At 62.5% G+C, this 112,757-nt stretch carries 112 protein-coding genes, 1 tRNA gene, 1 pseudogene and 2 riboswitches (2 of these 116 only partly in view); of the genes and pseudogenes, 64 read left to right on the top strand and 50 right to left on the bottom strand.

All coding sequences use genetic code 11. The annotated features are described in order from the left end of the window. From BLJAPNOD_RS04145 to BLJAPNOD_RS35860, 9 genes and pseudogenes are all read left to right on the top strand, one after another. On the top strand, positions 1–675 hold the 3' portion of the coding sequence (locus BLJAPNOD_RS04145) for a glutamate-5-semialdehyde dehydrogenase (protein ID WP_115421124.1). It extends 609 nt beyond the left edge of the window; the window shows 675 of its 1,284 coding nt (coding positions 610–1,284); its start codon lies beyond the left edge, outside the window; its stop codon occupies positions 673–675. Between the two features lie 16 nt (positions 676–691). After that, the gene (locus BLJAPNOD_RS04140; protein ID WP_115421123.1) at positions 692–1,300 is read left to right on the top strand and encodes a nicotinate-nucleotide adenylyltransferase; all 609 of its coding nucleotides are present in this window, start codon (positions 692–694) and stop codon (positions 1,298–1,300) included. 44 nt (positions 1,301–1,344) lie between these two features. Further along, positions 1,345–1,836 carry a ribosome silencing factor gene (gene rsfS, locus BLJAPNOD_RS04135; RefSeq protein WP_077500806.1) on the top strand — a complete coding sequence of 164 codons (492 nt, stop codon included), beginning with the start codon at positions 1,345–1,347 and terminating at the stop codon, positions 1,834–1,836. 264 nt (positions 1,837–2,100) lie between these two features. Then, complete coding sequence (rlmH, locus tag BLJAPNOD_RS04130) at positions 2,101–2,583, top strand: 23S rRNA (pseudouridine(1915)-N(3))-methyltransferase RlmH (RefSeq protein WP_077500807.1); 483 nt, start codon at positions 2,101–2,103, stop codon at positions 2,581–2,583. 212 nt (positions 2,584–2,795) lie between these two features. Next, positions 2,796–4,211 carry a murein hydrolase activator EnvC gene (locus BLJAPNOD_RS04125; RefSeq protein ID WP_115421122.1) on the top strand — a complete coding sequence of 472 codons (1,416 nt, stop codon included), beginning with the start codon at positions 2,796–2,798 and terminating at the stop codon, positions 4,209–4,211. After that, on the top strand, positions 4,201–5,523 hold the full coding sequence (locus tag BLJAPNOD_RS04120) for a S41 family peptidase (protein WP_077500808.1): 1,323 nt from the start codon (positions 4,201–4,203) through the stop codon (positions 5,521–5,523). Before BLJAPNOD_RS04125 ends, BLJAPNOD_RS04120 begins: the two co-directional genes overlap by 11 nt. 137 nt (positions 5,524–5,660) lie before the next feature. Then, entirely contained in the window at positions 5,661–6,878 is a 1,218-nt protein-coding gene (locus tag BLJAPNOD_RS04115; RefSeq protein WP_115418989.1) for a divergent polysaccharide deacetylase family protein, read from the top strand. Between the two features lie 239 nt (positions 6,879–7,117). Further along, positions 7,118–7,675, top strand: a complete 558-nt coding sequence (locus BLJAPNOD_RS04110; protein ID WP_343215794.1) for an RNA pyrophosphohydrolase — start codon at positions 7,118–7,120, stop codon at positions 7,673–7,675. Between the two features lie 45 nt (positions 7,676–7,720). After that, positions 7,721–8,010 (top strand): annotated as a pseudogene (locus BLJAPNOD_RS35860) (hypothetical protein); the annotation flags it as partial. A gap of 496 nt (positions 8,011–8,506) precedes the next feature. Here the strand turns inward: BLJAPNOD_RS35860 and bfr are convergent. The 5 genes from bfr to BLJAPNOD_RS35855 form a co-directional block, all read right to left on the bottom strand. Then, positions 8,507–8,998: a bacterioferritin gene (gene bfr / locus BLJAPNOD_RS04100; RefSeq protein WP_112806492.1), complete on the bottom strand. Its 492-nt coding sequence runs from the start codon at positions 8,996–8,998 to the stop codon at positions 8,507–8,509. Next, complete coding sequence (locus BLJAPNOD_RS04095; protein WP_077500937.1) at positions 8,964–9,275, bottom strand: (2Fe-2S)-binding protein; 312 nt, start codon at positions 9,273–9,275, stop codon at positions 8,964–8,966. Before BLJAPNOD_RS04095 ends, bfr begins: the two co-directional genes overlap by 35 nt. A gap of 396 nt (positions 9,276–9,671) precedes the next feature. Beyond that, positions 9,672–13,028, bottom strand: coding sequence for an error-prone DNA polymerase (locus BLJAPNOD_RS04090; protein ID WP_115418987.1), 3,357 nt, complete (start codon positions 13,026–13,028; stop codon positions 9,672–9,674). Continuing rightward, on the bottom strand, positions 13,025–14,542 hold the full coding sequence (locus tag BLJAPNOD_RS04085) for a DNA polymerase Y family protein (protein WP_244610997.1): 1,518 nt from the start codon (positions 14,540–14,542) through the stop codon (positions 13,025–13,027). Before BLJAPNOD_RS04085 ends, BLJAPNOD_RS04090 begins: the two co-directional genes overlap by 4 nt. Further along, positions 14,493–15,452, bottom strand: coding sequence for a hypothetical protein (locus BLJAPNOD_RS35855; protein ID WP_244610871.1), 960 nt, complete (start codon positions 15,450–15,452; stop codon positions 14,493–14,495). Before BLJAPNOD_RS35855 ends, BLJAPNOD_RS04085 begins: the two co-directional genes overlap by 50 nt. Before the next feature lie 170 nt (positions 15,453–15,622). On the opposite strand from BLJAPNOD_RS35855, the gene BLJAPNOD_RS04080 reads away from it, so the two are divergent. Beyond that, positions 15,623–16,057: a metallopeptidase family protein gene (locus tag BLJAPNOD_RS04080; RefSeq protein ID WP_115418985.1), complete on the top strand. Its 435-nt coding sequence runs from the start codon at positions 15,623–15,625 to the stop codon at positions 16,055–16,057. An 87-nt stretch (positions 16,058–16,144) separates the two neighbouring features. Here BLJAPNOD_RS04080 and BLJAPNOD_RS04075 read toward each other — a convergent pair whose 3' ends face one another. Together BLJAPNOD_RS04075 and BLJAPNOD_RS04070 are read right to left on the bottom strand one after the other, a co-directional pair. Continuing rightward, complete coding sequence (locus BLJAPNOD_RS04075; RefSeq protein ID WP_077500815.1) at positions 16,145–16,351, bottom strand: DUF1737 domain-containing protein; 207 nt, start codon at positions 16,349–16,351, stop codon at positions 16,145–16,147. Then, on the bottom strand, positions 16,348–17,253 hold the full coding sequence (locus BLJAPNOD_RS04070) for a CoA ester lyase (RefSeq protein WP_115418984.1): 906 nt from the start codon (positions 17,251–17,253) through the stop codon (positions 16,348–16,350). The genes BLJAPNOD_RS04075 and BLJAPNOD_RS04070 overlap by 4 nt, the downstream gene beginning before the upstream one ends. A gap of 110 nt (positions 17,254–17,363) precedes the next feature. Here BLJAPNOD_RS04070 and BLJAPNOD_RS04065 point away from each other — a divergent pair, with 110 nt between their 5' ends. From BLJAPNOD_RS04065 to BLJAPNOD_RS04005, 12 genes are all read left to right on the top strand, one after another. Next, on the top strand, positions 17,364–17,609 hold the full coding sequence (locus BLJAPNOD_RS04065; protein ID WP_077500938.1) for a hypothetical protein: 246 nt from the start codon (positions 17,364–17,366) through the stop codon (positions 17,607–17,609). A 255-nt stretch (positions 17,610–17,864) separates the two neighbouring features. Beyond that, positions 17,865–18,296 carry a glyoxalase/bleomycin resistance/extradiol dioxygenase family protein gene (locus tag BLJAPNOD_RS04060; protein ID WP_077500817.1) on the top strand — a complete coding sequence of 144 codons (432 nt, stop codon included), beginning with the start codon at positions 17,865–17,867 and terminating at the stop codon, positions 18,294–18,296. A 216-nt stretch (positions 18,297–18,512) separates the two neighbouring features. Next, entirely contained in the window at positions 18,513–19,118 is a 606-nt protein-coding gene (gene leuD, locus BLJAPNOD_RS04055) for a 3-isopropylmalate dehydratase small subunit (RefSeq protein ID WP_077500818.1), read from the top strand. A gap of 9 nt (positions 19,119–19,127) precedes the next feature. Then, positions 19,128–19,508 carry a RidA family protein gene (locus tag BLJAPNOD_RS04050; protein ID WP_115418983.1) on the top strand — a complete coding sequence of 127 codons (381 nt, stop codon included), beginning with the start codon at positions 19,128–19,130 and terminating at the stop codon, positions 19,506–19,508. A 120-nt stretch (positions 19,509–19,628) separates the two neighbouring features. Continuing rightward, the gene (locus BLJAPNOD_RS04045; RefSeq protein WP_115418982.1) at positions 19,629–20,468 is read left to right on the top strand and encodes a MoxR family ATPase; all 840 of its coding nucleotides are present in this window, start codon (positions 19,629–19,631) and stop codon (positions 20,466–20,468) included. Beyond that, positions 20,465–20,917 (top strand): NUDIX domain-containing protein, encoded by a 453-nt coding sequence (locus tag BLJAPNOD_RS04040; protein ID WP_115418981.1) that lies wholly within the window; start codon positions 20,465–20,467, stop codon positions 20,915–20,917. Before BLJAPNOD_RS04045 ends, BLJAPNOD_RS04040 begins: the two co-directional genes overlap by 4 nt. A 221-nt stretch (positions 20,918–21,138) precedes the next feature. After that, a riboswitch (SAM riboswitch) is annotated at positions 21,139–21,216 on the top strand. Positions 21,217–21,279: 63 nt separating this feature from the next. Further along, positions 21,280–22,206, top strand: coding sequence for a homoserine O-succinyltransferase (metA, locus tag BLJAPNOD_RS04030; RefSeq protein WP_115418980.1), 927 nt, complete (start codon positions 21,280–21,282; stop codon positions 22,204–22,206). A gap of 6 nt (positions 22,207–22,212) precedes the next feature. Continuing rightward, on the top strand, positions 22,213–23,397 hold the full coding sequence (locus BLJAPNOD_RS04025; RefSeq protein ID WP_115418979.1) for a VWA domain-containing protein: 1,185 nt from the start codon (positions 22,213–22,215) through the stop codon (positions 23,395–23,397). Between the two features lie 87 nt (positions 23,398–23,484). After that, positions 23,485–24,507 (top strand): aldose epimerase family protein, encoded by a 1,023-nt coding sequence (locus tag BLJAPNOD_RS04020; protein WP_115418978.1) that lies wholly within the window; start codon positions 23,485–23,487, stop codon positions 24,505–24,507. Between the two features lie 133 nt (positions 24,508–24,640). Further along, complete coding sequence (locus tag BLJAPNOD_RS04015) at positions 24,641–25,153, top strand: sigma-70 family RNA polymerase sigma factor (protein WP_115418977.1); 513 nt, start codon at positions 24,641–24,643, stop codon at positions 25,151–25,153. 89 nt (positions 25,154–25,242) lie between these two features. Beyond that, positions 25,243–26,265: a FecR family protein gene (locus BLJAPNOD_RS04010; RefSeq protein WP_115418976.1), complete on the top strand. Its 1,023-nt coding sequence runs from the start codon at positions 25,243–25,245 to the stop codon at positions 26,263–26,265. A gap of 179 nt (positions 26,266–26,444) precedes the next feature. Beyond that, positions 26,445–29,384 (top strand): TonB-dependent receptor, encoded by a 2,940-nt coding sequence (locus BLJAPNOD_RS04005; RefSeq protein WP_199565888.1) that lies wholly within the window; start codon positions 26,445–26,447, stop codon positions 29,382–29,384. A gap of 189 nt (positions 29,385–29,573) precedes the next feature. On the opposite strand, the gene BLJAPNOD_RS04000 is transcribed toward BLJAPNOD_RS04005, so the two are convergent. Next, positions 29,574–29,648 (bottom strand) — tRNA-Gly (locus BLJAPNOD_RS04000). Between the two features lie 252 nt (positions 29,649–29,900). Here BLJAPNOD_RS04000 and BLJAPNOD_RS03995 point away from each other — a divergent pair. From BLJAPNOD_RS03995 to BLJAPNOD_RS03975, 5 genes are all read left to right on the top strand, one after another. Further along, positions 29,901–30,410, top strand: a complete 510-nt coding sequence (locus BLJAPNOD_RS03995; protein ID WP_115418975.1) for a prolyl-tRNA synthetase associated domain-containing protein — start codon at positions 29,901–29,903, stop codon at positions 30,408–30,410. 58 nt (positions 30,411–30,468) lie between these two features. Beyond that, positions 30,469–31,446: a thioredoxin gene (gene trxA / locus BLJAPNOD_RS03990; RefSeq protein WP_115418974.1), complete on the top strand. Its 978-nt coding sequence runs from the start codon at positions 30,469–30,471 to the stop codon at positions 31,444–31,446. A gap of 125 nt (positions 31,447–31,571) precedes the next feature. Then, positions 31,572–32,252 carry an LON peptidase substrate-binding domain-containing protein gene (locus BLJAPNOD_RS03985; RefSeq protein ID WP_077500830.1) on the top strand — a complete coding sequence of 227 codons (681 nt, stop codon included), beginning with the start codon at positions 31,572–31,574 and terminating at the stop codon, positions 32,250–32,252. Between the two features lie 10 nt (positions 32,253–32,262). Further along, positions 32,263–32,451, top strand: coding sequence for a Trm112 family protein (locus tag BLJAPNOD_RS03980; RefSeq protein ID WP_115418973.1), 189 nt, complete (start codon positions 32,263–32,265; stop codon positions 32,449–32,451). A gap of 86 nt (positions 32,452–32,537) precedes the next feature. Continuing rightward, the gene (locus tag BLJAPNOD_RS03975) at positions 32,538–32,930 is read left to right on the top strand and encodes a hypothetical protein (RefSeq protein ID WP_115418972.1); all 393 of its coding nucleotides are present in this window, start codon (positions 32,538–32,540) and stop codon (positions 32,928–32,930) included. Positions 32,931–32,935: 5 nt separating this feature from the next. Here the strand turns inward: BLJAPNOD_RS03975 and BLJAPNOD_RS03970 are convergent, their stop codons facing one another. Continuing rightward, positions 32,936–34,150: a ubiquinone biosynthesis hydroxylase gene (locus BLJAPNOD_RS03970; protein ID WP_115418971.1), complete on the bottom strand. Its 1,215-nt coding sequence runs from the start codon at positions 34,148–34,150 to the stop codon at positions 32,936–32,938. Between the two features lie 85 nt (positions 34,151–34,235). On the opposite strand from BLJAPNOD_RS03970, the gene tesB reads away from it, so the two are divergent. The 6 genes from tesB to BLJAPNOD_RS03940 all read left to right on the top strand — a co-directional run bounded on the left by tesB (position 34,236) and on the right by BLJAPNOD_RS03940 (position 41,886). Continuing rightward, positions 34,236–35,135, top strand: coding sequence for an acyl-CoA thioesterase II (gene tesB / locus BLJAPNOD_RS03965; protein WP_115418970.1), 900 nt, complete (start codon positions 34,236–34,238; stop codon positions 35,133–35,135). A 221-nt stretch (positions 35,136–35,356) separates the two neighbouring features. Next, positions 35,357–35,695 (top strand): P-II family nitrogen regulator, encoded by a 339-nt coding sequence (locus BLJAPNOD_RS03960; RefSeq protein ID WP_077500834.1) that lies wholly within the window; start codon positions 35,357–35,359, stop codon positions 35,693–35,695. A 27-nt stretch (positions 35,696–35,722) separates the two neighbouring features. Then, positions 35,723–37,087: an ammonium transporter gene (locus BLJAPNOD_RS03955; RefSeq protein WP_077500835.1), complete on the top strand. Its 1,365-nt coding sequence runs from the start codon at positions 35,723–35,725 to the stop codon at positions 37,085–37,087. A gap of 243 nt (positions 37,088–37,330) precedes the next feature. Continuing rightward, positions 37,331–40,003, top strand: coding sequence for a DNA translocase FtsK (locus tag BLJAPNOD_RS03950; RefSeq protein ID WP_115418969.1), 2,673 nt, complete (start codon positions 37,331–37,333; stop codon positions 40,001–40,003). Between the two features lie 137 nt (positions 40,004–40,140). Then, positions 40,141–40,800 carry an outer membrane lipoprotein carrier protein LolA gene (locus BLJAPNOD_RS03945; protein ID WP_077500939.1) on the top strand — a complete coding sequence of 220 codons (660 nt, stop codon included), beginning with the start codon at positions 40,141–40,143 and terminating at the stop codon, positions 40,798–40,800. Between the two features lie 279 nt (positions 40,801–41,079). Then, the gene (locus BLJAPNOD_RS03940) at positions 41,080–41,886 is read left to right on the top strand and encodes an exodeoxyribonuclease III (protein ID WP_115418968.1); all 807 of its coding nucleotides are present in this window, start codon (positions 41,080–41,082) and stop codon (positions 41,884–41,886) included. A gap of 47 nt (positions 41,887–41,933) precedes the next feature. On the opposite strand, the gene BLJAPNOD_RS03935 is transcribed toward BLJAPNOD_RS03940, so the two are convergent. Further along, positions 41,934–42,389 carry a cyclic nucleotide-binding domain-containing protein gene (locus BLJAPNOD_RS03935; RefSeq protein WP_077500838.1) on the bottom strand — a complete coding sequence of 152 codons (456 nt, stop codon included), beginning with the start codon at positions 42,387–42,389 and terminating at the stop codon, positions 41,934–41,936. A gap of 113 nt (positions 42,390–42,502) precedes the next feature. Continuing rightward, positions 42,503–43,186 (bottom strand): response regulator transcription factor, encoded by a 684-nt coding sequence (locus BLJAPNOD_RS03930; protein ID WP_077500839.1) that lies wholly within the window; start codon positions 43,184–43,186, stop codon positions 42,503–42,505. A 143-nt stretch (positions 43,187–43,329) separates the two neighbouring features. Here BLJAPNOD_RS03930 and BLJAPNOD_RS03925 point away from each other — a divergent pair, with 143 nt between their 5' ends. The 3 genes from BLJAPNOD_RS03925 to BLJAPNOD_RS03915 all read left to right on the top strand — a co-directional run bounded on the left by BLJAPNOD_RS03925 (position 43,330) and on the right by BLJAPNOD_RS03915 (position 45,881). Next, entirely contained in the window at positions 43,330–43,878 is a 549-nt protein-coding gene (locus BLJAPNOD_RS03925) for a L,D-transpeptidase family protein (RefSeq protein ID WP_115418967.1), read from the top strand. Between the two features lie 161 nt (positions 43,879–44,039). Next, complete coding sequence (locus BLJAPNOD_RS03920; protein WP_115418966.1) at positions 44,040–44,690, top strand: DUF6875 domain-containing protein; 651 nt, start codon at positions 44,040–44,042, stop codon at positions 44,688–44,690. A gap of 3 nt (positions 44,691–44,693) precedes the next feature. Next, the gene (locus BLJAPNOD_RS03915) at positions 44,694–45,881 is read left to right on the top strand and encodes a GNAT family N-acetyltransferase (protein WP_115418965.1); all 1,188 of its coding nucleotides are present in this window, start codon (positions 44,694–44,696) and stop codon (positions 45,879–45,881) included. Between the two features lie 35 nt (positions 45,882–45,916). Here BLJAPNOD_RS03915 and BLJAPNOD_RS03910 read toward each other — a convergent pair whose 3' ends face one another. The 5 genes from BLJAPNOD_RS03910 to rplS form a co-directional block, all read right to left on the bottom strand. After that, positions 45,917–46,453, bottom strand: a complete 537-nt coding sequence (locus BLJAPNOD_RS03910) for a histidine phosphatase family protein (protein ID WP_115418964.1) — start codon at positions 46,451–46,453, stop codon at positions 45,917–45,919. A 169-nt stretch (positions 46,454–46,622) separates the two neighbouring features. Next, a complete protein-coding gene (leuC, locus tag BLJAPNOD_RS03905) occupies positions 46,623–48,032 on the bottom strand; it encodes a 3-isopropylmalate dehydratase large subunit (protein WP_077500844.1) in 1,410 nt (469 codons plus the stop codon). A gap of 243 nt (positions 48,033–48,275) precedes the next feature. Beyond that, positions 48,276–49,097, bottom strand: a complete 822-nt coding sequence (locus BLJAPNOD_RS03895) for an amino acid ABC transporter permease (RefSeq protein ID WP_115418963.1) — start codon at positions 49,095–49,097, stop codon at positions 48,276–48,278. A gap of 9 nt (positions 49,098–49,106) precedes the next feature. Then, a complete protein-coding gene (locus BLJAPNOD_RS03890) occupies positions 49,107–49,916 on the bottom strand; it encodes a transporter substrate-binding domain-containing protein (protein ID WP_077500846.1) in 810 nt (269 codons plus the stop codon). Positions 49,917–50,156: 240 nt separating this feature from the next. Continuing rightward, entirely contained in the window at positions 50,157–50,699 is a 543-nt protein-coding gene (gene rplS / locus BLJAPNOD_RS03880) for a 50S ribosomal protein L19 (protein ID WP_053249162.1), read from the bottom strand. 324 nt (positions 50,700–51,023) lie between these two features. Between rplS and BLJAPNOD_RS03870 the strand changes: the two genes are divergently transcribed. Then, a complete protein-coding gene (locus BLJAPNOD_RS03870; RefSeq protein WP_115418960.1) occupies positions 51,024–51,770 on the top strand; it encodes a sulfite exporter TauE/SafE family protein in 747 nt (248 codons plus the stop codon). Here the strand turns inward: BLJAPNOD_RS03870 and trmD are convergent. From trmD to BLJAPNOD_RS03840, 6 genes are all read right to left on the bottom strand, one after another. Further along, on the bottom strand, positions 51,752–52,444 hold the full coding sequence (gene trmD / locus BLJAPNOD_RS03865; protein ID WP_115418959.1) for a tRNA (guanosine(37)-N1)-methyltransferase TrmD: 693 nt from the start codon (positions 52,442–52,444) through the stop codon (positions 51,752–51,754). The genes BLJAPNOD_RS03870 and trmD overlap by 19 nt on opposite strands. A gap of 11 nt (positions 52,445–52,455) precedes the next feature. Next, on the bottom strand, positions 52,456–53,016 hold the full coding sequence (rimM, locus tag BLJAPNOD_RS03860; protein WP_077500941.1) for a ribosome maturation factor RimM: 561 nt from the start codon (positions 53,014–53,016) through the stop codon (positions 52,456–52,458). Between the two features lie 92 nt (positions 53,017–53,108). After that, on the bottom strand, positions 53,109–53,483 hold the full coding sequence (gene rpsP, locus BLJAPNOD_RS03855; RefSeq protein ID WP_077500848.1) for a 30S ribosomal protein S16: 375 nt from the start codon (positions 53,481–53,483) through the stop codon (positions 53,109–53,111). 37 nt (positions 53,484–53,520) lie between these two features. Continuing rightward, the gene (locus tag BLJAPNOD_RS03850; protein WP_077500849.1) at positions 53,521–53,856 is read right to left on the bottom strand and encodes a chorismate mutase; all 336 of its coding nucleotides are present in this window, start codon (positions 53,854–53,856) and stop codon (positions 53,521–53,523) included. Between the two features lie 14 nt (positions 53,857–53,870). Beyond that, positions 53,871–55,430, bottom strand: a complete 1,560-nt coding sequence (gene ffh / locus BLJAPNOD_RS03845; protein WP_115418958.1) for a signal recognition particle protein — start codon at positions 55,428–55,430, stop codon at positions 53,871–53,873. A gap of 312 nt (positions 55,431–55,742) precedes the next feature. Beyond that, complete coding sequence (locus BLJAPNOD_RS03840) at positions 55,743–56,258, bottom strand: MarR family transcriptional regulator (RefSeq protein ID WP_244610870.1); 516 nt, start codon at positions 56,256–56,258, stop codon at positions 55,743–55,745. Between the two features lie 98 nt (positions 56,259–56,356). On the opposite strand from BLJAPNOD_RS03840, the gene BLJAPNOD_RS03835 reads away from it, so the two are divergent. The 6 genes from BLJAPNOD_RS03835 (at position 56,357) to BLJAPNOD_RS03810 (ending at position 62,773) form a co-directional block, all read left to right on the top strand. After that, positions 56,357–57,370 carry an MBL fold metallo-hydrolase gene (locus BLJAPNOD_RS03835; RefSeq protein WP_115418957.1) on the top strand — a complete coding sequence of 338 codons (1,014 nt, stop codon included), beginning with the start codon at positions 56,357–56,359 and terminating at the stop codon, positions 57,368–57,370. A gap of 92 nt (positions 57,371–57,462) precedes the next feature. Further along, a complete protein-coding gene (gene dapF, locus BLJAPNOD_RS03830) occupies positions 57,463–58,365 on the top strand; it encodes a diaminopimelate epimerase (protein ID WP_199565887.1) in 903 nt (300 codons plus the stop codon). After that, on the top strand, positions 58,362–59,636 hold the full coding sequence (gene mtaB / locus BLJAPNOD_RS03825; protein WP_115418956.1) for a tRNA (N(6)-L-threonylcarbamoyladenosine(37)-C(2))-methylthiotransferase MtaB: 1,275 nt from the start codon (positions 58,362–58,364) through the stop codon (positions 59,634–59,636). Before dapF ends, mtaB begins: the two co-directional genes overlap by 4 nt. Before the next feature lie 18 nt (positions 59,637–59,654). Further along, positions 59,655–61,355: a signal recognition particle-docking protein FtsY gene (gene ftsY / locus BLJAPNOD_RS03820; RefSeq protein ID WP_115418955.1), complete on the top strand. Its 1,701-nt coding sequence runs from the start codon at positions 59,655–59,657 to the stop codon at positions 61,353–61,355. Positions 61,356–61,550: 195 nt separating this feature from the next. Further along, the gene (locus BLJAPNOD_RS03815) at positions 61,551–62,183 is read left to right on the top strand and encodes a septation protein A (protein ID WP_115421119.1); all 633 of its coding nucleotides are present in this window, start codon (positions 61,551–61,553) and stop codon (positions 62,181–62,183) included. Beyond that, on the top strand, positions 62,180–62,773 hold the full coding sequence (locus BLJAPNOD_RS03810; protein ID WP_115418954.1) for a DUF2585 domain-containing protein: 594 nt from the start codon (positions 62,180–62,182) through the stop codon (positions 62,771–62,773). Before BLJAPNOD_RS03815 ends, BLJAPNOD_RS03810 begins: the two co-directional genes overlap by 4 nt. Positions 62,774–63,097: 324 nt before the next feature. Here BLJAPNOD_RS03810 and BLJAPNOD_RS03805 read toward each other — a convergent pair whose 3' ends face one another. From BLJAPNOD_RS03805 to ccmA, 5 genes are all read right to left on the bottom strand, one after another. After that, the gene (locus BLJAPNOD_RS03805; RefSeq protein ID WP_077500857.1) at positions 63,098–63,706 is read right to left on the bottom strand and encodes a DsbE family thiol:disulfide interchange protein; all 609 of its coding nucleotides are present in this window, start codon (positions 63,704–63,706) and stop codon (positions 63,098–63,100) included. Continuing rightward, entirely contained in the window at positions 63,703–63,879 is a 177-nt protein-coding gene (gene ccmD, locus BLJAPNOD_RS03800; RefSeq protein ID WP_199565886.1) for a heme exporter protein CcmD, read from the bottom strand. Before ccmD ends, BLJAPNOD_RS03805 begins: the two co-directional genes overlap by 4 nt. Before the next feature lie 4 nt (positions 63,880–63,883). Beyond that, a complete protein-coding gene (locus BLJAPNOD_RS03795; RefSeq protein ID WP_115418953.1) occupies positions 63,884–64,645 on the bottom strand; it encodes a heme ABC transporter permease in 762 nt (253 codons plus the stop codon). 176 nt (positions 64,646–64,821) lie between these two features. Further along, the gene (ccmB, locus tag BLJAPNOD_RS03790) at positions 64,822–65,481 is read right to left on the bottom strand and encodes a heme exporter protein CcmB (protein ID WP_077500859.1); all 660 of its coding nucleotides are present in this window, start codon (positions 65,479–65,481) and stop codon (positions 64,822–64,824) included. 39 nt (positions 65,482–65,520) lie between these two features. Next, positions 65,521–66,171, bottom strand: coding sequence for a heme ABC exporter ATP-binding protein CcmA (gene ccmA, locus BLJAPNOD_RS03785; protein ID WP_077500860.1), 651 nt, complete (start codon positions 66,169–66,171; stop codon positions 65,521–65,523). A 271-nt stretch (positions 66,172–66,442) separates the two neighbouring features. Between ccmA and acnA the strand changes: the two genes are divergently transcribed. The 3 genes from acnA to BLJAPNOD_RS03770 all read left to right on the top strand — a co-directional run bounded on the left by acnA (position 66,443) and on the right by BLJAPNOD_RS03770 (position 70,908). Next, entirely contained in the window at positions 66,443–69,133 is a 2,691-nt protein-coding gene (gene acnA / locus BLJAPNOD_RS03780; RefSeq protein WP_115418952.1) for an aconitate hydratase AcnA, read from the top strand. 184 nt (positions 69,134–69,317) lie between these two features. Continuing rightward, positions 69,318–70,091 carry a thioredoxin family protein gene (locus tag BLJAPNOD_RS03775; RefSeq protein WP_077500862.1) on the top strand — a complete coding sequence of 258 codons (774 nt, stop codon included), beginning with the start codon at positions 69,318–69,320 and terminating at the stop codon, positions 70,089–70,091. 412 nt (positions 70,092–70,503) lie between these two features. Then, positions 70,504–70,908 carry a DUF2794 domain-containing protein gene (locus BLJAPNOD_RS03770; protein ID WP_199565885.1) on the top strand — a complete coding sequence of 135 codons (405 nt, stop codon included), beginning with the start codon at positions 70,504–70,506 and terminating at the stop codon, positions 70,906–70,908. Positions 70,909–70,989: 81 nt separating this feature from the next. Here BLJAPNOD_RS03770 and BLJAPNOD_RS03765 read toward each other — a convergent pair whose 3' ends face one another. The 4 genes from BLJAPNOD_RS03765 to BLJAPNOD_RS03750 all read right to left on the bottom strand — a co-directional run bounded on the left by BLJAPNOD_RS03765 (position 70,990) and on the right by BLJAPNOD_RS03750 (position 75,906). Then, the gene (locus BLJAPNOD_RS03765; RefSeq protein ID WP_115421117.1) at positions 70,990–71,547 is read right to left on the bottom strand and encodes a GNAT family N-acetyltransferase; all 558 of its coding nucleotides are present in this window, start codon (positions 71,545–71,547) and stop codon (positions 70,990–70,992) included. 120 nt (positions 71,548–71,667) lie between these two features. After that, complete coding sequence (locus tag BLJAPNOD_RS03760; protein ID WP_077500863.1) at positions 71,668–72,405, bottom strand: Bax inhibitor-1/YccA family protein; 738 nt, start codon at positions 72,403–72,405, stop codon at positions 71,668–71,670. 226 nt (positions 72,406–72,631) lie between these two features. Continuing rightward, entirely contained in the window at positions 72,632–75,184 is a 2,553-nt protein-coding gene (locus tag BLJAPNOD_RS03755) for an ABC transporter permease (RefSeq protein ID WP_115418950.1), read from the bottom strand. Continuing rightward, positions 75,181–75,906 (bottom strand): ABC transporter ATP-binding protein, encoded by a 726-nt coding sequence (locus tag BLJAPNOD_RS03750; protein ID WP_077500946.1) that lies wholly within the window; start codon positions 75,904–75,906, stop codon positions 75,181–75,183. Before BLJAPNOD_RS03750 ends, BLJAPNOD_RS03755 begins: the two co-directional genes overlap by 4 nt. A 67-nt stretch (positions 75,907–75,973) precedes the next feature. On the opposite strand from BLJAPNOD_RS03750, the gene BLJAPNOD_RS03745 reads away from it, so the two are divergent. Both BLJAPNOD_RS03745 and thpR read left to right on the top strand, forming a co-directional pair. After that, the gene (locus BLJAPNOD_RS03745; protein WP_115418949.1) at positions 75,974–76,615 is read left to right on the top strand and encodes an arylesterase; all 642 of its coding nucleotides are present in this window, start codon (positions 75,974–75,976) and stop codon (positions 76,613–76,615) included. Between the two features lie 114 nt (positions 76,616–76,729). Continuing rightward, on the top strand, positions 76,730–77,320 hold the full coding sequence (gene thpR, locus BLJAPNOD_RS03740) for an RNA 2',3'-cyclic phosphodiesterase (protein WP_077500866.1): 591 nt from the start codon (positions 76,730–76,732) through the stop codon (positions 77,318–77,320). Here thpR and BLJAPNOD_RS03735 read toward each other — a convergent pair. After that, positions 77,257–77,733: a low molecular weight protein-tyrosine-phosphatase gene (locus BLJAPNOD_RS03735; protein ID WP_115421116.1), complete on the bottom strand. Its 477-nt coding sequence runs from the start codon at positions 77,731–77,733 to the stop codon at positions 77,257–77,259. The genes thpR and BLJAPNOD_RS03735 overlap by 64 nt on opposite strands. A gap of 84 nt (positions 77,734–77,817) precedes the next feature. Between BLJAPNOD_RS03735 and BLJAPNOD_RS03730 the strand changes: the two genes are divergently transcribed. From BLJAPNOD_RS03730 to BLJAPNOD_RS03700, 7 genes are all read left to right on the top strand, one after another. Next, a complete protein-coding gene (locus BLJAPNOD_RS03730) occupies positions 77,818–78,135 on the top strand; it encodes a 4a-hydroxytetrahydrobiopterin dehydratase (protein ID WP_115418948.1) in 318 nt (105 codons plus the stop codon). Between the two features lie 60 nt (positions 78,136–78,195). Continuing rightward, entirely contained in the window at positions 78,196–78,573 is a 378-nt protein-coding gene (locus tag BLJAPNOD_RS03725; protein ID WP_115418947.1) for a YkvA family protein, read from the top strand. 409 nt (positions 78,574–78,982) lie between these two features. Next, the gene (locus BLJAPNOD_RS03720) at positions 78,983–79,486 is read left to right on the top strand and encodes an invasion associated locus B family protein (protein ID WP_025425200.1); all 504 of its coding nucleotides are present in this window, start codon (positions 78,983–78,985) and stop codon (positions 79,484–79,486) included. A 231-nt stretch (positions 79,487–79,717) separates the two neighbouring features. After that, positions 79,718–80,953, top strand: a complete 1,236-nt coding sequence (gene rlmN / locus BLJAPNOD_RS03715; RefSeq protein ID WP_077500948.1) for a 23S rRNA (adenine(2503)-C(2))-methyltransferase RlmN — start codon at positions 79,718–79,720, stop codon at positions 80,951–80,953. A 215-nt stretch (positions 80,954–81,168) separates the two neighbouring features. Beyond that, positions 81,169–82,122 (top strand): ABC transporter substrate-binding protein, encoded by a 954-nt coding sequence (locus BLJAPNOD_RS03710; RefSeq protein ID WP_077500869.1) that lies wholly within the window; start codon positions 81,169–81,171, stop codon positions 82,120–82,122. A gap of 226 nt (positions 82,123–82,348) precedes the next feature. Further along, positions 82,349–83,227, top strand: coding sequence for an ABC transporter permease (locus BLJAPNOD_RS03705; protein ID WP_115418946.1), 879 nt, complete (start codon positions 82,349–82,351; stop codon positions 83,225–83,227). Further along, entirely contained in the window at positions 83,224–84,018 is a 795-nt protein-coding gene (locus tag BLJAPNOD_RS03700; protein WP_115418945.1) for an ABC transporter ATP-binding protein, read from the top strand. The genes BLJAPNOD_RS03705 and BLJAPNOD_RS03700 overlap by 4 nt, the downstream gene beginning before the upstream one ends. Before the next feature lie 45 nt (positions 84,019–84,063). Here BLJAPNOD_RS03700 and BLJAPNOD_RS03695 read toward each other — a convergent pair whose 3' ends face one another. Next, positions 84,064–84,705, bottom strand: coding sequence for a LysE family translocator (locus tag BLJAPNOD_RS03695; protein ID WP_115418944.1), 642 nt, complete (start codon positions 84,703–84,705; stop codon positions 84,064–84,066). Positions 84,706–84,880: 175 nt separating this feature from the next. Here BLJAPNOD_RS03695 and BLJAPNOD_RS03690 point away from each other — a divergent pair, with 175 nt between their 5' ends. Continuing rightward, positions 84,881–86,098: an argininosuccinate synthase gene (locus tag BLJAPNOD_RS03690; RefSeq protein WP_077500872.1), complete on the top strand. Its 1,218-nt coding sequence runs from the start codon at positions 84,881–84,883 to the stop codon at positions 86,096–86,098. Between the two features lie 86 nt (positions 86,099–86,184). On the opposite strand, the gene BLJAPNOD_RS03685 is transcribed toward BLJAPNOD_RS03690, so the two are convergent. From BLJAPNOD_RS03685 to BLJAPNOD_RS03670, 4 genes are all read right to left on the bottom strand, one after another. Then, the gene (locus BLJAPNOD_RS03685; protein WP_077500873.1) at positions 86,185–87,423 is read right to left on the bottom strand and encodes a multidrug effflux MFS transporter; all 1,239 of its coding nucleotides are present in this window, start codon (positions 87,421–87,423) and stop codon (positions 86,185–86,187) included. Next, complete coding sequence (locus BLJAPNOD_RS03680; RefSeq protein ID WP_077500874.1) at positions 87,420–87,899, bottom strand: MarR family transcriptional regulator; 480 nt, start codon at positions 87,897–87,899, stop codon at positions 87,420–87,422. The genes BLJAPNOD_RS03685 and BLJAPNOD_RS03680 overlap by 4 nt, the downstream gene beginning before the upstream one ends. A 79-nt stretch (positions 87,900–87,978) precedes the next feature. After that, on the bottom strand, positions 87,979–89,805 hold the full coding sequence (locus tag BLJAPNOD_RS03675) for an ABC-F family ATP-binding cassette domain-containing protein (protein ID WP_115418943.1): 1,827 nt from the start codon (positions 89,803–89,805) through the stop codon (positions 87,979–87,981). A 3-nt stretch (positions 89,806–89,808) separates the two neighbouring features. Continuing rightward, positions 89,809–90,459: a thiamine diphosphokinase gene (locus tag BLJAPNOD_RS03670; RefSeq protein WP_115421115.1), complete on the bottom strand. Its 651-nt coding sequence runs from the start codon at positions 90,457–90,459 to the stop codon at positions 89,809–89,811. A gap of 177 nt (positions 90,460–90,636) precedes the next feature. Further along, positions 90,637–90,753: riboswitch (TPP riboswitch) on the top strand. A gap of 49 nt (positions 90,754–90,802) precedes the next feature. Between BLJAPNOD_RS03670 and thiB the strand changes: the two genes are divergently transcribed. The 4 genes from thiB to BLJAPNOD_RS03650 all read left to right on the top strand — a co-directional run bounded on the left by thiB (position 90,803) and on the right by BLJAPNOD_RS03650 (position 95,985). Beyond that, on the top strand, positions 90,803–91,831 hold the full coding sequence (thiB, locus tag BLJAPNOD_RS03665) for a thiamine ABC transporter substrate binding subunit (RefSeq protein WP_115418942.1): 1,029 nt from the start codon (positions 90,803–90,805) through the stop codon (positions 91,829–91,831). Positions 91,832–91,862: 31 nt separating this feature from the next. Then, positions 91,863–93,467, top strand: coding sequence for a thiamine/thiamine pyrophosphate ABC transporter permease ThiP (gene thiP / locus BLJAPNOD_RS03660; RefSeq protein WP_115421114.1), 1,605 nt, complete (start codon positions 91,863–91,865; stop codon positions 93,465–93,467). Continuing rightward, positions 93,464–94,180: an ATP-binding cassette domain-containing protein gene (locus tag BLJAPNOD_RS03655; protein ID WP_115418941.1), complete on the top strand. Its 717-nt coding sequence runs from the start codon at positions 93,464–93,466 to the stop codon at positions 94,178–94,180. Before thiP ends, BLJAPNOD_RS03655 begins: the two co-directional genes overlap by 4 nt. A gap of 293 nt (positions 94,181–94,473) precedes the next feature. Next, positions 94,474–95,985, top strand: a complete 1,512-nt coding sequence (locus BLJAPNOD_RS03650) for a M48 family metalloprotease (RefSeq protein ID WP_077500878.1) — start codon at positions 94,474–94,476, stop codon at positions 95,983–95,985. Between the two features lie 179 nt (positions 95,986–96,164). Here BLJAPNOD_RS03650 and BLJAPNOD_RS03645 read toward each other — a convergent pair whose 3' ends face one another. The 8 genes from BLJAPNOD_RS03645 to BLJAPNOD_RS03610 all read right to left on the bottom strand — a co-directional run bounded on the left by BLJAPNOD_RS03645 (position 96,165) and on the right by BLJAPNOD_RS03610 (position 105,340). Beyond that, entirely contained in the window at positions 96,165–97,031 is an 867-nt protein-coding gene (locus BLJAPNOD_RS03645; protein ID WP_077500879.1) for an RNA polymerase factor sigma-32, read from the bottom strand. Between the two features lie 348 nt (positions 97,032–97,379). Then, entirely contained in the window at positions 97,380–97,949 is a 570-nt protein-coding gene (locus BLJAPNOD_RS03640; protein WP_025425216.1) for a CarD family transcriptional regulator, read from the bottom strand. A 411-nt stretch (positions 97,950–98,360) separates the two neighbouring features. Next, on the bottom strand, positions 98,361–98,699 hold the full coding sequence (gene fdxA / locus BLJAPNOD_RS03635) for a ferredoxin FdxA (protein ID WP_025425217.1): 339 nt from the start codon (positions 98,697–98,699) through the stop codon (positions 98,361–98,363). Positions 98,700–98,900: 201 nt separating this feature from the next. Then, positions 98,901–99,314, bottom strand: a complete 414-nt coding sequence (locus tag BLJAPNOD_RS03630) for an RNA-binding S4 domain-containing protein (protein WP_115418940.1) — start codon at positions 99,312–99,314, stop codon at positions 98,901–98,903. A 7-nt stretch (positions 99,315–99,321) separates the two neighbouring features. Then, positions 99,322–102,354 carry a DEAD/DEAH box helicase gene (locus tag BLJAPNOD_RS03625; protein WP_115418939.1) on the bottom strand — a complete coding sequence of 1,011 codons (3,033 nt, stop codon included), beginning with the start codon at positions 102,352–102,354 and terminating at the stop codon, positions 99,322–99,324. Positions 102,355–103,042: 688 nt separating this feature from the next. Then, entirely contained in the window at positions 103,043–103,768 is a 726-nt protein-coding gene (locus BLJAPNOD_RS03620; RefSeq protein WP_115418938.1) for a beta-ketoacyl-ACP reductase, read from the bottom strand. A gap of 17 nt (positions 103,769–103,785) precedes the next feature. Next, positions 103,786–104,145: a hypothetical protein gene (locus BLJAPNOD_RS03615; RefSeq protein ID WP_115418937.1), complete on the bottom strand. Its 360-nt coding sequence runs from the start codon at positions 104,143–104,145 to the stop codon at positions 103,786–103,788. Between the two features lie 13 nt (positions 104,146–104,158). After that, the gene (locus BLJAPNOD_RS03610) at positions 104,159–105,340 is read right to left on the bottom strand and encodes an acetyl-CoA C-acetyltransferase (protein WP_077500884.1); all 1,182 of its coding nucleotides are present in this window, start codon (positions 105,338–105,340) and stop codon (positions 104,159–104,161) included. A gap of 224 nt (positions 105,341–105,564) precedes the next feature. On the opposite strand from BLJAPNOD_RS03610, the gene phaR reads away from it, so the two are divergent. After that, complete coding sequence (phaR, locus tag BLJAPNOD_RS03605) at positions 105,565–106,143, top strand: polyhydroxyalkanoate synthesis repressor PhaR (protein WP_077500885.1); 579 nt, start codon at positions 105,565–105,567, stop codon at positions 106,141–106,143. A gap of 62 nt (positions 106,144–106,205) precedes the next feature. Here the strand turns inward: phaR and BLJAPNOD_RS03600 are convergent, their stop codons facing one another. The 4 genes from BLJAPNOD_RS03600 to mtgA all read right to left on the bottom strand — a co-directional run bounded on the left by BLJAPNOD_RS03600 (position 106,206) and on the right by mtgA (position 108,656). Continuing rightward, a complete protein-coding gene (locus tag BLJAPNOD_RS03600) occupies positions 106,206–106,598 on the bottom strand; it encodes a hypothetical protein (protein ID WP_115418936.1) in 393 nt (130 codons plus the stop codon). Positions 106,599–106,843: 245 nt separating this feature from the next. Further along, complete coding sequence (rpmF, locus tag BLJAPNOD_RS03595) at positions 106,844–107,029, bottom strand: 50S ribosomal protein L32 (RefSeq protein WP_025425225.1); 186 nt, start codon at positions 107,027–107,029, stop codon at positions 106,844–106,846. 158 nt (positions 107,030–107,187) lie between these two features. Next, positions 107,188–107,835 carry a glutathione S-transferase family protein gene (locus BLJAPNOD_RS03590; RefSeq protein WP_115418935.1) on the bottom strand — a complete coding sequence of 216 codons (648 nt, stop codon included), beginning with the start codon at positions 107,833–107,835 and terminating at the stop codon, positions 107,188–107,190. Positions 107,836–107,909: 74 nt separating this feature from the next. Continuing rightward, on the bottom strand, positions 107,910–108,656 hold the full coding sequence (mtgA, locus tag BLJAPNOD_RS03585) for a monofunctional biosynthetic peptidoglycan transglycosylase (RefSeq protein ID WP_077500951.1): 747 nt from the start codon (positions 108,654–108,656) through the stop codon (positions 107,910–107,912). A 172-nt stretch (positions 108,657–108,828) separates the two neighbouring features. On the opposite strand from mtgA, the gene BLJAPNOD_RS03580 reads away from it, so the two are divergent. The 3 genes from BLJAPNOD_RS03580 to BLJAPNOD_RS03570 all read left to right on the top strand — a co-directional run bounded on the left by BLJAPNOD_RS03580 (position 108,829) and on the right by BLJAPNOD_RS03570 (position 111,527). Next, positions 108,829–109,743, top strand: coding sequence for a polyprenyl synthetase family protein (locus BLJAPNOD_RS03580; RefSeq protein WP_115418933.1), 915 nt, complete (start codon positions 108,829–108,831; stop codon positions 109,741–109,743). A gap of 3 nt (positions 109,744–109,746) precedes the next feature. Beyond that, positions 109,747–110,802, top strand: a complete 1,056-nt coding sequence (gene hisC / locus BLJAPNOD_RS03575) for a histidinol-phosphate transaminase (RefSeq protein ID WP_115418932.1) — start codon at positions 109,747–109,749, stop codon at positions 110,800–110,802. Between the two features lie 83 nt (positions 110,803–110,885). Next, positions 110,886–111,527 (top strand): LysE family translocator, encoded by a 642-nt coding sequence (locus BLJAPNOD_RS03570; RefSeq protein WP_115418931.1) that lies wholly within the window; start codon positions 110,886–110,888, stop codon positions 111,525–111,527. A 58-nt stretch (positions 111,528–111,585) separates the two neighbouring features. Here the strand turns inward: BLJAPNOD_RS03570 and ispG are convergent, their stop codons facing one another. Further along, positions 111,586–112,757, bottom strand: partial view of a flavodoxin-dependent (E)-4-hydroxy-3-methylbut-2-enyl-diphosphate synthase gene (gene ispG, locus BLJAPNOD_RS03565; RefSeq protein ID WP_115418930.1) — the 3' portion only. It continues 82 nt past the right edge of the window; 1,172 of the gene's 1,254 nt are visible here — the last part of the coding sequence; the start codon falls outside the window, past its right edge — the gene reads right to left on this strand; the stop codon is at positions 111,586–111,588.

The following is a 112,757-nucleotide window of genomic DNA, read 5'->3' as shown; positions in this document are numbered from 1 at the left end:
CTCGGCGGCAGCATTGACGTTATCGTTCCGCGTGGCGGAAAAAGCCTCGTCGCACGGGTCCAGAACGAGGCACGCGTGCCGGTGTTCGCCCATCTCGAAGGCCTCTGCCACATCTATGTGGATGCATCCGCCGATCTCGGCATGGCCGAAAGGATCGTCGTCAACGCCAAGATGCGCCGCACCGGCATCTGCGGCGCTGCCGAAACGCTGCTGATCGACAGCAGTGCCGCCGACAGACTGGTAAAGCCGCTGCTTCAGGCGCTGCTTGCGGCCGGCTGTGAAGTTCGGGTGTCGAAGGAGCTTGCGGGTGTGGTCGACGGCCTGAAGCCGGCGACCGATGCGGACTGGTCGACGGAATATCTCGACGCGATCATCTCGGTCCGGCTGGTGGACGGTATTTCCGGTGCGATCGAGCATATCAACAGCTGGTCGTCGGCGCATACCGAAGCGGTGATCGCCGAGGATGCCGGTGTCGTCGGGCGTTTCTTCGCCGAGATCGATTCCGCCATCCTGCTGCACAACGCCTCCACCCAGTTTGCCGACGGTGGCGAATTCGGCATGGGCGGCGAGATCGGCATTGCCACCGGCAAGATGCACGCCCGCGGCCCGGTTGGCGTCGAGCAGCTGACGTCATTCAAGTATCGCGTGCGCGGCGACGGACAGGTCAGGCCCTGACGTGACGTCCAGCGAAGTGAACGGCCGCTACCTGCGCATGCCCCATGTCGAAAGCGGCATGGTGGTCGGCCTGTTCGGCGGCTCGTTCAATCCGCCGCATGAGGGGCATGTTCTGGTTGCCGAAACGGCGATCCAGCGCCTCGGCCTTAACCAGCTCTGGTGGATGGTCACGCCAGGAAACCCGCTGAAGAACCACAACAATCTGGCGCCGCTTGCCGACCGCATCTCCCTCAGCGAAAAGATCGCTCGGGATCCCCGCATCAAGGTGACCGCCTTCGAAAAGGCGCTGGGGCAGAGCTACACCGCCCGTACGCTTGCGATGGTCCAGGCGCGCAACCGCGATATTCGCTTCGTCTGGATCATGGGCGCCGACAACCTCAAGAGCTTTCACCGCTGGCAGAACTGGCAGAAGATTGCCCGCACCTTCCCGATCGCCGTCATCGATCGGCCGGGCTCGACGCTTGCCTATCTCTCCTCGCGCATGGCAAAGACCTTCGACTACGCCCGCATCGACGAGGACGACGCCCGCCGCCTTGCTTTTCACCAGGCACCCGCCTGGACCTTTGTCCACGGGCCGCGCTCTTCCATGAGTTCGACGGCCCTTCGGTCCGCCAGGACGGCGTGAAATCGAATGATTCATTTCTCGCGTCTTGAAACCGTTCTGGTTTGATGCCTACATTTACTGACGGTTCGAGCGAAACAGTCGAATCGGAAGTGCCTGTTCTGTTCACTTGGAAAGGAAAGACCCTGACAACAGCACACGCCAAGGGATATGCGGCCTCCGCGTTCCCACGCAGCACGGGATCTAGCGACGAAGCCGCTGTCCGTGCGCTTAACCTGGTCCTCGAAAGCCTAGAGGACTCGAAGGCAGAAGATATCGTCACCATCAACATTGCCGGCAAGTCGGCGCTGGGAGACTTCATGGTCGTTGTCTCCGGGCGATCGAGCAGGCATGTCGCGGCGATTGCCGACCATCTGACCACGGATCTGAAGGACGAGGGCTTCGGCAACGCCCGCGTCGAAGGTCTGGAGACAGGTGACTGGGTGCTGATCGATACCGGCGATGTGATCATTCACATCTTCAGGCCGGAAATCCGGGAGTTCTACAACATCGAAAAGATGTGGGCGACACCGGAAATCGAGGACGGCACGCTGCATTGAGACCGTCGGGTTCGTCGGACGTCTGAGCCGTCGCGCGAGCCGGTTGCGGTCATGCATGTTGGGAATATGGCTGTCATCGCCGAAACGGCGTTTCACAGCCGAGACGATTGTTGCGACTGATCGTAGCTGCAGCACCGCCCGTCTGGTATGACGTGCAAAGGTCGCTGTCAGGCTCTAGAGCGCTGCATGATCTTCTCCTTGAATCGATCCCGATTTCAGGGGGTGTGCAACGCGCGGTCCAGCGCAGACGGAGACGATTGGGTCATGCGTATCGGACTTTTCGCAGTCGGCCGCCTCAAGGCGGGGCCGGAAAAGGACCTTGCGGCCCGCTATCTCGACCGTTTCGCCAAGGCCGGTCCGGCAATTGGTCTCGAGCTTTCCCGCGTGGTTGAAGTCAATGAAAGCCGCGCGTCCAATTCCGATACCCGCAAGCGCGACGAAGCAATCCAGCTTGAAAAAGCGCTGTCCGAAGGCAGTCTGCTGGTATTGCTCGACGAACGTGGCAAGGCGCTCGATTCCGAAGGCTTTGCATCGCTGCTCGGCACCTTTCGCGACAGTGGCAAACGCGACCTGATGATCGCGATCGGCGGCGCCGACGGGCTCGACCCGAGCCTTCATTCGCGCGCCGACGCGGTACTCAATCTCGGCAAGATGACCTGGCCGCATCAACTGGTGCGCATTCTGATCGCCGAGCAGCTCTATCGCGCCGTGACCATCCTTTCCGGACATCCCTACCACCGTGTCTGAAACGCAGGATCACGCCGGCGATAACGAGAATATGTGTTGGTTGCATGCGCCAAATCAGACTAGGCTTTTTGAGAAGAGCGTGGCACGCCCGGCAAACGCTCAGAGACATTGAAACTGCGCATGACGCTTTCCGTTACGAGGTTCCGGCTCGCGGACATAGGCGCAGGTATTTCCGGCTGGACGCCCAGGGACAAATGACGCGCCGAAGCATGATGAGCGCTTTCGAAAAGATCGGTGGCGATGCATGGCGGCCCGCCCGCACTGCGGCGCTGTTGGCGCTTGGGCTTGCCGTAGCACTTCCCGCTTCCGCACAGGATGCCCCGGCGACGCCTGGCGCGTCGGGCGCCGATCAGCAACAGGGGCCGCCCGATCCGGCAGCGAACCTGACGCTTCGTCGCGACAGCACCCGCAGTGAACTCGATGCGCTGTCGAAAACGATCACGCTGTCGCAGGAGCGCGCCGACGAGCTGGCGGCAACCATTGCCGAGATCGACAAGAGCAATGAGGCGCTGCGCAGCGCCATCGTCGATTCCGCCAAAAAACGGCAGGATCTGGAGCAGCAGATCGTCGACGGCGAAAAGAAGCTGAGCGACCTGCGCACCAAGGAAGACACGGTGCGCCGCTCGTTGCGCGCCCGGCGCGGCGTGCTTGCGGAAGTTCTCGCAGCACTTCAGCGCATGGGCCGCAATCCGCCGCCGGCGATCCTGGTGACGCCCGAGGATGCGCTCGGCTCCGTTCGCAGCGCCATTCTGCTCGGCGCCGTCGTGCCCGGCATTCGCGAGGAAACCGACAACCTCGTCGCCGACCTGAAGGCGCTTGCCGATATCAGAGTCGGCATCGGCAAGCAGCGCGAAGAGCTGACGGCAGCGATGACGGCCAATGTCGAGGAAGAGCGTCGCATGTCGATGCTCGTCGCTGAAAAGGAAAAGCTGCGCCAGAAGAGTGCGGCCGAACTTGCCGCCGAGCAGCGAAAAGCCCAGGAACTCGCCTCCCAGGCGACCAATCTCGAAGGGCTTATCGGTTCGCTCGAAAACGAAATCGCCTCGGTGCGCGACGCGGCGGCCGCCGCCCGTGCCCAGGAGGAAGAGCGCCTGCGCATGAGCGAGGCCGAGCGCGAAGCGGCGCGCGAGCTGGCGCGAAGCGCCGTGCCCGACAAAAACCGCATTGCGCCAGCATACGTCTTCTCGGAGCTGAGGAATAAGCTTGCCTATCCGGCCGCGGGATCGCTTTTGCGAAAGTTCGGTGATGCCGATGGTACAGGGCACTCCCTGCAAGGGATCATGTTGGAAACCAACCCCGGCGCGCTGGTGACTGCGCCGTCAGATGGCTGGATCGTCTATGCAGGCAATTTCCGCAGTTATGGGCAGATGATCATTCTCAATCCGGGCGACGGTTACCATGTGGTGCTGTCGGGCATGGAGACGGTGAGCGTGCAGACCGGTCAATTTGTCGTGGCGGGAGAACCGCTTGCGACGATGGGTGCAAAAAGAGTCGCAAGTGCTGCGGCCTTGGCGCTGGAAACGGACCGGCCGACGCTTTACATTGAATTCCGAAAAGACGGAAAACCGGTTGATTCCCGACCGTGGTGGACCGCAGCTGAGGTTGGAAAGGCGCGAAATGATACGTAGGGCTTCACTTGTTCTGGTCGGGGCGCTGATGGGTGCAACCGCTATGGGCGTCGTTTATTCGGCTGTCGTTCCAGCTGTTGCCGCCAATACCTCGACTTATCGCGAGCTGGCGATCTTTGGCGACGTGTTCGAGCGCGTGCGCGCGCAATACGTCACCCCTCCGCAGGATGACAAGCTGATCGAGAATGCCATCAACGGCATGCTCTCGTCGCTTGATCCGCATTCGAGCTACATGAACTCGACAGACGCCGAGGACATGCGCACCCAGACCCGTGGCGAATTCGGCGGCCTCGGCATCGAAGTGACGATGGAAGACGACCTCGTCAAGGTGACGAGCCCGATCGACGACACGCCGGCGGCCCGCGCCGGTGTTCTCGCCGGCGACTTCATTTCCAAGATCGATGGCCAGGACGTTCGTGGCCTGAAGCTCGAGGATGCGGTCGAAAAGATGCGTGGCGCCGTCGGCACCCCGATCAAGTTGACGATCCTGCGCAAGGGCGCCGACAAGCCGATCGAACTGTCGATCGTGCGTGACGTGATCGCTGTTCGCGCCGTCAAGTTCCGCACTGAAGGCGACGTCGGCTATCTCCGGGTGATCTCGTTCACCGAGAAGACCTACGACGACCTGAAGAAGGGCATCGAGAAGATCAAGTCCGAAGTGCCGGCCGACAAGCTCAAGGGCTATGTGCTTGATCTGCGCCTTAACCCGGGCGGCCTGCTCGATCAGGCGATCAACGTGTCGGATGCCTTCCTGGAGCGTGGCGAGGTCGTGTCGACCCGTGGTCGCAATCCGGACGAGACCCGCCGCTTCAACGCCACACCTGGCGATCTGACCGACGGCAAGCCGGTGGTCGTTCTCGTCAACGGCGGCTCGGCCTCCGCATCGGAAATCGTTGCCGGCGCCCTTCAGGATCTGAAGCGCGCGACCGTGCTCGGCACGCGTTCCTTCGGCAAGGGCTCCGTGCAGACGATCATTCCGCTCGGCGAAGCCGGCGCTCTGCGCCTGACGACGGCGCTCTACTACACGCCGTCGGGCAAATCGATCCAGGGTACGGGCATCACGCCCGACATCAAGGTCGAACAGCCGCTGCCGCCGGAACTGCTCGGCAAGGTCGAAGCGCAGGGCGAATCCGATCTGCGTGGCCATATCCAGGGTCAGAGCGAAACCGACGAAGGTTCCGGCTCGGTCGCCTACGTGCCGCCGGAGACCAAGGACGACCTACAGCTCAACTACGCGCTTGATCTGTTGCGCGGCAAGAAGAGCGATCCGTCCTTCCCGGCAAGCCCGGAACAGGCCGAACTCAAGAAGTAAGCCATTGAAGGCGCCGGGCTGGTCAACCCGGCGCCTTTATACTATGTGGGCAGCAGGTGCTGCCGGAAACCGCTGATTCTCTCAAAGACGGCGCATCCTCACCCGGCAACTCTCCTTCAGGTCGACCGAGGCTCCGTTTGGGAACAGATCTCAATGCCCCCCTCGGCCAGAACCGCCGGGTTAAACCTGCGCCAAAGCGCGACCGCCGTCGCCTTCTCGGCTACCCCCTCGTCGGCATCTTCGCTGTTTCCATAATCAGCCTCTCCGCCTGGAACGCCATATCCCCCGACGGATTGCGCCGGCAGACCTCGGCGCCGATCGAGGCTGGGCAAGAGCCGCTGCAAACGGCAGGCAAGACGCCCAATGCGACAAGCGGCCAGGCATCGAACACGAGCGGCGGCACGCTGAAGCCGGGTACCGCCTTCTCCGGCGCCCATGTCGAGGAAACGCTGACCAACGACGGCACCACCGTCACCAAGTTCACGCCGCGCCAGCGCGACGGCAGCGGGCCCGCATTGATCAATGTCGGCCCGATCCGCGGCCAGGACCCGCGCATGGCTGCCCTTCCGAACGACGACCTGCTGGAAGACAGTGCCGAGGGCCGCCTGCCGACCACCGGCGCCGACGGACTGCGGCCGATGGATCAATATGCCCGCCCCTGGTCGGGCGCGCGCGGCACCCGCATCGCCCTTGTGGTCGGCGGCCTTGGGCTCAGCCAGACCGGTACGCAGAAGGCGATCCGCGACCTGCCGCCGGACGTGACACTCGCCTTTGCCGCCGCCGGTAACAGCCTGCAGCGCTGGATGCAGGAGGCGCGGCGCAGCGGTCATGAGGTCCTGCTGCAAATTCCGATGGAGCCGTTCGACTATCCCGACAACGATCCGGGACCGAATGCGCTTCGCATCTCGCTCGGCGCAACGAAGAACATCGCGGCGCTGCATAAAAGCATGGCGCAGATCACCAACTATACCGGCATCATGAACTATCTCGGCGGGCGTTTTCTCTCCGATGCCGATGCGCTCGAGCCGGTGATGCGCGATCTTGGCAAGCGTGGCGTGCTCTTCCTCGACGACGGGACCTCGGCACAATCGCTGTCCGGCAAGCTCGCCGACGCCTTCGATGTTCCGCACGGCTTTGCCGACATGACGGTCGACAGCGAACTCAGCCGCAACGCCATCCTGAAGAAACTCGATGAACTGGAGCGCATCGCGCGGCGCAATGGCACGGCTATCGGCGTTGCCTCCGCCTTCGACGAAAGCGTCGCTGCGATAGCACAATGGGCGGGCGAAGCTCAGGGGCGCGGCATCGAGATCGTCGGCGTCTCGGCGCTCGTCAAGGATCCGCAGCAGAGATAGGTCAAACGTTCGTTCGGTGTCACGTTGGGCATCAGGCGCGAGCGAACGGCCTGGATCGGACCTCGCCGCCCGGGAGGCCGCTGCCACCAAACGTGCTGCAACGTTCTCTACGCCGCATAGGTAGATTGCTGCGTCTCGGACGTACCGCACGAAAGCGTTGCGGATCCGAAAGATGGATGCGATGAGACATCGCGACGGTTCGAACAATTCGGGGCGGCGCCCGTGTGATCAGGCAGTGCATGACACCTTGTGCCAGGAGAGGACAGCGGATGAGCAAACACAATGACAAGCCCCTGCGGCCGGAAGACCTGCCCTATCGCCCCTGCGTCGGCGTCATGGTTCTGAACCGCGCCGGCCTCGTGTGGGCCGGCCACCGGATTGCCGTCGGCAACTCCGAATATGACGGCTCGCCGCAGCAATGGCAGATGCCGCAGGGCGGCATCGACAAGGGTGAGGATCCGCTGAAAGCCGCCTATCGCGAGCTTTATGAAGAGACCGGCATGCGCACGGTCTCGCTGCTCGCAGAAGCGCCGGGCTGGATCAACTATGACCTGCCATCGCACCTGATCGGCATCGGTCTCAAGGGCAAGTTTCGCGGCCAGACGCAGCGTTGGTATGCCTTCCGCTTCGAGGGCGACGAAAACGAGATCGCCATCAACCCGCCGCCCGGCGGCCACGAGCCGGAATTCGACGCCTGGGACTGGAAGCCGATGCGCGACCTGCCTGGCATGATCGTGCCTTTCAAGCGCAAGGTCTATGAAGAGGTCGTTTCCGCCTTCGCCCATCTGGCAGCGTAACGACGCCTTTCTCAACCGGGGCCGGGTCTGCGTCGACATCAACCGCACCCGATCGGCATCGACCTCGCGGGCAAGTTTCGTGGCCAGACGCAGCGCTTATGCCTTCCGCTCCGCGGGCGACGTGAACGGGATCGCCATCAACCCGCCTCCGGGCGCCCACGAGGCGGAATTCGACGTCTGGGACGTGGAAGCGCATGCAAAGCCTGCCTGGCACAAGTCTGCCTGGCACAAGCGTGCCGTTCAAGCGCAAGGTCTATGAAGAGGTCGTTTCCGACTTCACCCATCTGCACCGTAACTACCATGCTCGACCTGGGCCGGGTCTGCACTGGAGGTAGCAGTCTGCGCTGATCGACCTCTCGCTTGGGGCCATTCGGCAACGGGCACACAACAAAGCGATGCTCTGGCATGGTTCGCAGCGTACAGGTTGCCATGGGGCCGCGCGCAGCCGGCGCTTTGGGCCTCGCGATTGTGGCGGCAACCCTCACCGACCGCCTGGTTCCGGTTGAGGTTTTACCCTGTCTGACTGCAACGCCGCTCAGGGGCCAACGCCGATATCCGGCGGGTTGGCACCGAGCCGCTGCCGGTCGGCCCTAAACCAAGCGGGTGCAGAGCGCATTGCCGTTTGAACACGCATGCACAAATGCGCTCAAGCTGAGGCTTCGCGGATCCCGACCGAGTTCTTTGAGGGGCTGCCATGCCGGCGAACCGTCGTCCTGAGCGTCCATTCTTTAAGCGCAGCCAGGCAACGGGGCATCATGGATCGTCTTGGCCCTGAAACCAGAAAGCCGCCGAGGTCATCGGCGGCTTTGTCGTGTGAATGGTGCGAGATACTCAGTCGACTTCGGCTTCGTTGGCCGGTGCGGCGTTCAGTTGGCCGTACTTCTCTTCGCCAATCTTTTCCAGCAGCTCGAGCTGGGTTTCGAGGAAGTCGATATGGCCTTCCTCATCGGCCAGCAGCTCTTCGAACAGCTTCATGGAGACGTAGTCTCCGGCCTCATGACAGATGTCGCGGGATTTCTTGTACGCCGTGCGGGCGTCGTATTCGCCGGCAAGATCGGCCTTCAGCACTTCCTTGACGTTCTGGCCGATGCGCAGCGGACCGACGGTCTGCAGGTTCGGATGACCTTCAAGGAAGATGATGCGCGCGACGAGCTTGTCGGCGTGGTGCATTTCTTCGATCGACTCGGCGCGTTCCTTCTTGGCAAGGAGCGTGTAGCCCCAATCTTCGAGAAGGCGGAAATGCAGCCAGTACTGGTTGACGGCACCGAGTTCGAGATAGAGCGCTTCGTTAAGCTGCTCGATGACCTTTTTGTCGCCTTTCAATGTCCGCCCTCCGGTTGTCTTCATGGAATTGTTTGAGGCGGGCCATGAAATCAAATATCTCGACATCCGTCGAGTCGCGACGGCCGTGATATTGCTCGGTGGTACGGATGATGATGTCGACGACATTGGGGAAACAACCGCAGCAGCGGCCACGTTTCTCCATCGCGTGGTAGACCTTTGCCGGCACGATCAGCTGCCAACAGTCCTCATCGAGGAGGGCTACGATCGTATCTTCGATGTCTTTTTCCGTGATGAAATTGCAGCTGCAAACCAGCATGTCGTCTTGCCTGTGATACGCAACGTCCTGAATTCGCTCATAAAGCAAAAGAGGATATTTATTGTCAACAAAAAACTCCGCGAGCGCAAGTTGCAGGCCGATTAGAACGAATCTAAACATGACGGAAAACATCGTATTTTCATAATATTAGCTCTGCACCAATGACCTTTCCGGCTGTGGATTTCTATGCGCCGCCGCCGGAAGGCTGCGACATTTTTACGCATCCGCCAGGCGGCGCGTCCGGCCCGACGATCGGTATCAGGGTTCAGCGCTGAAAATGCGTCTTGAACACAGCTGTCATCCCCTGGCTTGCCAAGCCCTTTGTCCTACGCGCAGTTTCACGCAAGAGCCGCTGCCGGTTGCGTGCATGGTTCGAACCGAACCCATACCCCTGTGTCAGTGGAAATTACGCCCCTTCGGCATGACGTCGGCAACCTCGGTCGCAACGGCCTGCTGATCTGCGCCGGCGGCGCGGCGTGCTGCCGCCAGGCGCAACTCCTTCAGCACCTTCTTGTCGCGCGCGTCCGCTGTCGGTCGCAGCACCTCGTCGGCGCGATCGTTTGCACCGAAGCGGCGCTCCTCCTTGCGCAAAAGCCCGAGCATCGGGGTCATGTCCTCGATGTACTCCGCCACCACATGGATGACTTCGCTTTCGCGCTGGAGCCGGCCGCGGATCTTGACGAGACGTGCCCCCATGATCACCGGGCGATACTGATCGAAGACCTTCGGCCAGACGATGGCGTTGGCGACGCCGGTCTCGTCCTCGATCGTCATGAAGATCACGCCCTTGGCCGAGCCCGGACGCTGGCGAACGAGCACCAGCCCGGCGACCGTCACTCTGCGGCCGACGGGCGCCGTGGCGAGCGCGCGGCTTTCCACCAGCCCCTGCGCCGAAAGCTCCGTCCGCAGGAAGGAAACCGGATGCGCCTTCAGCGAGAAGGAAAGATAGCGGTAGTCGTTGATGACCTGCTCGCCCTCCAGCATCACCGGCAGCGACACCGCCGGCTCCAGCTGGAATTCGTCCTGCGTCGCCTGCTCGAACAGTGGCAGCCGCTCGGCAGCGCTCTTTTCGTCCAGCGCCTTCACCGCCCAAAGCGCGTTGCGGCGGTCGAGCCCAATCGAGCGGAACGCATCCGCATCGGCAAGCTTCTCCAGCACCGACCGCGGCAGCCCGGAACGCAGCCAGAGATCGCGAACCGAGGTATAGCCGGGACCGCGATGGGCGACGAGCTTGTCCACGATCTCCTTCTCCCTAAGCCCCTTGACCTGGTTGAAGCCGAGGCGGATGGCCTTTTTCGTCAGGATCACATCCTCCATTTCTCGGTGCCGCGGCTCGATTGCCTTGCTGTCGAGAAGGCCCTGCTCAAGGTCCGCATCCCAATCCGAATGATTGATGTCGACCGGCAGGACCCGCACGCCATGTTCGCGCGCGTCCCGCACCAATTGCGCGGGAGCGTAGAAACCCATCGGCTGCGAGTTCAGAAGCGCCGCGCAGAAGACATCGGGATAATAGGTCTTCAGCCAGCAAGAGACATAGACGAGCAGCGCGAAGGACGCGGCATGGCTTTCCGGGAAGCCATATTCTCCAAAGCCTTCGATCTGTTTGAAACAACGTACGGCGAAATCCCTGTCGTAGCCGTTGGCGACCATGCCCTCGACCATCCTTTGCTCGAAGGTATGAATGGTGCCGGTGCGCTTGAAGGTCGCCATAGCCCGCCTGAGCTGATCGGCCTGCCCCGGCGTGAAATTTGCCGCGGTAATGGCGATCTGCATCGCCTGCTCCTGGAACAAAGGCACGCCCAAGGTCCGCTCCAGAACCGCTTCCAGCTCCTTGCTCGGATACTCGATCGGAATGTTGCGATTGCGCTGCTCTCGACGCTTCAGATAGGGGTGCACCATATTGCCCTGGATCGGTCCGGGCCGCACGATCGCCACTTCGATGACGAGATCATAGAAGATGCGGGGCCGAAGCCGCGGCAGCATGCTCATCTGCGCACGGCTTTCGATCTGGAAGACGCCGATCGTGTCGGCCCGGCAGATCATGTCGTAGACCGCCTCCTGGTGATCCTTGAACAGCGTATGCAGGTCTTTCCTGACACCGTAATGCCGCTCCATCAGCTTGAAGGCCCGGGCAATGCAGGTCAGCATGCCGAGCGCCAGCACGTCGATCTTCAGGATTTTGAGCGTATCGAGGTCGTCCTTGTCCCACTCGATCATGTAGCGGTCGGGCATCGCCGTGTTCATGATCGGCACCACCTCGTCGAGCCGATCGCGGGTGATGACGAAGCCGCCGACATGCTGGGAGAGATGGCGAGGAAAGCTCATCAGTTCGGTGGCATAGTCGAGCACCCGCACCGTCGTCGGATCCTTGGTGTCGAGGCCGGCAGCCTTGGCCTCCCGCTCCGACAGGTCGGCGGCCGACCAACCCCAGACCGAACCGGCAAGCGCCGACTGCACGTCCTCGGAAAAGCCGAAGGCCTTTGCCGTTTCGCGGCCGGCTGAGCGCGCCCGGTAGCTGATGACGGCCGCGGTCAGCCCCGCATGTTCCTTGCCGTAAGTCCGGTAGATATGCTGGATGACCTCTTCCCGCTTCTCATGCTCGAAATCGACGTCGATATCCGGCGGCTCGTCCCGCTCGGTCGACAGGAAGCGGTCGAAGAGCAGGGTCGTCGAAAGCGGATCGACCTCGGTGATAGCAAGACAGTAACAGACCGTCGAATTCGCCGCCGATCCGCGCCCCTGGCAGAGAATGTCGACGCTTCGCGCATATTCCATGATGTTGCGCACGGTCAGGAAATAGGGCTCGTAGCGCTTGCTGGCGATCAGATCGAGCTCGTATTCGATCTGGGTCGAGACCTTCTCGGGAATGCCTCCGGGATAGCGCACATGGGCGCCCTCCATCGTCAGCCGCCTGAGGGTCTGCGTCGTCGTCTCGCCGGCAAAACTCTCGTCGGGATATTGGTATTCGAGTTGCGCCAAAGTGAAATTCAACCGGCGGAAAAAATGCCCGGTATTGGTGATCGCCTCCGGATAGTCACGAAAGATCCGCGCCATTTCCGCCGGCGGTTTCAGATGCCGTTCGGCGTTCGCCTGAAGCCGAAACCCGGCCTGCGCCACCGTCACATGCTCGCGGATGGCGGTGACGATATCGGCAAGCGGCCGGCGCGCCGGCTCGTGAAACAGCGGGCTGTTGGTGGCGATCAGCCGCGTGCCCGCGTTGCGGGCGATGGTGGCCAGTCCGGCAAAGACAAGCTGGTCGAAACCGTCATAGCGTGGGACCAGCGCCAGATAGAGCCGGTCGGCAAAATGCGGTTTCAGCCGCTTGAGAAACGCCGTGAGATTGTTGGCCTCCGGCGCACCGATCACCGGATCGGGCAGGACGGCAAGGAGGATATCCTCGCCCCATTCGACAAGATCGGCCTCATGGAGCGTGCAGGTGCCCTTTGTCGCGCGCAAGTTCCCAGCACTCAGCATGCGGCAGAGGTTGCCCCAGCCGCGGCGGTTGCGCGGATAGGCGAGCACATCCGGGATATCCTCGGCAAAAGAAAGCCGGGCGCCGGGCTGGAAGGCATATCCCTCCACCTTCGCCTGCGCATGGGCGCGCACCACGCCCGCCACCGTGTTACGATCGGCGACCCCGAGACCGGAAATGCCAAGGCGGCTGGCGGCAACGATCATTTCGCCCGGATGAGAGGCTCCCTCGAGGAAGGAGAAATTCGACCAGGCGCCGATCTCGAAATAGGGCGTCGTCATGCGAAGACCCCATGCATGAACCAGCGCGGCTGCGTCGGTCCGCCATAATGGCCTTCTCGAAACAGCCAGAAGCGCCGGCCTCTCTCATCCTCCACCCGGAAATAATCCCGCTCGGCTGCCTTTTCGCCATCGACCCACCATTCGGCCGCGATCCGTTCCGGGCCTTCGGCGCGCGCGATACGGTGAAGGCTGCGCCGCCAGCGAAAGCTTCTGGGCGGCCCCTCCGGCACCTCGGCCACGGCTTCCACCGGTTCCGGACTTTGAAACAGCCGCTGCGGCCGAACGGAGGCCGCCAGAAGCGCGGCCGGAACTGAGCAAGCGCCCTCCTCTGCCGTCTTCAGCATTCCCACATCCGCAAGCGGCTGAAAAACGGCGGCACGCTCCGGCACATGGCTCTCAGACAGCACGGGCAGAAACAGGCTTTCCGCCCCCAGCCGCGCCATGACCCTGTCGGCAAAGGCGGCAAGCGGTCGCTGCCGATCCGGCGTGCCGGAAAAATCCTCCTGCATCACCTCGTATTTTTCGCTTTTGGGAACCGACAGCCGCAGGATCTCGAAGCCGAAACCGGCATCGAGATCGTCATGCACCGCCTGCAGCCGCTCGCGGAACAGGCCGGCAATGCGGTCCGGATCAATCAGCGGCGAAGAGGTTCCGGCCGCAATGCGAAAGACCCGGCCATCGACGCGAAAGAGCAAGAGCTCGAACAACCGCCCGCCTTCACCGCGCTTTTCCAGCTCCGGTTTCAGCCTTGCCGCCAGTTCCTGCGTCAGGCCGAGAATATCGGCCTCGCCCTGGACCGGCTCTGAAAGCCGCCGCTCGGCCGAGAGGCTGGCGACGGGAAGCCGCGGCGAAAGCGGCTCGTCCTCCAGCCCCATGGCCTGATCGAGGCGCAGGAGCAGCATGGACCCGAAGCGGCGGGCAAGCGGCGCCCGTGGCGCCTCGATGATGTCGCCGACCTGCTTGAGGCCGACCCGGCCAAGCGTTTCGATCATGTCGGCCGGAAGCCTGAGGGCAGCCATCGGCAGCGGCGCAAGCAGGCGCGCTGCCTCCTCCGGAGCGATCACGCCTTGCGCGCCAAAGCGCGCCACGGCCCAAGAGAGCCCGGCTGAAGACGAGATCGCCGCACGCGCCTCGATACCCAAATGAAAGAGCCGGGCGAGCAGGTCGTCGAGAAGCGATTTCTCGCCGCCGAGGAGATGGGCGCAGCCGGTGATGTCGAGATAAAGGCCGGTTTCGCCATCGAGCGCCACCAGCGGCGTATAGCGACTGCACCAGTCCGCGAGCCCTTCCAGAAGAGCGCGGTCCGCCGCGCGGTCGGCGGGCAGCACATCGACCTCGGGGCACATGGCCCGGGCCTCGGCAACGCCCTGGCCCAGCTGGAATCCTGTTTTTTCGGCAAGACCATCGAGTGCCACGAGGCGCATGGCATTCCTGGCCCTATCGGCAAAGACGACAGGCGGATGTTCAGGACGCCCGCGGGAAAGCCAGGAGGTGCCCCAGCGGCTCCGCGCCACCCGGTCGGCCGGAAGATGCGGAAAGTCCAGCGACAGAATGCGCTGGTTGTGGGTCTGCCGCAGCAGCGGCTGGTAGGGGCTCGACGGGGTAAAAGCGGCGGTCATGGGGGTTCCACTCCAGGAAGAGGCCGACGGGAGCAGGAGACCTGCTCTTTTCGGCAATGACGTGAAAGACGGGATGGCCGATGCTGCCGCAAAGCATCGAACCGTCAGGAAGGGGGCGCTCGCGGGCGGGCGCCGGTTCGATATGAAGCCGGAAGAAGGCGCTGCTCGCCTCCTCGTGGCCGGATTGACGCAGAAGAAGCAAAGGAATGCGACCGGCACGGGCGCGAACATGCAGCCGCCGGCTTTCGCTCAAGGCCAGCGATGCCGGATTGCCGCGAATTTCGAGAATGACGGCGCAGAAGGCCGAAACGGAAAGCGCCGTCTCGGCAATCCAGAGCGCGTCCTTCACCGTGCGCGGCAGGCTGAGAATCAGGCTTCGAATGTCGAGCCCATACGCCTTCAGACCGAGACCATAGGGCAGGCCGGCCTCGGTCGAGGCCAGCGACTGACTGATCCACAGCACCGGCGCCGCCGCATCGCCCTTCTGCTGGCGCGCCTGCTGACAGAGGGCGACAAGCGCGGTTGCAAATCCGGCAGCAGCCCCGGCATCGCGCGTCTCGGAATTGCGGATCTCAGTCATGCCTTCAAGCGGCAGCCCGCCCTCAAGGATAGCGTCGAGTTCGGGAATGCCAAGCGGCAGGACCTTGCGGCCGGAGGACTGGGTGCCCTCTTGCCTGCGCCGGAAGCCTGCTGGATCGGCCGCCTTGACTGTCTTCACGACGCCCGCAAGCCTGCGATTTTCGATCTGGGCTATGGTTTCGCGAAGCGAAAGAACGGTCTCCCGCTGCACGGCGTTCTCGGCCATGACGGTCAACTCCCATTTAAGTTGTTCCTGTTATGTTCTTATAGATTCCAGAGCTGTCAGGATGAGTCAACAGCCAAATTTAAGAATTTATTCCTTGGCCTTTGCATCAGGAATTCAACACTCGAAAAACAAAGCCAAAATCGCTATATGGAGGGCAACAAGGAGTGCCTATGGCCCGCATTGACCAGACCGATGATTGGCGGGAACGCCACGCACCGACGCTCACCACATTCGAACAGCTTGCAGTGGAAGCCTACGGCCACCTGCCGCAGGAGTTCCGCCAGCTGACGACCGACCTCATCATCGAGGTTGCCGACTTTCCAACCGACGACGTTTTCGAGGACATGGCGCTGGAAACGCCGTTCGACCTGCTCGGCCTGTTCGAGGGCCGCGGGATTACCGAACGCTTCACCATGGAAACGGGCGAGTTTCCAAACCGGATCACGCTTTATCGCCGCCCGATCATCGACTACTGGGCGGAGAACGAGGAAACGCTTGGTGATATCATCACCCATGTGCTGATCCACGAAATCGGCCACCATTTCGGCCTCTCCGACGACGACATGGAGCGGATCGAGGCTAGCGTCGAGCACGTGGGCAACTAAGCCCCAATCCGCTCTGAGGCAGAGCCCTGAAGAACAATCGGAAGACAAAGAAACGCTCCGGCCGGAAGGGAGGAGCGTTCCTGCTTTTTACTGCTCCGACAGCTTGATGTCGGGATTATAATCCTTGCCTTCGACTTCCTTGAATACGGCCTGCCCACATTGCATGTACTGCGTATCCGCATTGAAGGCGTAGGTCGGCGAGCCGTGCAGGGACCAGCCCTGGTTCAGCGCCGCGGTCACCTTATGGCAGAAGGACGCATCGTCGGGGCCGGTGAGGAAGCGGTACAGTTTCAAAATCTTACCTTTCGTTTTTCAATCGTGTCCGCCTTGGCGGCGAGCTTCAGGGCCTGGTCGAGATGCAGCCGCTCGATCATTCGGCCATGAAGATTGATGACGCCCCTGTCGGCGTTCTCCGGCAGCGCGAAGGCGGCGATGATGGCGCGCGCCTCGTCGACGGCGGCCTGCTCGACGCCGAAGCGCTCGTTGGCCGGACCGATCTGCAAGGGGTGGATCAGCATCTTGCCGTCATAGCCCATGTCGCGCCCCTGCCGGCACTCCTCGTCGAAACCATCGGCATCGCGGAAATCGTTGAACACCGCATCGATGACATCAAGGCCGTTGCCGCGGGCGGCGAGCAGGATCTGCATCAGCCACGGAATGAGGTAAGGCCGACCGGGACGGTCTGGAACGCCCGTCTCCTTGCGCAGGTCGTTGAGGCCGACGACGAAACAATCGAGCCTGCCGCCGAAGGTGCGGCCGGTTTCGGCGATCGCGGGGGCATTAACGACACCGCGCGGCGTCTCGATCATCGCCCAGAGGCGCAAGCCCTCCGGCGCGTCGTTGTCGGAAAGCCAGTCGGCGACGATCTGGATATCGCCCGGGCTTTCGACCTTGGGCAACAGGATCGCGTCAGGCTTTGCCTGAAGAGCCGCCGCCAGATCCTCCTGGCCGAAGCCCGATCCGAGCGCGTTGATGCGGATGACGATCTCGCAATCCGGCCGGCTTTCGCTGAGGTAGCGCACAAGTCCCTCACGCGCCTCCACCTTGCGCTCGGGCGCCACCGCATCCTCAAGGTCGAAGATCGCGGCATCGGCCGCCAGTTGCGAAACTTTCATCAGTGCACGGGCATTGTCGGCCGGCACGCAAAGCACCGAACGACGCAGGCGAACGGGGTGATGTTCGATCGATTTTGTCATGCGGCAGTTGTGCCCGCCTTTGATTTTTTCCGCAAGGCGAGGCGAACGGCCGCACCCCTCTTGCAAGCAGCGGGGCCAACACCCACATCGGGACCAGAAAGGTGACGATCATGCAAAGCATACGTTCTGTTCTCTTTACGGCCCTCGCCATCGCCATCACGCTGGCAGCCTTCGTGTTCACCGCATCGCTGGCACTTGCGCTCGCCGGCATCGCTGCCGTTGTCGCGATCGGCAGTGCCATTGCCGCCCGGCTGAACCTGAAGTCCGCACGCGCAACGGCCCGCCCGGCCTCCGGACCCGCCCCGCGCGAAATGCGCATCTGGAACGACGGTCGCGGCACGATCATCGATCTCTAGTCATCGACCTCCAGGGCGTTTCCGGTTTCGTTGAGGCGAAACAGTGGAAGCGCTCTATCTCCTTGTTTTTACAAATCTCTTGACGGGAGGCCTGTTCGCTCGTCCTGGTTCCGCTGAAGCGTGCCCAGCGCTGCAACCCAACCCCGCGCATTTTTTTTGCGACCACCCTGTCGGCAAACCCCATCTGCCTTCGTCCTTGTGTCAGGCCCGCAAAGGTCGTGGCCACTCTATCATTCCCTAGAACAGGAGCATGACATGGACAGCACGACGCAGAAAACAGACGCAAACCAGTTGCCGCAGGCGCTCAACGGGCTGGTGCCCTATCTCCAGGTCGACGGCGCCGCCAAGGCAGCGGAGTTCTACAAGCACGCCTTCGGCGCCAAGGAAGCCTATCGGCAGCCGGTCGACGATCAGGGCCGGACGATGCACATCCATCTCCACATCAACGGCAGTTCGCTGATGCTGAGCGACGCCTATCCGGAATACGGCCATGCCCTGGAGAAACCCCAGGCCTTCAGCCTGATGCTGCCGGTCGACGACATCGACGCGTGGTGGAGCAAAGCGGTTGCCGCCGGCGCCGAAGTGGTCATGCCGATTGAGCTGATGTTCTGGGGCGACCGCTACGGACAGCTGCGCGACCCCTTCGGCGTGCTCTGGGCATTGAACGCCCCGGCCAAGGCAGGCTAGGTCGAGCGGGCTCGGTCAAGGCGGGCTGACGCCGGCATCAACCGGCAAACCCCTCGACCAACGAGCCTCAACTGACAAAACATCCATGACAACACTTGCCGAGCAGGCGATTCCACCTGCCCGGCAAGCATCTTCGAGATAGATTTTCCTTCATTTCGGCGCAAAACTGATCTAAACGCTTACGCAACATTTCGCTGAAATCGAAGGCCTGAAGTTATGGAAAAGTTCGTCAAGCTCACCGGCGTCGCCGCTCCCCTCCCCGTCGTCAACGTCGACACGGACATGATCATTCCGAAGGATTACCTGAAGACGATCAAGCGCACCGGTCTCGGCACAGGTCTTTTCGCCGAAGCGCGCTACAACGAGGACGGCTCGGTCAACCCGGATTTCGTGCTCAACAAGCCCGCTTACCAGAACGCCAAGATCCTGGTCGCCGGCGACAACTTCGGCTGCGGCTCCTCGCGCGAGCACGCGCCGTGGGCGCTTCTCGACTTCGGCATCCGCTCCGTGATCTCGACCTCGTTTGCCGACATCTTCTACAACAACTGTTTCAAGAACGGCATACTGCCGATCGTCGTCAGCCAGGAGAACCTGGACAAGCTGATGGACGACGCCTCGCGCGGCTCCAACGCCATCCTGTCGATCGACCTGGAATCCCAGGAAATCACCGGCCCGGACGGCGGCACTGTCAAGTTCGAGATCGATGCCTTCAAGCGCCACTGCCTCTTGAACGGCCTCGACGACATCGGCCTGACGCTGGAGAAGGCAACGGCCATCGACAGCTTCGAAAAGTCGACCGCCGCCTCGCGCCCCTGGGCGTGAGCTGAAGGGATGACGCGCAAGCTCATCTCCTCCGGTTCGCCCTTCGAGAAGACGGCAGGCTATTCGCGTGCCGTCGCCAAGGGCGACTGGTGCTTCGTCTCCGGCACCACCGGCTACGACTACGCCACCATGACCATGCCGGAAACAGTGGAAGATCAGGCACGCAATTGCCTGAAGACGATCGAGGGCGCGCTGAAGGAGGCGGGCTTCTCGCTTTCAGATGTGGTGCGCAATCACTACTACGTCACCGATGCCAGCTTCGCCGATCGGGTGTTTCCGATCTTCAGCGAGATGTTCGGCGACATCCGCCCGGCCGCCACCATGGTCGTGTGCGACCTCATCCGCCCGGAAATGCTGATCGAGATCGAGGTCACCGCCTTCCGCGGTTGACCTCTGGCGGGCGGCAGTCGGCGGCATTGGCACCTCACCCGCTTATGCGCTACTCAGAGGCATGACGACGGACCTCACCCGCAGGACCGTTTTGCGCATCGCCACGACCGGAAGAAGCCCATGCAATTCGAAGGCACCGCCGACTATATCGCCGACAAGGATCTGATGATCGCCGTCAATGCCGCGATCCGGCTGGAACGGCCATTGCTCGTCAAGGGCGAGCCCGGCACCGGCAAGACCGAACTTGCCCGCCAGATCGCCGCAGCTCTCGGGCTCGAGCTCATCGAATGGAGCGTCAAGTCGACGACCAAGGCGCAACAGGGTCTCTACGAATACGATGCCGTCTCGCGCCTGCGCGACAGCCAGCTCGGCGACGAGCGCGTCAACGACGTTGCGAACTACATCCGCAAGGGCAAGCTCTGGCAGGCCTTCGAGGCCGGCAAGCGGGTGGTGCTCCTGATCGACGAGATCGACAAGGCCGACATCGAGTTTCCGAACGACCTGCTGCAGGAACTCGACCGCATGGAGTTCCACGTCTACGAGACCAACGAGACGATCAAGGCCCGAAAGCGGCCGATCGTCGTCATCACTTCCAACAACGAGAAGGAGCTGCCGGACGCCTTCCTGCGCCGCTGCTTCTTCCACTATATCCGCTTCCCCGACGCCGACACGCTCGCTCGCATCGTCGAGGTGCACTATCCCGGTATCCGCAAAACGCTGCTTTCGGCAGCGCTTGCCGCCTTCTACGATATCCGCCAGGTGCCGGGGCTGAAGAAGAAGCCGTCGACCTCCGAAGCGCTCGACTGGATCCGCCTGCTCGTTTCTGACGAGATCGACCCGGCCGACCTGCGCGCCGACCCGAAAACCATGCTGCCGAAGCTGCATGGTGCTCTCTTGAAGAACGAACAGGACGTCCACCTCTTCGAACGCCTGGCCTTCATGGCACGCCGCGACCAATGAAGCCTGACGCCCACAAGGTGCTGATCTACGCCACCTGGCGGGAGCAGCTGCTCGTCTTCGATGAGCCGGACTTTCCTGAAATCGACCTGCAGGTTCCCGGCGGCACGATGGAACCGGGCGAAAGCCCCGAAGCAGCCGCCCTCAGGGAGTTTGTCGAAGAGACCGGATTGGCGCCGCCGGCGACATTGTTGCCGCTTGCGACACAGGATTACCACTTCACGAAAGACGGACGGCAGATCTGCCATCGCCGGCATTACTTCCATGCGCCGTTAGCCGGCGAACAAAGAAAAACCTGGTTCAACCTCGAGATGACGCCGGACGGCGGCGGCTCGCCGATCCGCTTTCGCTTCTTCTGGCTGGCACTCGACGAAGCTTCGTGCCGTCTCGGATATGGCATGGCGGATAGTCTGGGGCTGCTGCAAGCCCAAGGCATTAGCCCCTCACCCTAACCCTCTCCCCGCAAGCGGGGAGAGGGGACGCGGACCACTTGATCGCCAATGGATTTCGGCTGGCAGTGGCGGTGAGTTCCTGTGGGCTGGCGAGGGAGGCATGCCCTCGCGGCGCTGGCCCTTCTCCCCGCTTGCGTGGAGAAGGTGGCGGCAGCCGGATGAGGGGCGCCTTTTAGCCGGCGGTTCGTTTTTCATTGACCCCCGCGCCCATGCCGCGCTATCAAATGAACCGTGGTGATTTGGCCGGCCGGCTTGCAGCCACGTTAAACAAATCGCTAAAGGGCCGAGGAAACGTGGATTTTCCGAGGACCGGTCGCGATCAATCGCCGCCGGTTTTTTTGTATCGATCGAGTGGAAGCCCCATGCCTATCAAGATACCCGATACGCTGCCCGCCTTCGAAACCCTCGCAACCGAGGGCGTGCGGGTGATGACCGAGACCGTGGCGATCCGTCAGGATATCCGCCCGCTCCAGATCGGGCTCCTCAACCTCATGCCGAACAAGGTCAAGACCGAGATCCAGATGGCGCGCCTCATCGGCGCATCGCCGCTGCAGGTCGAGCTGTCGTTGATCCGCATCGGCGCGCACCGGGCGAAAAACACCTCCGAGGAACATCTGCTCGCCTTCTACGAGACCTGGGAAGAGGTGAAGGACCGCAAGTTCGACGGCTTCATCATCACCGGCGCGCCCGTCGAAACGCTGGAATATGAGGATGTCACCTATTGGGATGAACTGAAGCGCATCCTCGACTGGACGACGACCAACGTGCATTCGACGCTGAACGTCTGCTGGGGGGCGATGGCGGCGATCTATCATTTCCACGGCGTGCCGAAATACCTGCTGAAGGAGAAAGCCTTCGGCGTCTACCGCCACCAGAACCTGCAGCCCTCCTCCGTCTATCTCAACGGCTTTTCCGACGATTTCGCCGTGCCGGTGTCGCGCTGGACCGAAGTGCGCCGCGCCGACATCAACGGGGTGGCCGACCTCGAGATCCTGATGGAATCGAAGGAGATGGGCGTCTGCCTCGTGCACGAGAAAAAGGGCAAGCGCCTCTACATGTTCAATCACGTGGAGTATGATTCCACCTCGCTGTCGGACGAGTATTTCCGGGACGTGGATGCCGGCGTGCCGATCAAGATGCCGCACGACTACTTCCCGCACAACGATTCGACCCTACCGCCGCAGAACCGCTGGCGCAGCCACGCGCATCTCTTCTTCGGCAACTGGATCAACGAGATGTACCAGACGACGCCCTACGACATGGACATGATCGGCACGGAGAAAGACTGAGGCTAAATGTTCATCCCCTTCTTCCTCGAACTGAAGGCTGCGAAAATCCCGGTGACGCTGCGGGAATTCCTGTCCCTGATCGAGGGCCTGGAGGCGGGCATCGCCACCTTCGATATCGAGGCGTTCTATTTTCTCGCGCGCACAGCGCTGGTGAAGGACGAACGCCATATCGACCGCTTCGACGGCGTGTTCCGGCATTGCTTTTCCGGCCTTGAGACGATCAATCCGCCTGATGAGTTCGAACAGGCGGCGATCCCCGAGGAATGGCTGCGCAAGCTGGCCGAGAAATACCTGACGGAAGAAGAGAAACGCCTGGTCGAAAGCCTTGGCGGTTTCGAGACCCTGATGGAGACCTTGCGCCAGCGGCTCCGCGAGCAGGATGGGCGTCACCAGGGCGGCTCCAAATGGATCGGCACCGCCGGCACCTCCCCCTTCGGCGCCTATGGTTACAATCCTGAGGGGGTGCGTATCGGCCAGGACGGCTCACGGCATCGCCGCGCCGTCAAGGTCTGGGACCGGCGCGAGTTCAAGGATTACGACGACACGGTCGAGCTCGGCACGCGCAACATCAAGGTGGCGCTCAAACGGCTCAGGCGCTGGGTGCGCCAGGGGGCTGCCGACGAACTCGACCTTTCCGGCACGATCCGCGCCACCGCCGAGCACGGCTATCTCGATGTTGTAACGCGACCGGAGCGGCGCAACGCCGTCAAGCTCCTGATGTTCTTCGACGTCGGCGGCTCGATGGACGACCATATCCGCATCGTCGAGGAGCTGTTTTCGGCCGCACGCGGCGAATTCCGCCACATGGAGCACTTCTACTTCCACAATTGCGTCTACGAGGGCCTGTGGAAGGACAATCGCCGCCGTCGCGCCGATATCACCCGCACGTCGGAGCTGCTGCGCACCTTCGGCAGCGACTACCGTGCGATCTTCGTCGGCGATGCCTCGATGAGCCCTTATGAGATCAGCCACCCCGGCGGCTCGGTCGAGCATTGGAACGATGAGGCCGGCGGGCTCTGGCTCTCGCGTATCGCCACCCACTTCCCCCGATCCATCTGGCTCAATCCTGTTGCCGAGCAGCACTGGGGCTATACCCAGTCGATCGGCATGATCGGGGGCCTCTTCGGCGGCCGGATGTTCCCTTTGACGCTTGCCGGACTGCAGGACGCGACAAAACAACTATCACGCTGAATCTACCGCAGAAAATCTCGATTTCCGGTTGCCGATCCCCAGGAAATGACGCAGGTTGCTTGCCGCGAGGACGGGGAGAACCAGGCGATGGACAAGCATGCAGACACGGATATCTTCGGACACCTGCCATCGGGTGAGCCGGTTCACCGCGTCGTGCTTTCCGGCGGCGGCCTGACCGCCCATATCCTCACCTGGGGAAGCGTGATCCAGGACCTGCGGCTGGAGGGTCACGAGCCGCCGCTGGTGCTCGGCTTTACCGATCTCGAAAGCTATGTCGCTCATTCCCCCTATTTTGGCGCGACACCCGGCCGCTGCGCCAACCGCATCGGCGACGGGCGCTTCACGCTCGATGGCCAAGCCTACCAGCTCGAATGCAACGAAAAGGGCGTGACGCACCTGCACGGCGGCAGCGACAACATCGGCAAACGCAACTGGACGATCGTGGAGCGGACGCGGGACAGCGTCACATTGACGATCACCGACCCGGATGGACGCGCCGGCTATCCAGGCAACTGCCGGATCCGCTGTACCTACCAGTTGAAGCCCGGCGGCGTGCTCAGCGTTGTCTACGAGACGGAGAGCGACCGGCCGACGCTCGCCAATGTTTGCCAGCACAGCTATTTCAATCTCGATGGCAGCGCGGACGCGCTTAGCCATGACATCATGATCGCCGCCGACCATTATCTGCCGACCAACGAACGCCAGGTGCCGACGGGCGAAATCCGCCCGGTCGAAGGGACCGCCTTCGATCTCAGGGAAATGACTTCCCTCAAGCGCCAGACCGAGGGCGAACGCATCGCCTATGACCACAATTTCTGCCTCTCGCCGGAGCGCATGGCGAAACATTCGGTCGCTCTTGCCCGCAGTCTCAACTCCGGCGTGACGATGGAAGTGCTGACGACCGAGCCCGGCGTGCAGCTCTATACCGGCTTCAAGCTCGACGTGCCGGTGCCCGGCCTCGAAGGACGCCGCTATGGCGCCTTTGCCGGCTTCTGCCTGGAAACCCAGGTGTGGCCAGACGCGGTCAACCACCAGGGCTTTCCGAACGCAGTTCTGCGCCCCGGCGAACTGCGTCGCCAGGAAACGGACTATGTTTTCATGAAGAGCTGAGCCGGAAACACGGGGCCGGGACATGGCGTCGCTTCCGTACGAAAAATCGCTTGAAAATACATGAGTAAGAAAGTTAAGTATTTCCCGTTGGGGCAGGGCATAGGCTGTCCGTGCGAATGCGGACTGCGGGAATATGAGTGTGCGGGACAACGACAAGCGGAACGCGATCTATATCGCGCATCGTCCCGCGCTTCTGGCCTATGCCCGTTTGCTCTCCGGTTCGCGGGCCGAGGCGGAAGATCTGGTCCAGGAGGCGTTCATCCGCTTCTCGCCGCAACACGCAGACACCGCGTTATCGCCACGGGCCTACCTGGTGCGTATCATCCGCAACCTCGCGTTCAATCTGAAGAAGCGCAAGCGCTACGAAAGCCAGCAGGTGTGCGACAACCTGCCGTTTTGGGGGAAGCCGCAACCGGTGGATACCCCTGAACAGCACGCGCTTTTCTGCGATCAGGTTCGCAGCGTTGCCTCGATCCTGTCCAGCATGCCCGATGACGCCAGGGTCGTTGTCGAGATGTATCGTTTTGACGGTTACACCCTGCAGGAAATTGCCGAGCACCTCGATCTTTCGATCGCCACGGTTCATCGTCTCTTGAAGGCGGCGATGGCGCGGCTTGCCGAACAGATGAGCACGGGCATCGGCTAGCCACTGAAACATGTGGCCTGGTCACCGAAAATGGCCGGAAATGGATTTGGCACCGCGCATCGATACGCTGGAAAGAGTTATTCTTCGCGATGAAATCAGTTGGCAACGACGACAGCGGCAAGACGCCATCGATCCAGGAAGAAGCAGCGGAATGGCTACTACAGCTGCGCGAGACGCCGCAAGACACGGATCTTTGTCGGCGGTTCGAGGCCTGGCGATCGCAATCGCCCGAGCACCGGGCAGCCTGGGACAGGACAGCGGCGATGTGGGATGCCCTCGGCGCAGCGCCTGCCGAATACGAACGGCTGTCGCCGGCGCGCGGGACAAACGCCGCCCGGCAACCGATGCGACCTGCCCGCGGCCACGCGCGGCGCGCATGGGCAGGACGCATCGGCCGGCCGGGATTGGCAGCCGCGGCGACAGCGGTTGCCCTCTGCGCTGCGCTGTTTTTCGGCCCCGCCGTCATGCTCCGGCTCCGGGCCGATCAATTGACCAGGACGGCCGAAATCCGCACCGTCAAGCTCGATGACGGCAGCACCGTCGTGCTCGGCGCCGACAGCGCGATCAAATCGACCTTTGACGAAAGCAGCCGAAAAATTACCCTTCTCGCCGGAGAAGCGTTCTTCGATGTCATCGCCGACGGACGGCCCTTCGTGGTCACGGCCGGCGGCGTCCAGGTCGAGGTGCTGGGAACCGCTTTCGACGTGAGGATGACCTCCGCGGTCACCGATGTGGCTCTGGCGCATGGAAGGGTCCGGACGAGCTTCGGCGATGACATGGGCTCGCAGGCAACCCTTGAGCCCGGCGAAGTCATCAGCATCGAGCGCGAAAACGGCGCTGAGACACGCGCCGCCATCGCCATCGGCGACATCGCCACCTGGCGCGAAGGCCGCCTCTACGTCACCAACCAGACAATCGGCTCCGTGGTGGAGCTGATCCAGCGCTATCATCCCGCCTGGATCACCGTTCCAGACCGTGGCCTGGCGGCAAAGCAGGTCAGCGGCATCTACGACCTCACCAGACCTGACCAGGCCTTGCGCGCGCTGGTCGGCCCCTATGGCGGCAACGTGCGGTCGGCATCGCCGCTTCTGCGTGTCATCACCCGCCTTTGATAAAACAGGACAAAAAAATTCAAGTTTTTTGAGCGATCGGCTCGAAAGCTGAAAAAAATCCGTCCGCACTTTGTCTTGCACTCTGAGGCGCCGCGCATTCCGGCGTCTGCAGATCAGGAGAGAGTACTGAAATGGCATCCGTGGTACCGGCACATTCATTCGTCGAGGGGACAAGATACGTGAGGCTGAGGCGTGGCGCCGGCCTGATGGCAACAACGGCGCTTGCATTGTTCTGGACCGCCACGACCGTCGAAGCACAAACCGCTTCGAGCGGGTCGGCGATCCCTTCCGAGAGCCGGACGAACGAAACGGTCCACGATTTCAACATCCCGGCTCAACCGCTTTCCAGCGCGCTTAGCGTCTTCAGCCGGCAAACCGGACTGCAGATTTCGCAACCGGCCAGCCTTGGCCGGGACGTGACCTCGACCACGGTGAACGGCCGCTACACTGCACAGCAGGGTCTTCAGCGGCTCTTGCAGGGCAGCGGCATCAGGTTCCACGTCAACGGCGACAACGCTGCGGTTCTCGGACAGAGCGCCGAACCGGTGGACACGTCCCTGGCGACAGGCTCCACAGAGCTCGAGGCGATAACGGTGCGTGGCGGCCGCGTCCGCTCGCCAAAGGATGAGGTCTTCACCGCTCCGAAGTCCACGGTCTACATCTCGTCCGAGACGATTGACCGGTTTGGCCATCGCACCGCCGGCGACATGTTGAAGGGCCAACCTGGCGTTCAGGTGGGCGACAGCCGCAATGGCGGCGGCCTCGACGTCAACATCCGTGGCGTCCAGGGCCAGAACCGGATTGCCGTGACGGTCGACGGCGGCCAGCAGGCACTCGACACCTATCGCGGCTATGCCGGCACGCAACAGCGCAGCTATATCGATCCCGATCTGATCGGCGGCGTGCTGATCAACAAGGGGCCGAGCCTGGCTGCCGGAGCTTCGGGCGCCATCGGCGGCACAGTCGCGATGCAGACGATCGGCGTCACCGACATTCTCAAGGACGGAGCGACCTTCGGCGTCAAGCTGAAGGGCGACCTCTCGAACAACGGCATCTCGCCACAGGAACCGCGTACCGGCGTGCCGCGCTGGGAAAGACACGAAGCCGATGCCCGCACCGAGCGCGGCAACATCTTCAATTCCGACGCCAAGTCGGGCAGCGCGGCCGTCGCCTACACCAACGAGTATTTCGACCTCGTCGGCGCCTTCGCCAAGCGCAACGAAGGCAACTACTTCGCCGGCTCGCATGGCCGCGACCGCTACCGCATCTTTACGCCGGTGAAGCGCTGGGACGGCAGCACCTACCTGCGTGAAGAGAATTCCGTCGCCAAGGTCTACAAGGAGGGCGAAGAGGTCATGAACACCTCGAGCAACACCCAGTCGGTGCTGCTCAAGGCCACGATCCGGCCGACCGACGAGCAGACGCTCGACGTCGGCTTTCGCCATTTCGATGGGCGCTTCGGCGAGATCATGCCGTCGGTGATCTATCGCGGCAGCGACGACACGCTCGGGCAATGGCCGCTCGGCTCGATGAAGATCGACGCCTTGAACGCGCGCTACGCCTACGACCCTGCTGACAGCGACCTGATCAACTTCAGGGCCAATGCCTGGATGACGGATGCCGACAGCGAACTGCTGAACGGCGGGCCGATGGTTCCCCGGTCCCAACGCTCCGACTTCGACAATGATTACGGCTGGGCCCGCCAGCAGAACCGCCGCTGGGGCATCGATGCCAGTAACAAGGCGGAGTTCGACACCGGCCTCGGACAGGCGACGCTCGATTTCGGCGCATCGTTCATGAACGAGACCATCCGCCCCGCCGACGGCGTCGTCATCACCCTGGACGACCGCAACAACAACCGGATCCTGCGCGACGGCGACCGACAGGAAGGCAACCTCTCGGGGCAATTCACGCTGCAGCCGACAGAGGCGTTCTCGGTCCGGCTTGGCGGGCGCTACGTCAGGTTCAACAGCAAGGACAACAACCGGCATTCGCAAGCGATCTACGAAAAGAGGTCCTACAGAAACATCTTGCTCAAGGATGGAACCAACTGGGTGGCCAATGCCTTTTGGTTCGCCGACAAGGACGGCAACTTCACCGATGCCACCAATCCGCTGCTGAATGACGGCAATGCGACCACCTATACGGACAACTCCGAAGTCAGGATCGGCAACCTCAAATACAACTCCACCACGGTCTATGCACCGCAGGTCGCAGAGTTCGTCAAAGAGTACAAATACGGCAATCAGCTTGAACGCAACGATGGCGGCTTTGCCCCGGCGTTCGGCATCAGCCACAACATCACCGAGGACAGCCTCGTCTACGTGAATTACACCGAAGGCCTGCGCATGCCGGGCCTGTTCGAATCATCGCAGGGAACGCTGCAGGTGGTCCAGAGCGCAACATTGAAGCACGAGCGCTCCCGCGCCTGGGAAATCGGCGCTAGCACGATGACATCGGATCTCCTGTCGCCGGGTGACACCGCCGGCCTCAAGCTCGCCTACTTCAACACAAAAATCGACGACTACATAACCCGCTTCTACAACCCTACGGGCAACGGCATGATGCTGTTAAGCAATGCCGAGAGCTTCAAGGTTTCCGGGCTGGAACTGCAGGCAAACTATGACGAGGGCCGGTTCTTCGCCGATCTTTCGACCACCTACTACTTCAACGCCGAAACCTGCGATCCCGTCGTGGCCGCCCAGCTGCGGGCAGCCGCCTCCATCTATACCCGCACGGAAAACACGCCGGACTGCACGCCGGGCGGCTTCAGCGGCTCCTACGCCAACACGCAAAACCCGCCGAAATACGCCGTGAACGTCACGGCGGGCGCGCGCTTCCTCGACGAAACCCTGACGATCGGCGGCCGCATGACCTACACCAGCGGTCCTGTGGAAAAACTCGACCAGCCCTGGCAGAAGAATGTCACGGCAGCCCAGGTCTTCTACCACCCGGTCGCCGTCTTCGACGCCTTCATGGCCTATGAGCTGCGCGAGGATGCGGTGCTGAACCTGTCGGTCGAAAATCTCACCGACCGCTATTATCTCGATCCTCTGGCGCAAAGCCTGATGCCGGCGCCCGGTCGAACCTTTCGTGCCGGCCTGACGATGAAATTCTGATTCGATCGGAAATGGCTGGAAAGCGGTGCGGCGCGTCCGCACCGTTTTTTTTGTTCTGCAGCAGAAAACGACAAATCGCGCCAATGAGATGATATCTCGGCGCGGAACACTAATGCTTCAAAGCATTGCGCCAGAGGCCCCGGCGATGCCGCCAGCCCAAGACATTACAATGTAATCGGTTGGGAAAATTGGAGCGGGTGAGGCGATTCGAACGCCCGACCCCAACCTTGGCAAGGTTGTGCTCTACCCCTGAGCTACACCCGCTCATTACCTCGGTCCGGGGGTAGTCGGTGGACCGTGGGCGTCGCTGACTTGCGGCGACGGGCGCTATATGGCCTAAGCGATTTTGGAATGCAACAGGGAAATGACGAGAAGTCGAATATTTTTTGGGAGCCTGCTCGGGAAGCCCGCAAATGCCGCGTTTTCGCGCCCCTCCGGCGTCTCTGAGATTGCACGGCGCAGCCGTTCTCCCCTAAAGCAGACTGGAAAAAAATCGATCGGCAGGAGAATCACCCCATGAACGAAGCGCAGCCGAAGACCGCGGACGACCTTTTCCGCTTTCTCGATGATCTCGGCATCCAACACAGCACCAAAAGACACGAGCCGGTGTTCACCGTCGCCGAATCGGTATCGCTGCGCGACGAAATCCCCGGTGGCCACACCAAGAACCTGTTCGTGAAGGACAAGAAGGACAACTACTTCCTCCTGACCGTCGAGGAACATGCGACCGTGGATCTGAAGACGGTGCACCAGGTCATCGGCGCCGCCAGCAAGGTTTCCTTCGGCAAGCCGGAAAAACTGATGGAATATCTCGGCGTCATTCCCGGGGCGGTGACGGCACTCGGCGCGATCAACGATACCGGCGGCAACGTCAAGGTGATCATCGACGAGGAGCTGATGGCATTCGATGTGATCAACTGCCACCCGCTGTCCAACGACGCGACGACCTCGATCGGCTCGAAGGACCTGTTGCGCTTCATGGAAGCCACGGGACATGAACCGCTTGTCTTGAAAGTGACAGCCTGACATACGATCTTTGGCGCGAATGCAGGAAGCCGGATCAAGAGCCGGCGAGGAGAGAAGAATGACGGGCAACGACAATCCCTATGCAGGGTCCTTCGGCAACCAGATGACCGCTTCGGCTTCCTTCGGCGGCCAGCCGGCAGCAGCACCGGCTGCGGGCGGCGACCTGATCAAGGAAACGACGACCGCCAACTTCAGCAAGGACGTGCTGGACGCGTCGCGCCAGCAGCCTGTTCTCGTCGATTTCTGGGCGCCCTGGTGCGGTCCGTGCAAGCAGCTGACCCCGGTGATCGAAAAAGTCGTGACCGAAGCTGCCGGCCGCGTGAAGCTCGTCAAGATGAACATCGACGACCACCCGTCGATTGCCGGCCAGCTCGGCATCCAGTCGATCCCCGCCGTCATCGCCTTCGTCGGCGGGCGACCGGTCGACGGTTTCATGGGCGCCGTGCCGGAAAGCCAGATCAAGCAATTCATTGAAAAGGTCGCCGGTCCCGCCGTCGATGACAGCAAGGCCGAGATCGAGGCAGCCCTTGCCGATGCCAAGGGATTGCTGGAAGCCGGCGATGCCGAGAACGCCGCCGGCCTCTTCGGCGCCGTGCTGCAGGCAGACCCGGAGAACGCGGTAGCGATCGCCGGCATGGTCGATTGCATGATCACACTCGGCCAGATTGCCGAAGCGCGTGAAGCGCTGACGAGCCTGCCGGAAGATCTTGCCAAGGATGCCGGCATCAGCGCGGTTGCCAAGAAGCTCGACCAGATCGAGGAAGCCCGCAAGCTCGGCGATCCGAACGCTCTGGAACAGCGCCTGGCCGCCAACCCAGATGATCACGAAGCCCGCATGATGCTGGCCAAGATCCGGAACGTCGAAGGCGACCGCAATGGCGCGGCGGATCACCTGCTGACGATCATGAAACGCGACCGGGCTTTCGACGACGATGGCGCACGCCGCGAGCTCGTCTCCTTCTTCGAAGTCTGGGGCCCCAAAGACCCGGCGACGATCGCCGCACGCCGCAAGCTGTCGTCGATCCTGTTTTCCTGAGCCACGCAGCAAGATCGGTGCGTTTTTCCCTTGAGATTTTCAAGGGGCGCACCATTTCTTGATCTGGTTGGCCACGCTGCGATGCGTGGCGGGGGCAAGACCGGACATCTGCAAGGTCGATCGGAATGCATGTCGGAAATGCACGTTATCTAGGTCCGCAGGACTTGCCGGAGATCATTCCGGTGTTTCCGCTGACCGGCGCGCTTCTCTTGCCGGGCGCCCAGCTGCCGCTCAACATCTTCGAGCCGCGTTACCTGGCGATGCTCGACGATGCTCTTTCCGGCAACCGGCTGATCGGGATCGTGCAGCCCTCCTTCTGCGAAGGCCGCAACGATATCGGCGTCGGCCCGGTTCCAGCACTCTGTCAGGTCGGCTGCATCGGCCGCATCACCTCCTTTGCCGAAACCGGCGATGGCCGCTACATCACCTCGCTGACGGGCGTGTGCCGCTACCGGCTGTTTAGCGAAGTCGCCGGCACGCGCGGCTATCGCCGTTTCCGCATCGGCCCGTTCACGGCCGATCTCGAAAATCGCGACGATGAGAGCCTGGTCGATCGTTCGGCGCTGCTGGCAGCCTTCAGGGCTTATCTGGAGGCCAACAAGCTGAAGGCGGACTGGGAGAGCGTCGAGCGCGCCAGCAACCGCACGCTGGTCAATTCCATGGCGATGATGTCGCCCTACGGGCCGGCGGAGAAGCAGGCGCTGCTGGAGGCTCCCGACCTCAAGACCCGCGCCGAAACGCTGATCGCCATCACCGAGATCGTGCTTGCGCGCAATTTCGGCGACGTCGACAACATCCTGCAATAAGCGAGGGCTCGTGGACGTCAACGCCAGCAAGGTCGACCCGAAACTGCTCGAGCTGCTCGTCTGCCCGCTGACCAAGGGCCGGCTGAGCTATCGCGCCGAGGCCAACGAATTGGTCTCGGAAAAGGCCCGTCTCGCCTACCCCATCCGCGATGGCGTTCCGATCATGCTGATCTCAGAGGCGCGCAAGATCGAGGACTGACAGCGGCGACCCATCCGCGTCCCTTGACGATCGATCAAGGAATAACCCGTAAGCTGCCCGAACTATCGGTAGCTCCACGGAACTGCATGACCTACTGGCACTACATCGTTGCGTTCATGACCCTGACCGCGCTTGGCGCGGCGGCCCATGTCTTCCGATCGTCGTTCAATTTCATTCCCGATCGCTTCAATGCCGCGCCAGGCCACTTCTGGCGCAATCATGCCATCGACGACATGTTGAGTGCGAACTACGGCTTCTGGGATATGGTGGCCGGAACCGAATACGACGAGGATGGATTTTACGAGTTCTTCAGCCGCAGAAATCTGCGCATCTGCTGCACGTGGACGATCGCGATCGGCATGACATTGCTGTTGTCGTACCAGGATCTGCAGGACAAGTTCACCGCTATCGTCGATGCCGCACCCGGCTGGCTCTGGGCGCTCTTCGTCTACCGGATCGAGAACCTTACCCTCTTCTGACCCGCTCAGATCGGCTGGCCGGAAAGCAGCCGCGGGTCCGCGTCACCGGCAATGCCGGCCGCCTGGCGGATGAAGAAGCTCTTGAGCGACGGCAGGCGATCGACCAGGCCGAGACCGAAGTCGCGGGCAATGCGGACCGGCGTAATGTCGTTCGAAAACAGCCGGTTGAGCACGTCGGTGGTCACCCCCATACGGAAAGTGTCGAACCGGCGCCAGCTCTGATAACGCTCGAGGATGGCCAGCGAGCCGATATCGAGCCCGAGGCGGTCCGCCTCGACGATCGTCTCGGCCAGCGCCGCGACGTCCTTGAAGCCGAGATTGAGGCCCTGGCCGGAGATCGGGTGGATGCCGTGGGCGGCATCGCCGGCAAGCGCAAACCGCGGCTTGACGAAATCACGCGCCAGCGTCAGGCCGAGCGGAAAGGCGCGACGGCCGCCGACGACCTTGAGGTGGCCGAGCCTGTGGCCGAAGCGGCGCTCCAGTTCCTCTTCGAACAGGAAATCGTCGCCCTTGACCAAGCGCTCGGCATCGGCGGTGCGTTCGGTCCACACCAGCGACGAGCGATTGTTCTTGAGCGGCAGCGTCGCGAAGGGGCCGGCCGGCAGGAAATGCTCCTCGGCCGTGCCCTCATGCGGACGCTCATGCTCGACGGTGGTAACGATGCCCGACTGGCCATAGTCGAACTCGACCGTCTTGATGCCGGCCGCATCGCGCAGCTTCGAGCGCACGCCGTCGCAGGCCACCAGCAGCCGGGCGTCGAGCTGTTCGCCGCCGGCAAGCGTCACGGCAACCGCATGATCGCCGCTCTCGAAGGTTTCGACCATCGTCGATTGACGCACGACAACACCGAACTCGTCGCAGGCGGCACGCAGCGCGCCGACCATGGCGGTGTTCGGCACCATATGGGCAAAGGGCCTGCCCTCCTCGCCTTCGCCATCGAAGGTGAGGAAAACCGGGCGCACCGGGTCTGATGTCTTCGAATCGGTGATGACCATGCGCCGGATCGGCTCGGCTTCCGGCGCGATCGCCTGCCAGACGCCGAGAACGTCAAGCATGCGTTCGGCGGCGGACGCGACGGCAGACGCGCGCTCGTCGCGCTTCCACGCACCTTCCGGCGCGCCGTCGATGACGGAGACCGCAAGATGCGGCGCCGCCTTCTTCAGCGATACCGCGAGCGAAAGGCCGACATAGCCGCCACCGGCAATCAACACATCGATCATCCGCTTTCTCCCGTCGCACTTGAGCATCGTTTCATGCCTATATAGATCAATGCCATCGCCGTTCCTACCGTTGGAGACAGCCGAAATGTCGCGCCCCACCGAGACCGCAACGCCCATGGATGCGCTGCTTGCCACACTCGACCTCGAAAAGCTCGAGGAGAACCTGTTTCGTGGCCGCAGTCCCCAGGTCGGCTGGCAGCGCGTGTTCGGCGGCCAGGTGATCGGCCAGGCCCTGGTCGCAGCCCAGCGCACCGTCGACGAGGGCCGCTACGTGCACTCGCTGCATGCCTATTTCATGCGCCCCGGCGACCCGTCCGTGCCGATCATCTACGAGGTCGACCGCATCCGCGACGGCTCCAGCTTCGCCACGCGGCGCGTCGTCGCCATCCAGCACGGCAAGGCGATCTTCTCGATGTCGGCATCCTTCCAGTATGACGAGGACGGCTTCGAGCACCAGATCGACATCCCCAATGTGGCGATGCCGGAAACCCTGCCGGGCGAACAGGAACTGAAGGACAAATTCCTGGCGCATGCCCCCGAAGCGATCCGCCGCTATTGGGAGCGGCCGCGGCCGATCGAGATCCGCCCGGTCTCGCTCAGCCACTATTTTGCGCGCAACGACGGCAAGCCGACCCAGGACGTCTGGGTCAAGGCGGTCGGCCAGGTTCCCGACGAGCGCCATCTGCAGGCGGCCGTGCTTGCCTACCTTTCCGACATGACGCTGCTCGACACCTCGCTCTATGCCCATGGCACGTCGGTGTTCGATCGCAACCTTCAGGTTGCAAGCCTCGATCACGCCATGTGGTTCCATCGTCCCTGCCGGATGGACGACTGGCTGCTCTATACCCAGGACAGCCCCAGCGCCCACGGTGCCCGCGGCATGACCCGTGGCAGCCTTTTTGATCGTTCCGGCGTGCTGATTGCCTCGGTGGCACAGGAAGGCCTGATCCGGAAAAAGGCACCTGAACAAAAACAAGGCGCTTAATCTTTTCTGCCTATTTTTTAATCTTCTAAAGTGACGATTTTTTAGCTCGCCACGGCACACTTGCCGTGCGCGATAATTTTCCCATGACTTTTCATAGGTTTAGCGCGCCACGACGAATCTGGCACGCCCCTTGAATGTAGCTGTCCGGTTGCAAGGCGCTTTCAGCGTTCGCAGCAAGGAGAGATGGCCTCCGGCCGGAGGCGAACAAGGATGGGAAACCGATGAAAATTGTAATGGCCATTATCAAGCCGTTCAAGCTCGATGAGGTTCGCGAAGCCCTCACTGCTGTTGGCATCCAGGGCCTGACCGTAACCGAGGTCAAAGGTTACGGCCGCCAGAAGGGACATACCGAAATCTATCGCGGCACCGAATACGCCGTGAGCTTCCTGCCCAAGCTGAAGATCGAGATCGCAGTCCCCTCGGAGCTCGTCGACAGGGCCGTGGAAGCGATCGCCGCCGCCGCCAAGACCGGCCAGATCGGTGACGGCAAGATCTTTGTCTATTCGATTGACCATGCCGTGCGCATCCGCACCGGCGAAACCGATTCAGAAGCGTTGTAAGCCACGCCGTTCAGGGAGCACTACTCGATGTCGTCAAGCAAACTTTCTACCTCTCTGGTCAGGATCGGCGCAGCCTCTGCCGCCCTTCTTGCGCCGGTCGTCGCCTTTGCCCAGGAAGCCGCACCGGCAGCAGCCGCTGCCACCGCCGCAGCCCCCGTTCCCGACAAGGCCGATACGGCCTTCATGTTCATCTCCACCCTGCTCGTCTTCTTCATGCTGATCCCGGGCCTCGCGCTCTTCTACGGCGGTCTCGTTCGCGCCAAGAACATGCTGTCGGTGCTGATGCAGTGCACCGTCATCGGTGCCACGATGATGATCGTCTGGGTCGTCTACGGCTATTCCTTCGCCTTCGGCGGCTCGACCAGCCCTTATTTCGGCGGCTTCGCCAAGATGTTCCTCGCCGGCGTATCGACTGACAGCACGTCCGCCACCTTCTCCGAAGGCGTGGTCATTCCGGAATACATCTTCATGCTGTTCCAGATGACGTTTGCGGCACTGACGCCGGCGCTCATCATCGGTGCCTTCGCCGAGCGCATCAAGTTCTCGGCAGCCGTGCTCTTCTCGGTCCTCTGGGCAACCTTCGTCTACTTCCCGATCGCCCACATGGTCTGGGACGGCAACGGCCTGCTCTTCGGCATGGGCGCTCTCGATTTTGCCGGCGGCACCGTCGTGCACATCAATGCCGGCGTCGCTGGCCTCATCGGCGCGATCATGGTCGGCAAGCGCACCGGCTTCGGCAAGGACATGATGGCACCGCATTCGATGACGCTGACGCTGGTCGGTGCGGCGATGCTGTGGTTCGGCTGGTTCGGCTTCAACGCCGGCTCCAACCTCGAGGCATCCGGCGGCGCCATGCTCGCAACCGTCAACACCTTCCTCGCAACGGCAGCCGCCATCCTCTCCTGGTCGGTCGTCGAAACCTTCACCCGCGGCAAGGCCTCGATGCTGGGTGCAGCCTCGGGCATGATCGCCGGCCTCGTTGCCATCACGCCTGCCGCCGGCATCGCCGGCCCGATGGGCGCGATCGTCATGGGCCTGATCGTTTCGCCGCTGTGCTACTTCTTCGTCTCGGTGGTGAAGAACAAGTTCGGCTACGACGACACCGCTGACGTCTTTGGCGTCCACGGCGTCGGCGGCTTCTTCGGTGCGCTGGCGACCGGCATCTTCGCCTCGTCGTCGCTCGGCGGTATCGGTTACGCCGACGGCGTCACCATGGGCGGCCAGTTCATGACCCAGCTGACAGCCGTTGCCATCACCATCGTCTGGTGCGGCGTGGTCTCGGTCATCCTCTACAAGGTGGTCGATGCGATCGTTGGGCTCCGGGTTTCGGTCGAAGCCGAACGCGAGGGTCTCGACCTCTCGTCCCACGGCGAAGCGGCCTACCACAACTAAGCCAATCGCGGCGCCGTCCACAGGCGCCGCTCACCGTCCCGTCGCGGTCCGCCTGATGCGGATCGCCTTTGGCCCGGATCGAAAGATCCGGGCTTTTTTGCTGAATTGCGCAGATTGCAGACCTTAGCCCACCGGTATTTTAGCGGGATATACGCATGGTTAATGTCGCATTAACCGTACTCCGCTTAGGTTGATTCCATGGCGCGCAATGCGCCCTAGAGATCGAGACGGGCAGCAGGCAACATGAGCAGAAGCAATCCGGCAACGCTTGACAGCCGTTCCAACCGGTTCGTGCTAACAACATTCGTTTGGCGACAGATCGCATCGCTGGCGGGCTTCGCGCTGTTTGGCGCGTTGGCGCTGGCCATCGCGGCGCTGTCGACATGGAACGTTGCCGACCCGAGCTTCTCCTACGCCACCTCGGACGAGCCGACCAATGTGCTTGGTTATGCGGGCGCGGCGTTTGCCGACATCTTCATGCAGTTTTTCGGGCTTGCCAGCGTCGTCGCCCTGCTTCCGGCGGTTGCCTGGGCACTGGTGCTGATTGGCGGCAAGCGCTTCGACAAGATCGTCAAGCGCCTCGGCCTCTGGTTCATCGGATCGGTGCTTGCCGGCGCTGCCTTGAGCTGCGTTCCGGCGCCGATCACCTGGCCGCTGCCCAACGGCCTCGGTGGCGTCTTCGGCGACATGATCCTGCGTTTTCCCGCGCTGTTCATTGGCTCCTTCCCGACCGGCACCTTTGCCACCGTGCTTGCCTGCATCTTTGCCGCCCCCGCCGCCTGGTGCCTGATCTACAGCGCCGGCCTGATCGGTGTCGGCGAGGAGGAGGACGAAGAAGAGATCGAAGAGCCGACGCCGAGCAAGGCGCGCACCGTGCGCGACGAACTGGACGAAGACGACAGCGAAGGCCCCTTCACCCTGCTGATGGGCTCGTTCGCGCATATGCGCTACACCGTGCAGGCGCGCGTGCGCCGCATCTTCGGCATGAGCGGGACTCGCACCCCGACGAAGCGCCAGTACGACGAGCCCTATGATTTCAACAATGACGAATTCGGCACGCTGAACGAGCCGGCCCGGCCGAAGCCGATGACTGCCGGCGACCGCATCGAACCGTCGCTCGACCGTTCCGAGCGCCGCGTCGTCACGCCGCCGCCGATCATGGCCGACGACGATGATGACATGTCCTTCGACATGGATGAGCGCCGCCCCGCCGGCATTCTGCCCGATAACGAAGACGACGACCATGATGTGGCAGCCGACTGGGCGCCGAAAGCCGCACCGCCGAAGCAGGGTCTGCCGAAGGCCGGGTCGCGTGTCGCCACGCCCCCGCCTCGCCCGAAGACCGGCCAGCGGCTCGAACGCGAAGCCCAGCGCTCCTTCGTCGACGACGACGGCGATTTTGCGCTGCCGCCGATGCATTTCCTCGCTGAACCCAAGAACGTCACCCGCGACGCGACGCTTTCCGCCGATGCGCTGGAGCAGAACGCCCGCATGCTCGAAGGCGTGCTGGAAGACTTCGGCGTCAAGGGTGAGATCATTCACGTTCGTCCCGGTCCCGTCGTCACCCTCTATGAACTGGAGCCGGCGCCGGGCATCAAGTCCTCCCGCGTCATCGGTCTTGCCGACGATATCGCCCGTTCGATGAGCGCGATCGCTGCCCGTGTCGCCGTGGTACCCGGCCGCAACGCCATCGGCATCGAACTGCCCAACCAGCGCCGCGAAACCGTTTATCTGCGCGAGCTGGTCGGTTCGCGCGACTTCGAAACGAGCAAGGCGCGCCTGGCCATGGCGCTCGGCAAGACCATCGGCGGCGAACCTGTGGTCGCCGATCTCGCCAAGATGCCGCATCTTCTCGTCGCCGGTACCACCGGCTCGGGCAAGTCGGTGGCGATCAACACCATGATCCTGTCGCTGCTCTACCGCCTGCGCCCGGACCAGTGCCGCCTGATCATGATCGATCCGAAGATGCTCGAACTCTCCGTCTATGACGGTATCCCGCACCTGCTGTCGCCTGTCGTGACCGACCCGAAAAAGGCGGTCGTCGCGCTCAAGTGGACGGTGCGCGAGATGGAAGAGCGCTACAAGAAGATGTCGAAGATCGGCGTGCGCAACATCGACGGCTTCAACACCCGCGTCGAACAGGCGCTGGCCAAGGGCGACGCCATCACCCGCACGGTGCAGACGGGCTTCGACCGCCAGACCGGCGAAGCGATCTACGAGACCGAGGAATTCGACCTGTCGCCGATGCCCTATATCGTCGTCATTATCGACGAAATGGCCGACCTGATGATGGTTGCCGGCAAGGACATCGAAGGTGCGGTGCAGCGACTGGCGCAGATGGCGCGCGCCGCCGGCATCCATGTGATCATGGCGACACAGCGCCCCTCGGTCGACGTCATCACCGGCACGATCAAGGCCAACTTCCCGACCCGCATCTCCTTCCAGGTGACCTCGAAGATCGACAGCCGCACCATCCTTGGCGAACAGGGCGCCGAGCAGCTGCTCGGCATGGGTGACATGCTCTACATGGCCGGCGGCGGGCGCATCCAGCGCGTCCACGGTCCCTTCGTCTCCGACACCGAGGTCGAGGAGGTCGTCGCCTATCTCAAGACCCAGGGCACACCGCAATATCTCGACGCGATCACCGAGGACGACGACGAGGACAATGACGGCGGCGGCCCGGCCGGCACGTCCAATCTTGCCGATTCCGACGACCCCTATGACCAGGCGGTGGCGATCGTTCTGCGTGACGGCAAGGCCTCCACATCCTATGTGCAACGTCGCCTCGGGATAGGTTATAATAGGGCCGCCTCGCTGATCGAGCGCATGGAACAGGAAGGCATCATCGGCCCGGCAAACCATGCCGGCAAACGGGAAATTCTCGTGCCGACCGAAGCGGAGATCACCGGCCGATAAACCCGGTCCTCGCCAGAGCGACGAAACGGCAGCCCGGTAACGGTCATGTGAGGGCGCGGCCCCTAGAAGGCTAGAACAGACGCCTTGAAGGTGCCGCACTTGCGCTCCAGATGATCAAGGAAATGAAGGAGACTGTGATGACAGAAACGAAAACCACCCAGGGCAACAATCCGGCGATGTCGCGCCGCGTATTCGTTGGTGGCCTCGCGGCGCTCGCGGGCATGGGTGGCGCCGGTCTTGACGTCACGAAAGCCTTTGCGCAGGCGACGGGCTCCGCCCAGAAGATCGCCGACCATTTCTCGTCCGTGAAGACCATGGCCGGCGAATTCGTGCAGTTCGGCCCACGCGGCGAGCAGACCGGCGGCAAGTTCTACATCCGCCGCCCCGGCCGCATCCGCTTCAACTACGAGGCACCGTCGCCGATGCGCGTGATTGCCGACGGCAAGTCGGTGGTCATCGGCAACATGAAGCTGAAGACCTGGGACATCTACCCGCTGTCGAAGACGCCGCTGAACCTGTTGCTCAGCGAACGGATCGACCTGAGAGGCAAGATGGTGCGCGGCGTCAAGGAAGAATCCGACCTCATCACCATCGTGCTCGGCGACCGCTCGATCTTCGGCGATTCGACGATCACCATGATGTTCGATCCGAAGACCTACGACCTGCGCCAGTGGACGATCACCGACGCCCAGAAAAAGGATACGTCGGTGATGATCTTCAACGTCAAGACCGGCATGGCGCTGGACGACAAGGTGTTCAAGATCCCCTACGACGAAGTGCGCAACAAGGGCCGCTGACGGCCTTTGATCCAGCCGTGCTTGTGGACGTCGGCCGCCCGCTGCATGTTTCCTTAGATCCATATCCGATCTAAGGATATGGACATGCAGCCCTTCAAAGTGCACAGCGACTTTGGCGCGTCGATAAGACGCGCTGCGCTGTGTGCGGCCTTTTTCATGCCTTCCTTGTCGCCAGCCGCCGGACCTGCTTAAACCGCTCGGACATCGAAAATACATCCGTCCTGAGCCGGCTTCCGATTGGTCGAACGCCCGGACTTACCCGATCATGGGGAATGAGCAATGGCCCTTTCCGTCGCCACCTGGAACATCAACTCCGTTCGACTGCGCATGCCGCTGGTGGAGCACCTCCTGAAGACCTGGCAGCCCGACATTCTCTGCCTGCAGGAAACCAAGTGCCCGAACGACCAGTTTCCGTCGAAGCCGCTGAAGGCGCTCGGCTACAACCATATCGAGATGCACGGCCAGAAGGGCTATCACGGCGTCGCGACGATCTCGCGCCTGCCGCTGCATGATCTCAGCGATCGCCGCGACTATTGCGGCATCGGCGATGCGCGCCACCTTTCGGTGGTGTTCGAGGCCGGCGGCAAGAAGATCCGTCTGCACAATTTCTACGTCCCGGCCGGCGGCGACGAACCGGACCGCTCGATCAATCCGAAGTTCGGCCACAAGCTCGATTTCGTCGAAGAGATGAAGCTGCTGCACGCCGAGGCTGATGCCGGAATTTCCTCGATCCTCGTCGGCGATCTCAACATCGCGCCGCTTGAGGACGACGTCTGGTCGCACAAGCAGCTCCTCAAGATCGTCAGCCATACGCCGATCGAAACCGAGGGCCTGACCACGGTGATGAATGGCGGCGCCTGGGTCGACCTGATGCGCCAGCACACGCCGTCACCGGCCAAGCTCTACACCTGGTGGAGCTACCGCGCCAAGGATTGGGAAGCCGCCGACCGCGGCCGGCGCCTCGACCATATCTGGTCTTCGGCAGACCTTGCGCCGAAACTGACGCAAGTGGATATCCTGCGCGAGGCACGCGGCTGGGAGCGGCCGTCCGACCATGTGCCGGTGATCGCCCATTTCGATATCTGACTGTGAAGCCTCAAGCGCCTGGCGTTCGACCGTTTATCGGGAATACGTCAGGCGAAACGGCCGGCAAGCGCGCCTGCGCGCCTGATCATCGCCTGCAGGTTTTCGCGGATACGCGCTTCGACGAGGGCGGCAACCTCCGGATACTCTTCCAGCATGCGCCGGAAGAGCGGCCGGTTGATGCGGATCACTTCGCTGTCTTCGTCCGCGGTTGCGGTGAACTTGCGCTCCACCATCGAGATCAGCGCCAGTTCGGAGAGAAGCGCGCCGCGGCCGACGGTGGTGATCTCTTCCATCGCGCCGTCGGCATTGGCTTTCGACAGCGAAAGGCTGCCGCTGGCAATGGCAAAGGCGCAATCGGCCGGTGCGCCCTCGCGAAACAGCTCCTGCCCCTTGAACACGCGTCGACGCTCCGCACCAAAGGCGATCAGCCTCAGCTTGTCCTCGCTGATATCGGCAAAAAGCGGCACATTGGACAGAAGAACGATGTCGTCGTTAAGCGCCAAGCGGCTAACCTCCCTGAATCACGATGCTTTCGGGTTCGCGTCCCAAGAACATAGCGATCGATGCGAATAGTCCGGGGCGGCTGACGTGCGGAAAATCATCCGACGTCACCGCCTCACGGAACGATCTTGTAGCCGCCGTTCTCTGTCACCAAAATCTCGGCATTGGAAGGGTCGCGCTCAATTTTCTGGCGAAGCCGGTAGACATGCGTTTCGAGCGTGTGCGTCGTCACGCCGGAATTGTAGCCCCAGACTTCCTCAAGCAGCACGTCGCGCGTTACCACCTTCTGGTCGGCGCGGTAGAGATAGCGGATGATCGCCGCTTCCTTTTCGGTCAGCCGGATCTTCTGGCCGTTTTCGAGCGTCAGCAGCTTCTGGCTGGGCTTGAAGGTATAGGGACCGACGCTGAACGTCGCATCTTCGCTCTGTTCGTGCTGGCGCAACTGCGCGCGGATGCGGGCGAGCAGGACGGCAAAGCGGAATGGTTTGGTGACGTAATCGTTCGCACCGGCTTCCAAACCGAGGATTGTATCCGAATCGGTATCGTGGCCGGTGAGCATGATGATCGGCGCCTTGAAGCCGCCCTTGCGCAGGAGCTTGACCGCTTCGCGCCCGTCCATGTCGGGCAGCCCGACGTCCATGATCAACAGGTCGACCTGCTGGGCGCGCGCCGCCTGTATACCCTTGCCGGCAGACGCTTCCTGGAGAAGATCGAACTCCTCGTAGAGCGAAAGCTGCTCGACCAACGTTTCGCGCAGGTCATTGTCGTCGTCGACAAGAAGAATGGTACGGGTCGCCATGGGACAATTCCTGTTTGCTTCCGGTTTCAAACTAGCTCAAATGCCCGTGTTGGCAAGCGAACCGGTTTTGGAACCGCGTTATATATGCAACCGTGCTTATGGTGCCCGCCAAATCACGGACAATTCAAAAATCTGTGAGAGAGATGCGCAAGAAAACGTCGGGAAGAAGGCCAGTCAAATCCATCATCACCGTCCGGCCCGCCCCGCTTGATCGCAGGCGTGCACTGGTTACCTTCGATGGCCGCACGGAGCAAGCGGCCATCGGCCGCAGCGGCATCACCAGCCGCAAGCGCGAGGGCGACGGCGCGACACCGCGCGCCGCGATGAAACTCGTCGGCGGCTACGTCAGGCGCGACAGGATCCAGCTTCCGCCGACGCCCTTGCCGACACGGGCAACCCGCAAGGGTATGCTCTGGTGCGACGCTGCCAGCCACGCCGTCTATAACCGTCCGGCCAAGGCCCCCTTCGCGGCGAGCCACGAGGAGATGATGCGCAAGGACGGGCTCTACGACGTCTGCCTGGTGATGGACTGGAACCTGACCAGCCGCCGCCGTCATGCCGGTTCGGCGATCTTCTTTCACCTCATCCGTCCTGGATACGAGCCGACGGAGGGCTGCGTCGCCATAAGCCCGGCTTCCATGCGCCGGCTGATTCCGCACCTGCGTCGCGGCACCGTCGTCAAGGTCATCTGACGCCGCAACCCCTGCTTCAATATGCCCAATACCGGCGATCGAGATCAGAATTCGGAAAGAATAACCCGAACGAGAAATCTCGCCGCGCACAACCATAAACACTTCCGCAAGCTCTGGTGTCTATGTAGCGTCAAGCAAGATTTGCAGGGCGAGTGCAGCCGATGCTGACGACGATGGCCAAACCGATACCCGCAACCGATGGATGCTTCCTCGGGATAACAGAGGTTCGCGCTATCGCGGACGACGCCTCGCAAGGTTCCGACATTGCGCAGCTGCTCGACTGGGTCGAATCCTACTTGATGAACAGTCATCCCGATCTCGGACGGACCGGCGCCGTTTGCCCCTTTACCCGCCAGGCTGCCAAGATCGACGCCGTTCGCCTTGCGATTTCCCACGCGCGCGCCGGTGACGAAGACGACGCTTTCGCCCTCATCCGTGGCGCCTTCGCCGAGCTCGAAGCCATCCCCTGCAAGCCCGCGATGAAGCATTTCCGCACCGTCATCGTCGGCTTTCCAGAGTGCGCCGATCAGGATGGTATCGCGATGTTGAAGCGGATCCAGCGGCGGCATCGGTTCTATTCGCTCGCCCGCGCCCGGATGATCGGCATGATGCATGCGGGGTCCGAGGATCGCGGCCTGTGGAATCCGGAGTTCCGGCCGCTGCGATCGCCGATGCCGGTTCTGGCGATCCGGCATCTGGTCGAAAACGACGCCCCGTTTGCCGCTCTCCATCCCGCTCTCATGGTTGCCTATCTCGCCCGTTTCCCGATCAAGGGAACGCAGCGGCTCGTCAATCACTTCCGAAGCCGCTGAGCCATGCCCAGCCGAGCGACGTCGCCGATCGCCGAGACAATCGAGAGGATTTCGAGCCCCGACCGCTCAGGGGACGCCCTTGATATCAGAGTCGTCACAAGCCTCGACGGCTTCATGGCCTTGCAGGCGGACTGGGACGATCTGTTCGAGCGGGCAGCAACGCCCCAGCAGGTGTTCCAGCGCCACATCTTCCTGCGTTACTGGGCGCGACACTATCTCGACGCAAAGACGCAGCTCTCTATTCTCACCGGCCGTATCGACGGACGTCTTGTCACCGTCTGGCCACTGATGCGTCGTCGCAAGCTCGGGGTAGACGTGCTCAGTTTCATGGGCGCGCCGGTGGCGCAGTTCGGCGACGTGCTTGTCGAGGCAGATGGCGACCGGCACGCCCTGCTCGAAGCAGGCTGGAGTGCCGTGACATCGCTCGGCGCCGACGTTTTCGAGGCGCGACGGGTGAGAGCGGACGCCGCCCTGTGCGGATCGGTGATCGCAAGCAGCGCCCGCTTGCCCGGCGACGTTGAGGCGCCTTTCGCAAGCCTGCCGCGGCGGGTGACGGCCGACGGCCCGGGCATCGGCTATTCCGCGCGCGAGCGGTCGAACTATCGGCGCCGGTTGCGCAGGCTGCGAGAGCACGGCGACATCACCTTTGCCGAGCCGGGTTCGGGCCCGGCAGCCGAGGCAGCGGTAGCGTCCGCAATCGCCATCAAGAAGAACTGGCTGATCGAAAACGCAATCCTGTCGCCGACCGTTATGGACAGCCGCTTCCAGGCTTTCTTCGCGGACCTGGCCGGCGATCCCGACGCCGGCCTGCACGCCTCGGCAATCACCTGTGACGGGCGACCGATCGGCGTCGACCTGTCGTTCGATTGCAAGGGCCACACCTTCGGCCACGTGCTGGCAACCGACCCTGGCTACGAGCGTGAGGGCCTCGGACGGTTGCTCATCCACCGAACATTCGCGGCGGCCGCCCACCGCGGCAACACTATCTTTGATCTGCTGGCGCCGGCGGACAGCTATAAGATGCAGCATGCCGACGGACTTGTCGCCATCAGGGACTATGCCCTCGCATTCTCCTGGCGCGGCCGGCTGATGCGTGATCTTGCCATGGCGCGACTGCAGCCGATGGCCAAAGCCTGGGCAAAGCGCCTACCGGCCAGCCTTGTGCAAAAGCTTGTGATGCGAAGGCTCTGAACCGAGCAGGTTTCTCAGGCAAGCTGACGCGGCGTTCAGCCAAGCTGACGCGGCGTCACAAAATCGATGAGACGACACCCGCCCGCAGCGAGGTCCTCCCAACTGGAACCGTCAAACTCGAACACGGCAAGCGCCGCTGTGGGAAACTTCTGCCGCATGCGCGCAAGCGCCTCCTGCCTGCCTGAACCGGCAAGCAGATGGGCGAGATCCTCCATGCCCGGATTATGCCCGACGACGATGAGGTTGCGGATGGCCGGATCGACCGCCCGAATGGCCGTCAGAATGGCAGGCGCTGCAACTTCGTAGATGTCGCGTGTCTCACGGGCGGGGATTGGCGGCGGCAGGATACCCTTGACCAGCGTCCAGGTTTCCTGCGCGCGCCGCGCCGTGGAAACAATAGCCAGTCCGGGGATCAACCCTTTTCGCTCCATGTAGGCGCCGACCAGTGGTGCCGCCTTTCGGCCGCGATCGCCGAGCGGTCGATCGTGATCAGGAACGCCGTCCGGCCAGGCGGACTTGGCGTGGCGCAGCAACATCAGGCGGTACGTCTTTGCCCTGTGATCCTCAGCCATACGGCCTCCCATTCAACGAAATATCGCTCGACCTTGCCAGGCACCAAACCCATTCTGGCATCGTACCGGCATTTTGTCCTGCAATAGGGACCATAAAAAAGGCCGCCCCGAAGGGCGGCCATCAACGCCGGAAAAGCTCAAGAACCGGCTTGTCTTCACGCGGGTCGGGTTACTTCCACTCGCGGATGTCGACGAAATGGCCGGCGACGGCAGCGGCTGCCGCCATGGCCGGCGACACCAGATGCGTGCGTCCCTTGAAGCCCTGACGTCCCTCGAAGTTGCGGTTGGACGTCGAAGCGCAACGCTCGCCCGGCTTCAGGCGGTCGTCGTTCATCGCCAGGCACATGGAGCAGCCCGGCTCGCGCCAGTCGAAGCCGGCTTCCCGGAAGATCTTGTCGAGACCTTCGGCTTCCGCCTGCTCCTTGACGAGGCCGGAGCCCGGAACGATCATCGCCGAAACGGTCGATGCGACCTTGCGGCCCTCGACGACAGCCGCAACGGCGCGCAGATCCTCGATGCGACCGTTGGTGCACGAGCCGATGAAGACACGATCGACGGCAATGTCGGTGATCTTGGTGCCGGGCTTCAGCCCCATGTAGTCGAGCGCGCGCCACTTGGAGGTGCGCTTGTTTTCTTCCGGGATCTCATCCGGGTTCGGGACGCTGCCCTGAACCGAGATGACGTCCTCGGGCGACGAGCCCCAGGAGACGATCGGCGGCAGATTGGCGGCGTCGAGCACGACGACGCGGTCGTAATGCGCGCCCTCGTCCGTGTGCAGCGTCTTCCAATAGTCGATCGCCATCTCGAGCGCCTTGCCCTTCGGCGCGCGCGGCTTGTCCTTGATATATTCGAAGGTGGTTTCGTCAGGCGCGATCAGGCCGGCGCGGGCGCCGCCTTCGATCGTCATGTTGCAGATGGTCATGCGGCCTTCCATCGACAGCGCGCGGATCGCTTCGCCGGCAAACTCGATGACGTGGCCGGTGCCGCCGGCCGTGCCGATCTCGCCGATGATGGCAAGGATGATGTCCTTGGCGGTAACGCCAGGCGGCAGCTGGCCGTCGACGCGCACCAGCATGTTCTTGGCCTTCTGCTGGATCAGCGTCTGGGTCGCCAGCACATGCTCGACCTCGGACGTGCCGATGCCGTGTGCCAGCGCACCGAAGGCGCCATGCGTCGAGGTGTGGCTATCGCCGCAAACGATGGTCATGCCCGGCAGCGTGAAGCCCTGCTCGGGGCCGACGATGTGCACGATGCCCTGGCGCTTGTCGTTTTCGGAGTAATACTCCACTCCGAACTCGGCCGCGTTGGTAGCGAGCGCCTCGACCTGGATGCGGCTTTCCTCGTTCTTGATGCCAAGATGGCGATCAGGTGAGGTCGGCACGTTGTGGTCGACGACGGCAAGCGTCTTTTCCGGCGCGCGGACCTTGCGGCCGGCCATGCGCAGGCCTTCGAAAGCCTGCGGGCTCGTCACTTCGTGAACGAGGTGACGATCGATGTAGAGAAGACAGGTGCCATCGTCCTGGCTGTTGACCAGGTGGTCGTCCCAGATCTTGTCGTAGAGAGTACGCGGTGCGCTCATGGCGATATATCCATCGAATTTTCGTAAATAAGGGAAAAGCCGGCAGCAAGGCGGCCGGAAACGCTGATCAAGGGATCAGGATAGGAGGCTTGTCAGCGCCCCGGATACGCGCGCAAAAAAACGTGCCGGCAGACGCTTGTGGTCCTGCAGCACGACGATTTTCTGCTCTCGACATCCGAACTTGGATTCCATGATGCCGTTCATATCAATTTTTTGACACTTCGGCAATCGGTGGAAGCGGCCTCAACGCTGCTCGGCACGCCGCAACCGCCGCTCGACGCCCCTCAAGCCCAGCGACAGGCCGATGGTAAGGACGAGATAGACGTAAGCCACGATCGAATAGGTCTCGAAGAAACGAAAGGAGCCGGACGCGTAGACCTTGCCCATCTGGGTGATATCGGCAACACCGAGCACCGAGACCAGCGAACTGTCCTTGACCATGGCGACGAAATCGTTGCCGAGCGGCGGCAGGATCACACGGATCGCCTGCGGGAAGATCACCAGGCGAAAGCGCTGGTAACGCGTCAGGCCCAGCGCCTTGGCCGCCTCGACCTGCCCCTTGTCGACCGAGAGGATACCGGCCCGAAACACTTCGGCGATGAAGGCGGAATAGCCGATCATCAGCGCCATGATCGCCCGCCACATCAGCGAGATGTCGCGCACCACCACCGGCTCCATCCAGCCGGCCGAAATCAGCGGCGCGGTGATGAAGTTGGCGACGGCGACCAGTGCCGGCGCACCGACGAAGGCGATATAGAACAACAGGACGAGGATCGGAACGCCGCGAATAACCTCGGTGTAGAAGCGTGCGATCTGGCGAAGGGCCGCATGCTCCGACAGCGCCATCAGCGCGATGCCGAGCCCAAGCGTCGTCGCCAGCACGAAGCCCATCAGGGTGACGAAGACGGTGACGCCGATGCCCTTGAGGACGACGTTGAAGACCTCGGTGTAGATGTCGTTGGTGACGATAACGGCGGCGAGCGCCACGGCAATCACCAGAAGGGCGACCAACCACCAGGGATAGTCGCCCTTTGCGGACATGTCAGAAGATTGTGGGGAGGCCATGGCCAGCGATCAGCCGCCCATCTTGTAGTCGAGGAACCACTTCTTGTCCAAAGCGTCGAAGGTTCCATCCGCCTTCAGCGCCTTGATCGCTGCGTTGATCGGAGCGACCAGATCGGATCCCTTCGGGTAGATGAAACCGAAATCCTCGGTGCCGAGCGGGCCGCCGACGACCTTCAGCTTGCCTTCGGACGAATCGACATAGCCCTTGGCGGCAACGCTGTCGGTGAGGACGACGTCGACGTCGCCGGCTTTCAGTGCCTGCACGGTCGCGCCGAAGGTTTCAAACAGCTTGACGCGCGGGTTCTGCTCGTTGCCATCGAGCATTTCGTAGACGGCGGTGTAGAAAGGCGAGGTGCCCGGCTGCGCACCGACCAGCCCGTCGGCAAAGGCGCCGAAGCTCTTGCCATCGTTGAAGCGGGTCTCGTCGCCGCGCACCAGCATGAACTGCTGCGAGCGCATGTAGGGGTCGGAGAAGTCGACCTTCTCCTTGCGGTCGTCCTTGATGGTAATCCCGGTCATGCCGATCTGGTACTGGCCGTCATGCACCGCCTGGATCATCGCGTCCCAGCTGGTGTTCTGGTACTCGACCTTGAAGTTCAGACGCTTGGCGATCTCGTTCATCGCGTCGTATTCCCAGCCGATCGCCTCACCGGTCTTCGGATCGACGAACTGCAGCGGCGGATAGGCATTTTCCGTGACGACGACAACCGTCTTGCCGCCGAGATCCGGCAGGTCGCTGGCGAAAGCCGGTGCAGAAAAAGCAAAAGGAACGGCAAGTGCGGCTGCGATGCCCGCAAGCACATGGCGACGGATTGTCATTGGAAGAGCTCCCGAAAAGTGTGGCAGCGAAAAATGTCACGGATTGTGGAGAAAAGACAAGCGCATAGTACCAAAAAAGAAAGGCGGCCCGAGGCCGCCTTCCCAACAATCCGCCAGAGCGGGATAAGGAAAAGTGTGTGCGGTTTTCCGCCCACATCCCGCTCTAGTTTATTAGGATTGATCACGTTCATGATTTTGGGTCGATTCGACCCAAAATCATCGTGATCTCGTATTGAAATCTTATTCCGCTGCAGCTTCTGCTGCCTTGGCTTCAGCGGCTTCTGCTGCTGCCTTGGCTTCTGCTGCTTCGGCTGCTGCCTTTTCGGCGGCAAGAGCCTGAGCTGCTGCGATCTTTTCAGCTTCGATCCGTGCCTTTTCCTCGGCAACGGCCTGACGCTCGGCGTCGTTCAGCTTGCGGGCGCGCGTACCGGTGTTCTCAACGATACGAGCCGACTTGCCGCGACGATCGCGCAGGTAGTAAAGCTTGGCGCGACGGACCTTACCGCGGCGGACCACTTCGACGCTCTCGACGAGCGGAGAGTAAACCGGGAATACGCGCTCGACGCCTTCGCCGTAGGAGATCTTGCGAACGGTGAAGCTTTCGTTGATGCCGCCGCCCGAACGAGCGATGCAAACGCCTTCATAGGCCTGAACGCGGGTACGCGTGCCTTCGACAACGCGGACGTTGACGCGCAGGGTGTCGCCTGCGGAGAAATCGGGGAGCGTGCGCTTGGCGGCAATCTTGGCGGCCTGTTCGGCTTCCAGCTGCTGGATGATGTTCATCGGGTTAACCTTTCAAGTTCTTCTGAAACAGCCAGAGCGCTCTCGATCGACCTGTCGGACGTGCCTTCAGATGTTGCCGGACCCGGCAGGAGCGAATTCACCATTCTTTGTTGGTGGTCGACGGGCAAAAAACCGAACCGGGGCGGCACTTACACGAAGAAACTTCGCTTGTCATCCCCGAAAGCCATATTTTCCGGGCCGTTGAGGCGTTCGGCGCGGATTCTATCAGAGATTTCGAAAGAACGTGCATGGAAATGCAAGCGGGCGCGGGCTTGCGGCAGAAAAGTCTGCAGGCTATGCCGGGCTGGGCAATGGGGGGAGACCATGCATTTCTTCGAAATACTTCTGCTTTTCGTCGCCGGTTTCCTGTCGGGCGTGGTCAATGCGATTGCCGGTGGCGGCACCTTCCTTACCTTCGGCGCCATGACCCTTGGCGGTTTGCCGCCGATCGTCGCCAATGCGACGTCGTCGATCATCCAGCTTCCCGGCTACATCACCTCGGCGCTGGCCTATGCCAAGGAGATTCGCGCCGACCGCCGCCAGGCGATCCAGCTCGGCATCATCTCGGCGATCGGCGGACTCGCCGGCGCCGTGTTGCTGATATCCCTGTCGAACGCCTCGTTTCGTGCGCTCGTCCCGTGGCTGCTGATCGCCGCGACGGCGATCTTTGCCGCCGGACCGCTGTTGAAGCCCAAGGCGCGCATAGACGAGCATGCGATCAGTCCGGCCGGCATCGTCAGCCAGTTCGCAACCTCGATCTATGGCGGCTTCTTCGGCGCCGGCATGGGCATCATGATGCTGGCGGTGCTGGGCCTTGCCACCGGCGGCGGCTATCACCGGCTGAACGCGCTCAAGAACTTCATCTCGATCGTCATCGCCACCATCGCCATCGTTGTCTTCGCGGCCGGCGGCGTCGTGTCGTGGCTGCATGCAGCGGTCATGGTTCCAGGAGCAGCCCTGGGCGGCTATCTGGGTGTCTGGGCGGCGCGGCGGGTGCCGCAGGCGGTGATCCGTGCCCTGGTCGTGGCAATCGGACTACTGCTCGCCGCCTATTACTTCTTCACCGGGTGAGGCAGCAGATCGGGCCGGCGCTCCTCGGTCAGCCGACGGGCCTCAGTCTCGCGCCATTTGGCGATGGCGCCGTGATTGCCTGACGTCAGTACCGCCGGGATCTCCCTGCCCTCGAAGACCTGCGGACGGGTATAGTGCGGATGCTCCAGCAGCCCGCCCTCGAAGCTTTCGTGAACGCCGGACAGCTCGTTGCCCATCACGCCCGGCAGAATACGCACGACGGCATCAAGCAGCGTCAGCGCCGCCGGTTCGCCGCCGGAAAGAATGTAATCGCCGATCGACACTTCCTCGAGCGCGCGCCCGTCGATGACGCGCTGGTCGACACCTTCGAACCGGCCGCAGACAATCACCACGCCGGGGCCGTCGGCAAGTTCGCGCACGCGCTTCTGCGTCAACGGCCTTCCGCGCGGGCTCATCAACAGTCGTGGGCGATCGTCGTCCTTGGACACCGCGTCGATGGCGCGGGCGAGAACGTCAGGCTTCAACACCATGCCGGCGCCGCCGCCGGCCGGCGTATCGTCGACGGTGCGGTGCTTGTCTTCAGCAAAGTCCCGGATCTGTACGGCATCGATCGACCACTGGCCGCGCTCCAGCGCTCGGCCGGAAAGCGAGGCGCCGAGATGTCCGGGGAACATTTCGGGATAGAGCGTGAGTACCGTTGCGCGGAAGGACATTGCCTTGCCGCTCACTTGCGCTTGGCCGAAAACGGGCTGCCGGGCTCGTCCTTGTCGTCGATGAGGCCAGCGGCCAGCGGATCGACCAGCATCTTTCCGCCCTCCAGATCGATCTCAAGGACCGACCATTCGGTGAAGGGAATGAGCACGGGGCGCTTGCCCGGCCCCTTGAGCTCGAGCAGGTCGCCGGCACCGAAATCGAACACGCCGGTCACGGTGCCATAGCTCTTGCCGCTGCCATCAATGGCTTCCAGGCCCTCGAGGTCGGCATAGAAGAATTCGTCTTCGTCGAGATCGTCATCGGGCAGATTGTCCCGATCGACGAACAGTTCGAGACCGTTCAGCGCCTCTGCGGCGTTGCGGTCGTTGACGCCGCGAAACCGGACGACGACCACGTTCTTGGCCTCGCGGATTTCCAGCACCTCGAACACACGCCCGTCGGCGCTATGAAGATGGCCATAGTCGCCGAGTGCCGTCGGGTCATCGGTGAAGGACTTGACCCTGACCTCGCCGCGCAGGCCTTGGGCCGCGCCGACAGTCGCCATCAGAACCGGGTTTTCGAGTTTGCTCATCATCCGCATCCGTTTCGGGATTTCAGGGTGCACATAACGGAAAACGGGCGGCATGGAAATGCCGCCCGTTTTCCTCATCCGTTTTGCGGATATTATTCTGCGGCACCTTCGGCAGCAGCAGCAGCGGCGTCTTCTGCCTTCTGCTTGGCTTCAGCAGCGCGCTCCTGAGCCTTCTTGCCCGGCAGGCCCTTGTTCGGGTTGGCGCGAGCCGGACGCTGGGCGATACCAGCCTGGTCGAGGAAACGCAGAACGCGGTCGGTCGGCTGGGCGCCCTGGGCGATCCAGTGGCTGATGCGCTCGGCGTTCAGCTCGACGCGCTTTTCGTCGTCCTTGCCGAGCATCGGGTTCCAGGAGCCGATCTTCTCGAGGAAGCGGCCGTCACGCGGGCTGCGGGCGTCGGCAACGACGATCTGGTAGTAAGGACGCTTCTTGGAACCGCCACGGGCGAGACGAATTTTCAGTGCCATTTGAGTAACTCCTTGCAGGCTTTATTGACCGCTTCGTTCAAGCGGAATGGGTGGTGCCGACGGCGTCCGCGGACTGCGAGCGATCGGCGGCGATGGCTTCATGATGCCGGATGACTTCCTTGATGATGAAGTTCAGGAACTTCTCGGCGAAATCCGGATCCAGATTGGCATCCTTCGCCAGATGGCGAAGGCGTTCGATCTGGTATTCTTCGCGCGCCGGATCGGCCGGCGGCAGATTGTGCTTGGCCTTGAGAACGCCGACCGCCTGGGTGCAGCGGAACCGTTCAGCCAGCATGTGGACGAGCGCGGCATCGATGTTGTCGATCGACTGCCGGTAACCCGCCAATTCTTGTTTGATCTCGGGATCAATCATCTCTTAAGCGATCCTCACTTCTTCTTCGGCAGGCCGGGAAGGCCGGGGAAACCGCCAAGGCCCGGAAGCTTGGCGCCGCCGAGACCGGGCAGGCCACCGCCGCCAAGGCCCGGCATGCCGCCTGGCTTGAGGCCGGCGGCTTCCGCCTGCTTCTGCAGCGCTTCGAGCTGCTTGGGATCGAGGCTCGACAGATCGGGCATGCCGCCGCCGCCAAGGCCGCCGAGGCCCATCTTGCTGGCAAGACCGCCCATCATCTGCTTCATCATCCCGCCTTTGCCCTTGCCCATCATCTTCATCATGTCCGCCATCTGGCGGTGCATCTTCAGAAGCTTGTTGATGTCGGCAGCATCCGTGCCGGAGCCGGCAGCGATGCGCTTCTTGCGGGAATGCTTGAGCATATCCGGGTTGGCGCGCTCGGCCTTGGTCATCGACGAGATGATGGCGATCTGGCGCCCGAACAGCTTGTCGTCGAGACCGGCCGAGGCCATCTTGTCCTTCATGCCGGCCATGCCGGGCATCAGGCCCATGATGCCGCCCATGCCGCCCATCTTCTGCATCTGGGCGAGCTGGTCGGCAAGATCGTTCAGGTCGAACTTGCCCTTGGCCATCTTGGCGGCCATGGCGGCCGCCTTTTCGGCGTCGATGTTCTCGGCAGCCTTTTCGACCAGCGAAATGATGTCGCCCATGCCAAGAATGCGGTCGGCAACGCGGCGCGGGTGGAACTCTTCGAGTTCGCCCATCTTTTCGCCGACACCGATGAGCTTGATCGGCTTGCCGGTGACGGCGCGCATCGAAAGGGCAGCACCGCCGCGGCCGTCGCCGTCCATACGGGTGAGCACAAGGCCAGTGATGCCGACGCGTTCGTCGAAGTTGCGGGCGAGATTGACGGCGTCCTGACCGGTCAGCGCATCGGCGACCAGCAGGATTTCATGCGGATTGGACTTCCGCTTGATCTCCGCCATCTCGATCATCAGCGGTTCGTCGATATGGGTGCGACCGGCGGTGTCGAGGATGACGATGTCGTGGCCGCCGAGCTTGGCAGCCTGCACGGCGCGCGCGGCGATATCGGTCGGCGACTGGCCGGCAATGATCGGCAGCGTATCGACGCCGGTCTGGACGCCAAGCTGGCGAAGCTGTTCCTGGGCTGCCGGACGACGCGTGTCGAGCGAAGCCATCAGGACCTTCTTCTTGTCCCGCGTCTTCATCCGGCTGGCGATCTTGCCGGTGGTGGTCGTCTTGCCCGAGCCCTGCAGACCGACCATCATGATGACAACAGGTGCCGGCGCATTGAGGTCGATGGTGACGCCCTCGGAGCCCAGCATGTCGACCAGCTCGTCATGGACGATCTTGACGACCATCTGGCCGGGCTTGATCGACTTCAGGATCTCGGCGCCAACCGCCTTCTCGCGAACCTTTTCAGTGAAGGAGCGCACGACATCGAGCGCGACGTCGGCTTCGAGCAACGCACGGCGAACCTCGCGAAGCGCCGCGGAAACATCTGCTTCCGACAATGCGCCGCGGCCGGTCAGTCCATTCAATATGGAACCAAGGCGGTCCTGGAGGCTTTCGAACATTCTCACTTCCTTCTTGTTTCCGATGGCATGGCAACTCGCCGGAAACGTGGGTTCCTCCGCCCGAAAAACAAGGCGCAAAGCCAAAAACCACCCGAGGGCGCAACGCGCTGTCGGATGTTGACCTCCTGGCTCTCTTTATACCTTGACGGGGCCGGGTCGGTGGCTTCGAAGTCATCACTTGCGAAGGAATTTGCCGCGATAAACAGGAAAGCGGCCGAAAAGTCAAGAACGGCAGGCAAATCCGACCGCAGGGATTTCAGGCAAGGGCCGCGCCACCACGATCACGGCACCAATCGCGCGTGAAGACGGCAGTCATGAGCCTTCCTTTAGATCCGGTGCGCCGAGTTCGCGCGCCAGGTCTTCGAAGGCAGTCGCAACCCGCGTCATGACCCTGAGTGCCGCAACCACTTCGGTCTGGTTGATATCGCCCAGAACCGCGTGCAGCAATTCGAGTTCGCGCTGGTGGATTGCCGCAAACAGGTCGCGGCCGGCAACACTCGGCACGCAGAAATAGGCACGCCGATGCTCCGGGTTCGGCTGCTTCTCCAGAAACCCCTTTGCCAGCAGGCCGACGACGATCCGCAGCACGAACTGCCGTTTCATCGACAATCGGCGCGCCGCCTCCGGCACCGTCAGCGGCTCCCCGCAGAGAAGCTCAAGCACAGCCCTTTCGGCAACGGAGATGCCCGACCCTTCCAGCATACGCTCGATCGAGCGATGCACATTGAGGTGGATCGGCCGAACCAGTTTGATGGCCTTGTAGAGACGTTCCTGTTTATCGAAGCGAACCTGCATAAGGAACAATAGCAATTGAGTTGCTTTATTCAAGAATTTCTTAAGCTCTGCACCTGCACCCTGTGATGGCGGCTTCAAAGCGCCTATCTTTTTCCATCGACAGCAACTGAACAATCGCCGAGAGAACGACGATGCCGAAGGTCAATGCCTATTATCGGGGACCCATCTCCGATCACTTCGACGGAACGCGATTCTTCAACCCCAACGGCCGGCAGCCTCGGGGCATGGCCGACCTTCTGCGCTGGCAGCTCGGCCGCGGCAAGGTGAAGTGGCCCACCCATTATCCAAGCCCCTTTCAGCAGGCAAAGCCGGAATTGAGCATCGAGGCCGCCCGCCTGCGGGTGACGATGGTGGGGCATGCGACACTGCTCATACAGGTGCATGGCTTCAACATCCTGACCGACCCCGTCTGGGCGCACAGGGCGAGCCCCTTTGCCCTCATCGGCCCGGCACGATACAACGCGCCCGGCATCAAGATGGACGATCTGCCGCCGATCGACCTCGTGCTCGTCACCCACAACCACTACGACCACCTCGATCTCGACACGCTGGCATCGCTCAATGAGGAGCACAGTCCGCTGATCGTCACCCCGCTCGGCAACGACACGATCATCCGCCGCGCAGCCCCCGAGGCCAACATATCGGTTCTCGACTGGGGCGACCGACTGGACCTGGAAGGCGAGCTCACGATCCATGCGGAGCCCTGCCATCACTGGTCGGCGCGCGGCTCCGGCGATCGCCGCATGGCGCTGTGGGCGGCCTTCGTCATCGAAACCCCTGTCGGCAAGATCTATCATGTTGGCGACACCGGCTTTCACGGCGGCATCAACTACCGCGCCGCCCGCGAAAAACATGGCGGCTTCCGCCTCGCCAACCTGCCCTTCGGCGCCTACGAGCCGCGCTGGTTCATGCAGGACCATCACCAGAACCCGGAGGAGGCGGTCCAGGGCATGATCGACTGCGCCGCCGAACATGTGGCGGGGCACCACTGGGGAACGTTCCGCCTGACCGACGAGGGCGTCGATGCTCCGGTGCGCGCCCTCGAGCAGGCGCTTGAGGAGGCCGAGATTGCGCCCACCCGCTTCCGGGCCCTGCGCCCCGGCGAAATCTTCGATGTGCCGCCCTCTCCACCCAGGGGCCGATGAAGCCGGCACTGGTAATTTCCGGGCTTTTCCGCCATATACAGCCCGAATGAAGGGTGCCTCCGCTTGACGAGGCCGGTTTGGACAATCGCGACATGGCCGACAACGTGCAATTTGCCAGAATGAACGGGCTTGGAAACAAGATCCTGGTCGTCGACATGCGCGGCCGCCGTGACCGCGTGACGCCGCAGGCAGCCATCACGCTCAACGCCGATCCGGCCACCGCATTCGACCAGATCATGGCGATCCACGATCCGAAGGCTGCCGGCACCGACGCCTGGATCGATATCGTCAATTCCGACGGCTCGATGGCGCAGGCGTGCGGCAACGGTACCCGCTGCGTCGTTCAGGCGCTCGCCGCCGAAACCGGCAAGAAGGCGTTTCTCTTCCAGACGGTTGCCGGTCTGCTCGAAGCCAAGGAACACGACGACGGTACGATTTCCGTCGACATGGGCAAGCCACGCTTCGGCTGGAACGAGATCCCGCTGTCGGAAGAGTTTCACGACACACGCCGGATAGAACTGCAGATCGGCCCGATCGACAATCCCGTGCTGCACTCGCCCTCGGTTGCCTCCATGGGCAATCCGCACGCGATCTTCTGGGTCGACAACGACGTCTGGTCCTACGATCTCGAGCGTTTCGGGCCGCTGCTCGAAAACCACCCAATGTTCCCCGAGCGCGCCAATATCTCGATCGCCCGCGTTCTGTCGCGCAACGAACTGGATCTCAGAACCTGGGAGCGCGGCGCCGGCCTGACGCTCGCCTGCGGTTCTGCCGCCTGTGCGGCAGCCGTGAGCGGTGCCCGCACTGACCGCACCGATCGCAAGGTGGTCGTCAACGTGCCCGGCGGTCCGCTGGCGATCGAATGGCGCGACGATGACCATGTCGTCATGACCGGGCCTGCCGAATGGGAATGGTCGGGAACCGTCGATCCCGCGACCGGCGCCTGGCAGCGCGAAGAAACCCAACCGGGAACTGCCGAGGCCCGGGCGCTTTGAGCGGCGTCGAGGTCATAACCTTCGGCTGCCGTCTCAATACCTACGAATCCGAAGTGATGCGGGCGGAAGCCGAAAAGGCGGGGCTGAACAACGCCATCCTCGTCAACACCTGCGCGGTGACCGGCGAGGCCGTGCGCCAGGCGCGCCAAGCGATCCGCCGCGCCCGCCGCGACAACCCGCATGCCCGCATCATCGTCACCGGCTGCGCCGCCCAGACGGAAAAGGAAACCTTCGCCGGCATGGCCGAGGTTGATGCCGTACTCGGCAACGAAGAGAAGCTGAAAAGCGCCTCCTATCGCTCACTGCCCGATTTTGGCGTCTCGGCGGAAGAAAAGCTGCGCGTCAACGACATCATGAGCGTGCGCGCCACGGCGCCGCAGATGGTCAAGCATATCGACGGGCACGTGCGCGCCTTCATCCAGGTGCAGAACGGCTGCGATCACCGCTGTACCTTCTGCATCATCCCCTATGGCCGCGGCAATTCCCGCTCGGTGCCGATGGGTGCCGTGGTCGACCAGGCCAGAAAACTCGTCGAAGGCGGCTACAGCGAGATCGTGCTGACCGGCGTCGATGCGACGAGCTACGGTGCCGACCTGCCGGGAACCCCGACACTGGGCCTGCTGGCAAAGACGCTCCTGAAACAGGTTCCGGATATCCGCCGCCTGCGCCTTTCCTCGATCGACGGCATCGAGGCCGACAGTCATCTGTTCGACCTGATTGCCGACGAAGCGCGTTTCATGCCGCATCTGCATCTGTCGCTGCAACATGGCGACGACATGATCCTGAAGCGCATGAAGCGCCGCCATTCGAGCGCCGACGCCCGCGCGTTCACCGATCAGGTCCGGCGCCTTCGCCCCGAGATCAGCCTCGGCGCCGACATGATCGCCGGCTTCCCGACCGAAACCGAAGAGATGTTTGAAAACGCCGTGCGGCTTTCCGAGGATTGCGGCATCGCCCATCTGCACGTCTTTCCCTATAGCCCCCGCCCCGGCACGCCGGCATCGCGCATGCCGCAACTCGACCGGGCGCTGGTCAAGGATCGCGCCGCCCGGCTTCGCGCCACGGGTGCGGCACTCCATGCCCGCCACCTCGACGGCATGGTCGGGAGCGAACAGACATTGCTGGTCGAAAACAACGGCCTCGCCCACACCGAAAATTTCACGCTCGTCGATGCCGCCGGCCTAAAACCCCGTGCGCTTGTGCCGGTCACGATCACCGGCCACAATGGCAAGCATCTGACGATGCAGGTAAAACAGATGGCTGCGGCCTGACTCATGCGGAATCCCTGAATGGCAATCGGTTTCATCAAGAAGATCTTCAACTTCGGCAAGGGCACTGTCGAGGAAACCAAGCCGCAGGATGCCGCGCCGGAAGCGGAAGCCGCAGTTGCGGTTCCGCCCGAAGCACTGCCCGCGCCGGAGCCGGCTCCTTTAGAGGAAATCGCCCCGATCAGTGCGACCGTCGACGAGCCCGTCGCCGAGCAGGCCCCGGCCGAAGAAACGTCCGAAGCGCTGCTTGAGCCCCTGTCGGATATCGAAGCTTTGCCGCTCGCCGTCGAGGACCCGATCCTGCCGGCAGAAATCGAGACAGCAGGCGGACCGGCATCGGACGAAGCGCGCATCGATGAAACCGTCGTCAGCGAAGACGCGGCGGCACCCGTTGAAGCGGCGAAACCGGAACAACTGTCTCAGGCCGCGCAAGAAGCGCTCGACGCCTACGCAGCACTTCAGGAAACCGTGCCGGAAGAACCGCCGGTCGAACCGGAGGATATTGCTGAGCAGGAGGAACTCGCCGCCGCTGAACCGCAAACGGTCGACGCCGAAGAGGGCCGCACACCAACCGCCGATACCCCGCCGACCGACGAGGTGGTCGCCGCAAGCGACAGTGTTCCCGAGGCGCCAGCCTCCGAGGCACCGGTTATCGAAACACCGACGCTCGATGCACCCGTCGATGAAGAGCCAGCCCTCGAGCCTCCTGCCGCCGAAGCTGCTCCTGCCGCCAGCCTTCCGAAAGGCTTTGCGAGCGCTACCGAGCGCGCGAAGGAAGAGACCGTTGCAGCGCCGCAGGCCAAGCTCACCTGGTATCAGCGCCTGCGCCGCGGGCTTGCCCGCACCTCGTCGCAGCTGACCGGCCAGATCGCCAGCCTCTTCACCAAGCGCAAGCTCGACGAGGCGACGCTGCAGGATCTGGAGGATCTCTTGATCCAGGCAGATCTCGGCGTCGAGACCGCCATGCGCATCACCGACACGCTCGCCTCCGAGCGCTACGGCAAGGACGTGTCCGGCGAGGACGTCTCGCGCATCATGGCCGGTGAAATCACCAAGGTGCTTTCGCCCGTCGCCAAGCCGCTGGAACTCGACCTCAGCCACAAGCCGCACGTCATTCTGGTGGTTGGCGTCAACGGCACCGGCAAGACCACAACGATCGGCAAGCTCGCCGCCAAGCTGTCGGGCGCCGGCCTCAAGGTCATGCTCGCCGCCGGCGACACCTTCCGCGCCGCAGCGATCGAGCAGCTGAAGATCTGGGCCGAGCGCACCAAGTCCGACATCGTCTCCTCCAAGCTCGGTGCGGATGCCGCGGGCCTTGCCTATGAGGCGTTCCAGCAGGCGCGCGAAAAGAAGGCCGACGTGCTGATCATCGACACCGCCGGCCGGCTGCAGAACAAGACCGAGCTCATGGCCGAACTGGAAAAGATCGTGCGCGTGCTCGGCAAGCTCGACCCGGATGCGCCGCACACGGTGTTGCAGACGCTCGACGCCACCACCGGCCAGAACGCGCTGCAGCAGGTGGAGATCTTCCGCAACGTCGCCGGCGTCAGCGGGCTGATCATGACCAAGCTCGACGGCACGGCGCGGGGCGGCATTCTTGTCGCCATCTCGGCCAAGCACAAGCTACCGGTCTATTTCATCGGCGTCGGCGAAGGCATCGACGATCTCGAACCCTTCGAGGCCAAGGATTTCGCTGAGGCGATCGCGGGCGTCGCCGCCTGACGGCAGATGTCCGCTCGCCCTATTCGACGCGCACCGCCATACGGCGACCTATGATTTGCCGCATGATCTGCCCGTAAATCGGTCCCGATTTACGGAATTGTCGGGTGGCGTTTGCGCAAGCCGGCTGCCTTGATATGGTTTTGCCGCAAAGCTGGTGTTATGAGCGGCAGGCATATGCAAAAACAGGATCCCGAAATGTCGACGATCGAGGCTACCAAGCCGCAGAAGGAAGTCAGCCCGCTGTTGAAGCTGGTGCTGGAACTCGGGCCCTTGATGGTCTTCTTCTTCGCCAATTCCCGCGGCGAATGGCTGGCAGGGCATTTCCCGACGCTGGCCGAACTCGGCGGCCCGATCTTCGTGGCGACAGGCCTGTTCATGGCCGCGACCGCCATCGCGCTCGTCGTTTCCTGGATGCTCACCCGCACGCTGCCGATGATGCCGTTGATCTCCGGCATCGTCGTCCTCGTCTTCGGCGCGCTGACGCTCTGGCTGCAGAACGACACCTTCATCAAGATGAAGCCAACGATCGTCAACACGCTGTTCGGCACGATCCTGCTCGGCGGGCTGCTCTTCGGCAAGTCGCTGCTCGGCTATGTCTTCCACTCCGCCTTCAAGCTCGACGAAGACGGCTGGCGCAAGCTGACGGTGCGCTGGGGCATTTTCTTCCTCGTTCTCGCGGTGCTCAACGAGGTCATCTGGCGCTCGTTCTCCACCGATTTCTGGGTGGCTTTCAAGGTCTGGGGCACGATGCCCATCACCATCCTGTTTACACTGGCTCAAATGCCGTTGATCATGAAGCATTCGCTGGATCAGGATAACGCGCAGTGAGCACAGCCATCGACGGCAACGACAGTCAGAACCGGCATGCGCTCATCTGGTTTATAGCCTGTATCGGCGTTCTCGCCATACAGGTCATCACCCAGCATCTGATGGGCCGTCTCTGGATCTGCGAATGCGGCTACGTCAAACTGTTCGAGGGCGTGGTCAATTCGAGCGGAAATTCCCAGCACATCGCCGACTGGTATACGCCGTCGCACATCATCCACGGCTTCCTGTTCTATGGCCTCAGCCATCTGCTTCTGCGCGGCAAGCCGCTGACCGCCAAACTGTTCCTGGCCATGGTCATCGAATCCGCCTGGGAAATTGCCGAGAACACCCCGATGATCATCAACCGTTATCGCTCGGCGACGATCTCGCTCGACTATTTCGGCGACAGCATCCTCAATTCGACGATGGACACGCTGGCCATGGTAGCCGGCTTCATGTTCGCCGCCCGCATGCCGGTCTGGCTGACGGTGCTGATTGCCATATGCTTCGAACTCTTCACCGGCTGGCTGATCCGCGACAACCTCACCCTCAACGTGATCATGCTGGTCTGGCCGCTGGATGCGGTCCGCGAATGGCAGGCGGGGATTTAATCGAGCTTCGAAGTTCCGCGACGCGGTTTGCTTCTGCAGCCGCAGCTTTCCCCAAGCGCCGGAGAAGCCGCGAGACCATCGAGCTTTGCCCGGATACCGTCGATCGGAAGCTCCCTCATTCCTGTACTCGTCACAGGAATCCAGTAGCCGCGCGTCCGCGCGGCGGCAGACTTACCGCAGGCCCTTTGCATAACCGAAGAGTGATATCCTGTCGCGCCGCCGACGCGGCGCGGCTGGATTCCTGTGACGAGCACAGGAATGAGGAATAGTAAACGGCCTGCCATAAAGCTGCAGCGGCCGCCAGCCGTGCTTTCCAAGCCCCGCCTACGACCCGGCAGCGGCCTTCTCGATCGCCGGCATCAGCCCTTCCTTCACGCTTCTGTCATCGAACGGGCCGACGCGCTTGTAAAGGATCGTGCCGTCGGCGCCGACGAGATAGGATTCGGGAATACCGTATACGCCCCAATCGATCGCCGCCTTGCCGCGCGGATCGACGCCGACGGCGGCAAAGGGATTGCCGAGTTCGCCGAGAAACCGCAGCGCGTTTTCGTTCTGGTCCTTGTAGTTTATGCCGACAACCGTCAGGCGCTCGTCCTTCGACAGCTCGAGGATGAACGGATGCTCCTGGCGACAGGGCACGCACCAGGAGGCCCAGACGTTGACCAGCGTCAGCTTGCCCTTGATGGCCGCATCGGTCAGCGCCGGCATCGGTTGACCGTTCCGGGTCGCCCCTTCAAGTGGCGGCATGTCGAGCATCGGCGCCTTGGTGCCGATCAGCGCCGACGGGATTTCGCTGACATCTTTCCCCGAGTTGAGCTGGCTCCAGAAGATGGCGGCAAGGGCTGCGAAGATCGCAAGCGGCAGAAATGCGAGACCGACGCGCATGGCTCCCGGCTTGCGTTCTTCGCTGCCGGGTGCGGGGGTGCTGCTCATCGTGTCTCTCCGCTTGATACTTCCGCCGAGCGCCGACGGATGCCCGATGCTTCAAGCTCGCGCAGCTCACGCTGGCGCGCCCGCCCGTCGGCGATCACCCAGAGACAGAGGCCGACGACAGTCAAAGTCGCGATGCCGTAGCTGGCAAAAACATAGGCGGCATGGCTCATCATAAGATCAGGCCTCCCGTCCGGCGCTACGGGCAGCCTGTCGCCGCAGCGACGTCACGCGCCGGCGCCAGATCTCGTTGCGCATGGCAGCGATATGCAGCGTGAAGAACAGAAGGGTGAAGGCGATGGCCATGACGACGAGCGGGCGGAGAAACTCCGGGTCGATCGTCGGGCCGTCGAGCCTCAGTACACTTGCCGGCTGGTGCAGCGTGTTCCACCATTCGACCGAAAACTTGATGATCGGAATGTTGACGAAGCCGACCAGCACCAGCACGGCCGAGACACGCGACGAGCGCGCCGGGTCGTCCATGGCACGGTTGAGCGCCATCAGCCCGAGATACATCAGAAAAAGCACGAAGACCGACGTCAGCCGCGCATCCCACACCCACCAGGCGCCCCACATCGGCTTGCCCCAGAGCGAGCCGGTGACGAGCGCCAGAAAGGTGAAGCAGGCGCCGATAGGGGCGGCGGCCCGCGACGACACGTCGGCAAGCGGATGCCGCCAGACGAGTGTGCCGAGGGCGGCAAGCGCCATCACCGAATAACACATCATTGACAGCCAGGCGGCCGGCACGTGCACATACATGATGCGCACCGTCTCGCCCTGCTGGTAATCGCCTTCCGTCGTGAACGACAGCCATAGGCCAACGACGAAGAAAAGCGCCGTCAGCGCGGCAAGCCATGGCAGCACGCGATCGGCCAGCGCCAGGAACCGCGTCGGGTTGGCGAGATCGCTGAATTTGCGGATGGCAAGGCTGTTTTCGCTCATGATCGCTCTTTAACGCTTAAGGCCTGTTGCTGCAATTGATCCCCGTCAAACACGCGATCACGATGAATTTTGCACCATATCGACTGAGCCGCCATAAACACCTTCGATATTAAAGGGTTAGAGCGGGATGCGCCCGAAAACCGCAGACAGTTTATACTTACACCGCCTGATCCGCGTCAGTCGGACGCATGACGAAGTGCGGCTGCGGCAGCAACCGGCCCGATGACGGCAAAAAACAGGGTGATCGCCATCAAGATCATCAAGGGCGGCAGGAACGGCGCCGGATCCTCGATTGCCGCATAGACTGCGCTGACGCCGAAGATCAGCACCGGGATGGCAAGCGGCAGAACCAGGATCGACACCAGCAGTCCACCGCGGGGCAGCGACACGGCAACGGCCGCACCGACGGCACCGATGAAGGTGATCGCCGGCGTTCCGACAAGAAGCGTCAGCATGGTCGCCCCAATCGCAAGCTCGTCCATGTTCATGAACAGGCCGAGCAGTGGTGCGGCAATCACCAGCGGCAGGCCGGTGGCGGCCCAATGGGCGGCGCATTTGACGAACACGGTAACGAGCAGCGGCGTCTCCTGCATCAGCATCAGGTCGAGCGACCCGTCTTCGCGTTCCGCCTGGAACAGCCTGTCGAGACCGAGCAGCGACGCGAGCAGTGCGCCGATCCACAGGATCGCCGGTCCGATCCGCGCCAAGAGGTTGAGGTCGGGGCCGACGCCGAAGGGAATGACGGCGACGACCGTCATGAAGAACAGGACGCCGATCATCGCGCCGCCGCCGGCGCGGATAGACAGTTTGAGGTCGCGGAGGAAAAGCGCAATCATCGGCGCGCTCCCTTCGTCTTCTCGCCGTCGGCTGCCGGATCACGCGTCATGCCACAGGCCTCCGTCGACGCCGGCAAAGCCCGTCATTCGCAATTCCTGGATACGATCGAGCCCGAGCGGCTGGTGTGTCGCGGCAACGACGATGCCGCCCTGATCCAGATGCGCGTTGACCAATCCGGCAAAAAGCTTGTCGGCGCCGGCGTCGAGGGCCGCCGTCGGCTCATCGAGGATCCAGATCGGCCGGTAGGCGACAAGGAGCTTGGCCATCGCCATGCGGCGCTGCTGGCCGGCCGACAGGTAGCCGAAGGGCAGATGCGCTATGCCGGGAAGGCCGACGGCTTCCACCGCCTCGACGAGATCCCTGCCCGAGCCGCCGGGCGAATCACCCATGAAGTTTTTCCAGAAGGAAAGATTTTCCGCGACGGTCAGCTCGCGCTTCATCGCATTTCGATGGCCGAGATAATGGCTGAGCTCCGACGGGTGGCGCATTTCAGGAGGGCCATTCTCAAGTTTGAGACTACCCTTTTCGGCCATCAGAAGGCCGGCCAGAACCCGTAGCAAAGTCGACTTTCCAGACCCGTTCGGACCCGTCACCACAAGGGCTTCGCCGGCACCGAGTGCAAAGGAAATATCGTTAAAAATCAGATCCTCACCGCGCCTCGCACTCAGTCCTTCAGCCAGCAGGCGCATCAATTTTCAGCTTCCCTTTACGCTCTTTGCCGCAAGGCAAAAAAAAGTCCCGATTGGACCTTGGTTGGTCTGGCACGATTTGGAGAAATTATCTATAAGGCGGCCAACACGCCAGCGGTCGGCGTGAATTTCATCCTAGCGCCGAACATGGAATGAATTTCCACGTACGGACAGCGGAAATGGCCGCACCCGCATCCCAATTCGCGCTTCATTGCGCTCGGGCGTTCGTACGTCAGTTTTTTGGCGATCAGACGGAACGGGGTATTATCCAGTGTCCAAGTCCCTAGACAGTTTTAATTGTCGCTCCACGCTCACCGTCAACGGTGTCGACTACGTCTATTACAGCCTGCCCAAGGCTGAGACGAACGGTCTCGCCGGCGTTTCGAAGCTGCCCTACTCGATGAAGGTGCTGCTCGAAAACCTGCTGCGCAACGAAGACGGTCGCTCCGTCACCAAGAAGGACATCGAGAACGTCGCAGCCTGGCTGAATGACAAGGGCACTGCCGAAAACGAAATCGCCTACCGCCCGGCCCGCGTGCTGATGCAGGACTTCACCGGCGTTCCCGCCGTCGTCGATCTCGCAGCCATGCGCGACGCCATGGTCTCGCTCGGCGGCGATCCGGAAAAGATCAACCCGCTCGTGCCCGTCGACCTGGTCATCGACCACTCGGTTATCGTCGACGAATTCGGCACGCCTACCGCCTTTGCCCGCAACGTCGAGCTCGAATACGAGCGCAACGGCGAGCGCTACCGCTTCCTGAAGTGGGGCCAGCAGGCATTCAAGAACTTCCGCGTCGTGCCGCCCGGCACCGGCATCTGTCACCAGGTCAATCTGGAATATCTGGGCCAGACCGTCTGGACCCGTGAAGAAGACGGCGAAATCACCGCCTACCCGGACACCTGCGTCGGCACCGACAGCCACACCACGATGATCAACGGCCTGGGCGTTCTCGGCTGGGGCGTCGGCGGTATCGAGGCTGAAGCGGCCATGCTCGGCCAGCCGGTCTCCATGCTCCTGCCTGAGGTCATCGGCTTCAAGCTGACCGGCAAGCTGAAGGAAGGCGTCACCGCGACCGACCTCGTGCTGATGGTCGTGCAGATGCTGCGCAAGAAGGGTGTGGTTTCGAAGTTCGTCGAATTCTTCGGCCCCGGCCTCGACAACATGACGCTCGCCGACCGCGCCACCATCGGCAACATGGGTCCGGAATACGGCGCCACCTGCGGCTTCTTCCCAGTCGACAGCGAAACCATCAACTACCTCACCATGTCCGGCCGCGAAGAGCAGCGCATCGCGCTCGTCGAAGCCTACTCCAAGGCGCAAGGCATGTGGCGCGACGGTGACGGCTCGGAGCTGGTCTTTACCGACACGCTCGAACTCGACCTTGGCGAAGTCGTACCGGCCATGGCCGGCCCGAAGCGTCCAGAAGGCCGCATCCCGCTCGAAAGCATCGCAGCAGGCTTCGCAACCGCACTCGAAGGCGATTACAAGAAGCCGGGCCAGCTTTCGAACCGCTACGCTGTCGAAGGCACTGACTTCGATCTCGGCCATGGCGACGTTGCCATCGCTGCGATCACGTCGTGCACCAACACCTCCAACCCGTCGGTTCTGATCGCTGCCGGCCTTCTCGCCCGCAACGCCGTTGCCAAGGGCCTGAAGTCGAAGCCCTGGGTCAAGACCTCGCTGGCACCGGGATCACAGGTCGTCGGCGAATACCTCGAAAAGTCGGGCCTGCAGAAGGACCTCGATGCGCTCGGCTTCAACCTCGTCGGTTTCGGCTGCACCACCTGCATCGGCAACTCCGGCCCGCTGCCGGCGCCGATCTCCAAGACGATCAACGACAAGGGCCTGATTGCCGCCGGCGTTCTCTCCGGCAACCGCAACTTCGAAGGCCGCATCTCGCCGGACGTTCAGGCGAACTACCTCGCCTCGCCGCCGCTCGTCGTCGCCTACGCGCTTGCCGGTACGGTCCAGAAGGACCTGACCAACGAGCCTCTCGGTGAAGACCAGGACGGTAACCCGGTCTTCCTGAAGGACATCTGGCCGACCTCCAAGGAGATCCAGGAGTTCATCTTCAAGTACGTTACCCGCGAACTCTACGCGAGCAAGTATGCCGACGTGTTCAAGGGCGACGAAAACTGGCAGGCCGTTCAGGTTCCTCCGGGCCAGACCTACGCCTGGGACGATGGTTCGACCTACGTGCAGAACCCGCCCTACTTCGTGGGCATGGGCAAGTCCGGCTCGGGCATCTCCGACATCAAGGGCGCACGCGTCCTCGGCCTGTTCGGCGACAAGATCACCACCGACCACATCTCGCCTGCCGGTTCGATCAAGGCTGCCTCGCCGGCCGGTGCCTACCTCATCGGTCATGGCGTCGGCGTTGCCGACTTCAACCAGTACGGTACGCGTCGCGGCAACCATGAAGTGATGATGCGCGGCACCTTTGCCAACATCCGCATCCGCAACCACATGCTCGGCCCGAACGGCAAGGAAGGTGGCTACACCATCCACTACCCGTCGAAGGAAGAGATGTCGATCTACGACGCGGCCATGCAGTACAAGGAAGAGGGCGTTCCGCTCGTTATCTTCGCCGGCGTCGAATACGGCAACGGCTCGTCACGCGACTGGGCTGCAAAGGGCACCAACCTGCTCGGCGTCAAGGCCGTGATCGCCCAGTCCTTCGAGCGCATCCACCGCTCGAACCTGGTCGGCATGGGCGTCATCCCGTTCGTCTTCGAAGCGGGCACGACCTGGGAGACGCTTGGCCTGAAGGGCGATGAGATCGTCACGATCGACAACCTCGCCAATGTCCAGCCGCGTGAAAAGCGCGTTGCCAAGATCACCTATGGCGACGGCACCGTGAAGGACGTACCGCTGGTCTGCCGCATCGATACGCTCGACGAAGTGACCTACGTCAACAACGGCGGCATCCTGCAGACGGTTCTTCGCGACCTCGCAGCCTGAACGTTCCGGTTGTCTCAAGCATAAAATGGGCCGGGATACCGCAAGGTGTCCCGGCCCTTTCACGTTTCCTGCAGGTTGTCCGCCGCTATCCTCACTCCAACGTGACTTCCCGTTGAAGCAACGGCGTCGTATGTAATGGACTTCCCCGTGAAGTAGGCCTGTCGGCCGCCAATGAAGTGACGCCATGACATTCGCAGACAGATATTTCCTTCGCCCTGTTGCAATGGCTTTCGGGCTTTTTGCGGCAGCGTCGGTCCCGGCGATGGCGGAAGACGGCAAGGTTATCAAAGGCGTCGTCGAACTCTTCACCAGCCAGGGCTGCTCCTCCTGCCCACCGGCCGATGCTGCCTTGAAGAAGCTGGTGGATGACGGCGACGTGGTCGCCCTTTCCTACCACGTCGACTACTGGAACTATCTCGGCTGGAAGGACACGCTGGCCTCCAGCGACAACACCGACCGGCAATACGCCTATGCCCGCATGCTGGGTCGCAACGGCGTCTACACGCCGCAGGCGATCCTCAACGGCCGCGACCATGTCAACGGCGCCAATCTGCAGGCGATTAAATCACGGCTCGACACCATGAAGGCCGCCGGCAAGGGGCTTGCCGTTCCCGTCGAGGCAAAGATCAACGGCGAGGAGATCTCGATCAAGGTCGGAGCGGGTGACGGCAAGGCCAATGTCGTCGTCGTCTATTTCGACCGGGCAAAGGTTGTCGACGTCGAAAAGGGCGAAAACAGCGGCAAGAAGATTTCCTATTGGCACGCGGTGCGCGACATCCAGACCATCGGCATGTGGGATGGCAAGCCCGCGACCTTCACGCTTCCGGCAACGGTGCTGACGGAGCAGCGTGGCAAAAGCGGCTGCGCGGTGCTGTTGCAGTCGATGAAGGATGCTGAGACCCCAGGTCCGATTATCGGAGCCACGGCCGTGCTCGCGGGGCCTCAAGGCAAACTGTGAGCGACGGCAACGCCTCGAGCGGAATCGATTTGAGACGAAAGTAGGCGGGAAGGCTGAAGCTTTACAGCGCCCTTTGGCGCGCGCCACTTGACGCGCGGCGCTTTAGGGGTGGTTCGGCCCGGCAGCATCGAGGGGCTGGGGCTGAGGGTTCGAAGTTACCGGACCGAACCGGCCATGACTGCGTTCTTTGAAGGTCACGCAGCATGACGATCTGAACGGACATACGGTGGCAACGACTCTGTCCGTCAGCGCCCGCGAGTTTTGCGGTGAATTGGGGCGCCGATTTGACTGAAATGGGGCAGAGGCAAGAAATGCCGTCTGCGTCCAGCGGCGCCGGCTGCTTCCGGCTTGCTTTTCGGCTCGTGTCAGGCAAACTGTTATCGTTCTGTCACAACAGAAGGCCGGATTGCCGATGACCGATGAGCCGGATTTGCCGCGAGGCGAGGCGCGACATCAGCGCCAGACCGCGTCCGAAGTGGTCGTTGATCTCTCGGAATACAAGAACGCCCGGAACGCTCCTCCCATCACCTTCCATCGCCGCGAACTCGACCAGATCCTGTGGGTCTACGGCCGTATGGTCGGCGAAGGCGAATGGCGCGACTACGCCATCGACCACCTGAAGGATCGGGCCGTCTTCTCCGTGTTCAAGCGATCGGGTGAGATGCCGCTTTACCGCATCGAGAAAAACCCGAAGCTCGCTGCCAAGCAGGGTGCGTTTAGCGTGCTCAACGTCCACGGCACTATTCTGAAACGCGGGCAGGAACTCGGACAGGTGCTGAAGGTCTTCGACAAGGTGCTGAAGCTGATCGAAACCTGAGAGACCGTTTGGACGTCAGCCGGATAACAGGAGGGCGGATTTAAGGACGAGTGTCGCCAGAGGCTATGACAAGGCCCGTTCTCAGCCCTGATAAAGCGTATCCGGGTAGGCGCCCTCAGACGGATCGCTCGTCGAGCCCGCGCCAAGCGCCAGTTGCATGATCGCAGTATCGAGCCAGCGCCCGTGCTTGAAGCCTGTCGCCTTCATCAATCCCTGAACTTCGAAGCCAACAGAGCGGTGGACAGCGATCGATGCAGGATGAGCGCCGCCGATGACCGCCACCATCTGTCGAAATCCAAGCGCCGTGCAGCGCTCGACAAGGTGGACGAGCAGCGTCTTGCCGGCCCCCTTCCCCCGCGCCGACGGCGCCAGGTAGATCGAATCTTCGACGAGGAAGCGGTAGGCAGCGCGCGTGCGAAAGGCGGAGGCATACGCGTAGCCGACGATCGTGCCCGCCGCGTCGGTCGCAACGATATAGGGATAACCGTGGCTGGCGATGGTCGCGAAGCGCGTCGCCATCTCCGCCTCCGAGGGAGGCACGATCTCGTAGGTCGCCACACCGTTCAGAACGGATTCGCGATAGATCTCGGTAATAGCGGGCAGATCGGTGGCGGTGGCGTCGCGCAAGGTGAGGGGCATGGGCAGATCTTGAAGGTTCGATTTTCCCATTCAGTCACATGGATCGCACCGGTCGATCAAGTCCTTTCCGCACAACAAAAAAGGCGGCCGAAGCCGCCTTTTCCGTCTGTACATTCAAGCTTAGTTGTTCCGGTTGCCCATGAACTGCAGCATGAACATGAACAGGTTGATGAAGTCGAGGTAGAGCGTCAGCGCGCCCATGATCGCCTTGCGGCCGGCCACGGTGCTGTCGTCGGCATCGTAGTACATTTCCTTGATCTTCTGCGTGTCGTAGGCGGTGAGGCCTGCGAAGATCAGCACGCCGATCACCGAGATCGCGAAGCCGAGCGCCGAAGAGGCGAGGAAGATGTTGACGATCGACGCGATGATGACGCCGAACAGACCCATGATCAGGAACGAGCCCATGCCGGACAGGTCCTTCTTCGTGGTGTAGCCGTAGAGCGACAGAGCACCGAAGGAGGCGGCGGTGACGAAGAACGTCTGCACGATGCTCTGGCCGGTGAAGACCATGAAGATCGACGACAGCGAAACGCCCATCAGCGCCGCATAGACCCAGAACGTCATCTGCGCGGCAGAAACGCTCATGCTATTGATGCGGAAGCTCATGAAGAACACGAGACCCAGCGGAGCCAGCATGACGACCCATTTCAGGGGCGAAGCATAAAGAAGTTGGGCGAATGCCGGATTGGAGACGGCAAGCGCGAATGTTCCGTAAGCTGCCAGGCCGGTGATCGCCAGGCCGAGGGCCATCAGGTTGTAGACCTTCAGCATATAGGTGCGAAGGCCTTCGTCGATCATGGCACCCGCCTGCGCGCCGGCAGGCGACATTCGGGTTTGGTAGTTTCTCAGATCAGCCATTGTTTCCTCATTTAAGCCCCGGTTGAACTTACGGTGTCGGGCGGATGACCTCAGACCCAACGAGAGGTCGCCATCCCATGCCCAGGCGCCGCTGCGGGGCTCCAGCATGCCTGTGGATAAATATGATGCCGAAAGCCTTTGGGTACAAGACCTTTGGCCCCCTGATTCGGTACAGCCTTAGCGTTTATGGCCTTGCAGGACAGGGATTTACGGTTAACTTCGCCGGTCAAAGCTCCCGCAGAACCGGCGCCGCCTTCTGGCCCAGCACACGCCAGGTACCTGCAAGCCCGATGCCGACCGTCATCACCAGCGCGATGACAACAGTCGCGACGGCGACATCCGGCAGGAAACTCGACGGCAGCTTCATGATCCGGCTGACGACGAACCAGGCGGAAACACCGCCGGCAAACAGCGCAAAAACCGCGGTTGCAAGGCCAAGGATGATGTATTCGTAGCTGAAGGCACGGATCAGCGTGGTGCGCGTGGCGCCGAGCGTCTTCAGCACCACGGCATCGTGGATGCGTGCCCTGTTGCCGGCGGCAAGCGCACCGGCCAGCACCAGCACGGACGCGACGAGGGCCACGGCCGCAGCGGCCCGGATCGCCGTTGCCAGCTGCCCGAGAAGCGCGTTCACAATGTCGAGAGCGTCCTTCACCCGCACGCTGGTGATCGTCGGATAGGCGTTCGTGACCGCCTTCAGGACCGTCGCCTCTTCCTCGGGCGTCGCACCGGGATCGATCACCGTTGCCAGCCAGGCATGCGGCGCGCCGGCAAAGGTGTTCGGCGAGAACACCATCACGAAATTGATCGACAGCGATTCCCATTCGACATTGCGGAAGTTGGCGATCCTGGCGGTGATGTTGCGGCCGAGCACGTTGACCGTCACCATATCGCCGATCTTCAGTCCGAGTTCACCCGCCTCTTCCGCCGAGAACGACACCAGCGGCTCGCCGCTGTAATCGGGCGCCCACCAGCTGCCTTCGGCAAGCGTCGAATTCTCGGGTTTGTTCTTGGCATAGGTGATGCCGCGGTCGCCGCGCAGCACCCATTGGCCGCTCGGCGGCACGTTGCGGGCGTTCACGTCCTCGCCGTTGAAGGCGATGATGCGGCCGCGCAGCATCGGCACCTCGATGACCTTGCCGTCAGGCATCGCGCCCTCGAGCAGGGTGCGGAACCCTTCGATTTCGCTTCCCTGGATGTCGACGAAGAAGAAGTTGGGCGCACGCTCGGCCATGCTGCCAGTCAACTCGCGCCGCAGATTGCCGTCGATCAGCGCAAGCGTGACGAGGAGCGCAAGGCCGAGGCCGAGCGACAGCACCACCGAGGGCGTGAGCGCCCCTGGCCGATGGATGTTGCCGATCGCCAGCCGCAACGCCGGAGAACTGACCCGCGGACTGCGGCGCGCAAGCCAGGAAATCAGCAGCGAAACGGCACGCAGAACGATGAATGCAAAGGCGATCGCACCGAGGAAGACCAGCGAGATGTAGCGGTCATAGGCGGTGAAGATGGCAAGCCCCGCCAGCGCGCCGAGGCAGGCGAGCGCACCGGTGAGATACGGCCAGGCGGGAAAGCCCGAGGGATCGAAGCCCTGCTGGCGAAAGAGCGCCGTTGCCGGAATGCCACGTGCCCGGCCGAGCGGCAGGATGGCAAAAGCAAGTGCCGTCAGCACGCCGAAAAGAGCGGCGATGCCGAGTGCACCGGGATAGAGACGGAATTCGGTCGAAATCGGCAACAGGTCGGCCAGGAACTGTGCGGCAACGAAGGGGATGAGCGCGCCGAGAACAAGCCCGATCGCAATGCCGATCAGCGCGATCAGCAGGATCTGCGCAAGATAGATCATCGCCACCAGCGAGGCTGGCGCGCCAAGGCACTTGAAGGTGGCGATAACGCTGCGTTTCTGATCGAGATAGGCGCGCACGGCATTGGCAACACCAACGCCGCCGACGATCAGGGCCGTCAGGCCCACAAGCGTCAGGAATTGAGAGAAGCGGGTGATATTGGCCGTCAGTGACGGGGCGGCGTTGGAGCTGGTACGGATCGACCAGCCTGCCGCGGGAAAACGCTTCTCGGCATCAGTCCGCACAACGGCCACCTGCGCCGGATCGCTGACTTTCACCTTGTAACCGTGCTCGACCAGACTTCCCGTCTGCACCAGACCCGACGCGTTGAGCGCCTCATCCGAAACCATCAACCGCGGCGCAAAGCCGAAACCATCGGAGAGCGCATCCGGCTCGCGCACGATCGTGCCCGAAATCCTGATGCGGGCATTGCCGAGCAGGATCTCGTCGCCAACGGAAATGCCAAGACGGTCGAGCAACAAGGGGGCGGCGACAGCCCCGAAACCGTCGCCCTGTCGCGCCAGCAAGTCAGCAAGCGGCTGATCCGGCTGACTTTCGAGCTTGCCGTAGAGCGGATAGACCGAATCGACAGCCTTCAACTCCACTAGCGCCTGGTTTGAGCCATCGGGCAAACGTGCCATCGAGCGCAGTCCCGCTGAAACCGAGACCGGGCCTAGTCCGTCGAGGAACGCACGCTCGTCAGTCGTCGCCACGCGATTGTTGAGTTCGAATCGAATGTCGCCGGCAAGCAGCCCCTGCCCCTGCGACGCGATCGTCGCGGTGATCGATTGCGATAGCGAGTTGACCCCGGCGATCGCAGCCGTGCCGAGCGCGATGCAGGCGAGGAAGATATAGAACCCCTTGAGGCCGCCGCGCATTTCGCGCAGCGCCAGCCGCAGGGCGAGCATCGGACGCAACCGGATCGAAGCTGCCTCGCTCATGCGGATGCCGCTTCCTGGCGTGGCGTTCCGGCGATCGGTTCGGGCGCGCCGCTGGAAATGATCTCGCCGGAGCGCACCCGCACCTGCCGCGAGCAACGGGCGGCCAGCGCCGCGTCATGGGTGACGAGCACGAGTGTCATGCCACGGTCACGCTGTTCGGCGAAAAGCAGATCGGCGATCTGCCGGCCCGTTTCGGCGTCGAGATTGCCGGTCGGTTCGTCGGCGATCAGCAGTTTCGGCGACGGCGCAAGCGCGCGGGCGATCGCCACGCGCTGCTGCTCGCCGCCGGAGAGCTGGCCGGGATAGTGGCTGAGCCGCTCGCCGAGGCCGACTGCGACGAGTTCCTTGCGCGCGATGTCGAAGGCGCCGGGAACATTGGCAAGCTCCAGCGGCACGGCAACGTTTTCGAGCGCCGTCATGTTGGGGATGAGGTGAAAGGACTGGAAGACGATGCCGATGTTGCGCCCGCGGAAATCGGCCACCCGGTCCTCGCTCAGCCGATGCAGCGGCGTACCGTCGATGACGATCTCGCCGCGATCCAGCCGTTCGAGACCGGCGAGCACCATGAGCAGTGTCGACTTGCCCGAACCGGAAGGCCCTACGATGCCGACGGACTCTCCCGCATTTATGGTCAGGCTCATGCCTTTCAGCACATGCACCGAGGCTGCGGCCTCTCCGAGGGTGAGGTCGGCATTTTTGAGCTCGATGATGGTACTGGCCAAGCGAAATAACCCTATATGAAACGGAAAGAGAAAAAGAAAACGGCTCCCGCGATTTAGGAACAGACCCATGGCATTAAAAGGTTTTCAACGGTTTTTCTTGGGGCTCGCAATGACAATTGCGTTATCGGCACCGGCAAGCGCCGAAACGATCAGCCTCGTCGGCTTCGGCGACAGCCTGATGGCAGGCTACCAGCTGCCGCCGGAGGATGCCTTTCCGGCCCGACTTGAAAAGGCGCTGAAGGAAAAGGGTCTCGATGTCACTGTGGCCAACGCCGGCGTTTCCGGCGACACCAGTTCCGGCGGCCTTGCCCGCATCGACTGGTCGATACCCGACGGCACCAGGGGCGTCATTCTCGAGCTTGGCGCCAACGACGCGCTGCGCGGCATCCCGCCGGAAGAAACCCGCAAGAACATCGAGGCGATGATCGCACGGCTGAAGGAACGCAGCATCGGCGTGCTGCTTGCCGGCATGATGGCGCCGCCGAACATGGGCGCCGACTACGCCGCCCGCTTCAACCCGATCTATCCGGAACTCGCACAGAAATACGGGCTCGAACTCTACCCCTTCTTCCTCGATGGCGTGGTCACCGACGCGGCACTCAAGCTCGAAGACGGCATGCATCCCAATGGCGACGGCGTCGGCATGATGGTCGAAAAGGCACTGCCCACGGTCGAACGTTTCCTTGCAACATTGGCAAAGGCGGAGTGAACAAATCATCCACAGTTAAGAGAGTGTTAATATTCGCAAGCGTCAAATAGTAGTTGCCTGCAGACTCGATGCGTGATTCGCTGAGACATCTGCAAGAGATTCGGGGAGCTCGCCATGCCGAGACTATTCACCGCCCTCGAAATTCCGCGCAATGTTGCGATGAGTCTTTCATTGCTGCGCGGAGGTCTTCCCGGAGCTCGCTGGATCGATGTGGAGAACTACCACATCACCTTGCGCTTTATTGGTGACGTCGACTGGCGCACCGCAGACGAGATCATCGACAAGCTCGACCGGATCGAAAGACCGGAGTTCCAGCTCCAACTCACCGGCACCGGTGCCTTCGGCTCGAAGAAACCGCATTCCGTCTGGGCCGGGGTCAGCAATCACCCGGAAATGTACGCGCTGCAGGCCGAAATCGAGCGCATCTGCCAGAGGCTCAGGCTGCCTGCGGATCCGCGCAAGTTCACGCCGCATGTCACGCTTGCAAGGCTGCGCTCCAGCCGCGTCGAGGATGTGGTCGAATATCTCTCCGGCCGCGGCAACTTCATGGCCTCGCCCTTCACCGTTTCACGCTTCGTGCTGTTGTCGTCACGCGATTCGGTCGGCGGTGGCCCCTACCTCACCGAAGAGGTATTTCCGCTTCACGAAGCCCGCTCTTCGAGCCTGTCGAGCAACGACGAGCATCCGGCTTCCAACATCTGGTAGAGCCGTTCGAACGCTTCGGAACCGTCATAATTGGGATCAGGAACGTCCTGGTCCCGCCCCGAAGCGTAAGCGAGAAACAGGTCGACTTTGCCGTCCAGACCGGCCGGCGCGATCTGGCGAAGGGTGCTGACGTTTTCTCCATCCATGCCGAGAATGAGATCGAAAGCCTCAAAGTCGGCCTTCGAAACCTTGCGCCCGCGAAGCCCCGCAATATCGATACCGTGGCGGCGTGCCGCCTCGATCGACCGGCGGTCCGGCGGATCGCCGATATGCCATGCGCCCGTGCCCGCCGAATCGACGGTGATCTGCGACGCCAGCCCTTGCCGTGCGGCGCATGCGCGAAACACGCCTTCGGCCAGCGGTGAACGGCAGATATTGCCGAGACAAACAAAAAGAACTCGGATCGGTTTCATGCTATCCATTTCAAGGAGATAGGGGCAGGTCGACATATACGCGGCCATGCAGCCTTCGAACAGGGATTGAGTTGGGAGGAATGGATGAGGCCGGAGAAACTCGACGAGGCGACGATCGCCGAGAATTTGCACAAGATGGAAGGGTGGGTCAGGGCTGAAGACGGCGCCTCGATCTGGAAGGCTTTTCGCTTCAAGAATTTCGTCGAGGCCTTCGGCTTCATGACGGAGATGGCGATCGTTGCCGAAAAGCTCGATCACCACCCGGAATGGTTCAACGTCTACAATCGCGTCGACGTCACGCTGACGACGCACGACGCGAGCGGCCTGACGGATCTCGACTTCAAGCTGGCCACCAGAATGGACAAGGCAGCGGCGGGTCGTATGCCGGACCATTTGAAATAGATTTGAAATGGGTCTGGCACTTCCCATATTGTGGAGCGTTGCAACATCGGAAACGAGGCGATGGACGACGTAAAGATTGGTGAAATTCTCCTGCCCGGCGAAGAATCCGAACAGGAGCGCAGGGAAAAGCGCGTCAAGCGGCGCTTCTGGCCGACCTTTCGTCGCGCCGCCCGCCAGATACCGTTCAGCCGCGAACTCGTCGCCGCCTATTACTGCGCCATCGACCCGAAGACCCCGACGCGCACGCGCGGCATCCTGCTGGCGGCGCTCGCCTATTTCGTGCTGCCGCTCGATTTCCTCCCCGATTTCCTCGCCGTCGTCGGCTTTTCCGATGACGTCGCGGTTCTGACCGCCGCCTTCGCCGCCATCAGCGGGCAGATCAAGGAAGCCCACTACCTCAAGGCCGACGAAACGCTGGCCGACAATCCCGAGGAATGACTGCGGGAAACGCGGTGTATTCGCAACTGCGCCGTATTCCTGCCCAAAAGTCAAACTCTTGCCCGATTCTTTGTGGCATAGACATTTCAGGATGGCGCGCGTCGAAACGTCTTGGTTGAGGCGAAGCGTTGTCTGGAATGGCTTGGGGCAGGAAACTATCCGAGAGAGCGATCTGAGGCGACGACCATTCGACGCCGTAGGAGCGCCTCGAAAAATCGACGGACGGCAGATCTGCGGATGCGGTTGCGAAGCCCAGAAATGCTTCGTTTCGGGGCTGGAACCAGCGGATTTTGGCCCTCGTTGACGGTTTGGTAACCTGAATTAAGTCACAACAAATGAAATCATGACTACGCGTCGCCCGTCTGACCTGTTTCGGGTGATCGAAAAGCAAGAAAAGCGGCAGGACCTCATGTTTGTAAGAAAGATCGCAACCGCAATCGCACTCGTTCTGGCAACCGCCAGCATGGCTGCCGCCCAGTCTCCGACGCGCATCCAGCAGTTCAACGCCTGGGGCGCCTATTCCTACAATTCCGGCGGCGGCAAGGTTTGCTATGTCCTGTCGGTTCCGAAGGAAAAGAGCCCTGCTGGCGTCGACCACGGCGACATCTTCTTCCTGGTTTCCCAGCGCCCCGGCCAGAACATCAGCTATGAGCCGCAGGCGATGATGGGCTATCCGCTGCAGGAGAACTCCAAGGTCAACGTCGTCATCGACGGCCGCACCTTCGTGATGTTCACCAAGGGCAACTCCGCCTGGGTCGAGAACGCGGCTGAAGAGCCGGCGCTCGTCGCAGCGATGAAGACCGGTAAGGCCATGTCGGTCAACGCCAAGTCCCGCAAGGGAACCACGACCACCTACGCCTATTCGCTGTCGGGCATTTCGGCTGCGCTGAAGCAGATCGAAGCCTGCAAGTAAGCCTTCGCCTCCATGGCGAGGATGAGGCCGGCGCTCGACGCCGGCCTTTTTGCATTCAAGATCGACTGCGCGTGACTCCGGGCCAAAACAATGCTAAAGCCCCGGCAAATTCAGAGCCCCCGCGCCCCAATGGCCGCGCTTGAAGGCTCGACCGATTTCAATTCGAGCATCAGGACAATCTCCGGACCCCTTCTCCGGACGGGCGTTTTCTGTACGACAGGACACCAGAGCATGGCAGCCACTGAAATCTTGAACCGGGTGGATACCGTCAAGGCACCGCAGGCACGCAGCGCGCCGCAAGCCGAGAAGCCTTCGCTGATCGGGCTCTTGCGCGAGGACATGGCCAAGGCGCTGGTCGAAAAGGGCGTTCCCGAGCGTCAGGTGAAGATGCGGGTCAGCCAGCTGTGGCACTGGCTCTATGTGCGCGGCGTTTCCGATTTCGACGAGATGCTCAACGTCTCCAAGGACATGCGCGAGATGCTGAAGCAGCATTTCACCATCGCCCGGCCTGAGATCGTCGAGGAGCAGACATCGGGCGACGGCACCCGCAAGTGGCTGCTGCGCTTTCCCGCCCGTGGCGCCGGCCGCCCTGTCGAGATCGAAACGGTCTACATCCCCGAGGAAGGCCGCGGCACGCTGTGCATTTCCAGCCAGGTCGGCTGCACGCTCACCTGTTCCTTCTGTCACACCGGCACGCAGAAGCTGGTGCGCAACCTGACGGCCGAAGAAATCCTGGCGCAGCTGCTGCTGGCGCGCGACCGGCTCGGCGATTTCCCCGAGCGCGACACACCCCAGGGCGCGATCGTGCCGGCCGAAGGCCGCAAGATTACCAACGTCGTCATGATGGGCATGGGCGAGCCGCTCTACAATTTCGAAGAGGTCAAGACTGCGCTTTTGATCGCCTCCGACGGCGAGGGCCTGTCGCTCTCCAAGCGCCGCATCACGCTGTCGACCTCCGGCATCGTGCCCGAAATCTACAGGACCGGCGACGAGATCGGCGTCATGCTGGCGATCTCGCTGCACGCCGTTCGCGACGACCTGCGCGACATGCTGGTGCCGATCAACAAGAAGTATCCGCTGAAGGAACTGATGGACGCCTGCCGCGCCTATCCCGGCCTATCGAACGCCCGGCGCATCACCTTCGAATATGTGATGCTGAAGGACGTCAACGACAGCCTCGAGGACGCCAAGGAACTGATCAAGCTCCTGAAGGGCGTGCCGGCGAAGATCAACCTCATCCCGTTCAACCCCTGGCCGGGCACCAATTACCAGTGTTCCGACTGGGAGCAGATCGAGAAGTTTGCCGACTTCATCAACCAGGCCGGCTACGCCTCGCCGATCCGCACGCCGCGCGGCCGCGACATCCTTGCCGCCTGCGGCCAGCTGAAGTCCGAGTCCGAGCGCATGCGCAAGGTCGACCGCCTCGCCTTCGAAGCGATGATGATCGCCAATCACGGCGAGGACTGAGGCACGAGAGACGTGCGACGTGTTCCTTCGCGCGCACGTCACGTTTCACGCCTTAAAGACGATCGCAACATCTTCGGATTGTGTCGATCCGCGCCGCCGCAACCGCAGGCATGTCGCGATCGATGAAGAACTTTGATGGGTGATGCAATTCCTATCGATTGATTTCATGGTCCCGGTTTCCTAAGAAAGCGGGCAATCAATCCAGGAGGACACCCATGCGCTCACTTCTCATCGCCCTAGCCGCCACGGTGGCATTTACCCTGCCTGCACGCGCCGATGAGGTGACAGTCGCCGTAACCGCGATCGTCGAACATCCGGCTCTCGATGCCGCGCGCGACGGTGTGAAGGATGCGCTGAAGGCTGCCGGCTACAAGGAAGGCGAGAACCTCAAGTTCCTCTACGAGTCGGCCCAGGGCAACCCGGCAACCGCCGCGCAGATCGCCCGCCAGTTCGCCGGCGAAGCGCCAAACGTCATCGTCCCGATCTCCACCCCGTCTGCCCAGGCCGTCGTTTCCTCGACGCGCGACATTCCTGTCGTCTTCACCGCCGTGTCCGACCCGATCGGCGCACAGCTGGTCAAGGACATGGACAAGCCGGGCGGCAACGTCACCGGCCTTTCCGACATGTCGCCGGTCGCCGAGCACGTCGCACTGATCAAGGAAATCCTGCCGAACGTCAAGTCGATCGGCTATCTCTACAACTCCGGCGAAGCCAACTCCGTATCGCTTCTGGCAGTGTTGAAGACGGAAGCTGAAAAGGCCGGCCTCACCGTGGTCGAATCCGCCGCGACGAAGTCCGCCGAAGTCCAGGGTGCTGCCCGCGCGCTCGTCGGCCGTGCCGACGCGATTTACGTCCCGACCGACAACACCATCATCTCCGCCCTCGAAGGTGCCGTTGCCGTGGCTGAGGAAGCCAAGCTGCCGCTCTTCACCGCCGACACGGATTCGGTCTCGCGCGGTTCGCTCGCAGCCCTCGGCTTCAACTACTACGACGTCGGCAAGCAGACCGGCGAAATCGTCGTTCGCATCCTCAAGGGCGAAAACCCGGGTGACATCGCCGTCAAGGTTGCCGCCGGTTCCGACCTGGTGATCAACAAGAAGGCCGCCGAAAAGATGGGCGTCACCCTTCCGGAAAGTGTCGTCAAGCGCGCCACACGCGTTGTCGAATAAGGCTTCGAGCCTTTTCAGGTTCAAGTTTATTGCGTTTTGGCCGCCCTCGTTCCATACGAGGGCGGTTCGTTATGGGAGCACCGCGTTTCGTTCGGTACGCGCAGGCACGCTCTTGAAGTTTGAAGCTGCGCCGACGCCGGATCTCGGGCCGTCATGCGCCAACCGGGGACGCCGCGCCGACATAAAAATCTAAAGGTGCGGCAGGACAAAAAAGAGGGTCGGGGATTTGAGTCAAATCGCTTTATGGGGAGCCGTCGAGCTGGGGCTGGTCTACGCCTTCGTCGCCCTCGGTGTCTTTCTCGCATTCCGGGTTCTCGATTTCCCTGACCTGACGGTCGACGGCTCGTTCCCGCTCGGCGCTGCAGTCACCGCGGTGCTGATCATCGCCGGCGTCAACCCGTGGATCGCGGCCAGCGTCGCCATGGTGGCAGGCGCTGCAGCCGGCATCGTCACGGCGATGCTCAACGTGCGCTTCAAGATCCTCAACCTGCTCGCCTCGATCCTGACGATGATCGCGCTGTTCTCGGTCAATCTGCGCGTCATGGGCAAGCCCAATGTCGCGTTGATCAATGCCGACACGATGCTGTCGCCCTTCTTCGGCCTGGGGCTGCGCGAGTTCTACGTTCGCCCGCTGTTCATCGGCGTCCTCGTGCTCGTTGCCGTCATCGTCGTCTGGCGCTTTCTTGAAAGCGATGCAGGCCTTGCGATGCGCGCGACCGGCGCCAATGCGCGCATGGCCCGCGCCCAGGGCGTCGACACCAACAAGCAGATCTATCTCGGCATGGCGATCTCCAACGCGCTCGTTGCCTTCGGCGGCGCGCTCTTTGCCCAGACCAACGGCTTTGCCGACGTCACATCCGGGGTCGGCACCATCGTCGTTGGCCTTGCCGCCGTCATCATCGGCGAGACGCTGCTTGGCGCCCGCGGCATCCTGATCGCGCTGATCGGCTGCGTGCTCGGCTCGATCCTCTACCGCATCGCGATCCAGCTGGCGCTGTCGACCGACATGCTCGGCCTGCAGGCGTCCGACCTCAATTTTGTCACCGCCGTGCTCGTGACCTTCGCCCTCGTCCTTCCCCGTCTTCGTCGCGGAGGTGCGGCATGATCAGCGTCAAGAACATCCAGGTCGTCTTCGGCAAGGGAACACCGCTGCAGAAGCAGGCGCTGAACGGCGTCGACCTGACGATCGAGCAAGGCTCCTTCGTTACCGTCATCGGCTCCAACGGCGCCGGCAAGTCGACGCTGCTCGGCGTTCTCGCCGGCGACGTGCTGCCGAGTGCCGGCCACGTGACGATCGGCAAGATCGACGTGACCCGCAAGGGTACGGCCGCCCGCGCCGGGCTCGTCGCCCGCGTGTTTCAGGATCCGTTGACGGGCAGCTGTGGCGCCTTGTCGATCGAAGAGAACTTGGCGCTTGCCGCCAAGCGTGGCGAGAAGCGCGGCCTGATGGCAGCGCTCGGGCCGAAACGCCGCGAGCATTTCCGCGAGCGCATTGCCGAACTTAACCTCGGCCTTGAGAACCGCATGGGCGACCGCATGGACCTGCTTTCCGGCGGCCAACGCCAGGCGGTCTCGCTGGTGATGGCGACACTCGCCGGCTCCGAAGTGCTGTTGCTCGATGAACATACCGCAGCCCTCGACCCAGGGATGGCCGAGTTCGTCATGAACCTCACGCAGAAGATCGTGTCGGAACGCAAGCTGACGACGATGATGGTCACCCACTCGATGCGTCAGGCGCTCGACTATGGTCACCGCACCGTCATGCTGCACGGCGGCGAGATCGTGCTCGACGTCGCCGGCGACAGCCGCAAGGAATTGCAGGTCGAGGACCTCATCGCCATGTTCCGCCGCATCCGCGGCCAGACGCTCGACGACGACGCGCTTTTGATCGGCTGACCTGTCGTCGTCCGTGCTGTCGGGGCTTGCCCCGCCGAAAACGCCTTATCGCGCCGTCGCCATGAAGATCTTCGCCGCAAACACCGAAAAAACACCGGCAAAGCTGTAGTCGAGCGCCCGCATGAAACCCCTGTTGCGCTGCAGCCAGGAAGACAGCCAGTCCGCTGTAAACACCACCAGCATGTTCACCGGCATGCCGATGACGATGAACAGTGCGCCCAGGAACAGAAGCTTGCCCGTCACCGACGCATCGTTTGCGCTGACGAACTGTGGCAGGAAGGTCATGAAGAAGATGATGACCTTGGGGTTGAGCAGGTTCACCCAGAACCCCGACGAGATGTTGGAAATGGCCGCGCCGCCGGCGCCATCGACCCTCTTGATCGAAAGCGTCGATCCATGCCGGATGGCCTGGACGGCAAGCCAGAGCAGATAGGCCGCGCCACCGGTCTTCAGCGCCAGAAACGCCGTCGGCGAGGCGGTGATCAACGCCGAGATGCCGAAGGCGACCAGCAGCGTGTGAACGACAATGCCGAAGCTCGTCCCGAGCACCACGAGCAGGGCTGCCTTCTTGCCCTGCGACAGCGCACGGCTGATCGAAAGCGTCATGTCAGGCCCGGGCGTCGCCGCAAGCAGAAGCGTAGCGGCGGCAAAGCCGAACAGCGTTGGCAGGCTGGGAAGGAAGTCCATGTGTGCGATCCCCGGAGACACTCGGTCGCCCCCTCTATTCCGGCACCTCGGCTTTTGCCAGCGGATTCGGCCGTTGCTGTGTTCTTCCGCTTGAATCCAGGCGTGTTCTGGATAAAGTGCCGCAGAATTTCCAAGGCGGCACGCCGCCCTCTCCCAGACCAGACGGACGGAAACCATGGCATCGCATAAAGACGTGAAAAAGGTCGTTCTCGCCTATTCGGGCGGTCTCGACACCTCGATCATCCTGAAGTGGCTGCAGACCGAACTCGGCGCCGAAGTCGTGACGTTTACCGCCGACCTCGGCCAGGGCGAAGAACTGGAGCCGGCGCGCAAGAAGGCCGAGATGCTCGGCATCAAGGAAATCTACGTCGAGGATGTGCGCGAAGAATTCGTCAGGGATTTCGTCTTCCCGATGTTCCGCGCCAACGCCGTCTATGAGGGCGTCTATCTGCTCGGCACCTCCATCGCGCGGCCGCTGATTTCCAAGCACCTGATCGACATCGCCAAGAAGACCGGCGCTGACGCGATCGCGCATGGTGCCACCGGCAAGGGCAACGACCAGGTTCGCTTCGAGCTGTCGGCCTATGCGCTGAACCCCGATATCAAGATCATCGCCCCCTGGCGCGACTGGTCGTTCAAGAGCCGTACCGACCTGCTCGAATTTGCCGAGAAGCACCAGATCCCGGTTGCCAAGGACAAGAAGGGCGAGGCGCCCTTCTCCGTCGACGCCAACCTCTTGCACTCCTCGTCCGAGGGCAAGGTTCTGGAAGACCCGTCGCAGGAAGCTCCTGAATACGTGCACATGCGCACGATCTCGCCGGAAGCGGCTCCCGACAAGGCGACCGTCATCAAGGTCGGCTTCGAGCGCGGTGACGCCGTTTCGATCAACGGCGTGCGCCTGTCGCCGGCAAACCTGCTCGCCAAGCTCAACGACTATGGTCGTGATAACGGCATCGGCCGTCTTGACCTGGTCGAAAACCGCTTCGTCGGCATGAAGTCGCGCGGCGTCTACGAGACCCCCGGCGGCACGATCCTGTTGTCGGCCCACCGCGCGATCGAATCGATTACCCTCGACCGAGGTGCAGCCCACCTTAAGGACGAGCTGATGCCGCGCTACGCCGAGCTGATCTATTACGGCTTCTGGTTCTCGCCGGAGCGCGAGATGCTGCAGGCGGCGATCGACCGGAGCCAGGAGCATGTCGAAGGCGAAGTGACGCTGAAGCTCTACAAGGGCAACGTCATGGTCACCGGCCGCGAAAGCCCGAAGTCGCTCTATTCCGACAAGCTGGTCACGTTCGAGGACGACCAGGGCGCCTACGACCAGAAGGATGCCGCCGGCTTCATCAAGCTGAATGCGCTGCGCCTTCGCACGCTGGCTGCGCGCAACCGCTAAGCGGTAAGCCCCTGACAAGACAAAGCCTCCGCGACCCGGGTCGCGGAGGCTTTTTCATGCACGCTGCTATCCGGTCTGAGACGTCGCTATTCGGCCGCTTCCGGCAGGGCACGCTTGCCATCAGTCGGCGCCGCCAACGGCGTCAGGCGGACGGTCCGGCGATACCAGAGATAGCTAAGCACGCAGAGAAGGCCGAAGCTCGGAATGATCGTGCCGAGCGCCAGCACCGGCACGCCGACGATGGCCGCCAAGGCGCCGCCGAGAAGGCCGGCGCCCATCTGGATGAACCCCATCATCGCCGACGCCGTGCCGGCGATATGCGGGAAAGGCGCCATGGCTGCCGTCATCATGTAGGGCATAACGAAGGCGATGCCGAAGGCATAGACGCCGACCGGCGCCATCACCGACAGGAAGCTCGGCTCGAGCGCGTGCATGGTGTAGGCGAGCGCCACGCTGCCGAGCGCGATGAAGCAGAGACCGACAGGCACCAGCGCTTGCGGCGTAAACCGCCGCATCAGCAGCCTTACCGTCACGGTGCCCGAGAAGAAGAAGCCGGATTGCATCAGCATGCCGACGCCGAACTCGGTCGGCGTCAGCCCGACCGTGCCGATCAGCACGAAGGGCAGCATCGTTGCCTGCGCATAGAGTGCGCCGACGGCACCGGCGATCACCAGGGTCGACGACACAAAACGGCTGTCGGTCAAAAGCTCGCGATAGGCGGCAAGGATCGGGCGCAGATGGCCCTTGGCCGGATCGGGCGTCGCCGTTTCCGCCATGAAGAACTGCACGCTGACGCAGGCCATCAGCGCAAAGCCGACCATCAGGAAGAAGATCGACTGCCAGCCGAAGAGGCCGAGCGCCAGCCCGCCGAGCGTCGGCGACACCGCCGGGCCGATCGCCAGCATCATGCCGATCATGTTCATGATCCGAGCTGCCTGCAGGCCGGTGAACTGGTCGCGCACGATGGCGCGCGCAACCGTCATGCCGACGGAGGCGCCGATGCCCTGTACCAGCCGTCCTGCAAGCAGGACCGAGACCGAGGGCGCAAAGGCCGCCATCAGGCTGCCGGCGAGATAGATAGCCATGAAGATCAGCGTCGTGCGCCGGCGGCCGATGACATCGGAAAGCGTGCCTGACACCAGCTGCGCAAAGGCGAAGCCGGCGAAATAGAGCGACAGCGTCATCTTGATCGCTGCCTCGCTGGAGGAGAAGGCGCGCACCAGTTCGGGCATCGCCGGCGTATAGAGCGCCATGGAGACGGGGCCGAGCGCCACCAGGAAGGCGCCGATGATGCTGGTGCGCCGTTCGCTCATGCGGCGCGTCATTGCTTCGCCCCCTTCTCCTTGCCGGCGACGCACGGATCGAGGCGGCGCAGATTTTCACGCAGGATGCGCAGGTTGCCGCAGAGCATCTCGCGCGTCTCCTCGTCGAGACCTGCCGTATAGGCATTCATCATTTCGCGCAGGCCCGCCATCAGCTCGGAAAGCAGCGGATCGGCCTTGTCGGTGATGACGACGTTCTTGGCGCGGCGGTCGGCCGGGTCGGGCATCCGGGCCACCAGCTCCATCGCCTCCAGCCGGTCGAGATAGGCCGACAGCGTCATCGGCTCGATGCCCATGCGCGTGGCGATTTCCGCCTGCTTGATGCCCTCGGTCAGCGCCACCTGGATCAGCGTGCGGGCTTCGCCCGGCGTGATGCCGAGATCCAGCGCATTGACCTTGCGGTCAAAGGCGCCGCGCAAAAGGCGGGAGACATCGGTCAGCAACATGCCGATGGTTTCGGATTCGAGTTTTGTCGGCATCAGGATCGTTCACAAGAGATATAATAAGCTTTCCTTACCATACCCCTTGCCAACTTTCAACGCGGCAAGCCGGCGATGCTCAGCCCTCGAGCTCCTCGCGCAGCATCTCCAGCTCCAGCCATTCCTCCTCCATCTGCGCAAGATCGCCGCGAAGCTTTTCCAGCTCCTGCGCCAGCTTGGCGAAGGTGTTCGGATCCTTGGCAAAGAGGTTGGGATCGGCCATCCGCTCCTCACGCTTGGCGGCCTCGGCTTCCGCCTTGGCGATCTCCTTCGGCAGGTTTTCGAGCGCGAACTTCTGCTTGTAGGAAAGCTTGCCCTTGGCATTCGACGTGTCGGCTATCGGCGCGGCAGCGTCGGACACCTTCGCCTTTTCCGCCTTCTCGGCCTTGCGGCGTTCCTCGATGGCGCCCTTGCGCTGCGCCATCATGTCGGTGTAGCCGCCGGCATATTCGATCCAGCGACCATCAGGCGCTTCCGGATTGCCCGGTGCGATGGTCGAGCTGACGGTGCGGTCGAGGAAGTCACGGTCGTGGCTGACGAGGATGACGGTTCCGGCAAAGCCGGCGACGACTTCCTGCAGCAGGTCGAGCGTTTCGATGTCGAGATCGTTGGTCGGCTCGTCGAGGATCAGCAAGTTGGTGGCACGGGCAAGGATACGCGCCAGCATCAGCCGCGCGCGCTCGCCGCCCGACAGTTCGCGAATGGGTGTGCGCGCCTGCTCGGGCTGGAACAGGAAGTCTTTCATGTAGCCGGTGACATGGCGCTGCTCGCCGTTGACAATCAGGCTCTCGCCGCGGCCGTCGGTGAGGTAATGCGCCAGCGTGTCCTCGAGATTGAGGTCCTCGCGCTTCTGATCGAGCGTCGCCATCTCCAGATTGGTGCCGAGCTTCACCGTTCCGGTGTCCGGCTCGATCTGGCCGGTCAGCATTTTCAACAGCGTGGTCTTGCCGGCACCATTCGGGCCGACGAGGCCGATCCGGTCGCCGCGATGCACGCGGATCGAAAACGGCGCGACGATCGTCCGCTCGCCGTAGATCTTCGTGATCTTTTCCGCCTCGATGACCAGCTTGCCGGATTCCTTGGCGTCGGACGCGCTCGCCTGGACGGAGCCCTGCGGGCCTTTGTGGCCGCGATGGCGCGAACGCATGTCCTGCAATTCGCCGAGACGGCGCATGTTGCGCTTGCGCCTTGCGGTGACACCGTAGCGCAGCCAATGCTCCTCGCGCTCGATCGCCTTGCCGAGTTTGTGCTGTTCCAGCTCTTCGGCCTCCAGCACCTCGTCGCGCCAGGCCTCGAAATGGCCGAAGCCACGATCAAGCCGGCGCGACTGGCCGCGGTCGAGCCAGACGGTCGCGGTCGAAACCTTTTCCAGGAACCGCCGGTCGTGCGAGATCAGCACCAGGGCAGACCGGCTGCGCGTCAACTCGTCTTCGAGCCATTCGATCGTCGGCAGGTCGAGATGGTTGGTCGGCTCGTCGAGCAGGAGGATATCCGGCTCGGGCGCCATCACCCGCGCGAGCGCCGCACGGCGGGCCTCGCCGCCGGAAAGCCGCGCGGGGTCCTCTTCGCCGGTCAGGCCCAGATGCTGCAGCAGATAGGCGACGCGGTAAGGATCGTCGCTCGGACCAAGGCCCGATTCCGCATAGGCCTGCACCGTGTCGTAGCCTTCGAAATCCGGCGCCTGGGGCAGGTAGCGGACCGTCGAGGACGGATGGCGGAAGACTTCGCCCGATTGTGCCTCGGCAAGGCCGGCGGCGATCTTCATCAGCGTCGACTTGCCCGAACCGTTGCGCCCGACAAGGCAGATGCGGTCCCCCGGCTCCACCTGCAGGTTGGCGCCGGCCAGAAGCGGCGTGCCCCCGAAGGTGAGGAAGATATCGTCGAGTTTCAGAATGGGAGGCGCCAAGGCTCAGGCTCCGGAAAGGTCATAGGGGCGAGCGAGAACAATCGCCCGGCCGGTGTCGAGGGAAATGCGAAGGGGACCCTCCGCAACATTGGAAACGGTGCGGGAAGACCCGAACGGCAGCGTGAAATCGGTGAGCGGATAACGCGCATTGACGATCGTAAGCCCGAAGAGATCGGTCAGTCCGAGGATGGAGAACAGGCTGCCCTTCGGCAGATCGATGTCGATCTCGCCTGCAAGCAGCGGATAGGCCTCTTCCTCGCCCGACGTCATGAACACCGGCAAGCCGCGCTCGGACAGCGCAGCCGCCTGAAGCAGGTGCAGGAAGGCATGATCGCTGCGGGATCCTCCGAGCGCACCGGCAAAGATCAAAGCTTCGGCACCGCGCGAAAGCGCCGCTTCCACGGCGATCTCGCCATCGGTCGCCGCCTTGGCGGCGGGGTAGGGCTCGCGCGGAACGCCGGCAAACTCGGCAAGCAGCGCCTCTTCGGTCGAATCGAAATCGCCGACCCAGACATCGGGCGTCACCGCCAGGGTCCGCGCATGCCGCATGCCGCCATCGGCCGCAACGAAGCGGCTGCCTACAAGCTGGCGCGCAAGGCGATCGGTGGGGGTGAGTGCACCGCCGAGCAGAATGGTGAAGGTGGATCGGGCCATGGCAAAGCCCATAGCGCAAAGGCACGGCCAAGGAAAAGCAAGAAAACCGAACAGGGCCGCTATCTGGCGATTTTGCGTTGATGTCATCAGGCTTCGCAGCATTGGCGGGCGTCGGGCTGCTGGATACCGGCGTTCAAACTTCGCTTGCCATCAAACCGTCACGGCGGTAAATCTCTACCCGCTCTAACGGGGTGCCTTCCGACCGCATGCGGCCGAAGGCTGAGAGGCGTTTAACGCCAACCCGCGGAACCTGATCCGGCTCATACCGGCGGAGGGATTAGACGCGATCGGATCGATACGCCCTTTTCCCATGCAACATTATTTTTAGGGAGAGGTGCCTGCCATGTCCAAATCATCGCAACTGAAGTTCCTTAGCCGGCTAGCGCTTGCCGCAACGGCAAGCCTCGTCTTCGCGGCCAATGCCGTAGCCGCCGAAAAGACGCTGACCGTCTACACCTATGAAAGCTTCATCACCGAATGGGGCCCGGGCGCCAAGATCGCCGAAGCCTTTGAAAAGACCTGCGAATGCAAGGTCACCTATGTCGGCGTCGCCGATGGTGTCGAGCTGTTGACCCGTCTGAAGCTCGAGGGTGCCGCCTCCAAGGCCGACATCGTGCTCGGCCTCGATACCAACCTGGTTGCCGAGGCCAAGGCCACCGGTTTCTTCGCGCCGCACGGCATCGAGGCCGAAGGCGTCAAGGTGCCCGGCGATTTCTCAGACGACACCTTCCTTCCCTATGATTACGGCCATTTCGCCGTGGTCTACGACACCCAGGCCCTGAAGACGCCGCCGAAGAGCCTCAAGGACCTGGTCGAAGGCGACCCGTCGCAGAAGATCGTCATCGAGGATCCGCGCACATCGACGCCGGGTCTCGGCCTGCTTCTGTGGGTCAAGACCGTCTATGGCGACGAAGCCGGTGCCGCCTGGGCCAAGCTCAAGGACCGTGTGCTGACCGTGACACCGGGTTGGTCGGAAGCCTATGGCCTCTTCACCAAGGGCGAAGCGCCGATGGTGCTCTCCTACACCACGTCTCCCGCCTACCACATGGTGGCTGAGAACACCGACCGCTACCAGGCGGCCGAATTCTCGGAAGGTCACTACATCCAGATCGAAGTCGCCGGCATGACCAAGAACGCCCAGGAGCCGGAACTTGCCAAGCAGTTTCTCGGCTTCATGACCGGTCCGGAGTTCCAGTCGATCATCCCGACCACCAACTGGATGATGCCGGTCGCCGCCACCAAGGAGCCGCTGCCGGACGCTTTCGGCAAGCTGGTCAATCCGGCAAAAACCTTCCTGCTGCCATCGGAAGAGGTCGCGGCCAACCGCAAGGCCTGGATCGACGAGTGGCTCGCCGCCATGAGCAAGAACTGAAGCGCGCTTGTTCGCGCCAGCCGAAAACAGGATCACCATCACCGCCGGGGCCCTGAGCCTCGGCGGCATCCTGCTGTTTGTCTGCCTGGCGATTGCAGCGCTTCTGTTCCAGAGCGGCGACTTCGGCAATGGCGTACTGTTCGACGCTTATATTTGGCGGGTAACCCGCTTCACATTGCTTCAGGCGAGCCTTTCGACGCTGCTCTCGGTTCTGCTCGCCATCCCGATCGCCCGCGCACTGGCGCGTCGGGCGTGTTTTCCCGGCCGCGTCTGGGTGCTGCGGCTCATGGCCCTGCCGCTCGGCCTTCCTGTTCTGGTCGGTGCCCTCGGGCTGATCGAGATCTGGGGTCGGCAAGGTGTACTCAACGCAGCTCTGGCCGGGCTCGGGCTTAAGCAGCCCATCAGCATCTACGGCCTTTTCGGCATCCTGCTTGCCCACGTCTTCTTCAACATGCCACTGGTCGCGCGCCTCTTCCTTGCCGGGCTGGAGCGCATCCCCTCGGAATACTGGCGGACCGCCGCCAATCTCGGCATGCCGCCGACCGCCCTCTTCCGCTTTGTCGAGTGGCCGGTTCTGCGCGGACTGCTGCCGGGGGCCGCCGGCCTCGTTTTCATGCTCTGCGCCACCAGCTTTACGCTGGTGCTGACGCTCGGTGGCGGGCCTGCCGCCAGCACCATCGAGGTCGCAATCTATCAGGCGCTGCGCTTCGATTTCGATCCGCCGCGGGCGATCGCCCTCTCCGCCCTGCAGATCGTCATGACCGGCGTGCTGCTCTTGGCACTCACGCGTGTTGCGACCGAGCCGGCAGTGAGCGCAACCGGGGGCAAAACCTCGAGACGCTACGATGCAGGAAACGGCCTCTCCCGCGTGTCCGATGCCGGCTGGATCCTGTTCTCGCTCGTCTTTATCGGCGCGCCACTGATTGCCGTCCTCACATCCGGCCTGCGTGCAGACCTGGTGAAACTGGCGGGCGACGCGACCGTGCATCGTGCCCTGATCACCAGCATCGTCATCGCCATCCTCTCGGCATTCCTTTGCGTCACCGTGGCAGCCGCGATGATCCGCGCTGCCGCCACCGTCGCGGCGCGTCGACACGCACCCGCCTTGGCCAGGGCATTTGCCGGCACTGTCGCTGCCAGCACCTCGCTGGTGCTGCTGGTGCCGCCGGTCGTGCTTGGGGCGGGCTGGTTCCTGCTTCTGCGCCCCTTCGGCGACGTCGCCCGTTTCGCCCCCGCCATCGTCGTTGCCATCAATGCGCTGATGGCGCTGCCCTTCGTGCACCGGATTTTGGCCCCGGCGATGGCAACCCACGCCGCCCGCACCGACAGGCTGACGGCCAGCCTCGGCATCCGAGGCTTCCATCGCCTGCGATGGATCGACCTGCCGCCGCTCCGAAAACCCCTGCTGATGGCCTTTTCCTTCGCCATGGCGCTATCCCTCGGCGACCTTGGCGCCGTGGCGCTGTTCGGCTCGCAGGACATGGTAACGCTTCCCTGGCTGCTCTATAGCCGGATGGGCAGCTATCGCACCGCGGATGCTGCCGGGCTGGCGCTGTTCCTCGGCTTGCTCTGCCTGATCTTCACCATGCTCGGCACGGCCGGCGACAGGCGCATGCCGGAAGGACGCAACGCATGAACCCGGAAGGCGCAGTTGAGCTTATTGGAGTCGATATCCGTTACGACGCGACCGAGCTGCACTTCGATTGCGCCATTCAGCCGGGCGGCATCGTCGCGGTTGCCGGCGCGTCAGGCTCCGGAAAATCGACACTGTTTCACGTCATCGCCGGCTTCGAGGAGCCCGATCAAGGCGAGGTCCGCATTCTCGGCAAGACAATGTCGGGGCAGGCACCATCAGAGCGGCCCGTTTCCGTCATCTTCCAGGACAACAACCTGTTTGCACATCTCGACGTCGCCACCAATGTCGGCTTCGGCATCAGCGCCTCGCTTCGCCTGTCGGATGCTGATCGCGCCCGGATAGACGAGGCCCTCCACCGTGTGGGGTTGGATGGCTTCGGCAAGCGCCTGCCGCCGACGCTATCGGGCGGCGAACGTCAGCGTGTGGCACTGGCGCGCGCCCTGGTGCGACATCGCCCGCTGCTTTTGCTGGACGAGCCGTTTGCCGCGCTCGATCCCGGCATGAGGGCTGGCATGCGCGCGCTGCTGCATGACCTGCACGAGCAGGAAAACAACACGATCCTGATGATCACGCACCATCCCGATGACGTGAGGGCGCTGGCCGATAGCGTGCTTTTTCTGGACCAGGGGCGTATCATCGCCCATGATCCGGTCGAACGCTTCCTCGAGCGGCGCGACATGGCGGCGATCAACCGCTTTCTCGGCAACGCGTGATGCGGATTGGAATCGTGCCGTATGCGGCACTTCGCCACAATTTGACCGCCGCGCCATGCGACGCGCGGGTTATCCGGCGCACAAGGTGCGAATATTCGCGCATCCGTTGCCGTGATACCACGGGGCAACTATTTCTGTGGGGGTAAACTAGGCAGGTGGCGCTGAAATAGATACAGCAAGACCTGGGCTGGAATACGCGTGCCGGATCGGACCTATCCGGCTGAAAAAGTAAGATTTTCAACGCCACCGAGTTCCCAAGGTGGAGTGGCGTTGGACGGGAAACGGGCTGCGGCATGGAAAGTCATACAGTCAGAAACGACCGGTTCCCGCCCAGGCGCGGAGGCCTCCGGACACGTGCTGTGGTTGCATTGCTTGCGACAACGCTGCTTTCCGCCTGCCAGTCGGTGATCGAGCAGACCTATGAGCCGACCGTATCGCCGTCCTCCAATCCGCAGATCGTCGACGAAGTCCAGAAGAACGACCCCCGTGCCCAGCTCGGCGCGCGCGAGCACCCGCGCATCGTCGCCAGCTACGGTGGGGAGTACAAGGACGCAAAGACCGAGCGGCTTGTCGCCCGCATCGCCGGCGCGCTGACGGCCGTCTCGGAAAATCCGCAGCAGTCCTATCGCATCACCATTCTCAATTCCCCGGCGATCAATGCCTTTGCGCTGCCCGGCGGCTATCTCTATGTCACCCGCGGCCTGCTAGCACTCGCCAATGACGCGTCCGAAGTTGCAGCCGTGCTGTCGCATGAAATGGCGCACGTCACCGCCAATCACGGCATCGAGCGCCAGCAACGTGAGGAGGCGGAAGTCATCGCCAGCCGCGTCGTCTCCGAAGTGCTGTCCTCGGATCTCGCCGGCAAGCAGGCGCTGGCGCGCGGCAAGCTGCGGCTCGCCGCCTTCTCTCGCAACCAGGAGCTCCAGGCCGACGTCATCGGCGTGCGCATGCTCGGAGAAGCCGGCTACGACCCCTATGCGGCGGCGCGCTTCCTCGATTCGATGGCCGCCTACAGCCGCTTCTCCGCCGTTGATCCGGAAGCCGACCAGAGCCTCGACTTCCTCTCGAGCCACCCGAACGCGCCGCAGCGCGTCGATCTCGCACGCCGGCACGCGCGCGCCTTTGGCGCCGAGGGCACCAGCGGTGACCGCGGGCGCGATTATTATCTCGCCGGCATCGACGGTTTGCTTTACGGCGACAGCCCGCAGGAAGGCTATGTCCGCGGGCAGACCTTCATGCACGGGCAGCTCGGCATCCGCTTCGATGTGCCGCCCGGCTTCCAGATCGACAACAAGGCGGAGGCTGTCCTGGCGACAGGCCCCGGCGACGTGGCGGTCCGCTTCGACGGTATTGCCGACACGGCCCGCAAGAGCCTGACGGACTACATCGCCAGCGGCTGGGTAACAGGCCTGCAGCCCGACACCATCCGCCCGATCAGCGTCAACGGCCTTGAGGCCGCAACGGCACGAGCGTCCGCCGATCGCTGGGATTTCGACGTGACCGTGGTGCGCATCGACAATCGCATCTACCGCTTCCTGACCGCCGTTCCGAAGGGATCGCGCGCGCTGGAGCCGACGGCCAACCAGCTGCGCACGTCGTTCCGCAAGATGACACCAGCTGAAACCCAGTCGCTGAAGCCGCTGCGCATCCGCGTTGCCGTGGTCAAGCCTGGAGAGACGATCGCCACGCTGGCGGCCCGGATGATGGGCACCGACCGCAAGCTCGATCTGTTCCGGCTGATCAACGCCATGCAGGTCACCTCGACGATCAAGCCGGGCGATCGGGTCAAGATCATTTCCGAATAGACGCAGACGGCGCCGCACCCATCTCAGGTTCGACGCCGTCCCATGTCTTTGCCGTCAAGATGCATTTGACCTGCGCAAACTGCCTTTACGCGTTCGCGTCCAGCCGCAATCACGAGCCTTGCCTCTCATGCGCCATCCGTCTCTGACCGAGGGCAGCCTGGAGAATTTCCGGAAGTGCCTCAGTGCACGACGGATGTCAGCGCCGGGGCTTTGGTTGCGAGTGCCGCCCGCAGCTTTTCGAGCGCCCGCGTCTCGATCTGGCGGACCCGCTCCTTGGATATGCCGAGGTCGAGACCGAGTTCTTCCAGCGTGGCCCCCTCTTCCGACAGGCGCCGCGCGCGGATGATCCTCATCTCACGCTCGGTCAGTGCGCCCAAGGCGTCATGCAGCCAGATGCGGGCACGCTCGCCATCGATCATGTCGCTCACCTGTTCGTCAGGCAGAGGTGCGTCGCTTGCGAGAAAGTCGAGGCGCTCTCCACCATCGGAATCCGGGCCACCGACGGGTGCCTGCAATGACGTATCGCTGCCGGACAGGCGGGCATCCATGGTCTGGACGTCGGCAATGCTGACCCCGAGCGCTGCGGCGATTTCCTCATGCATAGCCTGCGATGTGAGCTGGCGATCGCCTTGCGCCAGCCGCGCGCGCAGCCGACGAAGATTGAAGAACAGTGCCTTTTGCGCCGAACTGGTGCCGCCGCGAACGATCGACCAGTTGCGCAGCACGTAATCCTGCATCGAGGCGCGGATCCACCAGGTGGCATAGGTCGAGAAACGGACCTCACGGCTTGGCTCGAAGCGCGCGGCGGCCTCGAGCAGGCCTATATGCCCCTCCTGGACGAGGTCGCCCATCGGCAGTCCGAAATTGCGGAACTTTGCCGCCATGGAGATGACCAGCCGCATATGCGACATGGCGATCTTGTTGCGGGCGTCCTGATCGTGATCGTTGCGCCAGGCCTTTGCCAATGCGTGCTCTTCTTCACGCTCGAGATAAGGTGCCTCCATCGCAATCTTGATCATGCGCCTGTCTGCTGTGAGAGTCCTCATCGATCGCTCCATGGCGGGCGCCTGGACGCCGCTAACGGGTGAAGTCCAAGGGCCGGACGGGGAAACCCGACCGGCGCCGGCGGCGGCTGGTGCGACGACACCGAAACTTGAAGAAACGGTGAGGCGCCCTACTTCCAAACTACGAAGCTGAATTCTGACAGAAGATCACGGAACCCAGATCGCCCCGGCAGGAAGGCGGCGCATCCCTGCCGGCTTCGGTAAATGCGCGTCGACGCAAAAAGTTCCCTCGGCCGGACAAGAAAGCTGCGAGCAAAAAACGCTGAGAACGAAAAAGCCCGGCGCGATGGCCGGGCTTTGTCTTGTCGTGGTGGAAAGGGCTGGCGCTCTTTAAGCTGCCTCGTCCTGTGCGTCGTCTTCTTCGATCGCCTTGCCGCGCTTCGGACCCTTGTTAAGATTGGCTTCGACGAGGCGAACCGCCTCCGTCTCGGACATCTTGTTCACGGCCGCGATTTCGCGCGCCATGCGGTCGAGCGCAGCTTCATAGAGCTGGCGTTCGGAATAGGACTGTTCCGGCTGGTTTTCCGCGCGGTAGAGATCGCGCACAACCTCTGCGATCGAGATCAGATCGCCGGAGTTGATCTTGGCATCGTATTCCTGTGCGCGGCGCGACCACATGGTCCGCTTCACGCGAGCCTTGCCCTGCACAACCTTCAACGCGCGATCGACGAAATCGGTCTCCGAGAGCTTGCGCATGCCGATGCTGACGGCCTTGGCGACCGGCACCTTCAGGCGCATCTTGTCCTTTTCGAAATCGATGACAAAAAGCTCAAGCTTCATGCCGGCAACTTCCTGCTCCTCGATAGCAACAATCTGTCCGACGCCATGGGCCGGATAGACAATCGATTCACCGGTCTTGAAGCCGTGGCGTGTCGAAGATTTTTTCTGCTGGGTCGTCATTCGTTTCAAAAACTCCCTGTTTCGCACCCGGCCATTGTTGGCCGGGGCCGGGTCAGTGAGGCCCGGGATGACGGAGGTACCGCCGGGTGGGTCCATCCTGGTCCGTCCAAAGAAACGCAAACAATCCCATCAAACGCGGTCACAATAGAGAAACGCAACGGTGCGTATCTGGAAAAGCCGCGCTGTGGAGATCGTTTGCTTTCGTGAGGTTTTCGGGCGCGCAAAAACACCCTCTGTGGATCAGTAGAAGGACCCTATCACAAAAAACTGCGGAAATCAATAATTTGCTGCATGGCAGCCATCAAGCCGCCATTCTCGCATCTGCGAGGGCGGAGCTCGATTTTCCCCAGATTTGACGCCGGGGCCGTCTTGGTTCCGTCCGCCCCGATGAACGGACCGGAACCGGACGCCTCAGTCGCCCTGGCCTGGTTCGGCGGAGAAGTACTTCTCGTACTTGCCTTCGACCCCGTCCATTTCCTTGGCTTCCGGCATCGCATCGCGCTTGATGGTGACGTTCGGCCATTTGGTGGCAAAATCAGCGTTCACTTTCAACCACATATCAAGGCCCGGCTCGGTATCCGGCTTGATCGCCTCGGCAGGACATTCCGGCTCGCAGACGCCGCAATCGATGCATTCGTCGGGATGAATGACGAGAAAGTTCTCGCCTTCGTAGAAGCAGTCCACCGGGCAGACTTCAACGCAATCCATGTACTTGCAGCGAATGCAATTGTCGGTCACGACATACGTCATGAGGTACTCCAGCCAATGCTCACGTTTGATGGCAGACGGCAATCAATGGTGATGCTCATGTCCGCGCATGCTAGGAATGTCCGGCGCGCATAGCTGCCGAAGCAGAACCAATGCACCCAACGTGGGTTGTCAGGTAAAGGCTTTATGGACCCTTTGCAAGAATATTCAATGCGCGAAACGCCGCGCTGAAGGCAGAGTTTTCTAATCGTCGAGCGGATTGAAACCGGGCTTCAGCCGATCGATTTCGCGCCGCTCTTTCTTGGTGGGGCGCCCGGCCCCGGGTTCGCGCGTCGCGAGGTCGAAAGCCGACAGCTTTTCCCGCGGCTGCGCCGGCGTCAGGTCCTCGTAGAGAAGCCGCGCCTGCTCGTAAGGACCTCGTCGTTCACCGGGCAGAAGCACGCGCACGATCACGTCGCGCCGCTCAAGAGACAGGGCGAGCACATCTCCAGCCTTCACCTGGAAGGCGGATTGTTTGACCCGTTCGTCGTTGACAGTGACATGCCCCGACTCGATCGCCTTCTGGGCGAGCGAGCGGGACTTCATCAGACGCGTGAAGAACAGCCATTTGTCGAGACGCTGGCGCGATGCCGGGTTGGACGCTGACTGTTTCTCCATGGCAGTCCTACTTCTTCATCTGCTCCTTGAGAGCAGCAAGCTTGGCAAAGGGCGAATCCGGATCGATCGGCTTCTCCTTGCGCGGCGGGCGGGCCTCGAACTTGGCCGCATTGGGCTTGCCGCCGCGATCGTGACGATCGTGGCGATCCTGCCGCTGGCCACCCTCGGGCTTGCCGTCGTGGCGTTTGCCGCGGGCAGGCGCACCGCCCTTGCGGCCGCCTTCGCGTCCCTCGCCCTGGCCGTGTCCTTGACCCTGGCCTTGGCCCTGACGCGGACCGCCACCACGGCGCTGATCGCCCTGAGGACGGCCACCTTGGCGTTGGTTGTCCTGGCGGGTGCCGGGACGCCAGAGGAGTACCGGCTTGGCTTCGACAGCCTCGGCACCCTCTTCCGCAGGCGCCTGAGCAGCAACCGCTTCGCCTTCGACGGCCGCAGGCTCGGCAGAGGCAGATGCCTCTGCTTCGGCCGCAGGCTCGGCGTCGGCACTTGCATCCGCATCGTCGTGATCGGCGGCCGCTTCGGCAACCGGCTCGACCTGAGTGGCGGCAGTGGCGACAGCGCCGCCCTGGCCTGCCAGGAACGCGGCTGCGTCTTCGGCCTTCACGCTGTCGGCGCGATAGCCAAGACCCTTGAGGATTTCTTCCATGTCGTCAGGCGTCGCGCCTAGAATGGAGAGCATGGAGGTCGTCGCGGTAAAGCGACGGCCGTCATAGGCCCCTTCCGGACGCGGCTGCGCCCCCGGCTTCCACTGCAGCAACGGACGGATGAGATCCGCCAGGCGCTCGAGGATGTCGATGCGAACGGCGCGTTTGCCGAGGAAACGGAAGCCTGCAAGCTTGTAGAAGGTGCGCTCGAACGAGGGATCGGTGACAACCGACGTGCGGCCTGCGGCCAGCATCGGGATCAGATCGCCGTAGCCGGCCTTGTCGAGGCCGTCGTTCTTCAACGCCCAGAGCAGGGTGATCAGCTCGGCCGGAGCCGGCTTCAACAGAGCGGGCAGGAAGATGTGGTAGGCGCCGAAGCGGACACCGTACTTGCGGATCGAAGCGCGACCGTCCTGATCCAGCGACTTCACCTCTTCGGCGACGTCGCGGCGGAACAGCACACCGAGATTTTCGACGAGCTGGAAGGCCAGCCCCTTGGCAAGGCCTTCGAGATCCTCGGCGCGCGAGATATCGTCGAGCGGCTTCAGCACCGTGCCGATATGATGGTTCACGAAGCGCTCGATACGGGCGACGACATGCTCGCGCGCATTGGCCTGCAGCTGCTCATCGGCAAGCAGGATGACGCGCGGACGCATGACGTGGTCGCTGGCGGTCAGCCGCGCCACGGGATCGCCGAGCCAACGCACGAGGCCGTCGGACGACAGCGCAAGGTCGCCATTGCCGGAGGCGTGCAGACGCGCCGCACGCGCTTCGAACTCGAGCGCCAGCGCCTTCTGCGCAGCACCCTGCACAGCCTTGGCGTCCGGTCCGTCTCCGCCGGTCGCCAGCGTAAACCGGAAACCGGTTAGTTGTCCTACGTGATGGCCTTCAACGAAGACGTCACCATTCACACTGATTTCAGCTTCCAGCATAGCATTCTCTCTCAGGCGCTTCATGAGCACAGATGTCCTGCGATCAACAAAGCGTTTCGTCAACCGTTCATGTAGTGCGTCGGACAATCGATCTTCAATTTCCCGCGTCTTTTCTTGCCAGTGTGTCGGATCGGCAAGCCATCCGGGCCGGTTCGACACATAGGTCCAAGTTCTGATCTGCGCGATTCGCGCCGAAAGTGTGTCGATCTCGCCATCGGTAAAATCCGCACGTCGGACCTGTTCTGCCATGAAATCCTCGTTCACGGCACCCCGACGGACAACATCGATGTAGATCGTGGAGATCAGATCGGCGTGTTGAGCCGGTGTAATGCGGCGATAATCCGGCAATGCGCAGACTTCCCACAATTTCTCCACACGGTCCGGTGTGGTCGCGAGATCCATCACTTCGGGATAGCGGGACAAATGTTCGAGCGCCTGCTGATCCACCGCAGGTAGTGCGCGCGCAAGCCCCGGAATTGTCGGCGCGGCGTCCAGGCTGCGCTTCAGGGCGGCAAGCGACGCATAATCGAAAGCCTTGGTGCGCCATTGCAGCACCTTGAGCGGATCGAATTCATGCGCCTCGATGCGGTGCACCAGTTCGTTGTCGAACGGATCGACCCGGCCGGTGACGCCAAAGGTACCATCGCGCAGATGCCGCCCGGCGCGTCCGGCGATCTGCGCCAGCTCGGCCGGATTGAGGTTTCGGAACTGGTAGCCGTCGAACTTGCGGTCCTGCGCAAAGGCGACATGGTCGACATCGAGGTTCAGGCCCATGCCGATCGCATCGGTCGCCACCAGAAATTCGACGTCGCCTTCCTGGTAGAGCGCGACCTGGGCGTTGCGCGTGCGCGGCGACAGCGCCCCGAGCACGACGGCAGCACCGCCGCGCTGGCGGCGGATCAGCTCGGCGATCGCATAGACCTCGTCGGCCGAAAAGGCGACGATCGCCGTGCGAGGCGGCAGGCGGGTGATCTTCTTCGACCCGGCATAGAGCAGTTGCGACATGCGCGGGCGCTCGACGACGGTGATGCCCGGCAACAGCTGCTCGAGGATCGGCCGCATCGTTGCAGCCCCGAGCAGCAACGTCTCGCCGCGACCGCGCAGATAGAGCAGCCGGTCGGTGAAGATGTGGCCACGCTCGAGATCGCCGGCAAGCTGCACTTCGTCGATCGCGACGAAGGACGCCGTCGTCTCGCGCGGCATCGCCTCGACGGTGCAGACCGAATAGCGGGCGCGGTGCGGGGTGATCTTTTCCTCGCCGGTGATCAGCGCGACGTTGTGATGACCGACCTTTTCGACCAGGCGTGTATAGACCTCGCGCGCCAAGAGGCGCAGCGGCAGCCCGATGACGCCGCTGTCGTGCGCGATCATGCGCTCGATCGCATAATGCGTCTTGCCGGTATTGGTTGGCCCGAGCACCGCGGTGACACCGCGGCCGCTCAGGATCATGGGGTGAACGGACACGTCATCGATCCCGGGCAGTCAGAAACATAAAGAGGCGCCTTTACGCGCCGGCGGCAAACACATGCCCACGCACCGCAGCAAACGCAAGGGGCGCAGGCAACTAAAACAGTTTCCCGGCAAACCGACGCTCGCCCGCACCACCATATCTGGACGGGCGAAATTAAGGTTCGGAACAGCCACGGAACGAATCGGCGACGAATCGCTGACTCCAGTCGATTCACTGTATGTTCACGGCTACATATAGATTTCAACTGCCAACGTCGCACCAGATGCTGAATCACCTCGCCAATAGGATGTGCCGAGCGTGTGGCAGGCGTTAATCTGTATTGCCGAAGCGTTAAGAGGGGCAAAGGATTCGGAATCCAAGACTCTGGAAAGTTTAGGAAATTTTAACTGAAGAATCCGACGCATTCATCGGATTCAGGGAATGGGAATCGCTGCGTTAACACATCGACCAAAGCCGGAACGAATCGGCGACGAATCGCTGACATCCCAGTGTTCGATTTTTGTTCTCCACAAGATATAGTATCCATGGCCAGGGCGAGCAACAGGCCAAGGACCGATTTTCTCCCGATCTCGGATGGAATTCCTGTGTGCCGTTAACCTTCCATCGTCGCATGCGGTAGCCGCTGAAAAACAAAACGGCGCCCTGTCGGAGCGCCGTCGAAACTGTGAGCGACCGTGCGGATCAGACGAAAAACTGACCGCCGTTGGCAGAGATCGTCGAACCCGTGATGAAACCGGCATCGTCGGATGCGAGGAAAACCACGCAGCGCGCGATCTCCTCCGGCTCGCCGAGGCGACCGACGGGGATCTGCGGAATGATCCGTTCGTTGAGGACCTTTTCCGGGATCGCCCGCACCATTTCCGTGCCGATGTAACCCGGGCAGATCGCGTTGACGGTGATGCCCTTGGCAGCGCCTTCCTGGGAGAGCGCCTTGGTAAAGCCGAGATCACCGGCCTTGGCGGCGGAATAGTTCGCCTGTCCCATCTGGCCCTTCTGGCCATTGATCGACGAAATGTTGATCACCCGCCCGAAGCTGCGGTCGCGCATGCCGGTCCAGACCGGGTGGGTCATATTGAACAGGCCGGTCAGGTTGGTGTTAATCACCTCGCCCCATTGTTCCGGCGTCATCTTGTGAAACATGGCGTCTCGGGTGATGCCGGCGTTGTTGACGAGCACCTCGACCGGTCCGAGGTCTCCTTCGACCTTCGCGATGCCCTCGACGCAGGACTGATAGTTGGAGACGTCCCATTTGTAGACCGGAATGCCGGTCTCCGCCTTGAAGGCCTCTGCCTTCTCGTCATTGCCGGCGTAGTTGGCAGCAACCTTGTATCCTGCAGTCTTTAGCGCGATGGAAATCGCAGCGCCAATGCCGCGTGACCCGCCCGTAACCAATGCTACCCTGCTCATGTTCGCCTCCCACGTGATTAATTCAGTTTATCAAAGGCCTTCTTCATCAATTTTTCGCCCAGGTGCTGACCGTAGATCTTCGCCGCGGCCTGAAACTGCGGATCGGCAAGCATGGACATTCCGACCTCGCACTTCGTCAGCGCGAGGTTCATCATGATGCTGCTCACCTGAACGATATGCGATTTGACGCTGTCGCTCTCGTCGTTGAGGGCAGCGACAATCAGGTTCTTGAAAACGGTTTCGTCATCGGCCGACGTGTGGTCCAGCATGCACTGGACCACCCTGGCCTGTTCGAACGGCGACGATGTCGCACGCGCATGCGCCGTCGAAGAAGCGACGAACAGGACTGACAGGATCAATCCGCTGACATGACGCATGAGGCCGGGCCGGTCAGAGGCGCTCGACGCACATGGCGACGCCCATACCGCCGCCGATGCACAGGGTCGCCAGCCCCTTGGAAACCCCGCGGCGCTTCATCTCGAACAGCAGCGTGTTGAGAACACGGGCGCCAGACGCGCCGATCGGGTGGCCGATCGCAATCGCACCACCGTTGACGTTGACGATCGACGGATCCCAGCCGAGGTCCTTGTTGACCGCGCAGGCCTGTGCCGCGAAGGCTTCGTTGGCTTCGACGAGCTCGACGTCGCCGATTGCCCAGCCGGCCTTCTCCAGCGCCTTGCGCGAAGCCGGGATCGGGCCCGTGCCCATCACCTGCGGATCGACGCCGGCCGTTGCCCAGGAAACGATGCGCGCGAGCGGCTTGATACCGCGCTTGGCGGCCTCGGCTTCGGTCATCAGCAGGGTGGCGGCGGCACCGTCGTTGAGGCCCGACGCGTTCGCGGCGGTCACCGTTCCTTCCTTGTCGAAAGCCGGGCGCAGCTTGGTCATCTGGTCGAGCGTGGCGCCATGACGGATGTATTCGTCCTGGTCGACGACCACGTCGCCCTTGCGGCCCTTGACCACGAAGGGAACGATCTCGTCGGCGAAGCGGCCGGCCTTCTGCGCGGCCTCGGCCTTGTTCTGCGAGGCGAGCGCGAACTGGTCCTGCTCTTCGCGGGTGAGCTGCCACTGGCGCGCGACATTCTCCGCGGTGATGCCCATGTGGTAGCCGTAGAAGGCATCCGTCAGGCCATCCTTGATCATCGTGTCGATCATCTTGAAGTCGCCCATCTTCACGCCACCACGCAGGTGCGAGCAGTGCGGCGCCATCGACATCGATTCCATGCCGCCGGCAATGATGATATCGGCATCGCCATTGGCAATCTGCTGCATGCCGAGTGCGACGGCGCGCAGGCCGGAGCCGCAAAGCTGGTTCATGCCCCAGGCGGTTTTTTCCGGCGGAATGCCCGCCTTCATCGCGGCCTGGCGGGCCGGGTTCTGGCCTTCGCCGGCCTGCAGCACCTGCCCGAGGATCACCTCGTCGACCTCGCTCGCCTCGACGCCGGCGCGTTCGAGCACCGCCTTGATGACGGCGGCGCCAAGCTCATGGGCCGGCGTGTTGCCGAAGGCGCCGTTGAAGGATCCGACGGCGGTGCGTGCCGCGCTGGCGATCACGATGGAGGGATTGCTCATGGGGACGTTTCCTCAGCTTTTCTTGGCGGGTCAGCCAGCAGACTGGCAAAGCGCGGAGCGCAAGTCAAACGCCTTGATGCACCGCCGCAAAACCGTCATGTCGCGCCGACTGTGAGATTTCGCACTTGCGTCGTCGCATCGCACAAAGACATTGTCAGGGGCGTTCGTTTGCGGATACTCTGAAAAGTAGAAAAAGACGGACCGCGGGTAATGAGGAGAGCCTGATGGCGAAGAACGACGGCCAGATCGTAATCAAGAAATATGCGAACCGGCGGCTCTACAACACCGGGACCAGCACCTACGTCACGCTCGACGACCTGGCAGTGATGGTGAAAAAGGGCGACGAATTTACCGTGCAGGACGCCAAATCAGGCGAAGACATCACCCATTCTGTCCTGACGCAGATCATCTTCGAGCAGGAATCCAAGACCGGCAACACGCTGCTGCCGATCTCCTTCCTGCGGCAGTTGATTTCGTTCTATGGCGACCAGATGCAGATGGTCGTACCGAGCTATCTCGAGCACTCCATGCAGGCCTTTACCGAGCAACAGGTGCAGATGCGCGAGCAGATCAACAAGGCCTTCGGCGACACGCCGCTTGGCAAGAACCTGCAGGCCCCGTTGCAACTGGTCGAAGAACAGGTTCGTCGCAACACCGAGATGTTCCATCAGGCGATGCAGATGTTTTCGCCGTTCATCGCTTCGCCTCCGGTCAAGGAAACCAAGAAGGCTGAAGCCAAGGATATTGACGAACTGAAGGAGCAATTGCGCGCCCTTCAGACCAAACTCGACAATCTCGGTTAAGCCAGTCGCGACAACGCCGCGATCCTCATAAGAGGCGCGGCGTGAACGCTCCTCAGTCCACTTCAAAGACCGATCGAGACATCCCGGCCGGCCGAGCGCATCGACACGGCGATGACGTCGATGAAGCTGATCGTCATCAGGATGAAGAAGATCTGGGTGGCCGCGGGCGCAACCAGCAGGAATTCGACCAGAAACGCGATGAACAGCACCATCGACAGCAGATGGTCCATCAGCGCCCGCGTGCCGGTCCGGGTCGCTTTCAGAATTTCAACGAAAAGCAGAAGCAGGGCCACGACGATCAGGAGGTCGCCGAAGCTCATGGCCCATGTGGCGCCGGAGAGCATCGACAGCGACATCACGCCGGCATCAAGCCCGGCCGTGCCGCCGAAGAGGCCGAGCATGGCAAGGTTGTAGATGGCAAACGGCAGGATCAGCAATGGAATGGCGGCAAGCATGGAAAAATGCGCTCCCTCTTCGATGCGTGATCGCCATGCGCCCCGTGACGCCCGAGATCACCAGCTCGCCTGCTGCAGCAGATCAACGTGCCACAGCGACCTTTGCCCGTCTGAACGGGCGCGCGGCGCTGCAGAACCAACCGGTATCGGTATAACCCAACCTCTCCGTCGAGACGGTGTCAGGCCCTGCAAAAGAAAAGGGCTGGCAAAGCCAGCCCTTTAACTCGGTCCGCCAATGTCAGCGCTTATGCGCTTTCCTTCGGGGTCAGAACCTGGCGACCACGGTACATGCCGGTCTTCAGGTCGATGTGGTGCGGGCGACGCAGTTCACCGGAGTTCTTGTCTTCGATGTAGGTCGGCGTCTTCAGGGCGTCGGCAGAACGGCGCATGCCACGCTTGGACGGGCTCGTTTTTCTTTTAGGTACAGCCATTTCATTCTCCACTTATCGGGCAAAACACTGTTCAGCAGCCGAAATGGCCGTATAAAACAGATGTTAATCACGGAAATTTGGCGCGCTTATACATGGCGAACTGCCGCTTGACCAGTCCCCGAGCGCAATTTTTCGACTCCTCGTCCGAGGAATTCGAATCAGACTTCGTCCTCGGCAACGATCCACGGTTCCGCTCGTGCGGCCGCTTCCCATTTCCGGAACGCCGGATGCGCCTTTATCCGTTCCATATACCCCAAAGTCGTAGGCTCGCTAACGAGATTGTAGACGTCGAACCGGTTAACCACAGGCGCGTACATTGCATCGACGGCCGTAAACGTCCCGAACAGGAACGGCCCGCCGGAGCGCGCAAGCGCCTCCGCCCAGATCGTTTCGATCCGCGCAACATCGGCGCGCACCTCATCGGAGACTGCGAGCGCCTGCTTCTTTCGGCGGATGTTCATCGGGCAGGCGCCGCGCAAGGCGCGAAAGCCGGAGAGCATCTCGCAGGCATAGCTGCGTGCCCGCGCTCGGTCCTGCTTGCCGGCCGGCCATAGTCCCGCTTCCGGAAAGAGTTCGGCGACATATTCGATGATCGCCAGCGATTCCCAGATCTTGACGCCGCCGTGTTCGAGCAGCGGCACGCGACCGGTCGGCGAAATTTCCCGCAGCTTGGGGTTTCCGGCAGCAAAATCGAACGGAATGACGATGTCTTCGAAGGCGATGCCGGCGGCTTCGAGCGCCAGCCACGGCCGCAGCGACCAGGACGAATAGTTCTTGTTGCCGACGTAAAGGACGAGCTTGTCCATGATTGGGCCTCCTGTGCTTTCTACCGCGACGTTTAAGCCACGGCGAACATCAGGACCAATGAATAGACGTCATCTCAATCATAAAGGCAGGTGATGTATTCGCCCGACCGGCTGGCCCGGCGCTCGATCAGCGATGCCAGGCGCTTCAGTCCGCGCCCCGGTTTGCCGGCGTTGCGCTCTCTAGGGTTGGGCAGCGACACTGCGAGCAGGGCCGCCTGGCGTCTCGAAAGCTTGGCGGCGGAAACACCGAAATGATGACGGGCAGCCGCTTCGATGCCGTAGATGCCATCGCCCCATTCGGCTACGTTCAGATAGATCTCCATCATTCGGCGCTTGCTCCAGACGAAGTCGGCGACGATCGCAAGCGGCAATTCCATCGCCTTGCGAACGAAGGAGCGGCCGTTCCAGAGAAACAGGTTCTTCACCGTCTGCATCGGGATGGTGCTGGCGCCGCGCGTCGATTCCCCCTCGAGCGCGTCTTCGACCACACCGCGCATCTGGCCCCAGTCGACGCCGTCGTGGATGCAGAACTGGCCATCCTCGGACATCATCACCGATTGCACCAGCACCGGTGCGATCTGGTCGAACTCGACCCACTGCCGATCGTAGCCGCGCAGCAGCACGAGGTCGCGCAGCATCAGCGTCGAGACCGGGCGAATGAAGTCGATGAGGTAGAGCGCAATCAGCGCGTAGGGCAGAAGCACGAGGCCGACAACGGCAAGAACGATGCGACGGCGGTGCTGGCGCCACGTCCGACGGAGGGACGACCAGCGACTGGCGGGCATATCGCCCTCCTCACGCGCCTCGGGAACGATGTCCACGGCCTGACTGTCCACCTCTCTGTCCATCCGTTTCTCTTAGTGCATGGGCTGGCAAAGTTGAACGGGCTTTCTGGCAAAAGGCAAGGCACTCACAGCTCTGTCCTCGACAAAGCGCACCGCCGCGACACGAAAGCCCGTTGAAAGCGGCTTTCGCGCATGTCAAAGAGCGCTCATGAGACAGGAAACAGCGACCTTCGAGACCCGACTGAAACACAACGCGCTTGCGATCGAGGCGCTGCTCGGACGCATGCTTGGCTTGAGCGTCGAACCCGACGAGATCGTTCGGCCGGAAAACCTGCTCGGAGCGATGCGTCATGGCGTGCTCAACGGCGGCAAGCGGCTGCGCCCATTTCTGGTAATCGAATGCGCCAACCTCTTGGGCGGAAGCTTCGATGCAGCGCTTCGTGTCGGTGCGGCGCTCGAATGCGTACATTGCTACTCGCTGGTTCATGACGACCTGCCGGCTATGGACGATGACGATATTCGTCGCGGCCAGCCGACCGTGCACAAGGCCTTCGACGAGGCGACCGCCATCCTTGCCGGCGACAGCCTGCTCACCTTCGCCTTCGACATCATCGCCTCACCGGAAACGCCGCTTGCCGATGCGCAGAAGGCCGCACTCGTTTTGGCGCTGGCGCGCGCTGCTGGTCATGGCGGCATGGCCGGCGGCCAGGCGCTCGACCTTGCGGCGGAAAAATCCGCGCCCGATGAAGCCGGCATCGTCATCCTGCAAACGATGAAGACGGGCGCGCTGCTGCGCTTTGCCTGCGAAGCGGGCGCGATCGTTGCGGGCGCTAGCGCCGTTGACCGTCAGCGCCTGCGCAGCTTCGGTGAAAAGATCGGCCTCGCCTTCCAGCTCGCCGACGACCTGCTCGACCTCACGGCCGACGCCGCGACCATGGGCAAGGCAACCGGCAAGGATGCCGCGCGCGGCAAGGGCACGCTCGTCGCGCTGCACGGACAGGCCTGGGCCGAGACCCGGCTGGAACAACTGGTGGCAGAGGCAGAGACGCTGCTCGAGCCCTATGGCGCGCGTTCGTCGATCCTTGCCGAAACTGCCCGCTTCATCGCCAATCGCAGGAATTGAACCGTGAGCAAATACTGGTCGCCCATCGTCTCGACGCTCAAGCCCTATGTTCCGGGCGAGCAGCCGCGCATCGCCAATCTCGTCAAGCTCAACACCAACGAGAGCCCGTACGGCCCGTCGGACAAGGTTCTGGGCGCCGTTACTGCGGCGGCCAACGCCGATCTCAGGCTCTACCCGGATCCACTGGCGCTTCGCCTGCGTGAAACGATCGCCGCCCGTCACGGGGTCACCGCCGGCGAGGTCTTCGTCGGCAATGGTTCGGACGAGGTTCTGGCCCACATCTTTGCCGGGCTTTTGAAGCACGATGCCCCGCTGCTCTACCCCGACATTTCCTACAGCTTCTATGCGACCTACGCCCGGCTGTTTGCGATTGACGCCGTCGAAGTGCCGCTCGACGGGCAATTCAACATCGATCTTGACGATTACGACAGGCCCTGCGGCGCCATCATCCTGCCGAACCCGAATGCGCCGACCGGCATCGGCCTGCCGCTTGCCGAAATCGAGCGGCTCGTTGCCGCCCATCCGGATCAGCCCGTTGTCATCGACGAAGCCTATATCGACTTCGGTGGCCAGTCGGCGATTGCGCTGGTGCCGAAATACGAGAACCTGCTGGTGGTCCAGACCTTCTCCAAGTCGCGCGCGCTTGCCGGCCTGCGCGTCGGCTTCGCCATCGGCCAGCGGCCGCTGATCGAGGCGCTGGAGCGGGTGAAGGACAGCTTCAACTCCTATCCGCTCGGCCGCCCTGCCCAGGCAGGAGCAATCGCTGCAATCGAGGACGAAGCCTGGTTCGAGACGACCCGTGAGAAGATCATCGCATCGCGCCAGCGCCTCACCGAACAACTGACCGAACGCGGCTTCGAAGTGCTGCCGTCTGAGGCGAACTTCGTTTTTGCCCGCCACCCCGGCCATTCCGGCGAGACGCTGATGCAGGCGCTGCGTGAGCGCGCCGTGCTGGTGCGCCATTTCGCCAAGCCGCGGATCTCCGATTTCCTGCGCATCACCATCGGCACCGATTCCGAATGCGCACGGCTGATCGAAGCGCTCGACGAGATCCTCTGAATCTTGTCACGGTCACATTTCGCAGTTTCGAAGCAGCGAACAACTGATCTAGCTTCCGGCGAACGAGCTGGAGCTTTTTTCGCATGTTCGACCCGACGCCCTATCTGCCGCAGCTTCTTGTCGCCTGGACAGCCTATCTGATCGCAACCGCGTCGCCCGGACCGGCGGTGCTGGCGATCATCACCACCTCGATCAGCCAGGGGCGCAAGTCCGGCCTGGCGCTTGCCTTCGGCGTGCTCTCGGGCAGCTACACCTGGGCGATGTTGACGGCATCCGGCCTGTCGGCGCTCATCAGCGCCTACGGACAGGCGCTGATCGTCCTGAAGATCGCCGGCGCCTGCTACCTGTTCTGGCTCGCCTACAACGCGCTGCGCGCCGCCATGCGCGGACACGCGCCACAGGCGGCATTGCCGGGTCAGCCACAGGCTTCGCTGAAGAAGCTCTACCTCAAGGGGCTCGGCATCCACCTCACCAACCCCAAGGCGATCTTCTCCTGGATCATGCTGGTCTCGCTCGGCATGCCCACCGGCGCGCCGACGGCCGTCACAGCCACCTTTATCGCCGGATGCATGCTGCTCGGTCTCGTGACCTTCTGCGGTTTTGCGCTCGTGTTTTCGCTGCCGCCAGTGCATCGCGGCTACCTCAAGTCGCGGCGGATCATCGAGAGCCTGATGGCGGGTTTCTTCGCCTTTGCCGGGTTCAAGCTGCTGACGACGCGGCTGTAGCGCAATTCCGGACGGAATGCGCCTCACACGTCTCTTGGCGTTGTTCTGACGAAAGCGCCTATTCGGCCGCGGCCTGGCCCTGACCGTAACGCTTCTCGATATAGTCGGAAACGAGCGTCTCGAAATCGCCGGCGATGTTGGGTCCGCGCAGCGTCATCGCCTTCTGGCCGTCGATGAAGACAGGTGCTGCCGGCATTTCGCCGGTGCCCGGCAGCGAGATGCCGATATCGGCATGCTTGCTTTCGCCGGGGCCGTTGACGATGCAGCCCATGACCGCGACCTTCAGGCCCTCGACGCCGGGATACTTCTCGCGCCAGACCGGCATGTTGCGGCGGATGTCGTCCTGGATCTTCTGGGCCAGTTCCTGAAACACCGTCGAGGTCGTGCGGCCGCATCCGGGACAGGCGGCAACGACCGGAATGAACTGGCGAAAGCCCATGACCTGCAGCAGCTCCTGCGCCACCTGCACCTCGCGGGTGCGGTCGCCGCCAGGCTCCGGCGTCAGCGAGATACGGATGGTGTCGCCGATGCCCTGCTGCATGAGAATGCCGAGCGAGGCCGAAGAGGCAACGATGCCCTTGGTGCCCATGCCGGCTTCGGTGAGGCCGAGATGCAGCGCATGGTCCGAGCGCGTCGACAGCATGGCATATACGGCGATCAGGTCCTGCACGCCCGAAACCTTGGCCGACAGAATGATGCGGTTGCGGGCAAGGCCGATATCTTCGGCAAGTTCGGCAGACAACAGCGCCGACTGCACGATCGTCTCGCGCGTCACCTCTTGGGCCGTCAGCGGAAAGCCGTTGGCCTTGTTCTCATCCATCAGCCGCGTCAAAAGCTCCTGGTCGAGCGAGCCCCAATTGACGCCGATGCGCACCGGCTTGTCGTAGCGGATCGCCATCTCGACGATCTCGGCGAACTGCTTGTCCTTCTTGTCCTTGAAACCGACATTTCCCGGGTTGATGCGGTACTTCGCCAGCGCCTCGGCGCAGGCAGGATGGTCGGCAAGCAGCTTGTGGCCGATATAGTGAAAGTCGCCGACGAGCGGCACGTCGAGGCCGAGGCGCTCAAGCCGGTCGCGGATCTTCGGCACGGCAGCAGCACTCTCGTCGCGGTCGACGGTGATACGCACCAGCTCGGAGCCGGCCTTGTGAAGCGCGGCGACCTGCGCCACCGTTCCGTCGATATCGGCGGTGTCGGTATTGGTCATTGACTGGACGACCACCGGCGCAC

The sequence above is a fragment of the Ensifer sp. M14 genome (assembly GCF_003355565.1).
Taxonomy (GTDB): domain Bacteria; phylum Pseudomonadota; class Alphaproteobacteria; order Rhizobiales; family Rhizobiaceae; genus Ensifer.
The sequence above is the reverse complement of the archived record's forward strand: the minus strand, read 5'-3'. Positions and strand labels throughout refer to the sequence as shown.

Coding starts and splice junctions, on each gene's coding strand:
- BLJAPNOD_RS03690 (WP_077500872.1), top strand. CDS start 84,881: ATGGCATCGCATAAAGACGTGAAAAAGGTCGTTCTCGCCTATTCGGGC.
- BLJAPNOD_RS04110 (WP_343215794.1), top strand. CDS start 7,118: ATGACACCTTGTGCCAGGAGAGGACAGCGGATGAGCAAACACAATGAC.
- BLJAPNOD_RS03725 (WP_115418947.1), top strand. CDS start 78,196: ATGGACGACGTAAAGATTGGTGAAATTCTCCTGCCCGGCGAAGAATCC.
- BLJAPNOD_RS03915 (WP_115418965.1), top strand. CDS start 44,694: ATGCCCAGCCGAGCGACGTCGCCGATCGCCGAGACAATCGAGAGGATT.
- trxA (WP_115418974.1), top strand. CDS start 30,469: ATGACGGGCAACGACAATCCCTATGCAGGGTCCTTCGGCAACCAGATG.
- BLJAPNOD_RS03870 (WP_115418960.1), top strand. CDS start 51,024: ATGCATTTCTTCGAAATACTTCTGCTTTTCGTCGCCGGTTTCCTGTCG.
- BLJAPNOD_RS03630 (WP_115418940.1), bottom strand. CDS start 99,314: ATGGAGAAACAGTCAGCGTCCAACCCGGCATCGCGCCAGCGTCTCGAC.
- rsfS (WP_077500806.1), top strand. CDS start 1,345: ATGCCTACATTTACTGACGGTTCGAGCGAAACAGTCGAATCGGAAGTG.
- BLJAPNOD_RS03975 (WP_115418972.1), top strand. CDS start 32,538: ATGACCTACTGGCACTACATCGTTGCGTTCATGACCCTGACCGCGCTT.
- BLJAPNOD_RS03640 (WP_025425216.1), bottom strand. CDS start 97,949: ATGACGACCCAGCAGAAAAAATCTTCGACACGCCACGGCTTCAAGACC.
- BLJAPNOD_RS03890 (WP_077500846.1), bottom strand. CDS start 49,916: ATGACAATCCGTCGCCATGTGCTTGCGGGCATCGCAGCCGCACTTGCC.
- BLJAPNOD_RS04040 (WP_115418981.1), top strand. CDS start 20,465: ATGAAGCCTGACGCCCACAAGGTGCTGATCTACGCCACCTGGCGGGAG.
- BLJAPNOD_RS03695 (WP_115418944.1), bottom strand. CDS start 84,705: ATGGACTTCCTTCCCAGCCTGCCAACGCTGTTCGGCTTTGCCGCCGCT.
- BLJAPNOD_RS03950 (WP_115418969.1), top strand. CDS start 37,331: ATGAGCAGAAGCAATCCGGCAACGCTTGACAGCCGTTCCAACCGGTTC.
- BLJAPNOD_RS03765 (WP_115421117.1), bottom strand. CDS start 71,547: ATGCCCCTCACCTTGCGCGACGCCACCGCCACCGATCTGCCCGCTATT.
- BLJAPNOD_RS04125 (WP_115421122.1), top strand. CDS start 2,796: ATGAGCGCTTTCGAAAAGATCGGTGGCGATGCATGGCGGCCCGCCCGC.
- BLJAPNOD_RS03720 (WP_025425200.1), top strand. CDS start 78,983: ATGTTTGTAAGAAAGATCGCAACCGCAATCGCACTCGTTCTGGCAACC.
- BLJAPNOD_RS04090 (WP_115418987.1), bottom strand. CDS start 13,028: ATGACGACGCCCTATTTCGAGATCGGCGCCTGGTCGAATTTCTCCTTC.
- BLJAPNOD_RS03850 (WP_077500849.1), bottom strand. CDS start 53,856: ATGATTGATCCCGAGATCAAACAAGAATTGGCGGGTTACCGGCAGTCG.
- BLJAPNOD_RS03910 (WP_115418964.1), bottom strand. CDS start 46,453: ATGGCTGAGGATCACAGGGCAAAGACGTACCGCCTGATGTTGCTGCGC.
- leuD (WP_077500818.1), top strand. CDS start 18,513: ATGGAAAAGTTCGTCAAGCTCACCGGCGTCGCCGCTCCCCTCCCCGTC.
- BLJAPNOD_RS04050 (WP_115418983.1), top strand. CDS start 19,128: ATGACGCGCAAGCTCATCTCCTCCGGTTCGCCCTTCGAGAAGACGGCA.
- rpmF (WP_025425225.1), bottom strand. CDS start 107,029: ATGGCTGTACCTAAAAGAAAAACGAGCCCGTCCAAGCGTGGCATGCGC.
- thpR (WP_077500866.1), top strand. CDS start 76,730: ATGCCGAGACTATTCACCGCCCTCGAAATTCCGCGCAATGTTGCGATG.
- BLJAPNOD_RS03680 (WP_077500874.1), bottom strand. CDS start 87,899: ATGCCGACAAAACTCGAATCCGAAACCATCGGCATGTTGCTGACCGAT.
- BLJAPNOD_RS03970 (WP_115418971.1), bottom strand. CDS start 34,150: ATGATCGATGTGTTGATTGCCGGTGGCGGCTATGTCGGCCTTTCGCTC.
- BLJAPNOD_RS03920 (WP_115418966.1), top strand. CDS start 44,040: ATGCTGACGACGATGGCCAAACCGATACCCGCAACCGATGGATGCTTC.
- BLJAPNOD_RS03755 (WP_115418950.1), bottom strand. CDS start 75,184: ATGAGCGAGGCAGCTTCGATCCGGTTGCGTCCGATGCTCGCCCTGCGG.
- BLJAPNOD_RS03925 (WP_115418967.1), top strand. CDS start 43,330: ATGCGCAAGAAAACGTCGGGAAGAAGGCCAGTCAAATCCATCATCACC.
- BLJAPNOD_RS03760 (WP_077500863.1), bottom strand. CDS start 72,405: ATGGCTGATCTGAGAAACTACCAAACCCGAATGTCGCCTGCCGGCGCG.
- BLJAPNOD_RS03805 (WP_077500857.1), bottom strand. CDS start 63,706: ATGAGCAGCACCCCCGCACCCGGCAGCGAAGAACGCAAGCCGGGAGCC.
- dapF (WP_199565887.1), top strand. CDS start 57,463: ATGGCCGACAACGTGCAATTTGCCAGAATGAACGGGCTTGGAAACAAG.
- trmD (WP_115418959.1), bottom strand. CDS start 52,444: ATGTCCTTCCGCGCAACGGTACTCACGCTCTATCCCGAAATGTTCCCC.
- BLJAPNOD_RS03955 (WP_077500835.1), top strand. CDS start 35,723: ATGTCGTCAAGCAAACTTTCTACCTCTCTGGTCAGGATCGGCGCAGCC.
- BLJAPNOD_RS03700 (WP_115418945.1), top strand. CDS start 83,224: ATGATCAGCGTCAAGAACATCCAGGTCGTCTTCGGCAAGGGAACACCG.
- rpsP (WP_077500848.1), bottom strand. CDS start 53,483: ATGGCACTGAAAATTCGTCTCGCCCGTGGCGGTTCCAAGAAGCGTCCT.
- BLJAPNOD_RS03945 (WP_077500939.1), top strand. CDS start 40,141: ATGACAGAAACGAAAACCACCCAGGGCAACAATCCGGCGATGTCGCGC.
- BLJAPNOD_RS03730 (WP_115418948.1), top strand. CDS start 77,818: ATGAGGCCGGAGAAACTCGACGAGGCGACGATCGCCGAGAATTTGCAC.
- BLJAPNOD_RS03815 (WP_115421119.1), top strand. CDS start 61,551: ATGTCGACGATCGAGGCTACCAAGCCGCAGAAGGAAGTCAGCCCGCTG.
- BLJAPNOD_RS03775 (WP_077500862.1), top strand. CDS start 69,318: ATGACATTCGCAGACAGATATTTCCTTCGCCCTGTTGCAATGGCTTTC.
- BLJAPNOD_RS03655 (WP_115418941.1), top strand. CDS start 93,464: ATGAACCCGGAAGGCGCAGTTGAGCTTATTGGAGTCGATATCCGTTAC.
- BLJAPNOD_RS04025 (WP_115418979.1), top strand. CDS start 22,213: ATGTTCATCCCCTTCTTCCTCGAACTGAAGGCTGCGAAAATCCCGGTG.
- rimM (WP_077500941.1), bottom strand. CDS start 53,016: ATGAGCAAACTCGAAAACCCGGTTCTGATGGCGACTGTCGGCGCGGCC.
- fdxA (WP_025425217.1), bottom strand. CDS start 98,699: ATGACGTATGTCGTGACCGACAATTGCATTCGCTGCAAGTACATGGAT.
- BLJAPNOD_RS03770 (WP_199565885.1), top strand. CDS start 70,504: ATGACCGATGAGCCGGATTTGCCGCGAGGCGAGGCGCGACATCAGCGC.
- rlmH (WP_077500807.1), top strand. CDS start 2,101: ATGCGTATCGGACTTTTCGCAGTCGGCCGCCTCAAGGCGGGGCCGGAA.
- BLJAPNOD_RS03580 (WP_115418933.1), top strand. CDS start 108,829: ATGAGACAGGAAACAGCGACCTTCGAGACCCGACTGAAACACAACGCG.
- BLJAPNOD_RS03745 (WP_115418949.1), top strand. CDS start 75,974: ATGGCATTAAAAGGTTTTCAACGGTTTTTCTTGGGGCTCGCAATGACA.
- BLJAPNOD_RS03620 (WP_115418938.1), bottom strand. CDS start 103,768: ATGAGCAGGGTAGCATTGGTTACGGGCGGGTCACGCGGCATTGGCGCT.
- metA (WP_115418980.1), top strand. CDS start 21,280: ATGCCTATCAAGATACCCGATACGCTGCCCGCCTTCGAAACCCTCGCA.
- BLJAPNOD_RS03685 (WP_077500873.1), bottom strand. CDS start 87,423: ATGACGCGCCGCATGAGCGAACGGCGCACCAGCATCATCGGCGCCTTC.
- phaR (WP_077500885.1), top strand. CDS start 105,565: ATGGCGAAGAACGACGGCCAGATCGTAATCAAGAAATATGCGAACCGG.
- ccmA (WP_077500860.1), bottom strand. CDS start 66,171: ATGCGCCTGCTGGCTGAAGGACTGAGTGCGAGGCGCGGTGAGGATCTG.
- BLJAPNOD_RS04070 (WP_115418984.1), bottom strand. CDS start 17,253: ATGACAAAATCGATCGAACATCACCCCGTTCGCCTGCGTCGTTCGGTG.
- BLJAPNOD_RS03650 (WP_077500878.1), top strand. CDS start 94,474: ATGGAAAGTCATACAGTCAGAAACGACCGGTTCCCGCCCAGGCGCGGA.
- rlmN (WP_077500948.1), top strand. CDS start 79,718: ATGGCAGCCACTGAAATCTTGAACCGGGTGGATACCGTCAAGGCACCG.
- BLJAPNOD_RS04060 (WP_077500817.1), top strand. CDS start 17,865: ATGGACAGCACGACGCAGAAAACAGACGCAAACCAGTTGCCGCAGGCG.
- BLJAPNOD_RS03645 (WP_077500879.1), bottom strand. CDS start 97,031: ATGAGGACTCTCACAGCAGACAGGCGCATGATCAAGATTGCGATGGAG.
- BLJAPNOD_RS04065 (WP_077500938.1), top strand. CDS start 17,364: ATGCAAAGCATACGTTCTGTTCTCTTTACGGCCCTCGCCATCGCCATC.
- BLJAPNOD_RS03835 (WP_115418957.1), top strand. CDS start 56,357: ATGCCGAAGGTCAATGCCTATTATCGGGGACCCATCTCCGATCACTTC.
- rplS (WP_053249162.1), bottom strand. CDS start 50,699: ATGAACATCATCCAGCAGCTGGAAGCCGAACAGGCCGCCAAGATTGCC.
- BLJAPNOD_RS03735 (WP_115421116.1), bottom strand. CDS start 77,733: ATGAAACCGATCCGAGTTCTTTTTGTTTGTCTCGGCAATATCTGCCGT.
- BLJAPNOD_RS04015 (WP_115418977.1), top strand. CDS start 24,641: ATGAGTGTGCGGGACAACGACAAGCGGAACGCGATCTATATCGCGCAT.
- BLJAPNOD_RS03940 (WP_115418968.1), top strand. CDS start 41,080: ATGGCCCTTTCCGTCGCCACCTGGAACATCAACTCCGTTCGACTGCGC.
- BLJAPNOD_RS03590 (WP_115418935.1), bottom strand. CDS start 107,835: ATGGACAAGCTCGTCCTTTACGTCGGCAACAAGAACTATTCGTCCTGG.
- BLJAPNOD_RS03615 (WP_115418937.1), bottom strand. CDS start 104,145: ATGCGTCATGTCAGCGGATTGATCCTGTCAGTCCTGTTCGTCGCTTCT.
- ccmB (WP_077500859.1), bottom strand. CDS start 65,481: ATGATTGCGCTTTTCCTCCGCGACCTCAAACTGTCTATCCGCGCCGGC.
- BLJAPNOD_RS35855 (WP_244610871.1), bottom strand. CDS start 15,452: ATGGCCGAGAACGCCGTGCAGCGGGAGACCGTTCTTTCGCTTCGCGAA.
- BLJAPNOD_RS03710 (WP_077500869.1), top strand. CDS start 81,169: ATGCGCTCACTTCTCATCGCCCTAGCCGCCACGGTGGCATTTACCCTG.
- thiB (WP_115418942.1), top strand. CDS start 90,803: ATGTCCAAATCATCGCAACTGAAGTTCCTTAGCCGGCTAGCGCTTGCC.
- leuC (WP_077500844.1), bottom strand. CDS start 48,032: ATGAGCGCACCGCGTACTCTCTACGACAAGATCTGGGACGACCACCTG.
- BLJAPNOD_RS03600 (WP_115418936.1), bottom strand. CDS start 106,598: ATGCTTGCCGCCATTCCATTGCTGATCCTGCCGTTTGCCATCTACAAC.
- BLJAPNOD_RS03895 (WP_115418963.1), bottom strand. CDS start 49,097: ATGGCCTCCCCACAATCTTCTGACATGTCCGCAAAGGGCGACTATCCC.
- ccmD (WP_199565886.1), bottom strand. CDS start 63,879: ATGATGAGCCATGCCGCCTATGTTTTTGCCAGCTACGGCATCGCGACT.
- ftsY (WP_115418955.1), top strand. CDS start 59,655: ATGGCAATCGGTTTCATCAAGAAGATCTTCAACTTCGGCAAGGGCACT.
- BLJAPNOD_RS03995 (WP_115418975.1), top strand. CDS start 29,901: ATGAACGAAGCGCAGCCGAAGACCGCGGACGACCTTTTCCGCTTTCTC.
- BLJAPNOD_RS04045 (WP_115418982.1), top strand. CDS start 19,629: ATGCAATTCGAAGGCACCGCCGACTATATCGCCGACAAGGATCTGATG.
- BLJAPNOD_RS03670 (WP_115421115.1), bottom strand. CDS start 90,459: ATGGCCCGATCCACCTTCACCATTCTGCTCGGCGGTGCACTCACCCCC.
- BLJAPNOD_RS03570 (WP_115418931.1), top strand. CDS start 110,886: ATGTTCGACCCGACGCCCTATCTGCCGCAGCTTCTTGTCGCCTGGACA.
- BLJAPNOD_RS03795 (WP_115418953.1), bottom strand. CDS start 64,645: ATGAGCGAAAACAGCCTTGCCATCCGCAAATTCAGCGATCTCGCCAAC.
- BLJAPNOD_RS03930 (WP_077500839.1), bottom strand. CDS start 43,186: ATGGCGACCCGTACCATTCTTCTTGTCGACGACGACAATGACCTGCGC.
- BLJAPNOD_RS03960 (WP_077500834.1), top strand. CDS start 35,357: ATGAAAATTGTAATGGCCATTATCAAGCCGTTCAAGCTCGATGAGGTT.
- BLJAPNOD_RS04010 (WP_115418976.1), top strand. CDS start 25,243: ATGAAATCAGTTGGCAACGACGACAGCGGCAAGACGCCATCGATCCAG.
- BLJAPNOD_RS03610 (WP_077500884.1), bottom strand. CDS start 105,340: ATGAGCAATCCCTCCATCGTGATCGCCAGCGCGGCACGCACCGCCGTC.
- BLJAPNOD_RS04095 (WP_077500937.1), bottom strand. CDS start 9,275: ATGCTGGTTTGCAGCTGCAATTTCATCACGGAAAAAGACATCGAAGAT.
- BLJAPNOD_RS03985 (WP_077500830.1), top strand. CDS start 31,572: ATGCATGTCGGAAATGCACGTTATCTAGGTCCGCAGGACTTGCCGGAG.
- tesB (WP_115418970.1), top strand. CDS start 34,236: ATGTCGCGCCCCACCGAGACCGCAACGCCCATGGATGCGCTGCTTGCC.
- BLJAPNOD_RS04120 (WP_077500808.1), top strand. CDS start 4,201: ATGATACGTAGGGCTTCACTTGTTCTGGTCGGGGCGCTGATGGGTGCA.
- BLJAPNOD_RS04020 (WP_115418978.1), top strand. CDS start 23,485: ATGGACAAGCATGCAGACACGGATATCTTCGGACACCTGCCATCGGGT.
- ffh (WP_115418958.1), bottom strand. CDS start 55,430: ATGTTCGAAAGCCTCCAGGACCGCCTTGGTTCCATATTGAATGGACTG.
- BLJAPNOD_RS04080 (WP_115418985.1), top strand. CDS start 15,623: ATGGCCCGCATTGACCAGACCGATGATTGGCGGGAACGCCACGCACCG.